The organism is Adhaeribacter arboris, assembly GCF_003023845.1.
Taxonomy (GTDB): Bacteria; Bacteroidota; Bacteroidia; order Cytophagales; family Hymenobacteraceae; genus Adhaeribacter; species Adhaeribacter arboris.
Window position 1 is genome coordinate 4,489,072 of the sequence record NZ_PYFT01000001.1, and the last position, 115,343, is coordinate 4,604,414.

Annotated in this window: 82 protein-coding genes and 1 pseudogene (2 of these 83 only partly in view); 50 read left to right on the top strand and 33 right to left on the bottom strand. The window is 42.6% G+C overall.

Annotated features, from left to right (window positions below; all coding sequences use genetic code 11):
* From AHMF7605_RS18290 to AHMF7605_RS18310, 5 genes and pseudogenes are all read left to right on the top strand, one after another.
* Positions 1 to 1,136, top strand: the 3' portion of a protein-coding gene (locus AHMF7605_RS18290; RefSeq protein WP_106931492.1) for an ABC transporter ATP-binding protein. It extends 676 nt beyond the left edge of the window; the window shows 1,136 of its 1,812 coding nt (coding positions 677–1,812); its start codon lies beyond the left edge, outside the window; the stop codon is at positions 1,134 to 1,136.
* 168 nt (positions 1,137 to 1,304) lie between these two features.
* Positions 1,305 to 3,596, top strand: a complete 2,292-nt coding sequence (gene rnr, locus AHMF7605_RS18295) for a ribonuclease R (RefSeq protein ID WP_106931493.1) — start codon at positions 1,305 to 1,307, stop codon at positions 3,594 to 3,596.
* A gap of 24 nt (positions 3,597 to 3,620) precedes the next feature.
* Positions 3,621 to 4,609, top strand: a pseudogene (locus AHMF7605_RS18300) (polyprenyl synthetase family protein).
* A 71-nt stretch (positions 4,610 to 4,680) separates the two neighbouring features.
* Positions 4,681 to 5,304 (top strand): rhomboid family intramembrane serine protease, encoded by a 624-nt coding sequence (locus AHMF7605_RS18305; RefSeq protein WP_106931494.1) that lies wholly within the window; start codon positions 4,681 to 4,683, stop codon positions 5,302 to 5,304.
* Between the two features lie 236 nt (positions 5,305 to 5,540).
* Positions 5,541 to 6,050, top strand: a complete 510-nt coding sequence (locus AHMF7605_RS18310; RefSeq protein WP_106931495.1) for a fasciclin domain-containing protein — start codon at positions 5,541 to 5,543, stop codon at positions 6,048 to 6,050.
* A gap of 86 nt (positions 6,051 to 6,136) precedes the next feature.
* On the opposite strand, the gene AHMF7605_RS18315 is transcribed toward AHMF7605_RS18310, so the two are convergent.
* The 5 genes from AHMF7605_RS18315 to AHMF7605_RS18335 form a co-directional block, all read right to left on the bottom strand.
* Complete coding sequence (locus tag AHMF7605_RS18315) at positions 6,137 to 6,925, bottom strand: DUF4249 domain-containing protein (protein WP_106931496.1); 789 nt, start codon at positions 6,923 to 6,925, stop codon at positions 6,137 to 6,139.
* Between the two features lie 21 nt (positions 6,926 to 6,946).
* Positions 6,947 to 9,292, bottom strand: coding sequence for a TonB-dependent receptor (locus AHMF7605_RS18320; protein WP_106931497.1), 2,346 nt, complete (start codon positions 9,290 to 9,292; stop codon positions 6,947 to 6,949).
* A 717-nt stretch (positions 9,293 to 10,009) separates the two neighbouring features.
* On the bottom strand, positions 10,010 to 10,549 hold the full coding sequence (locus tag AHMF7605_RS18325) for an RlpA-like double-psi beta-barrel domain-containing protein (RefSeq protein WP_106931498.1): 540 nt from the start codon (positions 10,547 to 10,549) through the stop codon (positions 10,010 to 10,012).
* Positions 10,550 to 10,897: 348 nt separating this feature from the next.
* Entirely contained in the window at positions 10,898 to 11,125 is a 228-nt protein-coding gene (locus AHMF7605_RS18330; protein WP_106931499.1) for a hypothetical protein, read from the bottom strand.
* 199 nt (positions 11,126 to 11,324) lie between these two features.
* Positions 11,325 to 11,816, bottom strand: a complete 492-nt coding sequence (locus AHMF7605_RS18335) for a YciE/YciF ferroxidase family protein (RefSeq protein ID WP_106931500.1) — start codon at positions 11,814 to 11,816, stop codon at positions 11,325 to 11,327.
* A 389-nt stretch (positions 11,817 to 12,205) separates the two neighbouring features.
* Between AHMF7605_RS18335 and AHMF7605_RS18340 the strand changes: the two genes are divergently transcribed.
* The 3 genes from AHMF7605_RS18340 (at position 12,206) to AHMF7605_RS18350 (ending at position 15,652) form a co-directional block, all read left to right on the top strand.
* Positions 12,206 to 13,633, top strand: coding sequence for a sodium:solute symporter family protein (locus AHMF7605_RS18340; protein WP_106931501.1), 1,428 nt, complete (start codon positions 12,206 to 12,208; stop codon positions 13,631 to 13,633).
* A 203-nt stretch (positions 13,634 to 13,836) separates the two neighbouring features.
* Positions 13,837 to 14,544, top strand: coding sequence for a YebC/PmpR family DNA-binding transcriptional regulator (locus AHMF7605_RS18345; RefSeq protein WP_106931502.1), 708 nt, complete (start codon positions 13,837 to 13,839; stop codon positions 14,542 to 14,544).
* Positions 14,545 to 14,677: 133 nt separating this feature from the next.
* Complete coding sequence (locus AHMF7605_RS18350) at positions 14,678 to 15,652, top strand: DUF4062 domain-containing protein (RefSeq protein ID WP_106931503.1); 975 nt, start codon at positions 14,678 to 14,680, stop codon at positions 15,650 to 15,652.
* Positions 15,653 to 16,122: 470 nt separating this feature from the next.
* On the opposite strand, the gene AHMF7605_RS18355 is transcribed toward AHMF7605_RS18350, so the two are convergent.
* Positions 16,123 to 17,055: a M48 family metalloprotease gene (locus AHMF7605_RS18355; RefSeq protein WP_106931504.1), complete on the bottom strand. Its 933-nt coding sequence runs from the start codon at positions 17,053 to 17,055 to the stop codon at positions 16,123 to 16,125.
* Between the two features lie 343 nt (positions 17,056 to 17,398).
* On the opposite strand from AHMF7605_RS18355, the gene AHMF7605_RS18360 reads away from it, so the two are divergent.
* From AHMF7605_RS18360 to AHMF7605_RS18370, 3 genes are all read left to right on the top strand, one after another.
* On the top strand, positions 17,399 to 18,121 hold the full coding sequence (locus tag AHMF7605_RS18360; protein ID WP_106931505.1) for a hypothetical protein: 723 nt from the start codon (positions 17,399 to 17,401) through the stop codon (positions 18,119 to 18,121).
* 268 nt (positions 18,122 to 18,389) lie between these two features.
* Complete coding sequence (locus AHMF7605_RS18365; RefSeq protein WP_106931506.1) at positions 18,390 to 19,079, top strand: HAD family hydrolase; 690 nt, start codon at positions 18,390 to 18,392, stop codon at positions 19,077 to 19,079.
* Positions 19,080 to 19,110: 31 nt separating this feature from the next.
* Complete coding sequence (locus tag AHMF7605_RS18370) at positions 19,111 to 19,743, top strand: NUDIX hydrolase (protein ID WP_106931507.1); 633 nt, start codon at positions 19,111 to 19,113, stop codon at positions 19,741 to 19,743.
* Between the two features lie 245 nt (positions 19,744 to 19,988).
* Here the strand turns inward: AHMF7605_RS18370 and AHMF7605_RS18375 are convergent, their stop codons facing one another.
* Together AHMF7605_RS18375 and AHMF7605_RS18380 are read right to left on the bottom strand one after the other, a co-directional pair.
* Complete coding sequence (locus tag AHMF7605_RS18375) at positions 19,989 to 20,354, bottom strand: VOC family protein (protein WP_106931508.1); 366 nt, start codon at positions 20,352 to 20,354, stop codon at positions 19,989 to 19,991.
* A 744-nt stretch (positions 20,355 to 21,098) separates the two neighbouring features.
* Entirely contained in the window at positions 21,099 to 21,674 is a 576-nt protein-coding gene (locus AHMF7605_RS18380) for a Crp/Fnr family transcriptional regulator (protein WP_106931509.1), read from the bottom strand.
* An 824-nt stretch (positions 21,675 to 22,498) separates the two neighbouring features.
* On the opposite strand from AHMF7605_RS18380, the gene AHMF7605_RS18390 reads away from it, so the two are divergent.
* Entirely contained in the window at positions 22,499 to 23,965 is a 1,467-nt protein-coding gene (locus AHMF7605_RS18390) for a TolC family protein (protein WP_106931511.1), read from the top strand.
* Positions 23,966 to 24,415: 450 nt separating this feature from the next.
* Here AHMF7605_RS18390 and AHMF7605_RS18395 read toward each other — a convergent pair whose 3' ends face one another.
* The 5 genes from AHMF7605_RS18395 to AHMF7605_RS18415 form a co-directional block, all read right to left on the bottom strand.
* Positions 24,416 to 26,848, bottom strand: coding sequence for an ABC transporter permease (locus tag AHMF7605_RS18395; RefSeq protein ID WP_106931512.1), 2,433 nt, complete (start codon positions 26,846 to 26,848; stop codon positions 24,416 to 24,418).
* A 236-nt stretch (positions 26,849 to 27,084) separates the two neighbouring features.
* On the bottom strand, positions 27,085 to 27,888 hold the full coding sequence (locus tag AHMF7605_RS18400; protein ID WP_106931513.1) for a pentapeptide repeat-containing protein: 804 nt from the start codon (positions 27,886 to 27,888) through the stop codon (positions 27,085 to 27,087).
* 92 nt (positions 27,889 to 27,980) lie between these two features.
* Positions 27,981 to 30,377: an ABC transporter permease gene (locus AHMF7605_RS18405; protein WP_106931514.1), complete on the bottom strand. Its 2,397-nt coding sequence runs from the start codon at positions 30,375 to 30,377 to the stop codon at positions 27,981 to 27,983.
* 23 nt (positions 30,378 to 30,400) lie between these two features.
* Positions 30,401 to 32,854: an ABC transporter permease gene (locus AHMF7605_RS18410; RefSeq protein ID WP_106931515.1), complete on the bottom strand. Its 2,454-nt coding sequence runs from the start codon at positions 32,852 to 32,854 to the stop codon at positions 30,401 to 30,403.
* Between the two features lie 297 nt (positions 32,855 to 33,151).
* On the bottom strand, positions 33,152 to 35,560 hold the full coding sequence (locus AHMF7605_RS18415; RefSeq protein ID WP_106931516.1) for an ABC transporter permease: 2,409 nt from the start codon (positions 35,558 to 35,560) through the stop codon (positions 33,152 to 33,154).
* 341 nt (positions 35,561 to 35,901) lie between these two features.
* On the opposite strand from AHMF7605_RS18415, the gene darT reads away from it, so the two are divergent.
* From darT to AHMF7605_RS30575, 3 genes are read left to right on the top strand one after another with little or no spacing between them, the layout of a single operon-like run.
* Positions 35,902 to 36,543 carry a type II toxin-antitoxin system toxin DNA ADP-ribosyl transferase DarT gene (gene darT, locus AHMF7605_RS18420; protein ID WP_106931517.1) on the top strand — a complete coding sequence of 214 codons (642 nt, stop codon included), beginning with the start codon at positions 35,902 to 35,904 and terminating at the stop codon, positions 36,541 to 36,543.
* Positions 36,540 to 37,091: a type II toxin-antitoxin system antitoxin DNA ADP-ribosyl glycohydrolase DarG gene (darG, locus tag AHMF7605_RS30570; RefSeq protein WP_233219180.1), complete on the top strand. Its 552-nt coding sequence runs from the start codon at positions 36,540 to 36,542 to the stop codon at positions 37,089 to 37,091. The genes darT and darG overlap by 4 nt, the downstream gene beginning before the upstream one ends.
* Entirely contained in the window at positions 37,055 to 37,588 is a 534-nt protein-coding gene (locus AHMF7605_RS30575; RefSeq protein ID WP_233219181.1) for a hypothetical protein, read from the top strand. The genes darG and AHMF7605_RS30575 overlap by 37 nt, the downstream gene beginning before the upstream one ends.
* 374 nt (positions 37,589 to 37,962) lie before the next feature.
* On the opposite strand, the gene AHMF7605_RS18430 is transcribed toward AHMF7605_RS30575, so the two are convergent.
* Both AHMF7605_RS18430 and AHMF7605_RS18435 read right to left on the bottom strand, forming a co-directional pair.
* A complete protein-coding gene (locus AHMF7605_RS18430; RefSeq protein WP_233219182.1) occupies positions 37,963 to 39,471 on the bottom strand; it encodes an arabinose isomerase in 1,509 nt (502 codons plus the stop codon).
* Between the two features lie 623 nt (positions 39,472 to 40,094).
* Positions 40,095 to 42,875, bottom strand: coding sequence for a family 78 glycoside hydrolase catalytic domain (locus AHMF7605_RS18435; RefSeq protein WP_106931519.1), 2,781 nt, complete (start codon positions 42,873 to 42,875; stop codon positions 40,095 to 40,097).
* Between the two features lie 754 nt (positions 42,876 to 43,629).
* On the opposite strand from AHMF7605_RS18435, the gene AHMF7605_RS18440 reads away from it, so the two are divergent.
* Positions 43,630 to 44,565: an AraC family transcriptional regulator gene (locus tag AHMF7605_RS18440; RefSeq protein WP_106931520.1), complete on the top strand. Its 936-nt coding sequence runs from the start codon at positions 43,630 to 43,632 to the stop codon at positions 44,563 to 44,565.
* Positions 44,566 to 44,682: 117 nt separating this feature from the next.
* The gene (locus AHMF7605_RS18445) at positions 44,683 to 44,925 is read left to right on the top strand and encodes a DUF2442 domain-containing protein (protein WP_106931521.1); all 243 of its coding nucleotides are present in this window, start codon (positions 44,683 to 44,685) and stop codon (positions 44,923 to 44,925) included.
* 80 nt (positions 44,926 to 45,005) lie between these two features.
* Here AHMF7605_RS18445 and AHMF7605_RS18450 read toward each other — a convergent pair whose 3' ends face one another.
* Entirely contained in the window at positions 45,006 to 47,420 is a 2,415-nt protein-coding gene (locus AHMF7605_RS18450) for an ABC transporter permease (RefSeq protein ID WP_106931522.1), read from the bottom strand.
* Between the two features lie 339 nt (positions 47,421 to 47,759).
* Between AHMF7605_RS18450 and AHMF7605_RS18455 the strand changes: the two genes are divergently transcribed.
* The 4 genes from AHMF7605_RS18455 to AHMF7605_RS30580 all read left to right on the top strand — a co-directional run bounded on the left by AHMF7605_RS18455 (position 47,760) and on the right by AHMF7605_RS30580 (position 50,239).
* Positions 47,760 to 48,764, top strand: a complete 1,005-nt coding sequence (locus AHMF7605_RS18455; protein ID WP_106931523.1) for a PDDEXK nuclease domain-containing protein — start codon at positions 47,760 to 47,762, stop codon at positions 48,762 to 48,764.
* Between the two features lie 230 nt (positions 48,765 to 48,994).
* A complete protein-coding gene (locus AHMF7605_RS18460; protein WP_106931524.1) occupies positions 48,995 to 49,276 on the top strand; it encodes a hypothetical protein in 282 nt (93 codons plus the stop codon).
* Positions 49,277 to 49,412: 136 nt separating this feature from the next.
* Positions 49,413 to 49,874: a hypothetical protein gene (locus AHMF7605_RS18465; protein ID WP_146153619.1), complete on the top strand. Its 462-nt coding sequence runs from the start codon at positions 49,413 to 49,415 to the stop codon at positions 49,872 to 49,874.
* Positions 49,875 to 50,089: 215 nt separating this feature from the next.
* On the top strand, positions 50,090 to 50,239 hold the full coding sequence (locus AHMF7605_RS30580) for a nucleotidyltransferase domain-containing protein (protein ID WP_233219314.1): 150 nt from the start codon (positions 50,090 to 50,092) through the stop codon (positions 50,237 to 50,239).
* Positions 50,240 to 50,533: 294 nt separating this feature from the next.
* Here the strand turns inward: AHMF7605_RS30580 and AHMF7605_RS18475 are convergent, their stop codons facing one another.
* The 3 genes from AHMF7605_RS18475 to AHMF7605_RS18485 all read right to left on the bottom strand — a co-directional run bounded on the left by AHMF7605_RS18475 (position 50,534) and on the right by AHMF7605_RS18485 (position 58,454).
* The gene (locus AHMF7605_RS18475) at positions 50,534 to 52,897 is read right to left on the bottom strand and encodes an ABC transporter permease (protein ID WP_158267558.1); all 2,364 of its coding nucleotides are present in this window, start codon (positions 52,895 to 52,897) and stop codon (positions 50,534 to 50,536) included.
* A gap of 118 nt (positions 52,898 to 53,015) precedes the next feature.
* Complete coding sequence (locus AHMF7605_RS18480) at positions 53,016 to 55,412, bottom strand: ABC transporter permease (protein ID WP_106931527.1); 2,397 nt, start codon at positions 55,410 to 55,412, stop codon at positions 53,016 to 53,018.
* Positions 55,413 to 56,102: 690 nt separating this feature from the next.
* Entirely contained in the window at positions 56,103 to 58,454 is a 2,352-nt protein-coding gene (locus AHMF7605_RS18485) for an ABC transporter permease (protein ID WP_106931528.1), read from the bottom strand.
* Positions 58,455 to 58,913: 459 nt separating this feature from the next.
* On the opposite strand from AHMF7605_RS18485, the gene AHMF7605_RS18490 reads away from it, so the two are divergent.
* Complete coding sequence (locus tag AHMF7605_RS18490; RefSeq protein WP_106931529.1) at positions 58,914 to 59,663, top strand: hypothetical protein; 750 nt, start codon at positions 58,914 to 58,916, stop codon at positions 59,661 to 59,663.
* 308 nt (positions 59,664 to 59,971) lie between these two features.
* Here the strand turns inward: AHMF7605_RS18490 and mddA are convergent, their stop codons facing one another.
* The 4 genes from mddA to AHMF7605_RS18510 all read right to left on the bottom strand — a co-directional run bounded on the left by mddA (position 59,972) and on the right by AHMF7605_RS18510 (position 66,345).
* Positions 59,972 to 60,700, bottom strand: a complete 729-nt coding sequence (gene mddA / locus AHMF7605_RS18495; protein WP_106931530.1) for a methanethiol S-methyltransferase — start codon at positions 60,698 to 60,700, stop codon at positions 59,972 to 59,974.
* 453 nt (positions 60,701 to 61,153) lie between these two features.
* On the bottom strand, positions 61,154 to 61,921 hold the full coding sequence (locus AHMF7605_RS18500; RefSeq protein ID WP_106931531.1) for a LytR/AlgR family response regulator transcription factor: 768 nt from the start codon (positions 61,919 to 61,921) through the stop codon (positions 61,154 to 61,156).
* Positions 61,922 to 61,949: 28 nt separating this feature from the next.
* Positions 61,950 to 65,072 (bottom strand): two-component regulator propeller domain-containing protein, encoded by a 3,123-nt coding sequence (locus AHMF7605_RS18505; RefSeq protein WP_106931532.1) that lies wholly within the window; start codon positions 65,070 to 65,072, stop codon positions 61,950 to 61,952.
* Positions 65,073 to 65,916: 844 nt separating this feature from the next.
* Positions 65,917 to 66,345, bottom strand: coding sequence for a globin domain-containing protein (locus tag AHMF7605_RS18510; protein ID WP_106931533.1), 429 nt, complete (start codon positions 66,343 to 66,345; stop codon positions 65,917 to 65,919).
* A 406-nt stretch (positions 66,346 to 66,751) separates the two neighbouring features.
* Between AHMF7605_RS18510 and AHMF7605_RS18515 the strand changes: the two genes are divergently transcribed.
* The 6 genes from AHMF7605_RS18515 to AHMF7605_RS18540 all read left to right on the top strand — a co-directional run bounded on the left by AHMF7605_RS18515 (position 66,752) and on the right by AHMF7605_RS18540 (position 75,758).
* Positions 66,752 to 69,520 carry a T9SS type A sorting domain-containing protein gene (locus AHMF7605_RS18515; RefSeq protein ID WP_106931534.1) on the top strand — a complete coding sequence of 923 codons (2,769 nt, stop codon included), beginning with the start codon at positions 66,752 to 66,754 and terminating at the stop codon, positions 69,518 to 69,520.
* A gap of 277 nt (positions 69,521 to 69,797) precedes the next feature.
* Positions 69,798 to 71,405, top strand: coding sequence for a tail fiber domain-containing protein (locus tag AHMF7605_RS18520; protein ID WP_106931535.1), 1,608 nt, complete (start codon positions 69,798 to 69,800; stop codon positions 71,403 to 71,405).
* A 178-nt stretch (positions 71,406 to 71,583) separates the two neighbouring features.
* Complete coding sequence (locus AHMF7605_RS18525; RefSeq protein ID WP_106931536.1) at positions 71,584 to 73,185, top strand: tail fiber domain-containing protein; 1,602 nt, start codon at positions 71,584 to 71,586, stop codon at positions 73,183 to 73,185.
* A 276-nt stretch (positions 73,186 to 73,461) separates the two neighbouring features.
* The gene (locus tag AHMF7605_RS30195) at positions 73,462 to 73,800 is read left to right on the top strand and encodes an LD-carboxypeptidase (protein WP_262512387.1); all 339 of its coding nucleotides are present in this window, start codon (positions 73,462 to 73,464) and stop codon (positions 73,798 to 73,800) included.
* Between the two features lie 157 nt (positions 73,801 to 73,957).
* On the top strand, positions 73,958 to 74,809 hold the full coding sequence (locus AHMF7605_RS18535; protein WP_106931537.1) for a helix-turn-helix domain-containing protein: 852 nt from the start codon (positions 73,958 to 73,960) through the stop codon (positions 74,807 to 74,809).
* 175 nt (positions 74,810 to 74,984) lie between these two features.
* Positions 74,985 to 75,758 (top strand): class I SAM-dependent methyltransferase, encoded by a 774-nt coding sequence (locus tag AHMF7605_RS18540; RefSeq protein WP_106931538.1) that lies wholly within the window; start codon positions 74,985 to 74,987, stop codon positions 75,756 to 75,758.
* Between the two features lie 270 nt (positions 75,759 to 76,028).
* Here the strand turns inward: AHMF7605_RS18540 and AHMF7605_RS18545 are convergent, their stop codons facing one another.
* From AHMF7605_RS18545 to AHMF7605_RS18555, 3 genes are read right to left on the bottom strand one after another with little or no spacing between them, the layout of a single operon-like run.
* Positions 76,029 to 76,712 (bottom strand): LytR/AlgR family response regulator transcription factor, encoded by a 684-nt coding sequence (locus tag AHMF7605_RS18545; protein ID WP_233219183.1) that lies wholly within the window; start codon positions 76,710 to 76,712, stop codon positions 76,029 to 76,031.
* A 33-nt stretch (positions 76,713 to 76,745) separates the two neighbouring features.
* Entirely contained in the window at positions 76,746 to 78,149 is a 1,404-nt protein-coding gene (locus tag AHMF7605_RS18550) for a sensor histidine kinase (RefSeq protein ID WP_158267559.1), read from the bottom strand.
* A complete protein-coding gene (locus tag AHMF7605_RS18555; RefSeq protein WP_106931540.1) occupies positions 78,146 to 78,805 on the bottom strand; it encodes a 7TM-DISM domain-containing protein in 660 nt (219 codons plus the stop codon). The genes AHMF7605_RS18550 and AHMF7605_RS18555 overlap by 4 nt, the downstream gene beginning before the upstream one ends.
* Before the next feature lie 451 nt (positions 78,806 to 79,256).
* On the opposite strand from AHMF7605_RS18555, the gene AHMF7605_RS18560 reads away from it, so the two are divergent.
* Both AHMF7605_RS18560 and AHMF7605_RS18565 read left to right on the top strand, forming a co-directional pair.
* Entirely contained in the window at positions 79,257 to 79,976 is a 720-nt protein-coding gene (locus tag AHMF7605_RS18560; protein WP_106931541.1) for a hypothetical protein, read from the top strand.
* A gap of 160 nt (positions 79,977 to 80,136) precedes the next feature.
* Complete coding sequence (locus AHMF7605_RS18565) at positions 80,137 to 82,653, top strand: outer membrane beta-barrel protein (RefSeq protein WP_233219184.1); 2,517 nt, start codon at positions 80,137 to 80,139, stop codon at positions 82,651 to 82,653.
* Positions 82,654 to 82,741: 88 nt separating this feature from the next.
* Here AHMF7605_RS18565 and AHMF7605_RS18570 read toward each other — a convergent pair whose 3' ends face one another.
* Positions 82,742 to 85,177, bottom strand: coding sequence for an ABC transporter permease (locus tag AHMF7605_RS18570; RefSeq protein ID WP_106931542.1), 2,436 nt, complete (start codon positions 85,175 to 85,177; stop codon positions 82,742 to 82,744).
* A 409-nt stretch (positions 85,178 to 85,586) separates the two neighbouring features.
* The gene (locus AHMF7605_RS18575) at positions 85,587 to 87,944 is read right to left on the bottom strand and encodes an ABC transporter permease (RefSeq protein ID WP_106931543.1); all 2,358 of its coding nucleotides are present in this window, start codon (positions 87,942 to 87,944) and stop codon (positions 85,587 to 85,589) included.
* A gap of 502 nt (positions 87,945 to 88,446) precedes the next feature.
* Between AHMF7605_RS18575 and AHMF7605_RS18580 the strand changes: the two genes are divergently transcribed.
* From AHMF7605_RS18580 to AHMF7605_RS18605, 5 genes are all read left to right on the top strand, one after another.
* A complete protein-coding gene (locus AHMF7605_RS18580; RefSeq protein WP_106931544.1) occupies positions 88,447 to 89,454 on the top strand; it encodes a hypothetical protein in 1,008 nt (335 codons plus the stop codon).
* Positions 89,455 to 89,629: 175 nt separating this feature from the next.
* Positions 89,630 to 89,872, top strand: a complete 243-nt coding sequence (locus AHMF7605_RS18585; protein ID WP_106931545.1) for a DUF433 domain-containing protein — start codon at positions 89,630 to 89,632, stop codon at positions 89,870 to 89,872.
* A gap of 409 nt (positions 89,873 to 90,281) precedes the next feature.
* Entirely contained in the window at positions 90,282 to 91,034 is a 753-nt protein-coding gene (locus AHMF7605_RS18595) for a DUF1835 domain-containing protein (RefSeq protein WP_106931546.1), read from the top strand.
* A gap of 161 nt (positions 91,035 to 91,195) precedes the next feature.
* Complete coding sequence (locus AHMF7605_RS18600) at positions 91,196 to 91,636, top strand: VOC family protein (protein WP_106933528.1); 441 nt, start codon at positions 91,196 to 91,198, stop codon at positions 91,634 to 91,636.
* Between the two features lie 203 nt (positions 91,637 to 91,839).
* Positions 91,840 to 92,202, top strand: a complete 363-nt coding sequence (locus AHMF7605_RS18605; protein ID WP_106931547.1) for a VOC family protein — start codon at positions 91,840 to 91,842, stop codon at positions 92,200 to 92,202.
* Between the two features lie 197 nt (positions 92,203 to 92,399).
* On the opposite strand, the gene AHMF7605_RS18610 is transcribed toward AHMF7605_RS18605, so the two are convergent.
* Positions 92,400 to 92,777: a Fur family transcriptional regulator gene (locus AHMF7605_RS18610; protein WP_106931548.1), complete on the bottom strand. Its 378-nt coding sequence runs from the start codon at positions 92,775 to 92,777 to the stop codon at positions 92,400 to 92,402.
* Between the two features lie 155 nt (positions 92,778 to 92,932).
* Between AHMF7605_RS18610 and AHMF7605_RS18615 the strand changes: the two genes are divergently transcribed.
* The 6 genes from AHMF7605_RS18615 to corA all read left to right on the top strand — a co-directional run bounded on the left by AHMF7605_RS18615 (position 92,933) and on the right by corA (position 97,567).
* Positions 92,933 to 93,841 (top strand): NAD(P)/FAD-dependent oxidoreductase, encoded by a 909-nt coding sequence (locus tag AHMF7605_RS18615; RefSeq protein WP_106931549.1) that lies wholly within the window; start codon positions 92,933 to 92,935, stop codon positions 93,839 to 93,841.
* A 202-nt stretch (positions 93,842 to 94,043) separates the two neighbouring features.
* Positions 94,044 to 94,340 (top strand): hypothetical protein, encoded by a 297-nt coding sequence (locus AHMF7605_RS18620; RefSeq protein ID WP_106931550.1) that lies wholly within the window; start codon positions 94,044 to 94,046, stop codon positions 94,338 to 94,340.
* 118 nt (positions 94,341 to 94,458) lie between these two features.
* Positions 94,459 to 94,974 (top strand): GNAT family N-acetyltransferase, encoded by a 516-nt coding sequence (locus AHMF7605_RS18625; RefSeq protein WP_106931551.1) that lies wholly within the window; start codon positions 94,459 to 94,461, stop codon positions 94,972 to 94,974.
* Positions 94,975 to 95,059: 85 nt separating this feature from the next.
* Positions 95,060 to 95,530 carry a GNAT family N-acetyltransferase gene (locus AHMF7605_RS18630; protein ID WP_106931552.1) on the top strand — a complete coding sequence of 157 codons (471 nt, stop codon included), beginning with the start codon at positions 95,060 to 95,062 and terminating at the stop codon, positions 95,528 to 95,530.
* 29 nt (positions 95,531 to 95,559) lie between these two features.
* A complete protein-coding gene (locus AHMF7605_RS18635; RefSeq protein WP_146153620.1) occupies positions 95,560 to 96,045 on the top strand; it encodes a hypothetical protein in 486 nt (161 codons plus the stop codon).
* Between the two features lie 544 nt (positions 96,046 to 96,589).
* Positions 96,590 to 97,567 carry a magnesium/cobalt transporter CorA gene (corA, locus tag AHMF7605_RS18640; protein ID WP_106931554.1) on the top strand — a complete coding sequence of 326 codons (978 nt, stop codon included), beginning with the start codon at positions 96,590 to 96,592 and terminating at the stop codon, positions 97,565 to 97,567.
* A 543-nt stretch (positions 97,568 to 98,110) separates the two neighbouring features.
* Here corA and AHMF7605_RS18645 read toward each other — a convergent pair.
* Both AHMF7605_RS18645 and AHMF7605_RS18650 read right to left on the bottom strand, forming a co-directional pair.
* Entirely contained in the window at positions 98,111 to 98,800 is a 690-nt protein-coding gene (locus AHMF7605_RS18645) for a DUF4097 family beta strand repeat-containing protein (protein ID WP_106931555.1), read from the bottom strand.
* Positions 98,801 to 98,917: 117 nt separating this feature from the next.
* Complete coding sequence (locus AHMF7605_RS18650) at positions 98,918 to 99,793, bottom strand: DUF4097 family beta strand repeat-containing protein (RefSeq protein ID WP_233219185.1); 876 nt, start codon at positions 99,791 to 99,793, stop codon at positions 98,918 to 98,920.
* Between the two features lie 720 nt (positions 99,794 to 100,513).
* Between AHMF7605_RS18650 and AHMF7605_RS18655 the strand changes: the two genes are divergently transcribed.
* The 4 genes from AHMF7605_RS18655 to AHMF7605_RS18670 all read left to right on the top strand — a co-directional run bounded on the left by AHMF7605_RS18655 (position 100,514) and on the right by AHMF7605_RS18670 (position 107,536).
* Positions 100,514 to 103,663: a SusC/RagA family TonB-linked outer membrane protein gene (locus tag AHMF7605_RS18655; protein ID WP_106931556.1), complete on the top strand. Its 3,150-nt coding sequence runs from the start codon at positions 100,514 to 100,516 to the stop codon at positions 103,661 to 103,663.
* A 23-nt stretch (positions 103,664 to 103,686) separates the two neighbouring features.
* On the top strand, positions 103,687 to 105,225 hold the full coding sequence (locus AHMF7605_RS18660) for a RagB/SusD family nutrient uptake outer membrane protein (RefSeq protein WP_106931557.1): 1,539 nt from the start codon (positions 103,687 to 103,689) through the stop codon (positions 105,223 to 105,225).
* Between the two features lie 213 nt (positions 105,226 to 105,438).
* Positions 105,439 to 105,951, top strand: a complete 513-nt coding sequence (locus AHMF7605_RS18665; protein WP_158267560.1) for an SMI1/KNR4 family protein — start codon at positions 105,439 to 105,441, stop codon at positions 105,949 to 105,951.
* 373 nt (positions 105,952 to 106,324) lie between these two features.
* Positions 106,325 to 107,536, top strand: coding sequence for a sialidase family protein (locus AHMF7605_RS18670; protein WP_106931559.1), 1,212 nt, complete (start codon positions 106,325 to 106,327; stop codon positions 107,534 to 107,536).
* 128 nt (positions 107,537 to 107,664) lie between these two features.
* Here AHMF7605_RS18670 and AHMF7605_RS18675 read toward each other — a convergent pair whose 3' ends face one another.
* Entirely contained in the window at positions 107,665 to 108,429 is a 765-nt protein-coding gene (locus tag AHMF7605_RS18675; RefSeq protein ID WP_158267561.1) for a toast rack family protein, read from the bottom strand.
* A gap of 219 nt (positions 108,430 to 108,648) precedes the next feature.
* On the opposite strand from AHMF7605_RS18675, the gene gloA2 reads away from it, so the two are divergent.
* The 3 genes from gloA2 (at position 108,649) to AHMF7605_RS18690 (ending at position 112,455) form a co-directional block, all read left to right on the top strand.
* The gene (gloA2, locus tag AHMF7605_RS18680) at positions 108,649 to 109,035 is read left to right on the top strand and encodes an SMU1112c/YaeR family gloxylase I-like metalloprotein (protein ID WP_106931561.1); all 387 of its coding nucleotides are present in this window, start codon (positions 108,649 to 108,651) and stop codon (positions 109,033 to 109,035) included.
* Positions 109,036 to 109,137: 102 nt separating this feature from the next.
* Positions 109,138 to 110,925 carry a DUF885 domain-containing protein gene (locus AHMF7605_RS18685; protein ID WP_106931562.1) on the top strand — a complete coding sequence of 596 codons (1,788 nt, stop codon included), beginning with the start codon at positions 109,138 to 109,140 and terminating at the stop codon, positions 110,923 to 110,925.
* 552 nt (positions 110,926 to 111,477) lie between these two features.
* The gene (locus AHMF7605_RS18690; protein WP_158267562.1) at positions 111,478 to 112,455 is read left to right on the top strand and encodes a YihY/virulence factor BrkB family protein; all 978 of its coding nucleotides are present in this window, start codon (positions 111,478 to 111,480) and stop codon (positions 112,453 to 112,455) included.
* 23 nt (positions 112,456 to 112,478) lie between these two features.
* Here AHMF7605_RS18690 and recJ read toward each other — a convergent pair whose 3' ends face one another.
* Positions 112,479 to 114,188, bottom strand: coding sequence for a single-stranded-DNA-specific exonuclease RecJ (gene recJ, locus AHMF7605_RS18695; RefSeq protein WP_106931564.1), 1,710 nt, complete (start codon positions 114,186 to 114,188; stop codon positions 112,479 to 112,481).
* A gap of 329 nt (positions 114,189 to 114,517) precedes the next feature.
* On the opposite strand from recJ, the gene AHMF7605_RS18700 reads away from it, so the two are divergent.
* Together AHMF7605_RS18700 and AHMF7605_RS18705 are read left to right on the top strand one after the other, a co-directional pair.
* A complete protein-coding gene (locus AHMF7605_RS18700) occupies positions 114,518 to 115,195 on the top strand; it encodes a response regulator transcription factor (protein ID WP_106931565.1) in 678 nt (225 codons plus the stop codon).
* Positions 115,192 to 115,343, top strand: partial view of a hypothetical protein gene (locus AHMF7605_RS18705; RefSeq protein WP_106931566.1) — the beginning only. Its footprint extends 292 nt past the window's final position; the window shows 152 of its 444 coding nt (coding positions 1–152); the start codon lies at positions 115,192 to 115,194; its stop codon lies beyond the right edge, outside the window. Before AHMF7605_RS18700 ends, AHMF7605_RS18705 begins: the two co-directional genes overlap by 4 nt.

The window sequence follows — 115,343 nt, forward strand, 5'->3', positions numbered from 1 at the left end:
TAGCCGAGATTGCCGATCGGGTTCTGGTAATGTACAAGGGGAAAATAGTAGAACAAGGTTCGGTTTTACAAATATTCAGTAATCCACAGCATCCTTATACCAAAGGCTTATTGGCCTGCCGGCCAGCCTTATCTTTTGGCAGAAAATGGTTACCAACGGTAGCAGATTTCATGCAGGTAGAACCAGACGGAACCATGACCGAAAAGCAATTGCTTCCTGAGAATAAAGCTGCTTTTAACGTAAATGCAGCAACTAACCAAATACGAAGAAATGAAGTCCTAAACAATACCCCTTTGTTAATTGTCAAAAACGTAGAAGTACACTTTCCGGTCCGGAAACCTTTGTTTTCCCGTTCACAGGAGGTAATTAAAGCGGTGGATGGCGTGAGTTTTGAAATTTACCCAGGTGAAACAATTGCTTTAGTGGGAGAATCAGGTTGTGGAAAAACTACCTTGGGGCGGACAATTTTGAAAATGGTGAAGCCTACGAGTGGGCAGATTATTTTTAATAACGTAAATGTCGCCAGTTTATCTGGGAAAGAGTTGCGCCAGGAACGCCGTAAATTACAAATGATTTTTCAGGACCCGTACGCTTCTTTAAATCCAATGCACACTATTGGAGAAGCCATAATGGAACCTATGCGCGTACATAATGTTTATAATACAGAAGCAGAAAGAAAAGAACGCGTAGTAGAACTGCTTCAAACTGTGAACTTAAGCGCGGAGCATTACTCCCGTTATCCACACGAATTTTCCGGTGGGCAGCGACAACGAATTTCCATTGCCCGAGCGTTAGCATTACAACCGCAATGCATCATTTGTGATGAATCTGTTTCGGCTTTAGATGTTTCGGTGCAAGCTCAGGTACTTAATCTGTTAAATAAATTAAAGAACGACTTCGGGATTACTTACCTGTTCATCACCCACGATTTAGCTGTGGCTCGCTTTATGGCCGATCGTATATTTGTGATGAGTGAAGGGAAAATAGTAGAAAGCGGCCCTGCTGAGCAAATTTATAGCCATCCGCAGCACGATTATACCCGCACGCTTATCCAGGCAATTCCAACCGGTGATATACAAGATATTGTGGCGGCCCAACAAAAGCGGGCGCTCCAAATAGCGGCCAAAGCTTTATAATTAAACAAACCTGGTACTTTGGTAGTATATCTTCGGGATTACCTGTAACAAATTTTAAAAATTTTAAAACAAGCTGAATTTTAGTAAACTCCTTAGTTACTTATTAGTAAGTAATTAAATGTGCAAGTGTTACTATTTTGGCTTAGATTTCTTCATTAATACAAATACATGCGAAATAAAGAAAAAGCAACATCCACCCGTGGTAGCAATCGTGCGGAAAAAGCAGGAACCAGCAAAGCACGGGGACAAGAACTAGCGGTAACTAAATCCAGATTATTTAAAATATTTGCGGGTAATCCGGATAAAGTATTTGGCTATAAACAATTATCACGACGGTTAGGCGTAAACGACAAAGCCGGCCGCGATTTAATTAACGAGTATTTAAAGCAACTCCGGAAAGAAGGTAAGCTTACGTTACTCGAAGGCAATAATTACGTTTTAAACAGTACTTCTACTTATATAACGGGCATCGTTGATTTAGCTAATCCAAAATACGCGTACATCGTTTCCGATGAAACCGAAGAAGATGTGCGGGTATTCAGTGAAAAACTGATGTTTGCTATGGGGGGCGATCGCGTAAAAGTAAGACTTTATTCTTCGGGCGGCGACCGTCCGGAAGGCGAAGTAGTAGAAATTATAGAACGGGCGAAAGATGAAATTGTGGGTAAAGTAGAGCTTTCTAAAAACTTTGCTTTTATAGTCCCCGATTTTAAAAAGCTTTACTTTGATGTATTTGTAGGCGAGAATGACCTGTTAAATGCAAATAATGGGGACAAAGTATTAGTAAAAATAACCGAATGGCCTACTTCCAGCAATAAAAGCCCCATTGGTAAAGTAGTGCGGGTATTTGGCCCGGCCGGCGAGAACGAGGCAGAAATTAACTCTATAATGGCCGAGTTCGGTTTGCCCTTTGAGTTTCCCGAAAATGTAGAAAAAGAAGCGGAAGCTATTCCGGTTGTTATTCCGGAAGAAGAAATTGCCCAACGGCGTGATTTCCGGAGTATTACCACCTTTACCATTGACCCGCTCGACGCGAAGGATTTTGACGATGCCTTATCTATTCAGCAACTCGAAAATGGCCATTGGGAAATTGGCGTGCACATTGCCGATGTAACCCATTACATTCAGGAAAAATCAGCATTAGAGCGCGAAGCATATCACCGGGCTACTTCCGTTTATTTAGTAGATCGGACCATTCCGATGCTGCCCGAAAAATTATCGAATGGTTTGTGTTCGCTACGGCCGCACGAAGAAAAACTCACTTTTTCGGCGGTGTTTGAGCTCGATGAAACCGGTAAATTATATGACCAGTGGATTGGTAAAACCATTATTTACTCTGACCGGCGGTTTACTTACGAAGAAGCTCAGCAACGCATAGAAACCGGCGAAGGCGATTTTGCTTCGGAAATATTAACGCTAAACAAAATTGCGCACGAGTTAAAAGATAAGCGCTTTAAAAATGGTGCTATTAGTTTTGAGACGGTAGAAGTAAAATTTAAGCTCGACGAACAAGGCAAGCCCGTATCGGTATTTATAAAAGAACGGAAAGATGCCCATAAACTCATTGAAGAGTTTATGTTGCTGGCTAACCGTAAAGTGGCGGAGTTTGTGTTTAACCTGAAGAAAACCAAAGTCCGGAATACTATGGTTTACCGCACGCACGATGCTCCTGACCCGGACAAGCTGACCAACTTTTCGATATTTGCCAAGCGTTTCGGATATAATTTAACGGTGGATAACATTGATAAAATTTCGAATGAGTTAAATAAATTAGCTGAGCAAACCGAAGGAAAACCAGAACAAAACGTCCTGCAAAATTTGGCTATTCGCACCATGGCCAAGGCTAAATATACTACGGAGCCTTTAGGTCACTTTGGTTTAGGTTTTAGCCATTATTCACATTTTACTTCGCCTATTCGCCGGTACCCGGATATGATGGCGCACCGGTTAATCTTCCATTACTTAAACGGGGGCAAATCACAAAATAAAGAAGAGTACGAAGAAAGATGTAAATATTCTTCCGAAATGGAAAAACGGGCGGCAGATGCGGAACGGGCTTCCATTAAATACAAGCAAGTAGAATTTATGCAGGATACCATTGGTCAACAGTTTAAAGGAATTATTTCCGGAGTAACGGAGTGGGGCTTATACGTGGAGATTCAGGAGAATAAATGCGAAGGCATGGTACGGTTAAGCGACATGGACGATGATTATTATGAATTGGATGCGCAAAATTACCGCATTATTGGCCGGCGCAGTAAACGGATAATTTCTTTTGGGGATGAAGTAATGGTAGAAGTAAAAGGTGTAAATTTGAACGACCGTACCATCGATTTGCTCCTGGCTAAGGAACAGAAAGAGGAAAAGAAGACTAACCGGAGTAAGAAATCGGAAACTACTTCTAAAAAAGAAAAAACAGAGGGCCGTAACATTAAAGATTTTTACGGTTTCGACGAATAAAACGTAAGAACTTTGAACCAGCCATTGCAGCACCCATTACCGGCGGATATCGCCGACTTTTCTCTAAAAATAAATCAAACGATATCCACCCTCTCTTTTGGGGATAACCCAACGGAATTATACGAGCCTATCCGGTACATTATGCGTCTGGGCGGGAAACGCATCCGGCCTTTGCTTACTTTGCTCGCCGCGCAATTATTTGGTGATGCATTAGAACACGTACTTTTGCCAGCCATTGGTACCGAAGTTTTCCACAATTTTTCGCTTCTCCACGACGACATTATGGATAAAGCTCCGCTCCGGCGGGGCAAACCTACCGTACACGAAAAGTGGAACCAGAACATTGCTATTTTAAGCGGCGACGTCATGTTAGTACGGGCCTACGAGTTTTTCCTGGGAGTTGAAACGAGTAAGTTACGTAAAGTACTCACTCTATTTAGCCATACAGCCGCTCAGGTTTGCGAAGGGCAACAGTTCGACATGAATTTTGAGAGCAGTCAGGAAGTGAGTATCCCCGATTACCTGCACATGATTACCCTTAAAACTGCCGTTCTTCTGGGTTTTAGTCTGGAACTGGGGCTATTTTAAATAATGCCTCAGATAACGATGCTTTGTTATTGAAAAACTTTGGAATTAATATTGGCATTGCTTTTCAGTTACGCGATGACTTGCTGGATGTATACGGCGACCGGGAAAAATTTGGCAAGCAAGTAGGAGGGGATATTTTAGCCGATAAAAAAACCTTTTTGCTATTAACAGCTTGGGAACAAGCTACTCCGGCGCAAAAAGAAGTGCTTTCTAAATATAAAAACCAAGCGGTTTACCTGCCCGAACAGAAAATTGCTGAAGTAACGGCTATCTATGATCAACTTCAGGTAAAAGCGCAAACGCAGGAGAAAATAAACTTTTACTTTGAAGAAGCGATGCAAAGTTTACACGCCGTAAAAGCGCCTAACGAACGCAAAGAATTATTAGAAAATCTAGCCTTAGATTTAATGGCGCGAGAAAGCTGAATCATGTACCATTTATCAATTACTAGTTACCAGTTACCAAAAGCAATTATTAACCACTCAACAATTAAATCATGAGTATTACTCTGATTCTTATTATTCTAACTTCCGGAATTTCTATTTATGCCTGGTCGCATCCGAATTTATTGGATAGATGGATTTTTCATCCGTTTAGCGTTAACAAGAAGAATCAATGGTACCGGTTTGTTACTTCTGGCTTTCTGCACGCCGACTGGACGCATTTGTTCTTTAACATGCTTTCGCTGTATTTTTTCGGTGGAGTAGTAGAGCGGGTGTTTATGTCTAATTTTGGTTATGAAATGGGTATTGCGCTCTACTTGCTCATTTATCTGGGAGGGATGATTGTTGCCGATGTACCTACTTACATGAAGCACAAAAAAGACGTTGATTACCGGGCTTTAGGTGCTTCCGGAGCAGTTTCGGCGGTTATATTTTCGGGTATTTTATTTAACCCTTTAAACAGCATTTGTTTGTTTGCTTTTATTTGTATGCCAGGGTTCATTTTTGGCTTGCTTTATCTTATCTATTCGTACTACGAAGCCCAACGCATGGGAGGAGCTATTAACCATAGTGCTCATTTTTACGGAGCTATTTTTGGGTTTGTACTTAGCTTTTTATTAGTAGATGGCGCCGGCCTTAACTTTATTGAGCAAATTAGAGGTTGGCGTATCTTTTAAGCCGAATGTATCAGTAATATAGGCATACTAAATTAACTAATTTTCCTTTCTCCACCTTACTCATTTACTATTTACTAAAATGTAAACCTTTAGCTAGGTGGGATTGCCATTCAGCCGGATGGTAAAAATTTATCTTCCATAAGTTGCTAAATTGTTAGTTTCTTACTGCCTGATTCTTCTAAAGAACCGTATAAACTATACTATAGATTTGCGCCTTTTTTACGTCATATGCCCCTATGAAACGTTGGGTTGGCTTGTTGACCATCTATCTGTTCACGCTAAATTTTAGCGGAGGCATTGTATTAGCTCAACTCTTATCAACAAGTAGTTCTTTATTCGTTAACAATCAAACAAACATTACTTTAGCCGATGCAATTGCTCTATCCAGCGAGCGGCCTATTTTACTGGAATTAACATTTCAAGCGGATGTTTTAACTACTTTATCCGAAAAGGAAGTATATACTTTTTTTGCTCCCTCCGAAGAAGCTTTACAAGAACTGCAGTACGAAAACGCGCAAAAACTTAGAGCCATACTTCTGCACCACATTGTTCCCGGTAAGTATCTGTTAACTGATTTAAAAGACAGCCTTACCTTACCTACTTTGGCGGGCGATAGCCTTACGGTTTTTAGAAAAAAGCGAGAAGTTTTAGTGGATAGTGTACCGGTTAACCGTACGAATGAAATGGCCAAGAATGGCGTTATTCATTCTATTGCCGATATTCTGCAGCCTAAAAATTTAGAGTAGTTAACTTTAAAATTAAGGTTTACTAAAAAGGCCCAACTAAATTACTGGTTGAGCCTTTTTATAATAAAGTTGTAAGTTAAATACTATTATTCCACCGTAGAGTTTATTACCGTGGCGGCTGAGGCGCCAAAGTAACCAACGGCTCCGTTGCTAATATTGCTGGGAGCATTGGCCGGTGGCGCATCAAAGGGGCCACCGGTGTAATATTGCATGGTTCCCAATACCCGCAGGAAATCGTAACCGGCTCGGTCCAGCGAAAGCATTTCTACCCGTAGTTTATCACCTTTTTTCAGCGCAATATCAATCTCCGGGTCGCCGTAGTTGCCATCGTATACTTCGTCGTTAATGGCTACTATATCGTCTTCTTGTTCTTCGTTCACCCAAATGTTAAAGCGATAGTAATCGCCTTTGCCTTTCGGCTCCTGAAAATAGATGGTGGCGTAATAACCTTCGTCCGTTTCGGCGTTCTTTTCTTTGAATTTATAAGTAACCGAATCCAGGGAAGTAACCGGCTTTAAGTACGACTGGCTGGTATACTCCTGGCCGTTAACTTTTACTTTCAAAAAGTAGGTATTGCCAACAGTGCCTACCAAGTCTTTGGTTTGATAAATACCGTTTTCCTTGGCTTGCAGCACTTCGGAGTGGCCTTTATCATCGGAAATAGTTACTTCGGCATCGGTAATGCCGGGCGTTTGGCCATTTTGCAGAAACCCCAAAGTTTTAGATACCCGCACGGTATATGGACCAGGCTGATTCGTAACTAGGCCTTCAATCACTATTTTCGGAGTGCCTTCCTGGAGTTCGTAATCAATTACCTGCTCGCAGCCGGTAAGAGCAAGCATGAATAAGCTGAAGAATGCAAATATATTTTTCATGATGAAATACTTTTGGAAAGATTAAAAGTTGAAATTGTAAGTAACCGCCGGAATAATGCCGAACATATAGGTTTTCACGGCTTCGGTGCGGCCCGGATTGTCTTCGTTTTCGCGGAAAGAAATAGAGAACGCATTTTTGCGCGAGTACGCGTTATACACCGAAAAGGTCCAGGAACTAAAGTAGCGCTTGTAAGCAGTTTGCGGTTTTTCCAGGGTTGCCGATAAATCCAGACGGTGGTAAGCCGGTAAACGATACCCGTTCCGGGATGAATAAACCGGGAAAGTTTTACCGTTGTACTCAAACCTACCCACGGGCATGGTAATGGCACCGCCAGTATAATACACCCAATTGGCGCCTATGTTCCATTTAGGGCTTAACTGGTATGTTGTTACCAGATTTATTGAATGGCGTTTATCGTAGCGTACCGGGTAAGCATTGCCATTATTAATGCCCGGTACTTTGCGGTCGGTTTTGGCTAAAGTGTAACTCAACCAACCCGTTAAAGCACCTTTTTGCTTGCGTACAAAAAACTCAGCCCCGTACGATTTGCCTTCACCGCGCAGCAATACGGTATCAATGCGGTTATTCAAGAAAATCTCGGCGTTATCTTTATAATCAATCTGGTTGTACATTTTTTTATAATATACTTCCACCGAGGTTTCGAACATGTTATCGTGCAAGTTGCGGAAATAACCAGCCGCTACCTGGTCGGCGTACTGCGGTTTGGTATATTGGTTGCTCGGTACCCACACATCAAAAGGCAACGAAGACGTAGAATTAGAAATTAAATGTAAGTACTGGCGGGTGCGGTTGTAAGAGGTTTTAATGGAACTTAGCTCATTTAACTCAAATTTGGCCGAAAAACGGGGTTCTAAGCCACCGTAAGATTTAATTTTTTCCAAGGAGCCATACACAGTGCTGTCTACTTTGGTGCGGCCATCCGAGCCGTATTCGTAAATCGTACCAGGACCTACGTTGGCAAAGCCCGATAAACGTAAGCCGTATTCAACGGATAAGCGCGGCGAAAGCGTTTGCTGGTTACTCAGGTAAAGGGCACCGTCTACAGCGCTCGTAGAATTTAGTTTAATTTCGTTGAAATACGATTCCGGACCGGGTACTACTTTACCCGGTAAAAATTGATGGTACGTGCCGGTGAAACCAAATTTAACCTGGTTGCGCGGGTTAATATAGAACGTGTAATCGTTTTTCAGGCTATAGTCTTTAATATGTGAGGTCCAGGTAAATTCCGATGATTTATCGGTGGAACCCAAAGAATAATCAAAATCGCTGAAAATTAAGGTAGTGTTGGAGAACAGCCGGTCGTTAAATAAATGGTTCCAGCGCAGCGTGCCGGTAGCATTGCCCCAGTTAAAAGAAGCCGTTAAATTTTTAGCGACATCGCGGCCAAAATAACCCGATACAAACAACCGGTTGTTGTCGTTTAGGGTGTAATTAGCTTTTAGGTTAAGGTCATAGAAGTAAAGTTTGTTTTCTTTTAAAGCCTCGTCGGAGCTTAATTTAAAAAATAAATCGGCGTAAGTGCGGCGCCCGGACACGATAAACGAACCTTTATCCTTCACAATGGGAGCTTCCACGGTTAACCGGCTCGAAAGCGTACTAATACCGCCCGAAACGCCCAGCTTCTTGGAGTTCCCTTCCTTCATCCGGATATCGAGCAAAGAAGACAATCGCCCGCCATATTCGGCCGGAATGCCGCCTTTATACAACTGCACGTCTTTAATGGCATCAGCGTTAAAAACCGAGAAAAAGCCCAGTAAATGCGAGGCATTGTACACCGGGGCTTCATCCAATTGAATCAGATTTTGGTCTACGCCCCCGCCGCGCACGTAAAAACCCGATGTTCCTTCGCCAGCCGTTTGTACGCCAGGCATGAGCTGAATGGCTTTAATTACATCTACTTCGCCCATAAGAGCCGGCATTTTTTTGAGTTCGGTTACCTGCATTTTTAGGGTACTCATTTCCATGGTTTTCACGTTTTCATCTTCTTTGCGGGCGGTAATTTCTACTTCGCGCAGAGCCGTATTATTCTCGGCTAATTCTACCTCCAGCTTTTTATTGGCGGTAAGTGTAACAGCTTGGCTAACCGGAGCATAACCGAGATAAGAAAATAAAACAGTGTAATTGCCTTTAGGTAAAGTAAGCGAGTAAAAGCCGTACTCGTTGGTAGTAGCGCCTACTCCGGCCAGCTCTTTAACGCCAATGCTGGCGCCAATTAAACCTTCGCCGGAAGCTTTGTTTTTAAGGTAGCCGCTTAAGGTTACTTTTTCCTGCGCCGCAGCGGGCAAGAAGGTTCCGAGACTTACCACTAGCGCAGTGAAAAGTACCCGGAAAAGAAAGGTTTTCATAGTTGTTAAAGTAAAAGTGGATGGGTTAATTGTTTTAAATGGTAGAGCTATGTTTGTAATGGAAGCGCAAAACAAAAACACGAAAGGGCTTTTTGCAACTTATAAAAGTTATTTTATTGCTAAAACACCCAAAAATCCGTGACGAATGGTGGTTTTACCTTTTAAATGCCTTTCACATGCAGTGGCTTTATTGGAGGTATAATAAGAAAATTGGAGTAATTGAAACAAGCTAAATGAGTTGCTATCTAACTGTTCATCTGTTTGTCGCATAGATACATCGCTACTACTCAGTACTTTTCAAGGAAGCACCTGAACGTATAGTATTTCGTTCCTTGATTTTGAAAATTTATTTCTGGTAGTAGTGGAGCTTATATATCACGTATAAATAATTTTTCCGTCCTTAACCAAAGTGGGGACTAATCTTTAAATGGTTGGTTTTGAAAAAATAAAATTAAAAGTATTCCTTCTACGATGTTCGATCGTGAACATAGCATTAGTTAATGATATAAAGGCAATATAATTTTAAAAAATGACCTGCTTAGAAATAAAAGGCTAAGCTTGTTTATCACTAAAATAAAAAGAGCCGCCTGTTAGTGTATAGCGAGGCGGCTCTCTTTATTTATCGGATTTATCGGAACATTAATTCCGAATAAGGTTTAGAAGAGTATATCAGAAGGAATCAGGAATTTTAACCACAAACCGCGGTATAAAAGATAATTATAATTTTGTAAGCTTCACGCCACTCCAATGGCCCATTACTTTATCATCAGGGCCTACTAAAATATCAATGCGGTTACGCAAGCGCTTTTTCATGGTATCCCGCACAATGTATACTCCATCGAGGCGTTTAGAAATGCCGCTTACGTGTACTTTATCGCCGTAATCTATATGGCCGCCCCAGCGGGTAAGTAAGTTACGGGATACGGCAATCCATTTGTGTTTTTTAGGATGGGTTTCGTTAATTTGGGAACCATCGGCGGTAATTAACGGAGTGGAATCGGTTTGAGCTTCTTCCGGGTAATAAACAGAGGCAGTAACGTGGGTGATTGTTTTTTCTTCGGTAAAGCTTTTTGTTTTTTCTAATTTTTTAGGAGTATGCTTACGCGTTAATTTAAGTGAGGTAGCTCTATTAATAAGGCTCTCAAATAGGTGATTGGTGTGCTGTGGTTTTTCTTCCTTTGAATAGGACGCAAGATGCGGGAATGAGACTAAAGAAATAAATAAGAAGAAAATACCATCGATTTTGTATCTTAACATGTTGGAACAATTGGTTGGACACTAATTTCATTGGTAATTACTCTTAAACGGTAGCTTTTACAAATTAGTTTATTCCAGTTTTTTGTTAAAATTTCTTTTTTTAATTATATCAAGTTGAAAAAGGAAGGAATAAATAGAGTGTGAAACCGGCGCTTTTGGCTAAATGAGGTTAATTCAATAAAATATCAGGCAAGTCGTATGTTTCATGGGGAGCTTTTTATTTAAATTGTATTCCTAGTGTTATAGTACTATTTCCAGTAAAATTTTTTTATTTTTTTTGAAACATACAAAATGTTTAGCAGTAAGTTTTCTTTTGCTTCTTTAAAAACTTACTGCTAAACGCTCTATTTAAAAGTTATTTTCGGTATTGGCATCGCCATCGTTGGTATCGCGGTCTTCTAAGTCACGTTCATCTTCTTGCCGTTGCTCCTGGTCCCAGTTTTCATCTGATTTACTGGCACCGGTGCCTAGCATGGTACGTTTTACTTTATCATCGTCCGAACCGGTTAGCTCTCCCGCGCGGGTTTGGGTTTGCTCGTCGGTAAGTTTATTTTCCTGCGGTTTTTTCTTTTCCATATTTCAAAAATTTAAATGAGTAAGCAGCTTAAAAACTATTTTACTCCGTTAAGAGGCAAAGGTTATTTATTAGATAAGCAACTAGCACGAATAGTAAATACTAACCGCAATAAATAATAGAATGCGTTTTATTTAAAATGGAGGTAAAAGAAAAGAACCTGTTGCATAAACAGGTTCTTTTCTTTAGTAAGGTTTTATTTTACTCGGCTTTCTGGTTGATATAGCCTTTGGCCAGTTTATTCAGTTTGGTATCGGCGGTTTGCTCTTCTTTTAGCGTTTCGCTTAACAATTGAAAAGCTTCGGCGTGGCCCAGGCGTTCGGCAAAATGAGCAGCGGTACCATACCCCGAAATTTCATAATGTTCGATCCGTTGCGCGCTGGCAATTAAACCGGCATCTTTTACTTCTGGTTCGGCATCTTCGGCTATCAGTTCCTGACCTTCTTCAATTAAACCTTCCATAGCTTTGCATTTTATCCGGCCGAGAGATATGCCGAGCAGTTCGCAAACTTTTTCTAGGCGTTCTTTCTGGGCTTTGGTTTCTTCTAAATGCTGTTCAAACTGTTGCTTTAATTTGGCGTCGGTGGCCGACTCCGCCATTTTAGGCAGCGCTTGAATTAATTGTTTTTCGGCGCTGTATAAATCTTTTATTTCGTGTTGAAACAGTTCGTCCAGATTTTTTAATTTACTCATAGTTCTATTATTTAATAAGTTTAGAATCGGTTTGTATTGCTTCAACTATACGGGTTACTCGTAAAAGTGTTAGTCCTGCTTTTAGCTTTTTACTTCCTGAATAAACGGTAAATCTTACTTAATTAGCTAACGTTTATGGTTTTAAATAACCTAAAATTATTTGCGATAAAGCGAATTTTATGTACTCTGGTGTTTTTCCAGAAATTAGTATCTTTCCAACCAGCCAATAAGCTTACCGCTATCTTTTTTAATGGGTTTGTAAATAGAGCTGTTTGGGGATAAAATAGATGCGGGTAAATTTTTTAACTTGTCATTTACAGATTATACTGCTTATATTTTTACTTCCGATAACAAAAACCAGTAACTATTAACACCCGCTATTCTCGTACATGTTGCTTTTATCCATCGGCATTTATTTACTTTTAAACGTATTCCTTGGCGTTTGGGCCGCTCGCCGGGTCAAAAACACCAGCGATTTTTTGCTCGCCGGGCGGCAGTTGCCTTTTTATATTTCTACGGCGGTAGTATTTGCTACCTGGTTTGGTTCCGAAACGGTTTTGGGAGCTTCGGCGGAGTTTGCCGAGCACGGGTTATTGGGCGTAATTGAAGATCCCTTTGGGGCGGCGCTTTGCCTGATTCTGGTTGGCTTATTCTTCGCTAAAAAACTATACCGGCTCAATCTGCTTACCTTCGGCGATTTTTACCGGCTGTATTTTAACCGTACTACCGAGCTGATTGCTTCTTTTTTTCTGGTAATTTCTTATTTTGGTTGGGTAGCGGCGCAAATGGTAGCTTTGGGCATTATGCTTAATTTAATTTCCGGTTTGTCTGTTACGGTTGGTATTTTAGTAGGCTCCTTCGCGGTAATTATTTATACATTTATGGGCGGTATGTGGTCGGTATCCATCACGGATTTTCTGCAAACCATCATGATTATAGGCGGCCTGATTTTCGTGACTGTGGTGATTGTACAGAAAGTTCCTTTGGTTGAAGTGCTTCGCACGGTACCGGCCAATTTCTTTGATTTTGTGCCGGCGCAATCCTTCTCTGTTACTACCTGGCTGAATTACTTTGCTCTTTGGATAACCATTGGCTTAGGTTCTATTCCCCAGCAAGATGTGTTTCAACGGGTAATGTCGGCTAAGTCGGAGAAGACCGCGGTTTATTCTTCTTTGGCTGCCGGTGCCTTGTATGTAACCATTGCTTTTCTGCCCTTGCTTTTGGCCTTATACGCGAAAGTATTATATCCCGAGTTAATGCGCGGCGACACCCAATTATTATTGCCGGGGTTAATTTTACACTCCAGTTCTTTTTGGGTGAAAATATTATTTTTCGGCGCTTTAATTTCGGCCATTATCAGTACAGCCAGCGGCGCCATATTAGCTCCGGCCGCTATTTTAAGCGAAAATATATTTAAGCCGTATTTTACTTCTATTACCGATAAACAATTATTGTTGCTGTCGCGGGTTTGTGTACTAATGGTTTCGGTAATCGGGTTAATAATGGCTTTACTCAAAAGTAATATTTACGAATTAGTAAGTTCCTCGTCTGCCTTAAGTTTGGTTTCCTTGTTTGTGCCTCTGGTGGCGGGTTTGTATAGCAAACGATTATCCTCCGTTGCGGCTATTGGCTCTATGGTAGCGGGTATGGCCGTCTGGTTACTGGCTTTATGGCTGCATACTACTATTAATCCGCTTTTATTTGGTTTAGCGGCCAGTATACTGGGCTGGGGCATAGGCTTGCTCTGGCCGCCATCTGCTACTGGTAAACAGCGGTTAGCAGCCTCTAACAAAGAATTGAGTCTGCCCAACCAATAAAACCGACGATTACATAAATAGGCTGATGTAATATGCCGCGTGCAATACGTTAAATCTACAACCTTAAACCTTTTAACCTGGCAACCTTTTAACCTGGCAACCTTTTAACCTACAACTTACTTGCTCCAATACCCGAAAGAAGTGTAACTTGCTTCTTTTTAAGAATTGCTATTAATACGTTAGATATTTAGATTTAAGATACTATGGGAAGAGCCTTTGAATTTAGAAAAGCCCGTAAATTTAAGCGCTGGGATAAAATGTCGAAAGCGTTCTCGCGCTTAGGCAAAGAGATAGTGATGGCCGTAAAAGAAAACGGTCCTAATCCGGATGCGAACGCCCGTTTACGGACGGCCATCCAGAACGCGAAAGGGGTGAACATGCCCAAAGATAGGGTAGAAGCGGCCATTAAACGTGCCTCCAGCAAAGAAGAAAAAGATTACGAAGAAGTTGTGTACGAAGGCTATGGCCCGCACGGGATTGCTATTTTAATTGAAACAGCTACCGATAACATAAACCGGACGGTAGCGAATATCCGGGTTTATTTATCCCGCGCCGGCGGTACCTTAGGAAAAACCGGTTCGCTGGATTTTATTTTTACCCGCAAAGGTATTTTCCGGTTACCCGCCGAAGGCCTGGACTTAGAAGAATTGGAACTGGACTTAATTGATTACGGCGCCGAAGATATTTACGAACACGAAGGCGAAATAATTATAGAAACCGCTTTCACCGATTTTGGCGCGATGCAAAAAGCGCTCGAAGAAAAAGGCTTACCCGTTACTACCGCCGAACTGCAGCGCATCCCTAATACCCGCACCGAACTGAACGAAGAGCAAGCCGAAGAAATAGAAAATCTAATCGAGAAAATCGAGGAAGACGACGATGTGCAAGCTGTTTACCATAATATGGCTTAATAGATAATAAATTAAGGACATAAAAGATATTTGCCCCACATAAATTATAAAGCAGCTAGTTAGCGGGCATAATATTGCAGCAGGTTTTATTTATTAATTATTAAATGGACCTATAGATATTTAAAATTTCAAAATGCGAAAAACTGTTTTTATATCTTCAACTTATGTTGACTTAAAGGAAGAACGAAGAAAGGTTTGGGATACTCTTGAAAAATTTGATGTAGCAGTTAAAGGCATGGAACAATTTGGAGCTAGAAAATCAGATCCTTTAACAACTTGCTTATCTGAAGTAGAACAATCTGATATTTATATAGGTATTATTGGAATGAGATACGGAAGTGAGGAGCCTAAAACTGGAAAGTCATATTCTCAGTTGGAGTATGAAAAAGCAATTGAAAAAAACATAGAGATTCTAATTTACTTAATTGATGAAGATAGTTCATCAGTTACTCCGAAGTTTATTCAATTTGATAAAATTCAAAAGTTAAACAACTTCAAAGAAATCCTTAAAGAGAAGCATACCATTGACAGTTTTTCCAACTCGCTAGATTTAGTCTCTAAACTCCAAAGGAAATTTACTGAACTATTAACGCCAAAAGCAGATGTGGTTATTGAAGATGAATACGAAAATACAAAGAAAGTCCTTGATCTATTTTTGCTCGTTCCTGCTGCTTATTCTGGGCGGGAAATTAAATTGAAAGTGAAATTCATCGGGCAACCACAGCCTGTATCAAAAGCAATTTATGTAAATTATAACTTCGAATTTGGAAAAACAATTGTGAGTAAGATTGAAGTTGTTCATCCAGTTTTTGAGTTTAAAAATTTTAAACACATTTTTATTGAATTTAGATATCTTCAAAAATTCCTTTCTCTCGATAAATCCACAGAATACGAAATTTTTGCTAATGTTCTCTTTAAAGATGAAAAAGTAAAAACACTTACAACGGACTTTAGAGATAGAATTGAAAGAGTATATGATGAAAGCTATTATGCAGACTCTGAACCTGACCCAGGGGACTATTATAAGCCTGAACCATATTATGACGTTTTAAGAGTTGGTGATGGACAAATTGCATTATCTCTTAAAGACATTATAATAAGGAAATAATTTTAATAAGAACTCTGATAAATAAAATACTTATGAGAGAAAACAAAAGTGTTAACAGCTTTTTTGCAATATGGTAGTGCATAGAACGCACTTAAACAGTAAATTTCGATTAAGCTTTAATGTATTATTTAATTAAGGTGACGTATATTTTTTTGTTGGGATCTTACAAATACTTTAGCATTAGCTTTTATTTATAAGATAATAGATACATAAGAAAAAAGTTATAAGTTTAAGAAAGAGACAAATAGCAGAAAATATAGCTTTATCAAATATAAAAACTAATTTTTATCAACTTATGGACAAAATTGAAAAGGAAGAATTACTAGCTTCTTTTTATCAATTTTTATTCAAAGGTTTACCGAGTTAGTAACAGCTCGCTTTATGTAAAAAGCCCTTGCCGGAGCTAACCAACAAGGGCTTCTAAACAAAAAAACAAGAAAACAGGAAAATTAAATTTTTAGGATCAAACCTTAACTCACGTACCCTATTCGCTGCCCGCGACGATTTACAATTAAACCTTCGTTAGTTAAATACAACGACTGAAAATAATCACTTTCAAAAATAAAGGGTACTTCCGAGTTATTCGTTTTGGTTAATTTACCCACAATTTCCAGGCCACTATTCGTAACACGCACCAAATCATAACCAGTAGTTACGTAAAATTGCTCCCGGGGAGCTGCTTCAAAGGTAACTTTACCCAAAACAGAACGGCTGTCTAACTTGGCGGCAGTAGCTTGTCTTCGCACGGTTGGCCGGTTTACTTCTTCCTCTTCCGGCTCTTCTGCCTGGGCAATTACCGGCGGCGCTGTTTTGGTACCTGGTTTGGCGCTAGCTAAAATTTGGCCGTTGGCATTTTGCCAGCCCGTACTAATAGCGGATAATCGCATGGAGCGGCCCGGGTGAGTAGCCGAATAAGAATCGTCGGTTAAAGCCGCAATAGCCGCTTGGGCCTGCGGTAAAGTAGCGCCCATCTTGCGTAACACAAAACCCGAAAACTCGTCGGCTTCCAATTCATCAGCCGGGTTACTGCCTCCCCGAACCAGAGTGTGACCGTTTAAATGATGCCCAATTTCGTGCGCCAGAATACTAACGGCAGCCCAATCGGTTTTTACGGCGTTGTTTACTGAAGCTACAAACTTTGGGTTGTATAAAATATAGCGTTTGCCATTATAAATAACCGCCGCCGCATTGGGTACTTCCGAAGATTCCCGCACTTCAAAACGTGGTTTTAAACCTACTACATCAATAATTTCTTTAATAATATCCCGGGCTCCTTCCGGATGAGCAGTAGTTGTTACCGCCTTGGGTACTGACCGGAGAGCTGCTTCTGCCTGATTTGGAATCGGTAAAAATGGCACGGTTAATAGCAGGCCTATAACAATTGTATGCCGGATATTCTTCATATTATATGTTTAAAAATAACAACTTAAGACAAAATAAAAAGCATTACTAATCAGTTAGTTATGCGAAAATTAGTTCTGTAAATTAGCTAATGAAACGCATGACTTATAAGGGCAATATTTTTGCCAACTCCATATCTTCTGCCAAAATGTTTATCTAGCTACTCTGCGGCTAACTAATTATTTTTAGGCCTAAGCCGAATTGTTCTTTATAGTTCACTCCGGATATTTTAACTAGTAAGTGCTTCTATTCTTCCGATTAGGTTGTAGGCAGCTTTCCCCAAAATCTTACGTAATCTTAAATACAAACCGTAGAATAGTTTACAGATTAAGAACGAACCTGACCATGAAATTATTGAGCACCCTCGCGCCTTTACCTTTAGCTGTTTTAGTTATTTCAGCCGGCCTTCTTGCCTGCGAACCGAAACGGAACATCGAGACTTCTTCCTCAAGTCAATCAAGTAGAAGCACTTCCGCGGATACAGATACTATCCGGGTGGTGCAGCATAATACGAATGCTGTTCAAGAGTTAAAGAAATTTAAGGATTGGGTGAACCAACAAGCCGGCAAAGTAGATTCTTCCACCAATAAAAATTTACCCGGCATACAAGCCGAATTTAAAAAACGGAGCGCCCGGCTGGAAAAAGGTTTGGACAGCTTGTCCGGGGAAGCCAAAGCGGAGTACCAAGCTGCCCGGGCGAAATACAAAATATGGGAAGCGCAAAATAAACAACGCACCAGCCAGCCTTTGCAAGCTGCCGAAATTGAAAAACGCCAGGCGCAACTACTCGGCGAATACAAAGATTTAAATACCATTACGGCCGCTAACGTGCGCGAAGCGTACTTACTTTTTATGGGTATGGTACGGGCCAAAAAGCAAAACTGGAATCAGAATGATTGGGATTACGTCGATTATGTTTACCGGCAATTAAATAAACGGAAAGATGAGTTTGGTACGGCTATTTCCAGGACGGATAAACTTAAAATAAAAAGTTTACAAGCCGAATACCTGGCCCTCGAAGCAAGCCAGGATGCGAAAGATTTAATAAAAACCGTTAAGAGTAAATAAGATAGAACAGGTTCCTACTGTTTAAAGCTGTCTCTTTGGCATAGAGGCAGCTTTTCTATTTATTTTTCTATATATTTAGTTAACAGTACATTAAAGCCTTAATCACTGCATAAAAATTTGTATTTCTTTTACTCAAACAAGACGAATAATTTTGAACAACCGGTAATTATTTGGTTTGGTTTAAAAATAAGATGGCTATTTCTGGCGCGAATCCGTACTATCACGACTTTAAGCCAACCTGCTGCGAGTAGCAGCCACTAATGAAATAATGAAAAAAGATTTAGCAGTATTATTCGACATGGATGGGGTTATTTGCGATACCAACCCGTACCATTTAAAAGCCTGGGAAAAGTTCGCGGAAAAACATCAGCTTCACCTGGAAGGTAAAGATTTAGGTTATTACATTTACGGCCGCACCAACCGCGATGCCTTACAATTATTTATAAAAGATAAAGCTTTTGCTAACGGTAATCATTTCAGCGATGACCAGTTAACGGATTTAAGCGAAGAAAAAGAAGCCTTGTTCCGGGATATTTACCGCGACCACGTAGAATTAACTGCCGGACTAAAAAACTTCTTAGAGGAAATGAAACAAGCGTCCGTTCCTATGGCTTTAGCTTCTAATGCCCCCATCAGTAATATCGATTTTATTTTGGATGCTACCGGCACCCGGTCGTATTTTGAGGCGGTGGTAGATGCTACCCAGGTAACTAAAGGCAAACCGGACCCACAAATCTATTTGCGGGCCGCAGAATTGCTGAACGTAGAACCCCACAATTGTATTGTAATGGAAGATTCTACGGTTGGGGTTGAAGCCGGCCAGAAAGCAGGCATGAAAGTAGTGGGTATTACTACCACGCACAGCCCGGAAGAATTAAGCCACACGGATTTGGTTATTGATAATTTTGCGGAATTAAGTATAAATGAATTAAAAAATCTTTTAATTAGCGGCCACTAGTCTGCAACGTTCATCTATTATTTTTGCCTCAATGTTAGAATCGGAAGCAACTGAAAAGTGGCTCGCCTTCGCGAAGCGCGTGCAGGCTATTGCCCAAGCCGGATTAACTTACGCCGTGAATGGCTATGATACGGAGCGGTACGAAGAATTAAGCGCCATTAGTGTGCAAATAATGCAGGAATTATCCGGCGAAGAACCACAAAAAATAAAATATTTATTTACGAACGAAACCGGCTACCAAACGCCTAAAGTAGATGTACGGGCGGTTGTTTTTAGCGAGAATAAAATACTGCTGGTGCACGAGAAAATAGATAATTGCTGGTCGTTACCGGGCGGCTGGGCCGATGTAGGTTACTCTCCGGCCGAAGTTGCCGTAAAAGAAACTCAGGAAGAAGCCGGGTTAGAAGTAAAGCCTATCCGGTTACTGGCCGTGCTCGATAAAAAGCACCATCCGCATCCGCCTTCGCCGTACCATACCTACAAAATTTTTATACTCTGCGAATCAACAGGCGGTTCGTTGCAACAAGGCATGGAGACCCAAGATGTTGGTTTTTTCGACCGGAGTAATTTGCCGCCCCTTTCCCTGGAACGCAACACCGGCTCGCAGGTTCAGCTTCTTTTCGAGTACTTAGATAATCCGGAAAAAGAAGCCTACTTCGATTAATCCTTCCGGGCGTTCTCCTTCGGCTACTTATTTGCTTTTAAAGTATTCAGATCGATAAAAAACCGTCTGCAAAGTGCTGCCACGCCGGAATTCGCCGCATTGATTCATGAGTACCAAGGAGACTTATTCTTAGGTCTGAATCCGTAGCCTTGCTTTAGCAGATATAGAACCCTTGCCGGGAGACGGGAATTATACTTAAAATATTATCTAAAAACCGGTTGCTTGCCTTAAAATACTGCCTTGCCTTATGATTTCTGTTGAATAATAACGCAAACCGTTGTTTTGTCTAAGAGGGCAAATTCTTTTAAACCCCAGGGGCGTAAAGTTACTTTATTCAGGTTTGGGTGCAGGAGGTCGGGACGCAGGGCGCTTATTTCTTTGTACAGTTGCTCAATGTTGTCGGTTTCTATCCGTATCTCTGGCCGGTGTTCCTGGGCAAATGGCGCACTCTGAATAATATGCAGCCTCACGCCATCACGTTCCAGAATATAAAAAGGATCGCCTTCGGAGCTTACATAAACCGGCTTAAACCGTAATCCATCAATAAAAAGGTCGAGACCTATCTGAATATCTTCGTAAAAAATATTGGGAATAACCTTTAGTAAACTCATACGGGGGTAGCTATAGGGTGAATTACTTCATTAAAACCAGCGATTAACTAACCCGGCAAGCTAGCGCATCGGCTTTTAAAGTAAACAGAAAACGTTGCATTTTCAAATAGTACTTGGTGAGCCGTTGCAAGGGCAGCATAAATTTTAGAAGTAAAAAAGTGTCGGTTGCTTAATTCCAGGTAGTACTCCAGTACTTCTCTCGCATAATTCATTATTCCTTTCGTTTGATTTGACGCAGCATTAGGTATAACGGAATAATCGACGCTTTTTTAAAAAATGAATTTATTGAGGAATGGCTAATCTGGTACTAATGGCAATCCGGTTCTCGGCATTTATGGTTATAATAGCCATTATAAGCTGAGCTAAGTATTCCGGGTTAAATAATTTTTCAGCGATTTTGTACGTTTCGGCGCTTACACCTTTCTGATGAATGAATGTTATTTCTTCGGTTAAGGCCAGAATAGCTTTTTCTTCTTCGGTGAATAAGCCTGAATGTTGATTCTGGTTTCCATGTGTTTATTTAAAATGAATACAAAAAGTTGCTGGATAATAAGCCATTGCACGTAAAAGAAAACCGCCATAATAACTAACGGATTGCTTTATTTACTCTTTAACCTGGCTGCCCTTGCCGGCAAAACAAATAAGATTCAGAAGAGCAACAAAGAGAGCAGCAAATTTTCCCTAGCAGGACAACTTTATCCATTGCAAAGCTCGGAAACTTACTCTTGAAAAACTTAAACTGGTTTAAGCGCGCTTTTTCTTGCGAAGCTCACTTAAATATTCGGGCGTAAATCCCAGGAAAGAGGCTAATAAGTATTGCGGAATGCGTTGAATAAATTGAGGATAGCTAGCAGCAAAATTCTGGTACAGTTCTTCCCGCGAATAGTCGTAAAGAAATTTAATTCTAACCTGACTTGCTCCATACGCTTTTTGATAAATTAACCGGAAATACCTTTCCAGGTGCGGGAATTGTTGAAAAAGCTGTTCCTGGGCCGAAAAGCTGATGGCGAGAACTTCTGTTTTTTCTACGCCCTGGATGTAAAAGTTGGAAGGTTGCTGATTTTGAAAAGCTAAATAATCGGTTAACCACCAGTTTTCTATTGCAAACTGAATGGTTTGTTCTACGCCTTTTTCATTTACGAAAAAGAGGCGTAAACACCCTTTTACAACAAAGTAATTAGAGGTACAAATGCTGCCTTCCGATAGTAAGCTTTCTTTTTTAGCTAAGCGGATTGGTTGAAAATAAGATAAAATGGCGGGAACATCCGCTTCCTTAATTTCTACAAACCGGGCAAAGTGCTTAATTAATTGCTCAGACATTTTAAGGTTAGAAGTACAAGGCAGCTTTTCAATTTATTCGCAAATTTTGGCTTTAACAGAGACCTGTTTTTCTGATATGCCCAGAACAAGGTAGTAAACAATTTAATTAGAAGGGCAAATTTGACTGACATTTAAAATTGCACTTATAGCGTGGAAGTTACGGGAGTAAATCTGCGCCATCGTGTGCCATGGTGGTTTACTGCTACGCCCAATATTCTAAACTGCTAAATAAGAATAACAACTAACCAAGCATAATTGACAGCAGTTTGGTTGTGGCGGGCTGCTAAGATTCCGGTGTCGGAGGAACATTCCGGATGCAGGAGGAAAGAAAGCTTAGACCAGTCTTTTTTGGTTACATATTTACTTAATAAAAAACCAAGGGCTATTTTCTTCCGGCTACCAAATAAGCAATATTTCATCGAACCGATAAAATGAACGTGTATCCTCCGTCTTTAAATGAAATTCAATAAGTTGGTTTTGCCAAGAATACTCCACTAAATACCAGTTATAAAAATCAAAATTCAAAATTTAAGATACTAAGAGCTAAGCTTTTACAACAGGTCTGGCTTTTTTATTGCCATTATTTAACCGAATTCCGTACCTCGGCGGAGTGTTATAAAAGCGAACAAGTACCTGTATCAGAACCGGACAATCTTAACTTCTAAAGTTTCTTATAATTTAATAAATTATTAATAATCAGGAATTTAGCAAAGTGGCATTTTATTGTATACCTCCTTAGGCGGGAAGTAATTCTATTCATTCCGGTTTGCCGGAAGATATATTCTGAATAAAACTGGAAAGTAAACCGCCATAATCTGATTTTTATGTTTAAACCTTTAACTTTTATCCTGGCTTTTTTGCTGCTCCTCTCCTCCGGAAAACTGGCAGCTCAGCAAAGTCCCCGCGTTTGGTCTCTGGATTCGTGTATTAATCAGGCCATTGCGCAAAATATTCTGGTAAAGCAAAGCGAATTGAATTTACAATCAAGCCGGGTGGTAAATGCCCAAACCAAGGCGGCTTTTTTGCCAACCAGCCAGTTTAATGGCTCTCACTCGTACAACACCGGCCGGTCCATTGACCCGTTTACCAACCAACCTACTACCGACCAAATTCAATCGAATAACTTTGGCTTATCCGCGGATCTTACTTTGTTTAACGGCGGGCAATTGCAGCACCGGTTACAGCAAAGTAAATTAGGTTTAAAAGCGAGTCAGTACGAACTGGAGCAAACCCGCCAATCAGTAGCGTTAAACGTAACGCTGGCCTATTTACAGGTTTTGTTTAGTCAGGAACTTTTAATTATTGCCGAGAACCAGCTAAAAAATACCAATTTACAGGTAGAGCGGTCTAAACATTTGGTGGATGCGGGCGCCTTAGCTACTTCTACCCTCGCCGATTTAGAGGTACAGGCAACCCAAGACGAACTCCAGCAGGTAACCGCGGCTACTAATTTAAAAACCAACCGATTAGCTTTACTGCAGTTATTAAACTTACCGGCTACCACCAATTTTACTATTCAACCTCTCAATACGGAAGTACCTGCCACCAACCCGTATAATAAAACTACCGAAGAGTTAATAGCTGTTGCGGAGAAAATACAGCCCGGCATTATAGGCGCCGATTTCCGGGTAAAAAGTGCGCACCAGGGGGTTCGGGCGGCGCGGGCTAGTTTACTGCCTATTATAGGCGTGAGCGGTTACATGGGCAGTAATTATTCCAGCGCGGTACCTACGTCGCGGTTTGTGGCCGATGGTACCGGTACCACCACTCGGGAAGTTCCTTCGCCAACCGATTTTGTTTTAATTAACGGTACGCGTATGCCGATTATTCAAACCCAAACTACTACTAACGGCGCTGTAGAAAGTTTTCATTATTTTGATCAGTTAAAATTTAACATGCGCAAAAGCATTGGTCTGTACTTGAGTTTCCCGATTTTAAATAGCTGGCAAAACCGGACACGCTTAAGTAACGCCATTATTGCCGAAAAAACCGCCGAGTACGCCGCTGAAAATGTCCGGCTACAGCTTCGCCAGAATATAGAGCTGGCTCATAGTAACCTAGAAGCTGCGCAAATCCGTTTTAAAACGGCTAGCCGACAAGTAACTGCTTCTAAAGTAGCTTACGATGCTGCCCAAAAGCGCTTCGAAAGCGGCAGCGTGCACTTCGTAGATTTAAACCTGGCCAAGACCAATTACGACAAAGCCCTCAGTAACCAGGTGCAAGCCAAGTACGATTACTTATTCCGGCAACGGTTGTTAGATTTTTACTTACAAGAATCTACGGCTAAATAAGGAAAGTATATTTTAAGGACAAGCCCGGCTGAATAATTGAAATCAGCCGGGCTTTTTTATGAATGACATTATATACCAATAAAGGAGGGAGCAAGGAATTATAATAAATTGAATCTGCTACGATGTAATAAAGGTAGTTTGTCCGTTGAGCCTGGGCCAGTCTCCAGTTGTTAAGGCGGATGCGGTTTTAAAAATAACTTGTTTGCCTCCATAGCCAAACGGGCATTATCTATTCTTGGCTAGTTTTACCTGATAGCAGTAGTAAAATTAGTAAATACGTCTTCCTTAATTTAGTATAGGCTTGCGATAGAGCTTTTAAAAAATAGGCTTAGTAGTGAAAAACTAACTTTAGTAGGTGTTTTTTATTTACGTGAAAAAGCCAGACCTGCAAAATAGGCCTGGCTTTTAATATTAATTAGGATTTGCTCATTCAAAATTTGTCATCCACCGCTATTCACTGCGTAAGGCGTTTGCCGGATTACTGCCCGCCGCCTTTATCGCGTGGAACGAAACGGTGAGTAAAGCAATGATAACCGCCAGCACCGTAGCTAAGCCAAACGTCCACCACGAAATAGGCGTACGGTAAGCAAAATCCTGCAGCCACTGGTGCATCCCATACCAAGCAATGGGCCAGGCCAGAATATTAGCGAGCAATACCAGTTTTAGAAAATCTTTCGAGAGCAGGGAGACAATGCCGGTAGTGGAGGCGCCTAATACTTTGCGAATACCAATTTCTTTGGTGCGTTGCTCAATAGCGAAAGAGGCCAGGCCAAACAAACCCAAGCAGGCAATTAAGATAGCAATAGCGGAGAAAAAGGTAAACAAAGTTCCCAGTCGTTGTTCGGTTTCGTACAAGCGGCCAAATTTTTCGTCCAGAAACGTATACTCAAATGGCCGGTGCGGTAAAAATTGCTTCCAGGTTTTCTCGATATGGGCTAATCCTGCCTGCAATTGATTGCCTTTTATTTTAAAGGATAGATCGTTGTAGCCATCCCCTTGCGACATAATAAAGATTAGCGGTTTAATTTTCTCGTGCATCGACTCAAAATGAAAATCTTGCAGCACGCCCACCAGTTTCCCTTTGCGGTTACCGTACTCTACATTGCGACCCAGCGCTTCCCGCGGATTCGTAAAGCCCAGCATTTTTACTCCGGCTTCGTTCAGAATAAAGGCCATGGAATCGTCGGTAGGGTATTCGCGGGGAGCAAAATTACGGCCGGCTACTAATTTTATTTTGTAAGTATCAATAAACTGCTCATCTATACCTAAATACTGAAAAGAAATAGGCGAGGGAGCCAGCGAATCTTCTTTTTGAATCCGGACGGTACCCATCGAATTTAATAACCGATCGGATGGCACACCAATAGACCGGCCCACTTGCATAACCGGGCCGCTGGCCAGCACCTCGTTCCGGAAAGCATTAAACTTGTCGTTGAGTTCGCTGGTATAGTCCATGGTAACAATGTGTTCTTTATCGAACCCTAAAGCCATGTTCCGGCAAAATCCTAATTGCTTATACACAATAGCAGTACACACTAACAATACCACCGAAATAGCGAATTGCAGCACCACCAGCGTTTTGCGTAATGATACCGAATTGCGCCCCACGGTAAGTTTGCCTTTTAATACTTTAACCGGCTGAAACGAAGATAAGAACAGGGCGGGGTAGGATCCCGCAATCAATCCCACCAGCAAGGCCAAGCCAACCATTACTAAAATCATTACGCCACCATTCCCGAAGGTAAAGCGTAACTCTTCCTCTAAAAATCTGTTCAAAATGGGTAAAGTTAGCCGGGTGAGAACCAGGGCAATAATCACGGCTAATAAAGCAAACAGCAAAGATTCGCTCAAGAACTGCCGGATTAAATTAGGCTGAGTTGCTCCCATTACTTTGCGTAGACCAATTTCTTTCGCGCGCAACGAAGAGCGGGCCGTAGACAAATTCATGAAATTAATGCAGGCGATCAGTAAGATAAACAGCGCTACCGCCGAAAATAAATACACGTTGGTAATATTGCCGTTGGGCTCTATTTCTGAATCCAGGTGCGAGCGTAAGTGAATGTCGGTAAGTTTCTGAAGAAACAGCTTGGTCCAGGACGAGGGCTTTACCTGACCATCGCTTTCTTCGGTCATGTGGCGGTCGATGAAAGCCGGAAATTGCGCTTCTATATTCGCTACCGGATAATCTTTCGGGAAAAGTAAATACGTGTTAAAAGAGTTGTTGCCCCAGTTGGTCAGTAAGTTTTGTTTGCCGTAAATGGTACTGTCTTCCAGGGTGTTAAACGATACCAGAAAATCGGGATGCATGTGGGAATTAGCCGGGAAAGATTCGTAAACGCCCGTTACCTTAACGTTAAACTGGTTGTTCATGCGCAGCACTTGGCCCATGGGGCTTTTATCCGGAAAGTACTTTTTGGCCATTTTTTCGGTGAGCATTATGGAATACGGCTCCTGCAAGGCTTTATCCGGGCTGCCCTGACGTACCGGCACGGTAAATATTTTAAAAAATGCTGGCTCCGCAAAGAAAATTTCGCTTTCGTTAAACGAATGCTCTCTGTCTAAGGCCAATAGAGTGTTGGTTTGCAGGGTACGCGCTACTTGCTCCACATCCGGAAAATCGTTTTTGAGTAAAGGACCGAAGGGCGGCGCTACGTTGGCTAAATGTAAATTCACGTTTCCGTCCGGGTCGGAGAAATTACGGGTAACCCGGTAAATGCGGTCGGCATTTTTATGATAGGTATCGTAGCTGAGTTCCTGCCGGATATACAAGGCAATGAGCAAGCAACAGGTAAGCCCTACCGCCAGACCAAATAAATTAATAAAAGTAAATACCCGGTGCCGCCGCATGTTACGCCAGGCAATTAGCAAATAATTCTTGAGCATAATTATTTTGGTTAGATGGTCATTTATTTGGGGATGCTCGTAGCTATTGTCCTAATAACTTTCCTTACTATCGCGAGCGTCCCGCTCGTGAGGGGTATCGTCTGGCCGGTGATAAATCAACTTGTTGGCACGTAGCCAGCGTATACCGGTTGGCCCGGCCAGAGACCTCCCGGTAGTAGGCACGAGCGAGGACGCCCGCACCAGCTGTTTTAACCGGCACTTTTAGTTTTCCTGGTTTATTTTCTCTGAAATACTTCCCGGAATCTCTGGTCACCCATTTGGGTGTATTTAAAATCTTTGGCCCCGTTAAACGCGATTCCTTGTAGTTTTACATCGTCCGAAAAATCAGCGTATTTAAAGTTGGCCAAGCCGTTAAATTGTGCCCGTTCAAAATTGGTTTTGCTGGGGAACTTTGCGTATTTAAAATCGGCATCTTCGGTAAAAACAGCCTGGCTGAAATTGGTGCCCGCCGGAAAATGAACGTATTTAAAAACGGCGCCGTCGGTGAACTTTACTTTACTAAAATCCGGGGCTTGTTCAAATTTGGTGTATTTAAAGAAAGCTTCGTCTTTAAACTGGCTGCCGGCAAAAGAAACTTCTTCTTTAAACTGGCTGTATTTAAAAGTAGTTTCCTGCTCAAAAGTACAGTTCTCAAAACGCACTGCTTTATCGAAATTAGTATTATAAGTTTCGTTTTTCTTGTCGCTGTTATTGAAGTACATAATGCCCTGGTCCGGATTAAAGTAGGCTAGTACTTTGCCGCTAAAGGTACAGTTCGAGAAAGTTAGCGGAGCGGTAACGGTGCTGATGTATTCCTTCGTAGTAGGGTCATTGTCCTCATTCGTGAATTTTTTTAACTTTTTATTCGCCAGTTGAGTTAGGTCGAGATGGCCGGTTATTTCGGCATTTTTGTACGTTACGGTCTCACCGCGGTTTATCTGCGCGATAATGTCGGCAGCGGCAACTTTTGTTTGGGCTACTACACTGCCACTGCCCGAAACTATAATAATGATCAGGAGAACAAACACTAACTTTTTCATGGCTTTAATTTTTTATAGATGATGAGATGCGATTGGCTGTAAAGGGTAACTGCCCCTTCCGGAAAAGGTAACAGCCTTTCATAATTAATTTTTCACTCGTTTCGTAAGGCTTTTACCGGGTTGTCTAAAGCGGCTTTAATGGCTTGAAAACTAATGGTTAGTAAGGCTATAAGTAAGGCGGCTCCGCCTGCCAGCCCAAAAATCCACCAACTTATATCTATGCGGTGCGCAAAATCCTGCAGCCATTTTCGCATGAACCACCAGGCAAAAGGTGCCGCAACTGCAATAGCCACCAGTATGAGTTGCAGGAAATTTTTAGAAATAAGAGTAACAATGCTGAGGGTGGTAGCTCCTAAAACTTTACGGATGCCAATTTCTTTGGTACGTTGAGCAATCGTGAACGTAGTTAATCCAAATAATCCCAGGCAGGCCAGCAGCACGGTAAGGCCCGTAAATACACTGAAAATATTAGCTAGTCGGTCTTCGGCTTTATACTGGGCATTAAAGGCATCGTCCAGAAAAGTATAAGTAAATGGTGTTTTTTGGTCGAATTGCTGATACATTTTTTCCATTGCTTCCAGGGTTGAGGGCAGATTGGTACGGGAATTAATACGCGCGAATAAACAGCCGCCAACGGCTCCCCAGACATTAGAAGTATCAGGGGCAATTACCAAACCTAAAGGCTGATTTTCGTGCACCAGCGAACCAAAGACAAAATTTTTAACTAACCCAGCTACTTCATAGTCTCCTCCTCCCGGCATGTTAATGAAGCTACCCACCGGATTAGCCGGTAAACCTAATTTATTTAGCGCTAACTCATTTAATATTATTTTTTGTGGCTGATTTAATGCCGTAGCAGAAACAGGTGGAATTTTCCACTGGACTCCTAGAGTCGGAACAAAGTTTTTATCAACCGACAGAACAGGTAAGAGAATATCTTCTTTTTGGTCTTTTCCTTTGGCCACCAGCATGTCGTAACCCTTATACAGAGGATAACGGGCAGTAGCTACTTGCGACACCCCGGGCAAAGCGGCAATCTCTTGTTTAAACCGTTGGTAATGGCTGCCGAAAGTTTCGGTAATCGAAATCATTACTACATTTTCCCGGTTTATTCCCGTATCGGTGTGCCGGAAATAATATAACTGCCGATCGATAACCAGACCGCAAATCATTAAACCTACCGAAATACTAAATTGCGCTGTGGTAAAAATCTGGCGTACCCGAATGGCGCTGGTTTGTTTGCTCATTTTTCCTTTTAAAGTAGCCACAGGGTTATAAGCCGAAAGAATAAATGAAGGATAACTGCCCGCCAAGAAAATAGTGAATACGAACAGGGCCACTAAAAGCAGCAGCATGGTGGAACTGTACAAAAACGATGAATCGATTTGCAACTGCAATTTATTTAAAAACCAGGGAGTAATCAGGTAACAAGCGCCATACGCCAGGCCAAAAGCCAGAATGGTAAACAAAGTAGACTCCACGTAAAACTGAGCCATTATAATTTTGCGGCCGGCTCCAAACACTTTCCGGACGCCAATTTCTTTGGCCCGGACAGTAGAACGTGCCGTTGTTAAACTCATGTAATTAATTAGTGCCAGCAATAAAATTAAGCCCGCCACTAAAGGAAAAATTTTTATGTATTTAGAATTAGCAAAATCACCGAAATTTGATTTCAGGTGGATATCCGGCAGAGAGGTAAGAATAAATTTTTGAACTTCTGCGAACTTGTCTTCCTGTACTAGTTGGCGAAGAGTGCTTTGTAACCGGCTGGTATCGGCTGGTTGCTTTAACCGGAAATACGTTCGGAATAGGCCCCCTTTTACCAAGGGTGATTTTAATAATTCAGCTGCTTCAGGTAGGGCTTTTAGGCTGGCATTAGAAGCTATAAAATCGAAAGTGATGCTGGAGTTGGAAGGTGCATTGGCGGCTACTCCGGTTATTTGATACACAAAAGTACTATCGGTTTTAATGCGTAATGTTTTGCCAACCGGATTACTGTTGCCAAAGTACTTGGTCGCCATATCCTGAGAAATAACCACCGAAAAAGGTGCCTGCAAAACGGTAGCCGGATTACCTTGCTTTAAAGCAAAAGTGAAGAAGCGGAAAAAATCAGCATCGGCAAACAAGAAATTGCTTTCTATGAAAGTAGCGTTGGTTACCGCCAGCTTTTGAATAACCACGCTTTTACTCGGTTGGTGCGTCCGCATGAAACCCGTAACAGCTGGTTCGCTTTGCAGTACTGCGGGTCCGGTACTAAAACTCATGGTAGGAAACTGAATCTTGTTGCCACCCATGGTTAATTGTTCGTGCACAGCAAATGTGCGCTCCGCCTGAGTGTGAAACCGGTCGAAGCTTCGCTCGTGAGCCACGTAAACCATAATCAACATGCAAACTGCCAGCCCTACTGCCAGACCGCCCAGGTTAATGAGGCTGTATAATTTGTGCCGGATTAAGTTGCGCCACGCAATAACAATATAGTTGTAAAACATATGGCTTATTTTTAAAGTAAAACTTACTCGTTGCGCAAAGCATCTACTGGGTTAGCTACGGCAGCTTTTATGGCTTGGAAGCTAATTGTTAGTAAAGCAATGAGTAACGCCGCTACTCCGGCCAGCACAAATACCCCCCAGCTTATTTCAATGCGGTAAACAAAGTCTTGCAGCCAGCGGTGCATGCCGTACCAGACAAGGGGCCAGGCCAGAATATTCGCCAATATTACCAGTTTCAGAAAATCCTGGGAGAGCATGGCCGCAATGCTGTTCACCGAAGCGCCCAATATTTTGCGGATTCCAATTTCTTTGGTGCGGGTATTAATGGTGTACATCACTAAACCTAATAACCCCAGGCAACTAATAAGTACCGATAAGCCGGTAGCCCAGCTTAAAAGCCGCGCCGTACGCTGTTCCGTTTGGTAAAAATGGGCGACCATTTCGTCTACAAACCGGTATTCAAAATCTTCGTCGGGGTAAATCTGGTGGTAAGCTTTTTGGATGGCGCTGATAGCCTGTTGCCAGTTAGCGGTTCCGGAAAGGTTTGGTTTTAACCGGACATGAAATACATCGCCATTATTACCGGCTAATACCAGCGGCGTGATGGAAGTACGCATGGATTGCTCATGAAAATCCTGCATGACGCCCACAATGGGTAACTTCTTATCGTTGTAGCTGAGTTGTTTGCCAATTGCCTCTTCCGGGTTTTTAAAGCCTAATAATTTAGCATAAGTAGCATTAATCAGAAATTCTTTGATACTATCGCTGGCCTGAATGTTTCGGCCGGCTAGTAGTTTTATTTTATACACCTGAATGTAGTTCGGGTCGCCCCAGCGTATTTGCACCGGGTCTTTTATTTCGGGCTTGGGAGCATAGGAGATATTGGTAAAAGCGGGACCTTCCTCAATTGGGGCCAGAAAGCCGGTACTGGCTAATTCTATGGCGGGGATAGCGTTTATTTCGTTTAATAATTGTTGCCGGTGGGTAGTAACGGTATCGCGGGGCAGGAAGAAAGTAATAATGCCCTCTTTGTTGAAACCTAATTCGGTGTGCAAAGAATAATTAATTTGTTTGCTCATGATTAAAGTAGCCACCACAAAAATCTGCGCAATAGCGAACTGCGAAACGGTTAAGGCTTTCCGGATCCATACTTGTTTAATTTCGTTACCACTAACAAAGGATTGCGCTTTTAAAACTTTAATAGGTTGATAACCGGATAAAACGAAGGCGGGGTATAAGCCCGATAGAAAGCTTACCAGTACCGTGAGCAGGAATAAAAACAAAAATATAGCTGGTTGCCGGAGCGACTGGGCCTGTAACCCGGCCGGAATGAAATCGGCAAATAATTTTAGCAGGGCAGGGGCTAAGCAAAAAGATACAATTGTGGCTAGCAAGGTTAAGACAAAGGTTTCTCCCAGAAATTGCATTATTAGTTGCTTTCGGGAACTGCCCATGGCTTTCCGGATGCCGATTTCTTTGGCGCGCCGCGCCGCATTAGCAGTAGTAAGATTAATAAAGTTAATGCAAGCCAGCAACAACAAAAAGCCCGCCACCGCGAACAAGCCGTACAAAACAGATTTAGGTACTACTCTTTGATTAAAACCAGAATAATCTTTATTAAAATGAAGATCGCTTAAAGGCTGTAACTGAAAGCGCATGGTGTTCGCTTTATCTTTATTGGCGTCTTTATTATATTTTTTTAAAAGAGCAACTAATTGGTTTTCTACGTTGACAGCCTTGTTGTTTGGAGCCAGTTTTACGTACACTTGTGAATAAGCCATCCAATCGTTCCAGACCTGCATCATAAAATTATCCTGCAAGTGGGTTTGGGCAATGGTGGCAAATGAGATAAATTCTACGGCCTCGAAGGAAGTAGTTTTATTTAAATCCTGCACAATGCCCGAAACAGTGGCGGTAAAATCATCCTGATATTTTATTTCTTTTCCCAGAATATCCGGCAGGTCTTCCGTAGGGAAATATTGCCTGGCCCGGCTTTCGGTGAGTACTACGGTAAATGGGTTTTTGAGCGCCGTAGCCGGCGAACCAGTTAGCCACTGAAAGGGCAGCATGGAAAAATACGGAGAGTTGGTAAATATGATACCGGCTTGTTTTTTTAAAATTAAAGGTTCGGCGGCACCTTCTCTTTGGATACTTACTTTAGCCGTGGCATCGCCCTGAAATTGCATTACGGGTACAACTAATTCCAGACCGGAAACCTCCTGTTGCAGCGCCTGGCTCAAAGGTGCCGGAACGGCGGCGCTATGGCCTTCGTCGCCGTTAAATTTAGCATCCATTACTACGCGGTAAACCCGGTCGGAATTAGGTACGAAATTATCGTAACTAAACTCGTAATGCGCAATCAAGAAAATAATTAATGAGGCGCTAATACCAATAGATAAGCCGAGTACATTAATAGCGGTAAAAGCCTTATGGCGGATAAATAATCTAAAGGCTGTTCTTAAATAGTTCCGGAACATAATCGTGTAGGTTTAAAATATCAGAACCTTGATTGCTATGAATTTTGAATGAGTGGAAGATAGAATGAGTGAGTTTTGAATGAGTGAATGAGTGAATAATTAGACACTTAACGGACTACTAGCTTAATTATGGGTAAATGGTATTTATAACTTTGAAAATCAAAACTTACCTGTTTCATTATTCTACATTTAAGCATCCACTCATTCACTCATTCAAAACTCACTCATTCCAACATTCACTCATTCAAAACTCACTCATTCAAAACTCACTCATTCTATCATCCACTCATTCAAAATTCACTCACTCCGCAACGCTACAACCGGGTTGGCTACGGCGGCTTTAATCGCCTGGAAGCTAATGGTTACCAAAGCAATCAACAGAGCCCCAAAACCGGCTATGGCAAACATCCACCAGCCAATCGGAATACGGTATTCAAAATCCTGTAACCAGCGCTGCATTACCCACCAGGCGAGCGGCCAGGCGAATACATTGGCCAATAAAACCAGCTTCAGGAAATCTTTGGAAAGTAGCGAAACAATATTGGACAGTGAAGCGCCCAGTACTTTGCGGATACCGATTTCTTTGGTTTTTTGCACTGCCACGAACGACACCAACCCGTATAAGCCCAAACAGCCGATAAAAATGGCGATACCGGCAAATATTTTAAACAAAGCAGCTAGTTTGGTTTCGCCTTCGTAAAACTCGGCCAGGCGCTCATCCAGAAAATTGGCTTCGTACACGTACTCCGGGAAGGTTTCGTTCCATATTTGCTCCACGGTACGCTGCGTTTGGGCAATATCTGTGGGTTTGATTTTTAAAGCTACCTGACGATAACTGCTTTTGCTGGCGAGAATGGTAATGGGCGCAATCGGGTCGCGCAGCGATGCATTATGAAAGTCTTTTACCACACCTACTACCGGAACATTTTTACCATTAATCCGGATAGTCTGGCCAATAGCATCCTGGGCGTGCTTTACTCCTACCTGGCGGAGTAACTTTTCATTCACTACCGCTTCCCGGGCCGTATCGCTCGGAAAATAAGTCCGGCCGGCCACCAACTGCAATTGAAAAGCCGGAAAATAATCTGCATCCCCAGCTATCAGGCTCACCGGGAACTTAGCATCCTCGGTGGCCTTCCCAAACCGGAAATTGGTTTGAGAATTACTACTCGAAGAAGGTGCTGCCGAATGGAAACTTACTTTCCGAATGGCGGGTAAGGCCAAGAAACGGTTTTTAAGGGTTTGTAGTTTTTGCTGGCTTATACTATCCTGGGGTACGCTCACCATCAGTATGGCATCCCGGTTAAAACCTAAATCTTTGTTCCGCACAAAATCCATCTGCGAAATAGCAATAAGCGTGGCAATAATAAGGACCTGCGAAATAGAAAACTGCATTACTACCAAAGCCTTGCGCAACGAAATACCACCCACAGTTTGCAAGGTCATTTTGCTTTTTAATGCCTGCACCGGCTGGAACCCAGATAAAACTAATGCCGGATAAAAGCCCGCTAATACCGTAACCAACAGAATTAATAAAATCAGAAAACCTGCTACTTCCAGAGAAAAAGTAAGCTGAAAATCTTCGGGAAGATTAGAAATGGACCGTACCAACGGCAGCACCGCTATTACCAGTAAAACGGCTACAAATACCGCCAGTAACACAATAAAGAAAGTTTCCCCGAGAAATTGAACGATTAAATGGCCCCGGTTACTGCCCAATACTTTCCGGATGCCGGTTTCTTTGGCCCGGCCTATGGCCTGAGCCGTAGCCAGATTCACGAAATTAATGCAGGCAATAACCAGAATAAAAGCCCCAATAAGCACCAGCGACAGAATGGTACCTTTGCTGATGCTACGATACGTCATGGGTGGGTAGCGGGTATCGAAGTGTAAGTCGGATAAGGCTTGTAATTTGTAAATGTGGTTCCGGTCGTCGGGATGATGTTTCTTTAAGAAAGAGCCTAACGAACGATTAAACTGCGACGAGGATTGATTTTTGGGCAGCACCAAATAACATTGCGTACTGCTCCAAATACTACCCCAATTGGTAAATTCGCCGGCATCCAAAATGCGGCGGATGGTTGGGAAAGAAACAGCTATTCTTAAGGGAAAGTCGGTATTATCCGGTAAATCCTCCAGAATGCCATTTACTTGCAGAAGTTGTTTGTTATCGAGCTTAATAAACTTACCCAAAGCCTTTTGCCACGTACCAAAATATTTTTCGGCGGTGGAGCGGGTTAAAGCAACTACATTCGGTTCGGCTAAAACTTTCCGGGGATCTCCGGCGAGCCATTTATAATCAAAAATTTGAAAGAACTCGGGCTCGGTAAAAATTACTCCAAGTTCTTCCTTAAACTTTTTATCAATGGCGCCTTGCTCATCTAAAACGGTAATTTGGGAGTTATAACCCTCAAAAACCGTCGTTACTTTCTCTAGCTGCGGATAATCGGTTTTTATGGCCGGGACAAACGGGAAAGGTACGCCTACCTGGTAATCTTTACCCGCCTCGTGGGTAAACTCGTTTACTACCCGGTAAATCCGGTCATATTTTTTATGAAATGTATCAAAGCTCAATTCAAAGCGAACAATCAAAAATATAAGCACCGCAACGGCCACGCCTACCGACAAGCCGGCAATGTTCAACAGCGAAAAAGCTTTGTTCCGCAGCAAATTCCGGCAAGCAATTTTGAAGTAATTGAGCAGCATATTGTAAGCTATTACTGTAGCCTCTTTATTTTAGCTCGAAAGAAAAATGCCATCTTTATAACCGGTTAATAACCAATTATTTATTAAGCAAAAAGATTATGCGAAAGCTAAAAATGTCCGGTTTTGATACAATAAATTGTCCGGTTCCAGAACAACGAAAGTACCAGATTGGACCGGTGTTCTTTTGGAATTATAAGTATTTCGGATTGCTTTTTTGTAGTAGATTTAATTCCTTGTAAGTTGCGCAAAGCATATTATATTGGAAAGCTTGACGCCGTATAGAGTAAAGTCCCTCATATAGGACAAACTTAATAGCCTAACAATAAAAGTTAAATTTGGAAATGCGGATAGGAATAGATAAAATTTGGGTATACCGAATTATACCATTACAAAATTTAAAATATATTCTTCGCGACGGCTTATATTGCAAAAATGCAGGTAAGAAAGATATGGAATTTGTGACTATTGGCAGCAAAGAAATTATTTCTCAGCGAGATACTAGAATTGTTAAATGTTATCCTGATACAGTAGTAAATGACTATGTTCCATTTTATTTTTCGTTTCGGACACCTATGCTTTACAACATTATAACAGGGCATGGTGTACCGGCTAGTCCTCAAAAAGATATTATTTATCTTTGTTTTAAATTAGAAGAATTAGCTTGCGATATTTTTCAATGGTGTTTTACAGATGGTAATGCTGCAAAAAGTATATCAAAATTTTCTAAAAAGATTCAAAGTATCGAGCGGTTAGACTGGCATTCAATCAGGACAACAGATTTTAGAGATGAAAATGCAGATGGAGATGAAGATAGGGTTAGAAAGAAGCATGCTGAGTTCTTAGTAAAAGACCATGTTCCTGTTAGCTTTATTAAAGGAATAGGTGTAATAAATAATGAGGTTAAAGAAGATGTGGAAGAAATATTGGCAGAATTTAATTTGACAATTGAGGTTAAAATAAAAAAAGAATATTACTTCTTATGAAATACATAAAGGGAAATCTGCTTGAAGCTGAAACTAAAGCTTTAGTTAATACAGTAAATACAGTTGGTGTAATGGGGAAAGGAATTGCATTGCAATTTAAGGAACGTTTCCCTATGAACTTTAAAATATACGCAGATGCATGCAAAAAAGGTGAAATGCAGGTCGGGAAAATGCTGGTAGTAAAAGAAAATACATTTAACGATGAAAAAATAATTATCAATTTTCCTACTAAAATTGAATGGTTTAAAAAGTCTCAATATAGTTTTATTGAAGATGGTCTGAAAGACTTAGTAAAAGTTATAAATGAATATAAAATTCAAAGCATTGCTATTCCTCCTTTAGGATGTGGTAATGGAGGGTTAAAATGGGAAAAGGTTAAATTACTAATGGATAAATATCTAGGGCATCTCTCTAACGTAAATATTCAGATCTTCGAACCAAATGATGCTGTGAAAGAAATACTACAAAAGGAAGAAGTAAAAAAGAAATTGGTCTTACAGCTGCAAGAGCAATGTTGCTTTATGCTCTTTATAAATATGAAAGATTAGGAGAAATGGCCACTATTTTTGCTGCAAATAAGCTTGCTTACTTTCTTCAAAAAAGCGGTGAACCAATGCGATTACAATTTGTACCATATAAATATGGTCCCTATGCACAAGCAATTGAAAAAGTTTTATATGCCTTAAATGGAAAATATTTAAAAGGAATTGAGCAAATGCAAGCAAGAGCATTTGAACCTTTACAATTAAATTATGAAATGTATGATGAGGTAGAAAAATATGTAAATACAAGTTTAAGTTCTGACCAGAAGCAAAGATTAGAAAGTGTTTTCAAAATCATTGACGGATTTGAAACAACACTTTCATTAGAAATTCTTTCTTCTACTCATTTTTTAATCAGTGAAAATCCTAAGATAACAGAAGATGAGCTTTTTGAAAAAATTCAAGATTGGAATGAAAGGAAGAAAACCATTGTCACAAAAGAATATATTCATATTGCCATAGAGCACTTACGGGCATATGGAGCGCAACTAAATTTTGCATAATTCAAAAATGTTTAGAATTAGAAATACTTAAGAAATACTTAAGAAATGCTACACATTCCCTAAGTACGTTACTCTGCCAGTCAGGTAGACTGAAAATTAGCCATTAATCACGCGTATTTTTTTAAGCAGTCTGGAAAGCTTCTAGTAAAATTAATCTTTAAGTGTTTATTCCAATAACAATAGAGATTGCCAGAAAGCTACAGCATTTTACCCTGCTTAACTTTAGAATGGTTTTCCCTGCTTTGCTTATGATACCGGCAGAATTTCTACCTGAGCTAAATAGTAAGGCTACTTTAATAGAATCACGTTTAATTGCCATATTATTTGGATAAAGGAGTTGAGATACTTCCGGCAACTATCCGTCCTTTTTACTTTCAAACCTGAACCACCTCCATATTTAACAAGGCACCCAGTTTTTTAATTTTGCTCGCAATATGACCAATGCCTACAGCACAATGATGCGCGGGACCGTAGCTATTCCAGGTTTGCACAAATTTTCGGGCTCCTAAAGAGAAGCGGTAGCGGCTATTGGTATTGCCTATTTCCAGGATGGGGCCGGGTACCGATTCGGCTTCGGCTACCAGCAGGAGCAGTTTGCCATCCATTTTTTCTACTACCGACAACAGCGTAACCGGGCCATTTTTTACCGACATTTCTACGGATAACCCTTTTCCTACTTTACCGTGGTAGACTTGCAAGGGCCGCACTTTAATCTTTCCTTCGGCAATAGCCATGTGTCCGGGTCCATCGTGCCCCATTAGCACCACATCAGCGTTATAATCCATCGCGTAATATTCCGTGAACGACCCACCGGCGTTAAAACTATCCATGATTTTCATGGCCTGGGCATTCTTAATTTCGTATTCACCGGCTACCGGCACGCCGTGGGCCGTCAGTAAAGAATTACCCAGAATAATGGAACTGATGGTGTCTTCGTTGTCAAAATTTCCGGTGCCCTTGTAGTAATAAGCCAGGGAACCCAGTTGGTATTTGGCCACTAATCTATCCAGGGCAATTGAAGTGCGGGCGGCTCGTTGCAGCTCCTCTACCGAACAATCCGGTTGTACTGCAAAAGCTTCGTAAAAAAGTTCCACCCGGGTTTGAATTTCCGTATCCGTGACTTTTTTCCGGAAAGTGGCGAGTTCCTCTACTTCAATCATCTCCATATGTCCGCCAAAGTGCGCGTATTGCTGAGTCAGGTCGGTGTAGATATCGAGCATGCCGCTGTAATAATGCCCCATGCAGCCCAAACGATTATGAAACATAATATGAGCTACTTTTGCCGCTTCCACCCACTCGCTTACTTCGGTCCAGCATTCCTCGTCTTGGTGCAGCAGGCCCGTTATTTGGTGAAATTGAATGCCGGTCCGGCTAAAAACATTGGCTATCTCGGGCACCGGGCAAGTCGAACAAAAAGCTAGCCATTCCCCCGTCATTTTAACCCGGTTGCTCATTTGATTAAAAGCTGCGTAATCAATGGCCGCTTCCGGCGACAGGTTCAGAATAATGACCGGTACTTTGGCTCTTTGCACTACCGGCAAAATGGTAGACGATAACGCATAAGTAGTTACGTACAAAAAAATTAAATCTACATCTCCTTGCCGGAATGTGTGACCGGCCGCAAAAGCTTTATCCGGCGTATCAATCAACCCCAGGTTTACTACCTGCGGATGCAATGCCCGCAATTTATTTTCTACTTCCGATACGTATCCTTCCAGCCGTTCTTTTAACCCTTCAAACTGCTCCCAATACGCTTCTAAGCCCACCCCGAACAAACCTATTTTAAGCGACGAATAAGCCTCCGTTTTTATATTTCTCTCCTTCATTTGTTCTTGGTATATATCTAGAGCAGTGAGCTTCGGTGGAGCTGATGATGGTAGCATAATGCGTGTTATTTAATTTAAGGACTGTAACGTTTTACTGATAAAATAGGTAAATCTGGTCTGGAATTATATGTAATTAAATGGCGATTAACTAGTGCTAGTTTTTTGCATTAACTAGCACTAGTGTTAAGCAAAGCGTTACTGGTGCTTCATGGACAAAAACGCAGTCTCCGGACTGACGTATTCCTAATGATAATAATCCGCCAGTCCGGAGACTGACTCTTGTTACTTAGGCACCAGTCCCGCTGCGCTAAGACTTGCGCCAGTCGAGTCTGAAGCCAGTTTACAACCGTTCTATCTGGTGAAACCCGGCAGGTTTTCAAAACCTGCCGGGTTTGCATCCTCAACCAGCATTGAAACGGACCAAGACTATTACGTTCGCTAAAAATATAGCTGGCGCGAGCGTCTACGCCCGTGGCTACTATCCGGGAGGCCTCTGGCCGGGCGAACGGATAGACAATCTTTCAAAGCAATCTCGTTAAATTCCAACCGGCCAGAGGCCGGACAATACGCCTCACGAGCGAGGACGCTCGCGATAGTACCATTATTGTTCGGACAAAACAACCTTTATCTTCCAAAGGGAACTTACTTGTAATCTACTTACGGTATCTATTACCTCTCCACTACATCTCCACCGCAAAGGCATACGTTCCGGAACCAACTTCCAAAACGGCTCTACTGTTTTGGTATCTTATATTTTTAATTTCTTTATTATTTTTTACCGGTTTACCGCTTTCCGTAATCACCGTCGAAGCGGATGGCGCGGGCAGGTAAATGGTAGCAGTGGTGTTGGCCGGAATTTGCACCGTTAAATTAAACTTACCGTTACTTTTCTGCCAATCGCTGGAAATTAAACCGTAGGGCGAGTAGTGACTGGCCTTCACAAAGGTAACATCGCCCACCAACTCCGGCCGGATATCAATATTTTTAAAGGCAACTGCTTTTTCGTTGGGCCGGATACCGCCTAAACCGCTGTAAAACCATTCCAGAATATGCCCTAACATAAAATGATTGTTCGACACAAAACCGTAAGCCTGCCACGATTCGGTGAGGGAGGTAGCGCCGTGAGCCAATTGGTAGCCATAACCCGGCACATCGGAGCGGCTGTTCATATCAAAAATAACGTCCGACCGGTTTTCATTATCGAGTACCCGGAGCAGATACCGGAAACCAATATCACCGGCAGTAAGGCTGTTGTTGCGGTGGCGAATGTCTTTCACAATATTGGCGACTACAGCGTCTTTGTTTTGCGGCTCTACCAGGTTCATGAATACGGCCATGGCATTGGCGGTTTGGCTGCCGGTGGCGTATTGCTTAGTTTGATTATTAAAAAATGTTTTATTAAAAGCTTGTTTTACCTGGGTAGCCAGTTGGTTATACCGGGTTACGTCATCGGGTTTATTTAATAAAGCAGCTATTTTGCTCATTAACGTGAGGTCGTAATAATAAATAGCGGTAGCCGAAACGCCGCGGGGCGTTAACTGCGATTCGCCGGGATGTTTCGGGCCGATATCGTACCAGTCGCCGAGACCGTGGGTGAGTAGGTGGTTGTTCGATTTTTTTTCTAAATACGCCACATAGCGCTGCATCATGGGGTAACTATCCGCCAGCACTTGTTGGTCGCCGTACCATTGATACACGTACCAGGGCATGATAATGCCGTTGCTGCCCCACTCCGGCGAATCGCGAAAGCCACCGGCAAACTCGACGAACTCGGGCGCAATATCCGGAATCAGTCCTTCGGCAGTTTGGGCCACCTGCATGTCGCGGATAACTTTTTTACTTAAGCGGGCAATATCGTAATGGTAGCGAATGGACGAACCTACCAGGTGCGCTTCCTCGAGCCAGCCTAGCTTTTCGCGGTGCGGACAGTCGGTTAAGACACTCGCCATGTTGCTCCGGATGGCCCAGTCAATCAGCTTTTCGGTTTGGTTAAATAACTCGTTCGAACTGGTAAATTGCCCTACCCGCGGGGCAGCGTTGCGGGTATGTAATCCTATTGCGCCCACTATAACCGGTAAGTTCTGCGGATTAGGTTCGCCTTCGGGCACGCCGCCTTCTATTTGCAGGTAGCGGAAACCATAGTAAGTAAACTGCGGGTGCCAGGTTTCGGTGCCATTTCCTTTTAAGGTATATTGGTAAAAATGCGGGCCGCCGGAGGCTTGCTGCGTTACCAAATTTTTATCCAGGAGTTCGCCGGGGGTAATTTTTACGGTGGCACCTTTTTTTCCTTTCACTGAAAGTTGCGGAATTCCGGAAGCATTCTGGCCTAAATCGTAAATCCAGACGCCCGGTTGGGGTTGCGTAATTTTTTTCGGGGAAAAATTTTCAAAAATCCGGAGCGGGTCGGCTTGTTGCGAATTAAGCTGCGGTGGTCCCTCCACCAGGACTACGGGTTTCCACGGGCTATTTTCTTTAAAATTAGTCGTGTTCCAGCCGGGTTGTTCGCGGGTGGCGTCGTAATCTTCGCCGCCGTAGATACCGGTAAAGGTAACGGGCCCCGGGGCGGTTTTCCAGGAAGCATCGCTCACTAAATTTTCCTGAGTGCCGTCGGTATATTCCACGAGAAGCCGGCAAATCATTTTGGGGTAACCAAAGGTGCCGGTAATTTTGCGGTAGCGCTCGCCCGGAACGTGATAAAAGCCATTTCCCAGCATAACACCTACGGCGTTGGCTCCCGGTTTAATTTGGTTGGCGACATCGAAAGTAACATACAAGGCTTGTTCGCTGTAATCCGTCCAGCCGGGGTCCAGAAAGTGATCGCCTACTTTTTTCCCGTTTAGACTCATCTCAAAATGCCCCAATCCGGAAATATACATGGTGGCTCTTTTTACCGGATTTTTAACAGTAAACTCTTTGCGCAATAATGGCAAAATGTTCTTGTTTGGAAGTCGCTGCGGGTCGCCCATTTCGGGTAAGGCCGGCACAATTCGCTCCGATGGCGGTAATTCTTCGTAGGCAATCCAGCGGGCTCCGGCCCAGTCCTGTTGCGAAAGCAGTCCCATTTGAAACGTAGCCGGTTCGCTCCAGTTTGATTCATTTCCTTGGTTATCCTGTATTTTTATTTTCCAGAAATAAAGCTTGGTGGGTAGTAATTCTTTACCCGCATATTCTACCTGGATAGATTTGTCGGAACTGACTTTACCGCTATCCCAGATAGTACCGGTATTTTTATTCAGCGCTTCGGCGTTATCGGCTACTAAAAGGTGGTAAGTTGTTTGCAAAACGCCGCGCTGATTGGATTGGATTTCCCAGCTAAACCGTGGCGCGGTAGCTTCTACGCCTATTGGATTAGCCTGGTATTCGCATTTTAAACTAACTAATCGGAGGCTACTCCCTTTTTGCGACAAACTTTGGCACGAGAAAGCTAAGAGCAGTAAAATGGGAAGAAGGAATTTTATCATTAATTTTTAAATTTCTGCTGATGTTTAATTTTAAATGAACGTGAAAAGACGCAATAATACTGGTATCACCTGCTTGTTTTTGGAGCCTTTTCAAGTCTCCAGGCTGCGGTGCTAACGCGAAAGAACCGTAACCTGTTTGCTGGCACCGGCGGGCCCCGTTTGGCTCTTCCGGTCTGTCTAAGCTTCCTTTCTTCCTATCGTCGGAATTCCGACAGGTGTCGGGGCCGGAACCTTCGAAGGCTCTTCACAGCCAAACTGATGTTGTTTTCTTCTAGCTTCAGCATTTCAGTTTATAACCTTTTAAAAATAACTAAGTCTTTTCGTTCTGTTGGTTTTAAATCGGTTTAAATGGATGAATTGGCTGTGTGTTGTTTAAAATTAACCTAGTTGTAAATGTCTAAAAAAATGTGTTCCGGATTAATAATTTGTTTTCATAGACAATGTACCGAAAACATTATGCTGCAAATTCCCTTTCCTGGAGGAGAGGGTTAGGGTGAGGTCTTTTAACTTTTCCGGATTAAAAAAAGGATATCAAATAGATAAAATTTTGTAGGGATAAATTTAATTTTTCTGGCCTGAGTGGTTAATATGTATTTATAAATCAGAATAAAAGAAAAAATAAAAGGACGTAGAAATTGGAAACACAAATACTTATTTGACAAATGTATTTTAGTACCTTGCCCTTATAAATAGAGGATCTGATAGAAAGTATATACTTTTTGATAAAGAAAGAGCAATTGGTTTATTCTCTTAAATGATCAATTATTATAAATATTTACCCGTAAGTGCCGAAGACGAAAACTGGGGCTTAGTTGTATTAAATGCCGGTTGCACCCACATTGAACCGGGCACCCCGTACCCATATCAAGAACATCCTTCGCACCACTATTTTAATTGGGCGAATGGCCGGGTATTGCACGAATACCAAATTATATACATTACCAAAGGCGAAGGAATTTTTGAATCGGAGCGGGCGGGTGAACACCTGATTGAAGCCGGTTCGGTGATATTGTTGTACCCGGAAGAAAGACACCGGTATAAACCAAAAGAAGAAACCGGATGGGACGAATACTGGATTGGTTTTAGAAGCAGCATTTTTACCAACCAATTAGAAAAAGGCTTTTTCGACCCTAAATTTCCGGTTATAAAAGCCGGCTTTCAGGAAAATTTATTAAACTTGTTTCAGGAAATTATAGCCATAACCAAAGAAGAAAAAGCCGGGTATCAATCGCTTACTTCCGGCGCCGCCCTGCATATCATCGGGCATTTGTACACGATTTTAAAGCAAAGCCAATTTGCAGGACAAGCGGTTGACCAATTGGTAAATAAAGCTCGTTGTATTTTCCGGTCGAATATTGAAAAAAACATTTCGCCGCAAGAAGTAGCCGACGAATTACAGGTAGGTTACTCGTGGTTCCGGAAAGCTTTTAAAGCCTATACCGGCTTAGCTCCGGGCCAATATTTAATTCAATTAAAAATTCAGAAAGCAAAAGAACTGTTGCAAAATCCTACCAAAAGTATTAAGGAAATTACCTACGAGTTAAATTTTGAATCGCGTTTTTATTTTTCCAAAATTTTTAAAGAAAAAACGGGGCTTACGCCGGTTCAGTACCGATCGCACATAGCCGGCGAAGAAAACGGGAATTTTAATAGGCAGAATAAAACCTACAAAGCTATTTTTAGGGCATAGATCATTGATTTTTAATAGTAGCCTTCAAAATCTCGAACTTGCCCAAGTCCTTTTTTAATAGCTTCTTTTACCTTTCCGAATCAGAGCATAAGTAATTACTAAAAAGATGGATTAGTTATGGTAGTTGCCATTGACAAAGCGGTTTATTTGGGCGGTTATAGAATAAAATTCGATTTTTCGGAGAGGGTTAGCCAAACTATTGAGGCTGAAAACTTCTTAAAATCAGCCAAAAATTCAATGACAAAGATGTACTTAGACAAAAATATATTCCAAGGCTTCCGCATTGAATACGGGGATATTGTCTGGAATGATTATGAGATGTGCTTTCCTATATGGGACTTGCATGAAGGAAAAATATAAAAATATTCGCTAACGGGTAGTATATACAAAACCCTTGCTCCGCTACGGGCAATGGATTTACTATACATACCTATAAACTACTACTCATTTCGCAAGGCCTCGACTGGGTTGGCAATGGCGGCTTTTATGGCCTGAAAACTTACCGTGAGCACAGCAATAACTACCGCCAGCAGCGTTGCCAACCCAAACGTAGACCACGATAATGGCGTGCGATAAGCAAAATCCTGCAGCCAGCGGTGCATGCCGTACCAGGCAATAGGCCAAGCCAGCAGGTTGGCCAACAACACTAGTTTTAAAAAATCTTTCGAGAGCAAAGCTACAATGCTGCCAATGGAAGCGCCCAGAACTTTGCGGATGCCAATTTCTTTCGTGCGTTGTTCGGTGGCAAACGTGGCTAACCCAAACAAACCTAAACAAGCAATTAAAATAGCCATGCCGGCAAACAGCGTAAATAATAATCCCTGGCGCTGTTCCGCTGCATAGAGCCGGCCAAATTTCTGGTCCAGGAAAGCGTACTCAAAGGGGTAATCCGGTAGAAACTGTTTCCAAGTTTTTTCCAGTTGCGCCATTCCGGATTTTAAGTCTGCCCCCGCCAGCTTCACCGATAAGTAGCGGAAATCGGATGATGCCGGAATCATAAACAACAAAGGCTTGATTTTCTGGTGCATCGATTCGAAGTGGAAGTCTGACAATACGCCTACTACTTTAGCCTGCCGGTCGCCGTAATCAATGGTACTGCCCAGGGCTTGTTGGGGCGATTTAAAACCCAATGCTTTTACCCCGGATTCGTTCAGCAGAAAAGCTTTGGTACTATCCGTGGGATAAGCTTCGGAAAAGTTGCGGCCGGCTAGAATTTTAATTTTATAAGTTGGTACGAAAGAAGGGTCGATGCCCAAAAATTCAAACGATACAGAGGCTTCCTTGTACGTTCCCCCGGATGCAATGCCCATTTCGCCCCATGAATTTAGTAAGCGCTCGGAAGGAGCTTCAATGGAACGGGCCACCTGCGTAACGGTATTGTTGGCTAATAATTCGTTCCGGAAAGCCTGGTAACGCGCGGATAACGACGGTACGTAAGGCAGCGTAACAATATAATCTTTATTTAAACCTAAAGTTTTATCCTGGAGATAGCTTAATTGTTTGTACACCACCGCGGTGCTCACCACTAATACCACCGAAATAGCGAATTGCAGCACCACCAAGGCTTTGCGCAACGATACGGAACGGTTTAGAGGAACTATCTTCCCTTTTAAAACTTTCACCGGCTGAAACGACGATAAATACAAGGCCGGATACGAACCCGCCACCAAACCAACCAGCAGGGCTAAACCTAGTACTACCCCAGCGGCCAGCCAGCCATTTTCGGGGTTAAAGTATAGTTCTTTGCCGGTTAATTTATTCATGAGCGGCAGGGCTGCGTTCGTGAGTACTACGGCCAGCAGCACCGCAATAAATACAAACAGCAGCGATTCGCTTAAAAACTGCACCATAAGTTTGCCCTGGCTAGCGCCCATTACTTTACGTACCCCTATTTCTTTGGCGCGCAACGACGAACGGGCCGTAGATAAATTCATGAAATTAATGCAGGCAATAAGTAAAATAAACAAAGCAATCACCCCGAATAAATACACTTGCTGGCTGTCGCCATTGGGTTCTAGTTCCGTATCGAGGTGGGAATGTAAATGAATATCGGTAAGCTTTTGCAGAAACAAATTGTTGTACGACGAAGGCCGGGTATTCTGGTATTCAATGTGCCGGTCGAGGAAAGCCGGTAGTTGCGCGCTGATGGGAGCTACGTTGTATTGGGGGGGAACCAACAAGTAAGTGGTAAACCGGTTGATGCTAAAGTTCGCCAAGTTTTCCCGGCCAAAAAGCGTGCTATCCTGCAAGGTGCTAAACGAAACCAGAAAATTCGGGTGAAAATGGGAGTTTACCGGAAAATCTTTAAATACGCCGGTAACTTTTAAAGTAACTTTATTATCTAAGCGTACAAATTGGCCAATCGGGTTTTGTTTCGGAAAATACTTGGCAACTAATTTTTCGGTGAGTAAAATGGTATTCGGTTCGCTTAAGGCCGTTTGAGGAGTACCACTGCGGAGCAACACGGTGAAAATTTTAAAAAAAGAAGGCTCCGCAAAAAAAACATTCTCTTCGGTAAAAAATTTCTGCGGACTAACGGCTATTACGGCCTTATGCTGTAACAAACGGGTGGCTTCTTCTACGGCCGGAAAATCGTTTTTAAGCAAAGGACCAAAGGGCGGGGCAATATTCGCTAATTGCAAACTGGGTACATCGTCGCCGTTAAAGGAGCGGCCTACCCGGTAGATACGGTTGGCGTTGGCATGGTACGTATCGTAGCTTAACTCCTGAAAAATAAACAAGGCAATCAGCAGGCAACACGCCAGCCCCACGGCCAACCCAAAAATGTTAATGAACGAAAACAACTTGTGCCGCAACAAATTCCGGAGCGCAATTTTAAAGTAGTTAAGTAGCATAGCCGAGGGGATTTAAATTACGGTACTATTTACCGCGTAAGAAAAATGCCACGTTTTTAAGTGGTTAAAATACAGTAGTTTAAGTGGGTAAATCCTTGAGATAGGTTCAAATATGTCCGGTTTTGATACAATAAATTGTCCGGTTCTGTAACAGCGGGAGGAGTTGATTTGAGTGGGTGTTTTTTAGGTGTTGAGAAGAAACTACTATTAAACCACCGCGCAAGCCACCTTGCTCTTCTTATTTTGTTTCGTGATGCGCTCCGGCCATCTGTTGCAGTTATTCCGGATTGCTTTTTCAGGATAAATTCTGCAAACCGACTTGACTGAGTATATTGCAACATGAGTGAGTTGATTAACAGGAAATCAGATTTTTTTTACAGGATTGCTAAACTCTTAAAGCAAGCCAGGAATTCAGTGGTACAGTCCATTAACCGAACAATGGTTCATACTTATTATGAAATCGGCAGACAAATTCTGGAAGAAGAGCAATACGGAAGGGAAAGAGCTGAATATGGACAACAACTTATTAAAGACTTATCCGCGAGGCTTTTAAAAGAGTTTGGTAAAGGATTTTCTCCTACCAACCTCAAACAAATGCGTTCTTTTTATCTCATATATTCAAAAGGTCAGACACTGTCTGACGAATTTAAACTTAGCTGGTCTCATTATTTAAAACTAATGAGAATTGACGATGAAAAAGAAAGGAAGTTTTATGAGATAGAATCAATTAAAAATAATTGGAGTCTAAGAGAATTGCAGCGTCAATACGACAGTGCGCTTTACGCAAGGTTAGCATTAAGCAGGGATAAAGATAAAGTAGTAGAACTCTCCCAAAAAGGATTAATTATTGAAAATTCCAAGGATGTAGTTAAAGATCCGTACGTTTTAGAATTTATTGGCTTACCGGAACACTCAACTTATTCAGAAAGCCAATTAGAACAGAAACTAATTGATAAATTAGAGCACTTTTTACTGGAATTAGGGACTGGTTTTACATTTGTTGCAAGGCAGAAAAGAATCACGTTTGATGAAAAGCACTTTCGCGTTGACTTAGTATTTTATAATAGAATATTAAAAAGCTTTGTGTTAATTGACCTGAAGATAGGAGAATTAACCCATCAGGATTTAGGTCAGATGCAGATGTATGTCAATTACTACGACCGCGAAATGAGATTGCCGGATGAGAACAAAACAATTGGAATAATCCTTTGCCAGGATAAAAGTCAGGCAGTTGTAGAATATACCTTACCAGAAAATAATGAACAAATTTTTGCAAGTAAATATCAAACCATTTTACCAAGTAAAGAAGATTTGAAACACCTAATTGAAAGTAAAGGAGCTTGAATTTCTACTAATTTGCGTATATCCCTAAGTGTAAGCCATTATTAAAAGCTATGCCATTAGAAACCTTAACATCAGAACAACGAAATCAAGAACTATTTCATCACATAGATCCAGGTTTTATTAATCATAGGCTATGTCATAGTTCATTTCCACCGGACTATCTGGGGAGATTTAATGAAATTCGTATAAAAGAAAATGATCACTAAGCAAAACTTACAAATGATCATTATTTGGTTGATATAGTTTTAACACTATGTAAAAATAGTGGTGTTAAAACACTTGGTGAAACTTTATTAGATAATCTCATAGTTGGTCAAGTTTTTTGTAGTACAGAAACCTTCAAAGGAGCAGGAAATAAAGCTTATGACAAAAATATACGTATTCGCAATCAAATTTTATTAACATTTAAATATAATAAAAAGGTATATGCTGACTTTTCTGCATTACATTTTGTTGCCGACACTGGAAGGTTGGAACAATCCAGAAAATCGATATGCCAGTTATTGGCGTAATTAGGGAAATTAAAGATAACGAAATAATTATTTATCCATTTATTATTGGTGCACCTTCATTTGATCATCTATTTAACCAAGGTAAAGGTATTGATTCCACTACTTTAATGTGGGAAGGTTGGGATTTTATGAAATAGTGCCTTCTGACATTGATGAGTTTACGAACATTAAATCAATAGAAGTCGAAGATGAAGAATGGCAAGAATATATGTCGAAAATCAGCGAATCTGATGTAAAAGGTAAGTTATGTGAAATTTTGAAAGAAATTCCCTCCAAGGATTGGGGAGGAGAATCAAATGATTTATTTGCTACACAAATCCATCAATCAGGAAGAAGAACAACTGCAGCTTTTGTGCTTAAAGGACCATCTAAATTTGGTGAAATGAAATTGACTCATTTAGATAAAAATGCAGATCAGATTTTTCGGCTAGCTCAGTCGCCAGCAAAATTGTTGATTGTTCAGCACTCACATAATATTGGTGAAGCTGTAGGAGCAACTCTAAGAGCTTTTGCAGTTTCTCCACATAATCCAAGACACTATTGTCTTATTGATGGAAGGGATACTTACAAAATTTTAAAAGCTTACGATAAATTATAATAGCTTATAACAGTTGTTAAAATGAAGCTGCTGTTTTTTAGTAATTTGAGTCTCTTTTCTTTAACTTATTGCCCATTTGGCAGAGACGGATCTCTTAAATCGCCACGATTTCGCCAAGCTATTGAATGGTAATACCATGTATAGAATAAAAACAGGTTAATAAGAAAATTATAATCTTAATTAGGATACAAGCGATTAGCAACTAGAAGGAGCAAATAAAAAGTCTTTGTGAGCAGCACTGTGTCAGAAGCCTTTTTGCATTTGGCTCCGTTACCAACGACAGGTTTAAAGTCGACAGCGATATTGATTTAGTGATAGATATTGATGCTCCTGACCCCCTTAGAATATACCGATTATTACTTTGAATTGAAATTTCAATTAGAGCAAATCTTGCAATTAGAAATTGATTTACTAGAGCAAAAAGCTATTCGGAATCCTTTTCTCAAACAAGAAATTAACCGGACTAAAGTACTTGTTTAAGGAAAGTGATATTCCATTATGGTTAGCCGACATAAAAAGATCTATACTAGAAATTTGTGATTTCTTGCCAGCAGAAAAGGACTTTACTTTATTTCATTTACTCAAGAGAAAATCTGCCCAATCAACTATCCGGGTAAGCCTAAAAACCTGTAAAATGCTGGTTGCCATTACTTATTCCGTCACTCGCGGCGCAAGGCGTTTACCGGATTAATCAGGGCGGCTTTCATAACCTGGATGCCGACCGTAAGCAAGGCGAGGAGTAAAACCGGTACTACGGCGGCGGCGAACATCCACCACGCAAGGTTTATGCGGTAGGCAAAATCCTGCAGCCAGTAATGCAGAATATACCCCGCTAGGGGCAAGGCCAGGAAACAGGCAAACACCACCAGTTTTAAAAATTCTTTCGATAAAAGCACCGCAATGCCATTTAAGGTAGCTCCCAATACTTTCCGGATTCCAATTTCTTTGGTTTTCTGAGAGATAGAATAGGAAATAAGGCCATAAAGCCCTAAGCAGGCAATTACCAACGACAATACCGAGAAGTATACAATTATTTTAGAGAAACGTTCTTCCGCCTGGTATTGCGCTTCCAGTTGCTTATCTAAAAAACCATAATCAAACAAAGCATTCGGGAAATGCTTGGCCCATACTTTTTCGATGAACGCTTTGCTTTGGCTTATTTTTCGGCGATCTAACTTTATGGTAATCCTCGAAAACCGCTCCGCCTGCGGGTGAATAGCTAATGGTTCTATCGGTCGTTGTAATACGTCGAAGTGAAAATCATGAACTACCCCTACAATAGTTCCGGGCTGGCCATCGGTGGTAAAAGGTTTACCAATAGCCTTTTCCGGCGTGTGCCAGTTAAATCTTTTCACCGCGCTTTCGTTCACGAGAATTGGCCGGATACTATCCCCCGTTACCTGGCGCGTAAAATTAGTTCCGGCAATTAATTCTATTCCGTATACTTTTAGGTAGTCGGTGTCTACCCCAAGTAGCGCCGTATTTACCCGGAAAGGCTTGCCCCGGGCGTCCGTGGTTTGGGAACCAGCTTTATCTAATCCCCCCATGATTAAGGAATTGGAAGTGGCCACCCCCGAAACAAGCGGACTAACGGTTAATTCATTTTTAAAGGCCGGATATCCCTTTATAACATCGGTGTTTCCGCTTACGCGTAAGAAAAGCAGCGCCTCTTTATTGTACCCTAAATCCTTGTGTTTTATATACGTCATTTGCGAGTAAATAACCACCACGCTGGTTATTAATATTAGGGTTATAACAAATTGAACTATTACCAGCGATTGCCGCAACAACACCCCTTTGGGCCCGGATTTAAAAGCCCCTTTTAAAATGCTGGCCGGCTTAAAAGCCGAAAGAATAAAGGCAGGATAAATACCCGAAAGAATACCTAAAAAAATAGTAACTCCTGTTAGAAAAATTAATAGTTGAGGGGTTGAAAACAGAGAAATATCTTTAGCGGTAATCTGGTAGAAAAAAGGCTGAATAAAAAATGAAATCAACAAGGCTAACACTAGGGCCAAAAGAGCCATCAACACCGATTCTAATAAATATTGGAATATAAGCTGCGTTTTATCGGCGCCGATTACTTTTTTAATACTTACTTCTTTGGCTCTATTTACGGTGCGGGCCGTAGCCAAATTGGTATAATTAATACCGGCCAGCAGTAAGATAAAAACACCGATAGTAGAAAAAATATAAACGTGGCTTTGGTTGCCGCCGGCAGTTTCCTCATCGGCTACGTGCGTTGAAAGGTGAATGGCCCGCAAGGGTTGCAGTTTATAAGAATAGGTAACGTTAAACCGGTGGGCTAAATTTTTGGTGTAAAGGGAAGTGATTTTTTGGGAAAAAGTTTTGTAATCCGCACCGGGTTTTAACAAAAGATAGGTATAAAATTTATCATTATCGGGATCGTTGCCCGTTAGTACCTCCGGGTTGGCCACCTCCACCGTTCTAAAAGAAGCCAGCATGCTAAATGTAAAATGTGAATTCTGGGGAGGGTCAGGGGTGATGCCGGTTACTTTATAGCTTTTCCCCATCTCAACGCCGTCGTATAGGTAAATCTTGAGGGTTTCCCCAATCGGATCTGTTTCCCCAAAATATTTCCGGGCCGTTGATTCGGTAAGAATAACCGAGTAAGGCTCGCTAATGGCCGTAGCCGCATTGCCTCTAATTAGATTGTAACTGAAAATGTGAAAGAAGGAAGGATCCGTCAGAATAATACGTTCTTGCAGGAGCTTATCTTTATACTGCACCACTTCTTCCCGCATATCCATCCGTACGGTATTTTCTACTTCCGGATAATCCTGCTGAAGAACTGCTGCTATTGTAGCTCCGGACCGGGCCGATTCGGAAAGGTTGGTTTCTGTTTTTATTAATTTATTTACCCGAACAATCCGGTCATAATTCTGATTAAAGGCGTCGTAGTTTAACTCGCTATTTATCCAAAGCGCAATAAAGGCAAAGCAAGTTAGTCCGGCGGATAGCCCAACAATATTCAAGAAAGAGTACATTTTGTCTCTTACCATTCTTCTCCCGAATTGTCTTATATAATTTTTTAGCATAGAAGAGAAGATTATTACTGGGCTGGTTTATTATTTAATTTTCATCCGGACAGGTAGAGGATTATTACTTAATTCTTATACCTCACTCATCGCGCAGCGCATTTACCGGGTTAGCCACCGCTACTTTTAATGCCTGGAAGCTTACCGTTACAATAGCAATGAGCAAGGCTATAATCCCGGCTACTACAAAAATAAGGGCATTAAGTTCTACGCGGTACGTAAAATCTTGCAGCCATTTGTGCATGGCCCACCAGGCAAGCGGCCAGGCTAAGATATTCGCCAGCAATACCAATTTCAGAAAATCTTGGGAGAGCAAGGCTACCACGTTCCCGACCGAAGCACCTAATACTTTGCGGATGCCAATTTCTTTGCGGCGCTGCTGGGTGGTGTAAGAGGCTAATCCTAACAAACCCAGGCAGGCAATGAAAATAGCCAACACAGAAAATACCGCCAATATTTGCGCTTGCTTTTGCTCGCTCTTATACAATTGGTCGAAAGACTCATCGAGGAAAGTATACTGAAACGGATATTTGGGAGCGGTTTGCTTGTACACCTCTTCGATGGCGGCCAAAGCAGCTTTGGGGTTGCCCGAAGCCAGCCGGATAGCGACTAAGCGCTGATCGCGGCGCATGGTTATTATTAAAGGCTCAATGGCTTCTTTCAACGAAGAGAAATGATAGTCTTGCACCACGCCAATTACTTTTCGCCGGTGGGGTACCGGTTGTTCGGCCCACATGGTAGGGTCTGTAAATTCTTTCCCGAGAGCTTCCTGGGGAGTCCAGCCTAAGTTTTTTACCGCGGTTTCGTTCAGCAAAATGGCCGCTACCGAATCCGTAGGAAAAGACTTAGAGAAATTACGGCCCGCTACTAATTTAATTCCCAGCGTGGGTAAATAATTTGCATCGGAAAAGGCGGTCCGGAAATTCCAGGTTTCGTTGGGTTTATCGATTACTTTAAATACATAATTATCGTGAAAGCCGCCCGGCTCCCCCGACATGACCGAAACCGATTGTACGCCCGGCAGTTGCTGTACCCGCCCCATAAAAGCCCGGTTACGGCTGTAAATATTCTCGTTATCCAGCGGAATTTTAATAACGTGCTCCTTACGGAAGCCTAAATTTTTATGTTGTACGTAATCCATTTGCCGGAAAATAACCACGGTGCCAATCATCAGAAAAATAGAAAGGCTGAATTGGGATACCACCAAGGCTTTCCGCAACAACGGATGACCGGCGTTGGAAGCGAGCCGGCCTTTTAAAACTTTTACCGGCTCAAAAGACGATAAGAAAAAGGCCGGGTAACTACCGGCGAGCAATCCGACTACTAAGCCAATCCCCGCTAAGAACACGTACAGCCAAGGATTACCAAAAGGTATGGCCAAATGCTTTTCGGCAAAAGCATTAAAATAAGGCAGAATTAAAATGATTAATCCCAGCGATAAAACTACCGCAACGAACGTGAGCAAGGTAGATTCGCTTAAGAACTGGCTGATTAAATGTTGTTTATAAGCACCCAGTACTTTGCGCACGCCTACTTCTTTGGCCCGACCAGCCGAACGCGCCGAGGCCAGGTTCATAAAATTAATGCAGGCTATTAACAGAATAAAAATGGCAATGGCCGAAAAAATGTACACGTTGCTTTTATTTCCCTGCTCCGCAAAATCAAATTGCGTGTTGGTATCCAGGTGAATGGCACGGAGAGGTTGTAAATCCAGGGTCATATTCTGCCCTTCTTTTTTAGCTTCCGCACCCTGGTGTTTCTCCATAAAAGCGGGGAATTGCGCCGCGAGGGTCTCGGGTTTGGTTTGCTCTTCCAGCAGTACGTAGGTAAACATCGAGTTATTATTCCACCGCTGGAACCACTCCTGCTCTTCGAAATCTTTAATGGAAAAAACAAAATCAAATTTCAGGTGCGAATTGTCCGGCACGTTGGCCATCACACCAGAAACTTTACACGTTTGGTTTTTATCAAAGGTCAGCAGCTTGCCCATCGGGTTTTCGGAACCGAAGTATTTTTTGGCCATGGCTTCACTTATCACCACATTATCCGGGTCGGCCAGGACCTGGCGCGGATCGCCCTGCAACAGCGGAAAAGTAAATAATTCGAGAAAGTTAGGATCGGTTATAAATACCCGGTCTTCTTTAAAAGTTTTATCCTGGTAAGAAAACAAAGCATTCGTGGACATTATTCGTACGGCCGCTTTAATATCGCTGGGAAAATCGTTGAGCAGCGCCGGCGCGTACGGTCCCGAAACATACGGTATCTTCGCCTTATCGCCATTAACGCCACCTACCCGCATTACCCGGTAAATTCTGTCTCCTTGCGCGTGGAAACGGTCGTAACTTAGCTCATTCTGCACAAATAAAAAGATGAGCAAACAGCAGGTAATACCCAATGTGAGCCCCACTATGTTGATAGCGGTATAAAATTTCTGCCGCAATAGGTTGCGAATGGCGAGTTTGAGGTAATTGGCAAGCATATTTTTTAAGTTTTTAGTCGATAGTTGATGGACGACGGTAATTTTTTGGTTAGTAACAATATTCTTTCTTTATCCGTGGAGCCGGTTCCCGTCTCCAGGCATTAGTGCTATCTAGTTTGAGCAGTACCCTGTTTGCCTCGTGGCCGGCGGGCCTCGTTTGGCTCTTCCGGGCGGGTCTAAGCTTCCTTTCCTCGACTCCGTCTGCGGAATTCTCTACGCAGAACCGGAACCTTAGAAGGCCCTCCACCGCCAAACGGGTGTCAGTTGCTACTATCTAATTATTCGTTTCCTTCTTTTTCTAAATAGGTTTCTCAAAGTTGAAGGCAGTGTTTAGCGTAGCGCCAATGTTACCTTTCAACAATCTGTTGCTCTGGAGAGCAGTTCATTTAGTCAATCCAATCAGGTACAGAAAGTCTCCCTTTGGAGGGGGTAGGGGGAGGGTTAACAGTATCTGATTAAAATAATCAAAAGCGATTATTCTTCCTCTGATCACTATGCCTTTCTCCTGGGGGATTGTTGTTATACTATGCTTTTGCCTGACAGCACTAGTTTCGCTTTATCCAGAACGGTACTTGTTCCGATTTTCTTTATTTTACATCCAGTTGGATTTAGTAGAAAAATTAAACCTGATTAAATGCCGCCATCCTCTTACTCATTCACTCATTCAAAATTCACGCATTCAAAATTCTCTCACTCACTGCGCAGGGAGTTTACCGGGTTGGCTATGGCGCTGCGCACCGCCTGGAAACTTACCGTAAGTAGCGCAATAAACAGAGTGGCTATTCCAGCTAAAGCGAAAATCCATAATCCTAAATCGGCCCGGAAAGCAAAGTTTTGCAGCCATTGGTGCATGGCCCACCAGGCGAGCGGCCAGGCAATAACATTGGCTAGTAATACCAGTTTCAAAAAGTCTTTGGAGAGTAAAGCGACAATATTGACTACCGAAGCGCCCAGCACTTTGCGAACCCCAATTTCTTTGGTGCGTTGCTCGGCGGTGAAAAGGGCTAAGCCAAATAAACCTAAACAAGAAATAAAAATAGCCAGGCCGGCAAAACAATTAATTAGCTTACCAATGGTCATTTCGCTTTTGTATTGCTCTTCAAAAATCTCGTCCAGGAAGTGATATTCAAAAGGGTAGCCCGGGTTATACTTACGAGTGGCTTTTTCCAGGCTGGCTAAGGCTTCTTTGGTTTTACCGGGTTCGGTGCGTACCAATACAACGCTGGCGTTGCGCGGTTCCAACAATACTATCAGCGGCTTAATAGGCTCGTGCAGCGATTGAGAATGAAAATTTTTAGCTACCCCAATGATTTTTCCTTTGCCTTTCCAGAAAGATACTGTTTGCCCCACCGGGTTTTTCATTCCCATCATCTCGACGGCAGCCTCATTTACAATGTAGGCGCTGCTATCGGTAGCAAAGTCGCGGGAGAAAGAGCGGCCTTCTTTCATCCGGATGTTCATGGTTTCGAAGTAATCGTAATCGACAAAAACTCCGGAAATAGAAGACGCCTCTTTCTCCGATTTGCCGGGCCATTGTAAATCTGCCGACGAATTGTAAATAGACATGGGATGATCGCTGGTGGTAGTTACCCATTTAATACCGGGCGTTTGCAGTACTTCATTTTTAAAGGCTTTTATATTTTTACTCAGGTCGCTTTCCAAACCAATAGAAATAACATTTTCCCGGTCGAAGCCCAAGTTACGGTTTTGAATAAAATTGATTTGCCGGTAAATTACTACCGTGCCCACCATTAAAATAAGCGATAAGGTAAATTGAAAAACTACCAGACCTTTGCGGAACAACAGCGATTTAAACCCGAATTTAGGATGGCCTTTTAATACCTTTACCGGTTTCAAAGACGATAAAAACAAAGCCGGATAACTACCCGCAATAAAGCCGGTAAGCACGGTAATAGCTGCTAACGATAGTAGAAATGCCGGATGCGTGTAATTGATGGTAATGGCTTTGCCGGTAAGCTGGTTAAAAGTAGGCAGTAGCAGCGTTACTAATACCAAGGAAAAGAACACGGCCAGTAAAGCCGTAAGCAGCGCTTCGCCCATAAATTGCCCGAACAATAACGAGCGGGCGGCCCCAATAACTTTTCGGATTCCTACTTCTTTCGAGCGTTTTGCCGAGCGGGCGGTAGCCAGGTTCATGAAGTTAATGCAGGCAATGAGTAAAATAAATACGGCTACCAGGGTAAACAAGCGCACGTACACAATGCGGCCGCCAGCGGGTTTACCGGCTTTGTAGGCGTGCAAATGCATTTCGGAAACCGGTTGTAAGAAAAAATCCGCGTTCTGTTCCGGGTGATTTTTGGGCATATACTTCCGGATTTGCGCATTTACCTTGGTAAAATCTGCATCGGGCCGCAGTTGCAAAAAGGTAGTTAAACTAAAGTTGCCCCAGGTTTTTACCCAATCATTCTTCTTCACGAATACCTGCATGGGTAAGACAAAATCAAACTGCAAAGAAGAATTCTTAGGAATATCCTGCATCACGCCCATTATCCGAAAATCCCCGGCATCTTTAAGGTTAATGGTTTGGCCTAATGCGTTCTCGGTCCCAAAATACTTGCGCGCTAAAGATTGGGAAAGCACAATAGCATCCGGCGAAGCCAAAGCCGTTTTAGGATTGCCCTGCAGTAAGGGAAAGGAAAACAACTGCAATAATTCGGGGCTCGCGTAACGGCCTTTGGTTTCTTTATTGGTCTTACCGTTAGCTTTAAACAAACTACCGAAATCCCAATTAGTCATGTTTACAATATGCGTAATTTCGGGAATTTCTTTGCGAAGGGCTTCGGCTAAAGGCTGCGGCGTATTTTCGCCGGTCTGGGTTTCGCCCCAGTTTAAATTAGCCATTATGCGGTAGAGCTGCGGCCCATTTTTATGAAACTGGTTAAAACTTAGCTCATCCTGCACCCAGAGCATAATTAAAATGCTACAGGTCATCCCCAGAGCTAACCCTGAAATATTAATAAAAGAAAAGGCTTTGTGCCGGAGTAAATTACGAAGGGCAATTTTCAAGTAATTGGTGAGCATGGTCGCAAACTTTTATAACTTACTAAAAGGTATGGAACAACCTATTATATAACAGATTACTCCATTGCTGGTAAAGAGGCCCCTATACCCAGAATAAGAAAGATGCCATAATCCTATATAATTGTAAATTAACAGTTTACATTACTAAAAAGAACTACAGCCCAGAATACTTGTCCGGTTTTGATACAGTTTTTTGTTCGCTTTTGTAACAGGAATTAATAAGTTTAAAGAAAGACGTATAACCCGGTGAAAAAAGCACCTCTGGCAGAGAGAGGCAAGCCATCAGTTACTGGTATTTTCTTAAAATGTGTTCGATCAAAGTCAATATTACTGGTCGAAAATTTACTGTTATTTTCATTAAAGTTGTTTCGGCATTTACTATTAGATATTTTAAACTGCCTTAAGGCGAAGCCCGTGGAATACGTGTTATCGTTATAAGCAAAATTAAATTAGTTACCCATGCGAAATCTTACCCTGCTGCCCTTATTTCTACTGGTAATTAGCTGCCATAACCGGACAGACACATTAACAAATAAAAAAACAGAAGAAAATCCGGCAAAAACCAGTATTACTGATAAAACCAACGAAAAACCGGTTAAAACGGAGCGGTACACCTTGGAGCCTGCTACCAAAGCCGCGTTTGACCAGGCCGCTACCCGGCAACCGGTAAGTTTTAAAATGGGCCCCGAGGAAGCCCGTAAAGAGAACGGGGTATTGGTTCTTAAGATTAACCAGAAATGGACTCCTCTTGAAGCGTTTCGGGATACCCTGCTGAATACCGACGACCCGGAAATTAGGGAATACCGGTACCTGGGGCAAAACCAAGCGCTTCATCAATACTTAGTGGCTGGTAGTTTCTACGAAGGTTTTGAGACTTACCTGGTAGACAAAACAACGGGCAAAATTACGCCCACCTGGGCGGAGCCATCCGTTTCGCCGGACCACAAGTATTTAGCCAATGTGTCGCGGGCAACAGTTATGGAAGGGGAACCCAATGGCGTTCAGGTGTGGAAAGTAGCGGGACCAAATAATTCTTCGGCCATAGCGCAGCACCTGGAGATTGAACCGCAAGATTGGGAACCCTTTGAATTGCAATGGGAATCGCCGGAGTCCATAATTATTAAAATGATGCCAACGGAGAAATACGAGCAATTGCAAGCCGAACCCAAAGAAGAAGATTTTTCTTACTTAAGATTGAGAGTAAAATAAATTTGGCTTATGAAAAGGCTATTTCCCGCTTATTATTATAGTTAAAGTATCTCTATTAAGATGTAAACCTCATTTTCAAAGAATAAAATCTTTCTCATTTGTCTCGTAGCAGTTACTCTATTGACTGGTTGAATTTAACGGGTCAAAATGGGCACAAACTGCTACCATTTTATTGAAAATAAAGATGGCCAGAACGGCAAAATGGTTTAACCATTTGCCGCTGGCCATTTTGTTTTGATAAATGGGATTCTATCAGATTAAAATATCGTTGATTACAAAACAACTACTCTTATTCAAAAAGTTTGAATTTACTTGGTGAAAGGGATAAGCATAGGCACCTCTTTCTTGTAGGCGGTATATTTTTGGCCAATGCTTTTTTCCAAATCCCGTTCTTCTAAAAATTTAATGGCCACCAAAATATAAATAGTAGTAACAGTAGAAAAAATTAAATGGCCTAAAGTCATTAACGGAGTAGCCCAGAAAGCGATCAAAAATCCCAACATTAGCGGATGGCGAACAATACGATAAAGCCAATTTGTTTTAAATTCGGGATCATCGTGTGGTTTGTTTTTGAAGTAATAAAAAACTTGTTTCAAGCCGAACAAATCAAAATGGTTGATCATGAAGGTGGAGAGTAAAACAATGATCCAACCGGTAAAATATAAAATTGTTAAAGTTCCTTGAACTACTGGATTATCTGCCTTCCATATTATTTCATTAAAGCAACGCCACTGCCAGAATAATAAAATAAGCGCCAGACTAGCTAACAATACGTAGGTGCTGCGTTCTATTTCGGGAACAATAATTTTTGTCCACCACTTCTTAAAAGCGGGTCGGGCCATAATAGAATGCTGCAGAGCAAAAATGGTAAGCAACAATACATCAATAAACACCCCACTCATGCCTTTGCCAGGCAAACCATTGTCAATTGTTTTAGGTACCAATAAATTACCTACAAAACCAATCGCGTAAAGAAAGGTCTCTAAGAAAACACCATAACATATGATGCCATAAATAAATGCCAGTGACTTTTTCATGCTTTTTTTTAAGTTTTGATTAATTTTTACTTAAAAATAAAGCAGAATGGAAGAGGTAAAAAATTAATCAAAGTGAGTCGTATAAGGATTAAAATGAAGTGTAGAAAATTTAGATTAAAGCATTTGGTGTAAGCAGTAAGATGTATAAATTAATAGCTTATCTTAGAGCTAACTCAAACTTATTTCTACTGTCCTCCTTATGGCTACGATTAGAGTTTTTATTGTTTTAAGGCATCGTTCTGTGGGGCCTTTTCAAGTCATCCGGCATTGTTGCTGATGCGACTTGAACCATAACCTGTATGCCTCTGACCCGACTGCTGTCTCTTATTCTTAGCTACTGCTTTTCTGGCTTTTGCGTTATTAGAAATAGATTAGCGGCTAAAAGCTAATTTGGAGCTAGATTTAAGATGAATATTGGATGTAGTATTTAGAAAACGTATACCTTTTATAAGTTTACCGGTCGAGCCATTTTTTAAAAGCGGGCGCTTTTTCGCGGCTGATATCTACCTCAAATTTTAAGGGAGATTTTAAGGTAGCGGTAAGTTTAAAATTTTCGTGAGGTTGTACACTCTTGATTGAATCGATGTGAATAATATATTGTCGGTTAGCCCGGTAGAATTTGTTAGGGTCCAACAGTTTTTCTACTTCGTCCAACGTGGCAAAATCCAGAATATACTTCTCTCCGCTAAACGTAAAAAGGTAATTTAAATAATCCCGCATAAAACAAGCTATTTCCGAAGTATTTACCGGAATCCAGGTATTTCGTACATTAACGATAAACTTTTCTTTGTACGCCGAAGCCGCATTACCATCTTTCAAACTTTTTATAAGTTGCTGAATATCGAAAGTAGTTGAAATTTTATTTTGGATGATACCTTGGCACTTTTCAATGGCTTTTTTCAGCTCTTCTTCGTCAATGGGCTTTACTAAATAATCAATGCAGTTTACTTTAAAAGCCCGCAAAGCAAACTCGTCGTAAGCAGTAGTAAAAATAACCGGGCAGCTTAATTTATAAATATCAAAAAGCTCGAAACTTACGCCATCACTTAATTGAATATCCATGAAAATAAGGTCGGGTTCGGCGTTTTCCATAAACCAGCGCTTAGCCGTCTTTAAACTGGGCAATACTTCCATAACATCTATATCGCGGGTAATAGCTTGTATTTTTGTATTCAGCTCTTTTGCCACAAGAGGCTCGTCTTCTATTATTAAGGCTTTCATAAAAACAGATAGGATAAAAGAGTAAAATTTATAGTAAAGGAATTTTTACAAAGAAGAACTGGCCGGTTTCGGTAATAATTAAGGGTTTATCGCTTAAGTAATGATACAAGGATTGTAAGCTGGCTAACCCTTGTTTATTGCTGGTTTCCACAAAATTCTTTTTTTGCAAATTGTTGCGCACTATCAGATAAGAATTCTCCGGATATATATCAATAATTAAGGGCGAATCGGCATCTATAATATTATGTTTGATTGCGTTTTCGATTAAATTCTGCAGAGTTACCGGGGCTATTTTGGTATAAGCATATTCATCGGCTATGTTTATATTTACTAATAAACCTTGATCAAAGCGGGTTTGCTGCAGGTTAATAAAGGTTTGCACAAATTTTAGCTCTTCGCACAAAGCTACCGTTTCGGTATCGCTGCTTTTTAAAATGTAGCGGTACATTTTTGACAAGCCATCCAAGAAAACACCCGCCTTTTTCTGATCGTAGCGGATAAGACTGCTGAGCGAGGTAAGGGAATTAAAGAGAAAATGAGGGTTTAACTGCTGTTTTAAACTTTCGTATAGCACCAACACTTTTTCCTTTTCCAAAATATGGGCTTTGGTTTCCAGCGCCAGAATTTCCTGTTGCTTCACCAATTTATAAGTAAAAAACACGTAGACAGAAGCTGCCAGAATTAAAGCAACCGCCAATAAAAACCAGGTCGTTTTGTAAAATGGCTCCTCCATCCGAATGGGAATGGAAACTACGGGGGTATTCCAATTATCGGGAGTATTGGTCGCTTTTACTTGAAACACATAATTGCCCCGGGGTATGTTGGCGTAGCTGGTATACCGCCGCTGACCGGCTTTTACCCAATCTTTATCGAAACCGACGAGCCGGTAAGCATATTGTTGTTTATCAGGCCGATCAAAATCCAGGGCGGCATATTCAAAAGAAATAACATTTGCCTTGGCAGGTACTGCTATTCTTTGGCGACTTGCTATTGCTTTCTCAAAAAGTTGTTCTTCTTCATCCATCTTAAAGGAAGTAACCGCCAGCGGCACAACTGTTTTTTTTACGATAATAGAGGCTGGCTCAAAAACATAATAGCCGCCACTCGAAAGCAGAGCCATTTTATTGTCTTGGAAGAGAAAAAAGCCGAACAGGGAATTAATCTGATAATAGAGCGAATTTAATTTATTAATACCATCTAATTTTCCGAAAGTGGTAATATTTCCGGTTTGCCGGCTTATTCTACAAACCGCCGAATTGGTAATGCACCAGATATCTCCTTTTATATCTTCCTGCACCTGCGCCACAATCTCTCCCCGTAAACCAGTAGCAACATTATAATTCTTTTTAAGTACCGGCACTATTTGGTTGGCATCATAATGATATAAGCCGGCATCGGTGCCCGCCCATATATCCCCGTTTTTATCGGCATACAAGGTGTACACGCGGTTATCATAGTTAGACGCCGACGGTTTACCGTATTGATCCAGATTTATGAAATCTTTTCCGGAATCATCAAAATAGCCAAAACAACCCCGGCCCCCTACCCAAATCCGGCCTTTTTTATCCAGGGCCATACCGCTGATAACATTGGAACGGAGCAGTTTTTTGTTTCCGGGGGTACTGTAAAAATGCTGGTAGGTTTTGGTTTGCGGCTCATAACAAAAAACGCCGTTCCGGCCCGAGGCAATCCAGATATTCCCTTTTTTATCTTCTCGCAGTACCGTAAAAGCATTCGACCTTTGGTTATTTATGTAACCTGGGGGCTGCGGCAAAGAAATGAGTTGGCGTGTTACTAGGTCGTATTGGTATACATAATCCCGGGTAAGTACCCAAATAATTCCTTTACTATCCTGCACCATATCATTTACCATCAGAATGCTTTCTTCATTTGGCTTTACCGGAAAAGATAGAATCTGAGTTTTACCGGTATGTTTATCCACCACATGTAAACCATCGGCAAAAGAAGTACCGATAAAAAAGTATTGGCCGGCTTTGTCTTCCAGCATCGAGGAAATTTCGTAGAAGGGCCCATTATCGCTGCGGTTTACTTTAACCGGTACATAAGTAAACTTTTTTTCGGTTTGCTTTACCTTAGACAAACCGTTGGTATGAGAGAGCCAAATATTGTTTTGTTTATCCAGCATTAAACCCAAACAAAATTTCCCCGGAAGAGTAGCGTTGGTATTGGCGTCGTTACTAAAAAAAGTAAACTGGTGGGTTAGCTTGTTAAAGGATCCAAAACCCCGGTCGCTGCTGGCAAGCCACAATTCATTTTCATTTTTAGGTTTTATATCCAATATGATGTTAATGGTAGCTACATTGGTGCGCCGTAAATCGTATTTATAGGTGTTCCATTGTTTCGTTTCCAAATCGTAATAACTGAGTCCGCCGCCCCAGGAGCCCAGCCATAAGCCGTGTTTATCGTCGGCAATAGACGTGAATAAATCATCCCGGGAAATATTTTTTTGTAAAGGTTTGGCTCTGACGGGTTGCATGTCGCCGGTAGTGCTGTTAAACCGGTACAAGCCATCGCGGGTAGCTAACCAGTAAATGCCCTTTTCCTTTTCGTGCATGTCATTTACCAAATTGTTTACTTCTCTAAATTCTTTGGTATAAAAGGTATTGGTATCGGCAATTACATTGTACTGCGTAAATTTACCGGTTGCTTTATTTAATTGGATTAAACCCTTCTGGTAAAGACCGGCCCAAACGTTGTTCTCGTTATCTACAAACAGCATGGTAATGGACCGGGTGAGCGGAGCGGTACGATCTATATTTTTGACCGGAAAATTACGATACTCTCCGGTTGTTGGATCGTAGCAGGTAAGGCCGTCTTTGGTTGTACCCATCCATATTCTGCCGTCCTGATCTTCGGCTAGTTGGGTAACCGCTGTTCCCGCAAAAGCGTCGTTGGGGCCGGGAGGCTTTTTGAATAATTTAAAAGTATAGCCATCGTACCGGAATAAGCCATCATCGGTCCCCAACCATATATAACCCCGGGAATCCTGAATCTTGGCATTGATGGAATTGCTGGGTAAACCGCTGGTTTCGTCGTAATGGGTAACGGTAAATTCCGGCGGTTGACCCCAGGCTTTTGGCGTAAAAAGTAGCAGGAGCAGCAAAGGAATAATATGTTTACAAGAACCCATTATAGTAGCGATTGCCCGTTAATTTACTAAAAAGCTGGGGCTGGCGCAATTAGAGTTAGTAAGGCGTGTAAAAAGTAAAATAAAGCGGTGAAAAAGTTAAATGAACCGGTGAATTGGTTATTTAGCCGCAACGAGTTTGTTTTATATGTCTCTTTGCTGGTGCTACAATTAAGTGCCTTTTCTAAAAAACTTTATTTTGCGGAGCCTTTTCAAGTCTCACGGCAACGGTGCTGATGCAGTTGGAACGGCACCCTGTTTGCCTCGTGGCCGGCGGGCCTCGTCGGGGCGCTCGGACGGGCTAATTTCTTTTCCTCCTATCGTCGGAATACCTGCGGCACCGGAAAACCAACGCCCGCTCTCGCTGCCCCGCCTGCTGTCATCTTCTCTTAGCCACTGCTTTTCGGGCTTCTTCTTTATTTATTTTTGTCCTAACCATAACTCGGCTGGGCAGGAATTTAAGGTGATTTAATATTAATTTAAAAGAATATAAATGTTTAGCAATTTTATGTTAGATGATGCTAGACAGTAGCTAAGAGAAGATGACACCAGTTTGGCTAGGGAGGGCCTTCTAAGGTTCCGGTGCTTTAGCATTCCAACGTGTAGGGGCGTGCTGCGCACGTTCCCACCCGCCCGGAAGAGCCAAACGAGGCCCGCCGGCCAGGAGGCAAACAGGGTACCTTTCAAACAAGATAGCACCGTAATCTGGAGGCTTGAAAAGACTCCAACGACAGGTATTGTTGATTAAAAAAGTATTATAAGATGCAATCTAGTCTAAGATGAACTTAATGATGATCCACTACTAAGATGTTATAGATAGAAAAGCAGGTTAAAGGATAAGTTACTATTAAGCTTTAGTAGTTGCCGTTGGCTTTGTAGCTGCCATCATGGTATTGGCGAGCAGGGTATAACAGGCGAGCCAGGCTTCCTTTATGGTATTATTCCATTCGTTGCCCGCACCGCGCTCGATGGTCCAGAGCAAGGCGTTACCTACTAAACTGTAATATTCTGCTTTTACCCCATAGCCTTTATGCCGCAAGGCCAAGGCTCTTATATCCGCCGTGATAACCTCAGGTTGGTCTAACCGGGAAATAATGTAGTGCAGCATGTTTACTAACTTTTTTTGTTGTGGTTGCAAAGCCGCCGGAAATAATTTTTGCAATTTGGGAGTATCCAGAAACAATTTGGAATAAAACACATCGCCAATCAATTCCGCATCTATCTGGCGAAAACTCTTCCAACTATTCTTTACTAATCTAATTTGTTCTTCGGTCATAAGGCTTTGTCGTGTAAATAGCACGTAGCTACTGGAGATAGGTTGCTTCCATAGGAAAGCCCCCTTGATTCTTTTTACAAAAATGGCGAGCAATACAGGTGGAAAAAAATTAATCCGGTTGAAGCAGGTAGTATTTACAGCAGAGCGCGGATAATAAGGAATGAAATGTTTTCTGTTAGCTGTGCGCTACAAGGAGTGTTTTTTTGCTGCGTAACTTTGCCCCATTTTCAGCTTTTGCCTTCTTTTTACTAAAGACGCTTCAATTTTATTCTGCTACGGTTTATTAACCGTTTGCCACACTTCGCTTTAACAAATTTTTGCGCTCGTTTCCTTCCCTTCATTTTTGCCGGGCAATCAGGCTATTGCCCACATTTAAACAATATCCATTCACTTAAAAAATGTTATTATGAAGTATGCAAACAAAAAATTGCCAACCATTTTATTCAAGCCTGGCAAGCTGCTTTTTTTGCTTTTACTAGTTATTTCTACTAATCGGATATGGGCAAATTCAGTTGAAAAAACAGGAAAACTTGCGGTTCCTTTTTCAACGGTTACGGCTAACCCTTCCAGCCTATCGTTTGATACGGTTGTCGGTGTTGGTACTGTGTCAAGTTCAAAAGAGGTAACCATTACCATTTCCGGGGTTTCTTCCACGGCTAAAACGACTATTATAGCTTCAAACAACTACAATTTTGGCCAGTTACCTGCAGAAGACCCTATTTTTAATATACTTACTATTACTGGTAATGCTACTGTAAAGCTACGGGTTCGCTTTTCGGGTGCCGATGTGGCCGGAACTTACAATGGGTTGCTCACTATATCGGGGAATGAAATAACTACTAAAACAGTACCCTTATCGACTACCCTAGTAGTAAAGCCAACCTTTAATCCGGCCTTTCTTCTTTTTAATACGGTAGAAAGGGCACTTTCTGATGTGCAGGAGTTTACGTTTGAGGTTAAGGATGTGCCGTTAGGTTCTCAAACGTTTGTAACTGCCCCGGATGGATATGCTTTAATGGTATCACCTACAGGAGTAAAGGGTTCTGTATTCACGGTTACCGGAAATGGCTCATTCAAAGTACTTGTCCAATTTTTAGGCAGCCCCACGGCTGGTGCTTTTTCCTCCCAGCTTAGTATTACTGGCAGCGCGGTGGTTTTGCAAACAGTACCTTTAACCGCCAAAGTAACTCCCAACCCCAGTTTCTTTCCTTCCTCCCTATCCTTCCTCAGCGTAGCAGGACAACCCTCCGGATTGCATGAACTTTCTATGTCGGTTTCTAACCTCTCGGCAGGAACCCAAACCATTATTCAGGCGCCAGATGGATTTTCGTTATTTAGCTCGCCTAACGCAACGGCTACTCAAAAATTAAATTTTACCGGAAACGGTACTTTTAAGTTTTTTGTGCAATTTGATGGCGGTGAAATTTTATTGGATTTTGTGACTAAGCTTACCGTAACTAATATCGAATTCGGCACTAGAATAGTATTACTGAAACCAGATATAATAGCCAAACTAACTCCGGTAATTAACCCAGCTACTTTAAGTGGTTTTACGGCGGTGCAAGGGGGTGCTTTGTCAGCTATACAATCTTTTGATGTATCTGTTACTGGTCTGCCGGCGCAAGGGGCGCAACCCATTACCATAACAGCTCCCAAAGGATACCTCGTTAGCTCATCCGGCGTTACTGGCTCATTCTTCAATTCCTTTATTTTAACCGTTAGCAACGGCTCGATTAAATCAAAAGTATTTGTGGCGCTTAGTAGTAACAACCCAGTAGGACCAATTAGCGGCAATGTTACTATTACCGGCAGCCAGATTAATACTAAAAATGTTCCGGTGAGCGGCACCATTACAGCTAAACCGCAACCTACTCTTACGGTGGATAAAACCAGTTTGTCGGGCTTTACCACTTTTACCAACAAAGCATCTACTACGCAATCGTACAATTTAAAGGCCGCGAACCTGGCAACCGGCGTCACCGCAACGGTAATAGCGCCTACCGGCTTTGAAGTAAGTTTAAGTAATACTAGCGGCAGTGTTTTCTTTAATCAGCTGACGGTGGCGCAAGCAGCAGGCAACATTAATGTTACTGTATTCGTCCGGTTAAAATCCCAAGCAGCTACGGGCACTAAAACGGGCAGTATTCAAAACTCGGTAGTCGGGCTAAGTAAAAGCGTTGCGGTGAGCGGGATTGTTACCGTGTCGCCTACTCTAAGTGTTACCCCGCCAAGTTTAACGGGCTTTAATACCGTCAAAGACCAAGCTTCGGCTTCGAAAACCTATACCTTTTTAGCCGCTAACCTGGCTGCCGGCGTTACGGCTACAGTGTCGGCCCCGGTAAATTACGAAGTGCGGCTACAAAATACCGGTTCGTTTGCCTCCAGCCTTACCTTAACGCAAAATAGCACCGGGGCCATTAACCGGGTGGTAGAAGTGCGCTTAAAAGCAACTGGCCTTACCGGTACGGTAACCGGCACGATCCAAAATGCGGTAGCGGGTATTACCAAAAACGTAAGCGTGAGCGGTACCGTAGCCGCGCCAACTTTATCGCTTAGTTCTACACTTTTAACGGGCTTCAGCACGGTTCCGAATCAGCCTTCCCCTACTAAGCCGTATACTTTCTCCGCTTCTAACCTGGCTACGGGCGTAACGGCCACCGTAACCGCTCCGGCCGGCTACGAGTTAAGCCTGTCGGGAACCACTACCTTCGCCAGCAGTCTTACACTCGCGCCAACCAATGGTGCTATTAGTAAAATAATACTCGTGCGATTAAAAGCGCAAACCGCCACCGGAACTAAAAGCGGTAATATCACCCATACCGTAGCCGGTTTAAGCAAAACCGTGGCGGTAAGCGGAAACGTAAAAGCGGCGGCTTTTACTGCCACTATAGGTGCAGAATCAAAAAATGAAAAAGAAGTAGCTCCCCGGTTGGTTAAAGCTTTTCCCAATCCGTTTCATAGTCAGTTTTTCGTAGAGTTTGAAGCTCCAGGTAATCAATTCGTGCACTTTCGGCTGTTAGATTTGTCGGGTAACCAATTATTTAAAAAAGAGGTGGTATCAACCGGCGGCATACAACGGATAAAACTGCCGGTAGGTCCGCAACGAAAAGGAATTTACCTGTTAGAAGTGGTTACGGAATCAGCTCGCCAAACCATAAAGTTAATAAACCAATGAGCCTTTTAATTACCATTTTCTGGGGCATTTATTTGTAAAGGAATAAGGATGCTGAACGCTAATCGGCATCCTTTTTATTTCTAAAAAATTACAACGGGCGATAAATCAATTTGTTGCCAGCGAATTGGCACTTTATTTCTATTTATCTACGGTTCGTTAACTATTCTCTACGCTACATAACACTAAGTTTTTAAACTGATTTTTTGCTGCCCAAATTTGATAAAGTAATCCAGAACACCATCCCAAACCATTAGTCTTATCATTAGAAATCTATTAAATGAAAACACTTAAACTCACCTTTGTCGCTGTGCTAGTAGCTTATGGCCCGTTAGCCTTGGCCCAAACCGGCACCTGGAATAAAGCGGGTAACAGCTTAGCCGGTACCGAAAAACTCGGCAGTACCAATAACAAACCGCTTCGGTTATTTACCAATAATACCCAGCGCCTAACCATTGACGGCTCCGGCAAGGTAGGAATTGGCGTTACGGCTGCTAAGGCCCGATTGCACGTTGCGGATGGCTCTTCCAGCACCGAGCCTCTGCCTAATGCCACCATGGTAACCGAGAGCAGTTCCGACAATTTTCTGAATATACTGGCCCCCGGGAATCACAGATCCGGTATTTTGTTTAGTGCGCATTCAAACCCCATAGCCGGCGGTTTTATTTATAATAATGAAGATGCCACCAATAGCCTGCAATTCTTAACCAGTGGTGCCACCCGCATGGCGCTGACGGCTGCCGGGCTGGGCATTGGAACGGTAGCCCCTAAAACCAACCTGCATGTATTTAAAGGTACTTCCGGAGCCGGAGCGCCTCATCCGAATGCCTCTTTAATTGTGGAAAGCAGCAAAACTAATTTTATTAATTTGCTTAACCCCAACGCCAGTACCAGCGGGATATTATTTGGTAACAGTTTTAGTAATTCCGACGGCGGCATTATATTCAGCGGCGATAGTACGCCTCGAGGTTTGCAGTTTAACACGGGCGGAAACAGTACCCGCATGGTAGTGGCCAGCAATGGCTTTGTGGGTATCGGTACCAAAAAACCAAAGTCCACGCTTCATATTGTTCATAGTGACAATGGCTCGGATGGTTTGAGACTAGAGAATAGTACCGCATCAAAAAGCTGGAATTTTATTACGGATACTGATGGCGACCTGCAAAATCGTGCTGATGGTAAGCTTGTTGGTTTTTTTGATCATACAAGCGGTGCTTATGTAACTCTCTCAGATATGCGCAGCAAAAAAGACATTGAAAAAGCTCCGGATGTGCTGGACAAAGTATTACGGCTTGATGTAATGAAGTATCATTTTCTCGAGAGCGCACCTTCCGATAAAAAGCAGTATGGCATGATAGCCCAAAATGTAGAAAAGCTATTCCCGGAAATAGTTTTCCATAAAACAGGCAACGGTCAAGATCAATACGCGGTCAATTACAGTGCTTACGGTGTCATCGCCATCAAAGCCATCCAAGAGCAGCAACAGAAGATAGCCGAGCAGGAACAAACAAACCAGCAGCAACAGCAACTAATCAGTACGTTGGAAGAACGCATTGTCCGGTTAGAGGAAGCTTTAAATAAGAATGCTTCGAAAAGCACCTTTACCAGCAATAACCGGGTGAGCAGCGAATCCGGCTCAGCTACGTTAGAGCAAAATCAGCCCAACCCTTTTGGTCAAAGTACTATTATTCGTTACTATTTACCTTCAGGCAGTACCGGCCAAATTAATCTGTATGATACCAATGGTCTGCTGGTAAAATCTTTAAAGGCAACGGAGAACGGCCAGGCAATCATTAACCGCAACGAGCTAAAAGCTGGCATTTACACTTATAATTTATCGGTGAATGGTAAAGTAGTAGCCGCTAAAAAATTAGTGGTAACCAACTAATCCTAAGTATTTGGCAGAATGGAATTTGAGTTAACAAATCTCCATTTGTTATCACTCATCTTATTTCCCAATAACTACGCTTTGTTAAAATTTCTTTCCCCTGCGAGTGCATCAAATTTTAACCTTCCTTTCTCTCCGAACTATTTGTTTGTCAAAAAGCAACTTAAAAATTCATAATATGAAAAATGCAAGAATTTCCCTTACAGTTATTATAAGTATTCTGGTATGTCAAATTTCTATGGCCCAATCTGGCTCCTGGAATAAAGCCGGCAATAGCTTGAGCGGCACCGAAAAGCTCGGCAGCACCAATAGCAGGCCGGTCCGATTTTTTACGAATAACTTGCAACGGATGACACTCGATGCCGAAGGAAAATTAGGGATCGGAGCGCTTGCGCCCAAGGCAAAACTCCACTTATCAAGAGGCGGTTCGGGAGTCCTAACGCCTTTCTCCGGTTCCACCTTAATTGTAGAAAGCGATCAAAACAATTTTATTTCGCTGCTTAATCCGAGCGGCAAAGGAAGCGGTATTTTGTTTGGTAATGGGAATAATGCACAGGATGGCGGAATTATTTTTGACAATCCAGTACTACCCAGAAGCTTACAGTTTAAAGTCGGGTCGAGCATTACCCAACTAGTAGTCACGCATTTAGGCCAGGTGGGCGTAGGCACATTGGTCCCTAAAGCCAAGCTTCACGTATTAAAAAGTAATACGGGTATAAGCCCCAATGATAACGCTAATCTGGTGGTAGAATCTACCGGAAGTAACTTTATTAATTTACTCACGCCCAGTACTACCAACAGCGGGATTTTATTCGGGAATAACTTAAACTCCTCCGACGGGGGTATTATTTACAACAGCGGATCCACCCCCAGGGGTTTGCAGTTTAATACCGGCGGTAACAGTACCCGCATGGTAGTAGCCAGCAACGGTTTTGTGGGTATCGGTACCAGAACTCCCGCCTCCGAATTACATATTGTGCACAGCAATACCAACAACGCCACCATTGGCTTACGGCTGGAGAATGGCCCGGCTAATAAACATTGGGTCTTTTTCACCGGTGCAGGGGGTGGTATGAACTTAAGCGCCAATGGACAATTTAAAGGATTCTTTTCCCCTGACGGCGGTGATTACTTTGCTACCTCCGATGCACGAGCCAAAAAAGACATCCTAAAAGCACCGGCTGTGCTGGAAAAAGTGTTACAGCTGGAAGTAAAGCAATATCATTTCTTAGGAGAACAATCATCGGATAAAAAGCATTACGGCATGCTGGCGCAAGAAGTAGAAAAGTTATTTCCCGAAATGGTGGCGCATAAAACAGACGATGGACAAGACCGTTATTTCGTGAACCAAAGTACTTATGGCGTTGTCGCCCTTAAAGCTATCCAGGAACAACAGCAAACCATAGAAAAGCAGCAATTAGAAATAGCCGAATTGCGCACTATTGTTCGTGACCTGCAGGCTGCAATAAACCCCAAAGCACCTGCTACTATTTCCCCGAATAAAGTAGAAACTGGCGCCGGCGCCAGGCTCCTGCAAAATGCCCCTAACCCTTTTCACACAGAAACCAGCATCCGGTATTACCTGCCCGAAATAAAAGGAAGCGCCGCGATTGGCATTTTATCGTCCGACGGACAAGTAATTAAAACCTACCCAGTAACGCAAAAAGGAAACGGACAAGTAATGATTAAAAGCGGCGAGTTAACCGCCGGAACGTATTATTATATTTTAAAACTTAACGGTGAAAAAGTAGACACTAAGCGCATGATAGTAGTAAAGTAAGTACCAGTATTTAGGTTTTCTTACGAAGGGAGTAAACGGCAAAAGCTTATTCTCTTTATTTTCGCGTAGTACGGCGGAGCGCCCGCAGACTTTTAATATTTTATTAAACTTGGGATGTACCAGCTATAATAGGTAATATCAAAAGCAAGAATGATTTTATGACAGCCCTTACTTAAACCTAAATTACTAAAACCGGGTGACAAAGTAGCTGCCATTTCTCTGTCCCGGGAAGGCGCCGGCACTTTGTTGCCCCGATATCAATAAGGAAAAAAACAACTGCCAGAAACTTTTAAATTAGAAGTCGTGGAAAATACCCATACCTTAAGATCGGCGGACTTTATTTCTAAAAATCCTCAGGCTCAAGCAGACGATTTAATGGAGGCATTTTCTGATAAATTAATGAAAACCATTATTTTTAACATTGGCGGCGAGAGCAGCAGCAGAACTTTGCCCTACACCGACTTGGCTGTTATTAAAGTCAATCCCAAAATATTTTTAGGTTTTTCTGGTACCATCATTACGCTCTTTGCTTGTTATAAGGCGAGTATAACTTCTTTTCATAGCACTTCCTTGTTGGTTGGCTTCGCGAAGAACGGCGGAATGCACTCGTACTAAATCGAGGATACACAACGAGCCTTTTTTCTGTTAAACCCGTTAGGAAAATTTTACCCAATGAAAGGGGTCGGACTTCCGAACATTTGGCTTGGAATAAGGTAGAACTGCAACAAGTTTTGTAAATTACTCCTGATTATCAATCGATAACGCACAGGCAATGCTTACTACTTCGGTTATTCCGCCCCATCCTGCTTTACAGGATATTGTCCATAATTATTCCTGGTGTCATTCAGAGGAAGTTTCTATTCAAATGACTTCTGCCTGGGTAGCGCATCATGATACCAGTCTATGCTTTTTTTTAGAGGATGTTCCGCGGCGGCAAAACTATTTAAATTCAGAAAAGGTGGGAGAAGCTATTCCGCCGGTTTGTCTGTTTGGCTTACTTACCCAGCGCATTGGCGAAATAACGTTTGCCGGAAAATATAAAACATTTCTGATTGAATTTAAACCGAACGGTTTTTACAAGTTGTTCGGCATTCCGGCCAGCGAGATTGCTAATAATTTATTTCCGGCTAATGCGGTGATGGGCAAGGAGGTAAATCAGCTTTATGAACAATTGCTACACGCTAGTAACGTGGCCGAGATGGTAGCCTACACCGATAATTTTTTAATCAGTGCTTTAAGTCGGCAAAAAACTCTTTATTGGAACGAAGGCATTACCCGCATTTCGCAGCAATTAGTTACTACTTTTACTAATACCGATATCGTCCAATACGCTTTTCAGGCTAATATGAGCCTCCGGAATTTTGAAAGAAGGTTCACCGAGCAAGTGGGCACGTCGCCGAAGTTATTTTGTCGTTTGCTGCGGTTTAACGCGGCCGTCCAAGGCAAAATAACGCAGCCGCAAAAAAGCTGGACCGATGTGGCCTACGAATGCGGCTACTACGACACGATGCACCTGATTAAAGAATTTAAACAATTTGCCCAAGCCAGCCCCACGGCTTTTTTCCAAGAGAATGCCTGGATGTTGGCGGAATCTTTTACCACCTTCGAACGGCCGCTCCACTAAAGGCCAAGTAGTTTCTCTTTCTGTTTTACGTTACTTGTAATTATTTTGGAAAGAACGAAGGGCGTTCAGCACTGCAGCTAACTTTGGCGATTTTTTACTACGCCGGCTTTATTTCGGGTTATTACCTTTGAATGGTTTAAAGGCCGGATGGCTTCACCTTCAAAAGTAAATCAATATGCTCTCTTCTGTTGCGGATAACTGGTACGAAAATTTTTTCGCGGGTATTAACTGCGAAATGTGGGAAAAAGCCGTGCCAGAGGAATGGTCGGAGCGGGAAGCCGCTTTTTTGTTAGATGTACTGCAAGTGGCGCCAGGAGCCCGTATTCTGGATGTTCCCTGCGGTACGGGCCGGTTGGCCCTGCCATTAGCCAGAAAAGGCTTCCGGGTAACCGGTGTAGATATTTCGGTTGATTTTATAAAGGGTCTTACCCAAAAAGTAAAAGCCGAGAATTTACCTGTGCAAATCATTCAGGGCAATATGCTCACCCTGGAACTTAGTGATTTTTTTGATGGCGCTTATTGCCTGGGTAACAGTTTTGGCTATTTCGACTATCCGGGCATGCAGGTATTTGTAAAAAAAGTAGCCGCTCACTTAAAGCCGGGCGGTCGGTTTATCATAAACTCCGGCATGGTGGCCGAAAGCATTTTACCCCGGATTCCGGCGGAAAAAACGTACTATCTGGACGGTTTAACGATGCAGGTGAACAACGAATATTTGGTAAACGATAGCTACTTGGTCAGTCATTTAAAGTACACCAAGAACCAACATTCGGAAGAGCATCGCTTTAAGCATTACGTTTATACCTTAGGCGAAATTAAAAGATTATTAAGTTTATTTAATTTACATGTCGTGGCCTTGTATAGTACCATCGAAAAAACGCCTTACCAAGTGGGTGATGCCCAGGTATATTTGGTAGCCGAGAAAGTAACCGCAACAAAACCCAACTAACCTGCTTATCTTTTGCTACCTACTTAAAGTTGGCTCGCAGGTCCGATAAAATGGGCTGATTCTGGAGCCAAATTAGTGAGTTTTTAGCTACTGGCACGCAAAGCTCTTTAAGAATAACGCGGCAGGATTGGCTTTTCACCAGGGTAATACACTTCTAGTTTTTAATAAAAGAAATAATAAAATTTTAAAATAAATTATACCGTACTTGCTCTTACAGCCATCCGAAACGTTCGAGGAGTCGTTCTTTTTGCTGCCGGGCAATAGGAATACTTACTCCCGTGGAGAGTAGGAGATAAGTACCTTCCCTTTTTTTAATTTTTGCACGTGGGCTATGTTTACCAACGATTGCCGGTGTACGCGCACGAAATTATGCGGTTCCAGTACTTCCTGCACATCCCCTAACGTTTTGCAGATGAGGTACTGTTCGCCTTTCTCCAGGTAAAAACGGGTATAATTGCTATCGGCTTCGCAATAAACAATTTGTCCTATATCTACAAACACTAAACCGCCCGCGTGGGGAAGGGCTATTCGCTGCGGAGCAATGGGGGTAATTGCCTGCGAGTATTGCCGCAGGAGTTCCATTTGTTGGGCACTTACTTTCGTCCGGTTTTCTGCCCGGCGTACTGCGGCTACCAAATCAATGGTGTCTACTGGCTTGAGCAAGTAATCTAAAGCGCTAAAACGAAAGGCCCGCACGGCATACTGGTCGTAAGCCGTTATGAAGATGAGTGCAAAATCAATTTCACCCACTTGCTCCAACAGTTGAAAGCCGTTCATTACAGGCATTTCAATGTCTAAAAATACGAGGGCCGGCCGCAAGCTCCGGATGGCTTTCAAGCCAGGAGTACTTTCGGTAAAAGCTCCCACTACTTCCACTTGCGGACAGTGCCGCGCGAGTTGCAAGGATAGCAGCTTTATATTATCTGGTTCGTCGTCAATCAGGATGGCACGCATCGTATTTTGATATTTATGGTGAATAGTAAGCCGCTAAACCGGTATTTGCAACACGACTTTCGTGCCGCAGGGGTCGCCCCGGGTATCTTCCAAATCCTGAATTTGGGTTTCCGCATGAATGTTATACAGTTGATTAATAATGCGGATGCGTTCGGCGGTGACCTGCATGCCAAAAGACTTGTGTTTGTTAGCTGACTTACTTTTCAGTTCGGCTGCTTTTTTGCGCCCCACTCCATCGTCTGAGATTTCAATTAGAAGCAGATGTTCGGCGGGCTGGCACACCGAAATGCACACCAATCCTCCTTCTGTCTTATGCATCAATCCGTGCCAGATTGCATTTTCTACAAATGGTTGCAATAGTAAGGGTGGCAGGCGCAGGTATTGCGGATCTACTTCCGGAGAAACCAAAATACTGAACCGGACTTTGTGTTTAAAGCGCATCGCTTCCAGTTCTATGTAAAGTTGTAAGGCTTCCAACTCGTTTTTTAGCAAAACCAGGTCTGAACGGGAATTTTCCAGCACTAAGCGAATTAATCTGGCAAATTTAGTCAGATACTCGGAGGCTTGCTCCGATTCGTTCTGCAAGGTATAGAGCTTAATTGAATTAAGGCAATTGAAAACAAAATGCGGGTTCATCTGGGCCCGTAAGGCTATCATTTCTGTGTCGGCCAACTTGCGTTCATATTCTGTTTTCAGTTGTTGAATATGTTGTTTTTCCAGTTGTAAACTTTGCTCTTCAATGGCGTGGGAACGTTCGGTAAGTTGCGCTTCCAGATCCTGCGTATAATGCTCCTGAATCCGACGTTTTTCTACTTCAATTAATCGTCCGCGGTAAGCCAGCGCCAGAGCAAAACAAAAAGCTTCCATAAATAAGCCCGCTATTACCCAAAAAAACGGATCATTAAAAAAGTTATAGGCAATCTGGTTCAGACTAGGAAAATATAAATCCAGCGAGCCGGGTAAAAAGGATATAACCAGCAAACTAACCATCCCGGCTAGTAAGTAAGACCGGATAGCAGAATTACTGCGAAAAACAGTGCTTAGCAAAACAAGGGTGGCCAGTCCGGCCGGTACCATCGCGAATATGTAGAAGGTGTTGTTACGGAATAAGGGCTTTTGGTAAATCCATTCGATAAGGGACTGAAGTTCCTGAAAAACTAATATAACCATTAATCCTTGCAAGATTCGCCAGGTGCCCGGAAACTGGGTACGCACAGGCACAACTTCCGCCACGAACAGCGTGTAGAAAAGAGCAATTAAAGCTACGTGAAAGGGGCCCAAGGCTTCCGACATCCGCACGGGAAACAGCAGAGCAAAGCTAAACCGGTAGTCGATATGGTGGAGCGTAAAGAGAAAGCAGGTTAGCGCGTACAGCGCGTAGTAGAGGAAAGCCCGGTCGCGGCTAAGAAAAAAAGAATAAAACGTGTATACACTCATAAAAAACAGCCCCCGGCCAGTAAGCCTACCACCGCCAGTTGTACATTCATGTGCCATTGCGATAGATAATCCAATTCATAGCTGCCTCGGATGGATAGGAGTTTGGAATAAATAACCGATGGACTCCAAATATAGTCTACTACCTGTACGTAGTAGGTGCGTTCGGTGAGAGGAGGCAGGGATAAGGGCAGGGCAAAACGGCTCACTCGTCGCTGAGGGGGTAAGCTTATACCCGTCTGCCCAAGGCAGGTGTTATTCTCGTAAAGCGTAATCAGGCCATGAACAATTGTTTGGTGCAGAACGTGCAGCGTATCCTGGGGATGGGTGTTTCGCAGGGTAAACCGTAGCCAGGTCACCATGATTGATTGCTCGGCAAAAGTGGCCCGTTCATTCCGTTTTTCTCGGAATGGCCGGAAATCTTTGGTCATAATATCCGACAGGGGGAGAATATCTTCCGAAAGATCTTGATAAAACTCCGTGTAAGGGCCAATGTCAAACTGGTCAGTAGGCAACTTGCCGGGCAAGCTAAGTGGTGCTTGCGCCAAAGCCAAAGAACTTAGGGAGAACACAGCAACTAAGAGCAGCAGACGCATAGGCGTAGGATGAATAAACAAGGTAAGACAAATGGAGTTAGTAGTCCAGCTTTGCCGGCTCAAACAATTGGTTTATTGCGTGAATGGTTATTTTTTAAAGGGAAGACCATTTACTGCCTCTTTCTTTAAGCTACTCAAAAAAATTAACGACTTACGCACTGACTCCGGAGGTTTAGCCAAGCCCACTGGTTATTATTTCGGAGGCTGGTTACCTTTCCTTCAACTAATCGGTCTCAAATAAAACTATTTGCTTTTCGGAATCTTATCAAATACAGTGGATAAAGCAATTGCTTACCCTTAAAGTTGGCGAGTTTCTACTACTGCTAATCTTTTTCGATCGATTAATTTTGAATAATTGCTAATAAAGCATGAGTGGCACTACAACAAGGCATGCTTCTGCTGTTTGCTTTAAAAACTATTCGCTTGTGCCTTTGGCCGGTAAGCGGCAATCCGGGTAATATTTCAAATGCAAAATCTATTTCCGCAGCCGTCTGCCATTTAAAAACGATTTATCATGAAAACAAGCATTGATCTTTCCGCCTTCGCTAGGGCCTGGTTTAGCTTAATAGTGGCTTTGTTACTTACCTTTTCAGCTGCGGCTCAGGAAAAGTTCTACCGCAATCCCGATGATTTGAGTAAAGGCTACTGGAAATTATATACTGAGCCTGCTTCCCGGACAGCTTATATAAAGTTTTTTGATGCCAGCGATCGGTTGCTCTATGAAGAAGTAATTCCGGATAAATATATCAAGCTAACCGATCGGAACGTCAACCGCATTAATCAAGTATTTGACCAAATTGTTAGTAACCAAATGGTTTTGGCAAAAGTTAAGGCCGAACCACTTCTAGTTGCTCCTACTCGGCCGTTAATAAACAGAAATGAAGTAAAGAAAACCCTGATTACGAAAAAAAAGGATAGAACAGGTTCTCGGATTCAAATAACCGTTTTTAAGATTCCAGACACTACTAAGTTTTTTCTGGCCTTCCAAAACCCAAACCGGGAGCGAATGAAAATTTACTTGAAAGATGCTGCAAAGCAGGAATTATATTCAGAAAATATAAATTGTGCTGCTTATACTCAAAAATTCGATACGGTTGGACTAGATAAAGGAAAGTACTTATTAGAAGTTACCACTGTTAACCAAAAGTACAAATTCGCTAAGCTAATTAAAGTAGGCCCGGACATACCCTCCCTGAGAATAGAACAGACGGACTCTCTTTTGGCTTCCCGCTAATAAGTAAAATTTAAAGTAATCTGTATTCCTGTCGTGCATAGAATGCGCCGGCCTTTCAACTGCCTCCTCCCCGCGTTTGCCTTTCTTTTATCCTGGTGTTACGAAAGGCAATGAATACTAGTGGAAAATATATCAATTTCTCTTTAAAGCTTGCTGTTTTATGAAAAGAATGTATCATATCTTAAATAGTTTTTTTCTTATCCCGTTAATAATAAAGAGAAAATTCACCGAAGTCTTACTGCTTTTTAGTGTTTCTTTTATCGGGGTTCCATCTGCTTTTTTTGGATTAATATTACTGGCTAATGCGCACCAAGCAATGGGCCAAAGTACTCTCCGAGGATATATCCGGGATCCGGCGGGCAAAGGCTTACCCTACGTAAGTACCGGACTTTTAATGGCCTCTGATTCTAAATTAGTAAAGGGGGCCTTAACCAACGAAGAAGGCGCTTTTGAATTTACGGGTGTCGCCGGGGGACAATACATCATCTCGGCGAATATGGTAGGTTATGCTTCTTTCACCTCTGCGGTTATCGCCGTCGACCAAGTCTTGATTACCGTACCCCAAATAACTTTAAACCCATTAATTAAAAATTTAAAAGAAGTTACCGTTACCACCAAAAGGCCTTTTGTAGAACAGAAAATAGACCGGATGGTAGTGAACGTAGCAAACAGCATTATTAGTAGCGGAAGCACCGCACTGGAAGTACTCGAAAAAGCCCCGGGAGTAACCGTAGACCGGCAAAACGACCAGTTACGGCTTCGCGGCAAAGAAGGCGTGATCGTGCAGATGGATGGCCGGCAAACCTACCTTTCCATGGCCGATGTGGTGGCTCTCTTACGAACCATGCCCAGCGACAATATCGACCGCATTGAGTTAATCACCAACCCATCGGCCAAGTACGATGCCGCCGGCAATTCCGGCATTATCGATATCCGGCTGAAAAAGAATAACGAGGTAGGCACCAATGGCTCTCTTTCGGTAGGAGCGGGCGCGGGGAAATATGACCGGGAGCAAGGTAGTGGACAATTAAATCACCGCACGCCTAAGTTCAATCTTTTTGGGAGCTACAGTGCCAATCGGGGAGGCAACTACTGGGACTTCGACGTGCTGCGGAATCAGGCCGATGGCCAGCAGCGCAATCTGGTTAACAGCGAATCTTATATCCGGTTTAAAACCCGAGGGCATAATGTTAAAGCAGGATTAGATTATGCCCTTAACCAGAATACGACTTTAGGGTTGGTATGGACCGGCTTATGGAACAACAACCAAGAAAAGAGCCCGGCAGCAGTATCTTTCCGCCGTCAGGAAGCAGAACCGCCTTACCTGCAAACACTCACCCAAAAAACGTTGTCGACCATTTCTTCGAATCAAGCCATTAACCTAAACTGGCAGCACCGTTTCCAGAACAAAGGGGGCCAGCTAACCGCGGATATTGACTTGGGGCATTTTGACCGGGATTTTACAAACGCGTTAGCAACCGAAACCTTGTTCTCCCAAGATTCTATCCCTGCTCCTAGAGGCTTGTTTACCCAAATGCCCACTTCCATTGACATTAAAACCTTTAAGGCCGATTATAATCGTTCCTTGGGGAATGATTGGCAGCTAGAAGTTGGTTTTAAAGGCAGTTATGTTTATTCTAACAATAACCTAACCTTGCTGAACGGGGAGTTAAGCAACTTACAGATGGATTCAACTTTATCGAGCCATTTTAAATATACGGAGCGGGTAAAAGCCGTTTATGCCAATTTTACCGGCAAGTTAGGCGTAAAAACAAACTTGCAGATTGGCTTACGCGGTGAGCAAACCCATTCCGAAGGCCATTCTATAACCCTCAACCAGGTAGTAAAAAGAAATTACCTGAATTTATTCCCCAGCGTTTTTCTTTCCCAAACCCTATCTGCCAAACACACGCTGGCCTTTTCTTACAGCTACCGCATTGACCGCCCCAACTACCAGAACTTAAATCCGGCCCGTGCTTACCTGGACCCTTACACTTACAGCCAGGGAAGCCCTTACTTGCAACCGCAGTATACGCACTCCCTAGAGCTGAAACATGGCTTTGATAACAAGGTATTTACCGCTTTGGGGGCCAGTTACATCCATGACCTGGTTTTCTATGTTCTCCAACCCGTAACCGGCAACACTTCGGAACGGGTACCGGAAAATATTGGCAAATCGCAGGCCTATAACGTAACTATTACTTTACCAGTAACCGTACGGCAAGGTTGGACACTGCAAACGACAATGATGGGAATTTATAGCCAGTTTCAGTACAACTATCAAGACACCCCGTTGCGGGTAAAACAAATATCCGGCAGGCTGAATGGTTCTAATGCCTTTACATTAGGTAAAGGCTGGACCGCAGAAGTAACCGGCTGGCTGAATACCCCCGCCGTAGATGCCTTGTGGCGCTCTCCGTGGCTGGGTTCCTTTGATACCGGGCTGCAAAAAGCATTGGGCTCCCGCTGGAAAGCGAAATTAAGCGTACAGGATGTTTTACATACCAATCAAATAAAAGGAAAGATCCGGACGGCTAACTATACGAGTGATATTTGCATCCGATTTGACTCCCGCATCGCCATGTTCAACCTAACCTACGCCTTTGGCAATCAACAACTCAAAAGTAATCGCCCGCGCAAAACCAGTTCCGAAGAAGAGATGCAGCGTACGAATTAATTTTTTAAAAATGAGCCAAGCTGCCGCTCACTAAATTAGTAGCGGCAGCTTGGCTAGGTGTTATTCTCTCATCTATTGCAGAGGCATTTTACTCACTCCGGAGGGAGTTTACCGGGTTGGCTAAACTGGCTTTGATGGCTTGCACACTGATGGTAAGCAAAGCAATAAGTATGGCTAAAGCCCCGGCTACCGCAAAGATAGGCCAGGTAATAGTTATCCGGTATTCAAAATCTTGCAACCAGCGGTGCATACCCCACCAGGCAATGGGCCAGGCCAGCAAGTTGGCCAGCACCACTAATTTTAAAAAATCCCGCGAGATTAAGCCCAGAATGTTCGCCACCGAAGCGCCCAGCACTTTGCGAATGCCGATTTCTTTGGTACGCTGCTCCGTGGTAAAAGCTACTAAACCAAACAAACCTAAACAAGCAATAAAAATAGCCAGCGCCGAAGCCACGGTAAATACTTGCCCGTATTGCTGCTCTTGTTGGTATTGCTCGTTATAGCGTTCGTCTAAAAAGAAAAATTCGAAGGGATTGCCGGGGTAACTGGCCCGGTATAGTTTTTCGAGTTCGGCCATTTTGCGGGACATGTTACCGGGGGTAAGTTGCACCGTCAGGTAACCAACCGAACGCCGGGGCAGAAAAATGATAGGGTCAATGGCTTCGCGTAAGCCTTGGTGGTGGTAATCGCGCATCACTCCTACCACCTGGTAGGCTTGCCCCCAGCTAACCGTTTGGCCCACGGCCGCCGCCGCCGAAGTAAAACCTAATTGCCGGGCAGCGGTTTCGTTGAGCATTAGTTTGGCGCTTTTCTCCCAGCCTAAACTGGTTTCCTGGTGATTAAAGTTGCGCCCGGCGGCTAAAGCAATGCCGTACGTTGGCACATAACGATCATCGATAATGCCCATGGAGTAGCCTTTTTTACTATCGTCGGCGGGAGCGCCGGGCCGGGCAATGCCGTTGGCGCCGAAATTATAAAAGTTACCCGGTACAATGCCGCTCTGGCAGAAATTTTTTACGTAGGGCAACTGACTTAACTGTTGTTCCAGCACGGCGGTACGCGTAGTAATGGCCGCTTCTTCGCCTACCTGCGGACTTTGAATAACCAAACGCTGGCTAAGTTCAAAGCCTAAATCCTGGTCTTGCATAAACTGTAACTGGCGATACAATACCAGGGTAGCAATCATTAGCACTACCGAGGCGCTGAACTGCCCTATCACCAAAGATTTACGCAGCCATTGGCCACGACTCATCCGGGGAGTACCTTTTAAAGTTTGCACCGGCTTAAACGATACCAGCGTAAAAGCCACGTAAATGCCCGAAGCCAGTGCGCCGGCCAGCAATAACCCTAAACCAATCAGCCAGTAATTATCCGCTTGCAAGACACCAAAGGTTAGTTCTTTTTTTATCAGTTTGTTGAAAGGGCTTTGCAGCAAAACGACTAACCCGAGCGCCAGAGAAAATCCCAGCAGATTTATAAATAACGATTCACCTAAAAATTGCCGGATTAATTGGCCGGAACGGGCCCCGATTACTTTCCGGATGCCTACTTCTTTGGCGCGTTTTAATGCGCCGGCCGTGGATAAGTTTACGTAGTTAAACCAGGCAATAATTAAAATTAACCCGGCAATGCCTTCCAGCAAATACACAAAACCCAAACTGCCACTAACCCGCAGTGGATCGCTCAGCGACGTTGCCAGGTGCAGGTTACCGGTTGGTTGCAGCCAGAACCGGTCTTCGTTGGCAGGGTTCATTTTTTTAGCCAGCGCATTAAGTTTAGCGGCGAGCGTCTGGTAATTGGTACCGGGGCTTACCTGAAAAAAAGTAGTTAAAAAAGTACCGTCGAAGCCATCTAAACGGGCCCACCCGTTGCCGTTTAGGTTCGCCGGGTTGGCCAGCGTAATAAGCGAGAAAATTGCATCGAAACGCAGATCGGAATTCTGCGGCATATCGGCGTACACGGCGGTAACCGTGTATAAGGTTTTCCCGAACTGATTGTTAAGGGTTATTACTTGCCCCATGGCCGACTTATTTCCAAAATATTTGCGGGCTTGGGTTTGCGATAAAGCTACCGTATTGGGGGCTTGCAGCGCGGTAGCAGCTTGGCCCTGCACCAGCGGGAAAGTGAATAAGGTAAAAAAACTCGCATCGGCGTAGGCTATCTCGTTTTCGCGGAACGATTGCGCAACACTTTCTTTTTTAGCACCGGCGAAGGTAACCAAACCATTAGCCGCTTGTTCGGCCACGCGACAGAAAGCCCGAACTTCCGGAAATTGCTGTTGCACGAGCGGTGCTACGGCGGGAGCGATATTAATGCCAAACTCGCCATCGCGATCTTGCAGCTGCAGTCGGTAGAGGGTAGGCAAATTTGTATGAAAACGGTTAAAACTGCGTTCAAAACTGACGTACTCCAGTATTAAAATAAAAGCCGTAATGCCTAGCGCTAAGCCCAGAATATTTATCAGCGAGAAAGCTTTGTGGCGCCATAAAATGCGTTTGGCAATTTTGAGGTAGGTAGTCAGCATAGCGTTATTTTGTTGTGAATAGTTGTTAATTATTAGAACACAGTTTCAAGCTCTAAATGTTTTTGCTTTGTAAAATGTCGGAACCCGGATGTACTTGATTTAAGAATTCACTTGATTTTTTTATGCCGCCTGAGCTTTTATTCAGTACCTGATTTTCTCTCGCGAGCGTTCGCGCTCGTGAGGGCTATCGTCCGGACTCTGGCCGGTGAAAACATGCTCGGATGTATTATAAATAGACTTTGGGTTCGCCCGGCCGGAGGCCTCCTGGATAATCTTCACGAGCGTAGACGCTCGCGAAAGCAGGAATTTATTAGAACGTAACGATCTACCTTCGAAAGGGACTTTTTCTACTAATTTGTTTAACTTAATTACATTGCGCTCGCGCCAGGTAAATTAATCTTAGTGTCAGCTACTCGCTGCGCAAAGAAGTAACCGGGTTGGTAATGGCCGTCCGGATAGCATGGTAACTAACAGTAAACAACGCAATGAGTAAAGTGGCCCCACCCGCTAGGGCAAATATCCACCAGGCCAAATCGGTTTTATATTGAAAGTTTTGCAGCCAGTTATTCATGGCATAAGCGGCCAGCGGCCAGGCGATAATATTGGCCAGTAACACCAACTTCAGGAAGTCTTTGGAGAGCATACCGGTGATATTTAAAACCGAAGCGCCCAGCACCTTACGAATGCCAATTTCCTTGGTGCGTTGCTCGGCGGTAAACAAAGCCAACCCAAACAAACCTAAACACGAAATAAAAATAGCCAGAAACGCAAAATAATAAGCCAACCGGCCAATTATAGCTTCGCTGCGGTACATTTGTTCAAAATCCTCGTCGAGAAAATGGTATTCAAAAGGATAACCCGGATTATATTGCTTGGCTAGCTTTTCCAGTTGCGCTAAACCGGCGCTGGTTCTGCCGGCGGCCAGGCGTACAAAAAGATAATCGGCGTATTTCGGCGCCAAAATCATAATGAGCGGCTGCATGGCATTGTGCAGGGAAGAAGAATGAAAGTCTTTCATAACGCCAACAATATGGCCGTCTACTCCCATTACCTGTATTTTCTGCCCGAGCGGCTCTGGCAGGTTCATTAGGCGGGCGGCTTCTTCGTTCACCACAAAATTAGAAGTATCGGTGCCAAACTCCCGGGAGAAATCGCGCCCGGCTTTAAGTTGAATGCCCATGGTACGCAAATAATCGTATTCGGTAGCCACTACGCTAAACAGCACGTCGGCCTTTGGGGCTTTGCCGGGCCATTGTACATTACCCGTGGAAGATCCTATCGTGAGGGGATTTTGATTGGAAATAGTTACTTGTTTTATATCCGGCGATTGCAGCAAATCGGTTTTTAAGGTTGAGGCATGTTCTTTCAATTCGCCTTCTAGGTACAAATAAGCCACATTCTCGCGGTTTAGGCCTATGTTTTTGCTTCGGATGTATTGCACCTGGCTGTACACGACCAAGGCACTCACAATCAGCACCGACGATAAAATAAACTGAAAAACTACTAGTCCTTTCCGGAACCAAACCACGCGGTTACTGAACCGCAGCGTACCTTTTAAAACCTTTACCGGCTCAAACGACGATAAAAACATAGCCGGATACGAACCCGATAACAAACCCGTAACCAAGGCAATACCCGCCACGGCCAAGATAAACAACGGACTGCTGTACGGGATAGAAATAAATTTACCGGTTAACTGGTTGAACACCGGCAATAGTAGTTGGGCCAAGGCCAGCGAGAATACAATCGCTAATAAAGTAATCAGCATAGATTCGCCGATAAATTGCCCGATGAGTTCGCGCTTACCGGCGCCAATTACTTTACGAACGCCTACTTCTTTGGCCCGCCGCGCCGACCGGGCCGTTGCCAAATTCATGAAATTAATGCAGGCAATTACTAAAATAAAAATGGCTACTATCGAAAATAAGCGCACGTATTCAATCCGGCCGCCGGCGGGTACTTTACCGGATTTAAAATTACCGTGCAGGTACATGTCTTTCACCGGCTGCAAAAACAAATCTATATTACTGTCTTTTTGTTTCGTGGTTAAATAACGTTCTATTTTTGGGTTTACCTGGGCCAGCGTCGCAGTGGGTTGCAGCAGCACATACGTTTTAGGGCCGTTGTTGCCCCAGTCTTTCACCCAATCGTTTTCTTTGGCAAAATCCGTAAACGGCATTACCCAATCAAATTGCAGCGATGAGTTTTTGGGTACGTCTTTAAAAACGCCGGTAATTTGGTAAGTTTCTTTATTATTTACTTTAATGGTTTTACCCGCCACATTCGTCGTCCGGAAATATTGTTGAGCCATAGTTTGCGAAATAGCTACCGAGCGGGGCTGCATTAAAGCCGTTTGCGGATTACCCTGAATAAAATGAAAGGAAAACAGCCGGAAAAAATCGGGGCCGGCGTAAGTGCCGTTTTGCTTCAAAGCCTTATTTTCGTGCGTAAAAAGTAAATTAAAACCCGGATTTATGGTTACGGCCTGCGCTATTTCGGGAATATCTTTGGGCAGGTTTTCGCCTAAAGGTCCGGGCGTAGCATCGAGGGTAAAATCCTCGTTACCACCGTAATGCTGCACTTCCATTACGCGGTATAGCCGATCGATATTCGTGTGAAATTGGTTAAAGCTGCGTTCGTCCTGTACCCAGAGCATAATTAAAATGCTACAGGTCATTCCTAAAGCCAAACCCGAAATATTGATAAAAGAAAATACCTTGTGCCGGAGCAGGTTACGTAACGCTATTTTCAGGTAATTAGTAAGCATATTTGTCTGAATCAGGATTCGTAAGAGGAAAGGATTACAGGCGTAACATTTTGTAAAAACCGTTATCCGGCAAAAAACTTGCCGGCATATTAAGGAATAAGAAAGATGCCATTGTTATATATAGCTTGTAATTAATAAGTTACGATGTCTTTGCTCTTAACTGCTACCGCGGCCTGTCCGGTTTTGATACAGTTTTTTGTTCGCTTTTAGAACAGCCATTTCGCTGGCGTAAAACGAAAGATTGTAATTGTATATTTACCAGTCAGCAAAAGCCTACTTGCCGTAAGGGTAAAGCAAAATTTCTATATATTTAGGGGATAGAAGAGGTATTTATTGGATTGGATATAGAAGAAAACAAGATAATCAGGTTTAGCCGCAGCTTTACCCACTATACCCATAACCGAAACTACACCGTATATTCAACCAATACAGGAGGATAACTGAAATAACTCCGTATATCTACGAGTTGGCGGCAAGGTAAAACAACGACACAGTAAGAAAAGTGAATAATATCGACACGACAATAGAAAAACTTAAAGAAAGTCCTTTATTTTATCTTTTCCTTTCTTCGAGAGAATTATTCCACTCTAATTTTTGGTATTGGTTATCAACTTTGAATAAAATCGAAACAGCAAAACTTTTTAGCGACAAAACATTAAACAACGACATTACTTTCAAAAGAGAACACAATCAAAGCAGTGGAGAATTCAAAGCTAGTGTTGACTTGTATGTGTTGGACAAAATTGCAATAGAAAACAAGGTCAAAGACTTTCCAACATCAGCACAGCTTGAACGAATTAAACTTTCATTTGGAAAAACTGATATTGAGTTTGTGCTTACAACTTTATTTTGGACAAATGACTTGTCTTTTGAGGGTTGGACAGTCAAAACATATAGAACCATTTCTGATTCTATAGAACCAAACAAATTCACGAACGATACTTACTATCAAAGCTTAATATTGGACTACAAACAGTTTGCATTTAATTTATCCGAATTATCCGAACAGTTGGAAATAAAGCAGGAATACGATTTCCCCATTTCATTAAACAAAGTTTTATACGGCAAACTAAACGAAATAAAACTTTGGGAAGGTTATCAGAAATTAAGAGCAAGTCACTTGCTAATCCATTTCAGCAAATCAAACAGACATAACTTAACGACAGCATACAGCATCAACAATCAAAAAGCAACTACCGACTTTGTTCTTGACTTGCAAGACGGTTATAAAATAGGTGTTCAGATTGAAGATATACAATACAGAAAATTTGTAATTGGAAGAAAAGCAGGAAAATTCGCAGAAAATTTAATTGGCAGCAACTTGTTTCTCAACAATACACTTTCAGGGAGAGGAAAAAAGCCTTACCTAAACTATGGCGACACTTTTAAATACCAATATGAAAAACTTAAAAGGTTAACTTTTAATGACTTGTTTGAAAAAATAAACAATGACTTTCAAAACATTAATAACGAAATTGACAATATAAAAGAACAAATACCCAGCAGCTAACAGCGGTTTGGCGTAATGGCGGGTTCAGTACTTCGTATGACAGTTTTACGGTAGATTCAAGTGCCGTTCTTCGATTGAGCTTTTATGCTAAAAATCCGCCACAACGCCAATCCGCAAAACGTTAGGCACAAGCTAAAGAATTAGCATATTTTGTAAAAATCGTATAATTAGCATTATGACAAATATCAAAGACTACATCAACATTGACCAAGAAATTTTAGGCGGACAACCTGTTTTCAAAGGAACCCGCGTTCCAATTGAGACGCTATTCTTACATTTAGAAAAAGGCGTTTCCTTGGACGAATTTTTAGAAGATTTTCCCACTGTAAGCAAAGAACAAGCGATTAGCGTGTTAGGGATTGCTGAAAAAATAATGACTTCTAAAAATATAGAAAAGTTATATGAGGCTGCTGCTTGACGAAAACTTACCTAAGCGGCTTAAACTTGACTTTCCTGACCATGAGATCTATACCATTAACGACAAAGGCTGGAACGGAAAGAAGAATGGAGAACTAACGAAGTTGTTAATAGCAGAGAACTTTGAGGCTTTAATTTACCTTCGACAAAAATTTACAATACCAACAGAATTTCAAAAAATACGCTATTCCAGTTTTAGTGCTTAACGCAACAGATAATACTTATTTGACCTTGAGCAAACTAGTTCCTAAAATTAAAGAAGTTCTCAGCAAACAATTAATGCCTGGGCCGACAATCCTAAATGAATAAAAGAAAGCTTGTGCCTAACCCTGCATAGACAAAACCTTTGCTTCCCTACGGGCTTGGCATACGCGCGGTCCGTTAGCGGTAATGCAAAAAACAGCACCATTATGATTTATCATATTTTAAACGGCGACGCTCTGGCTTACAGTTTTCCGGACGCTAAAATTGGAGGAGATCTCATTGTCGTTCGAGAAGGTCTGATAGAGGGAAATCTAGCGGGCCACCATTTGCCAGACTTTTGGCAAGCCAGAGCCAGGTATCTGGGAGTAACCGAAACGGAATACCAGAGCCAAGTGGTAAACGAATTCGAAAAAATAAGGAATGCTCCGGATGATTCCGAATTTAATCTTTGGTTCGAGTATGACTTGTTTTGTCAAGTTAATATGTGGTTTGTTCTTTCCATTATCCATCGTTTGCCCATCAAGAAAAAAGTTTTTGCGGTTTATACTACTTATTTAGACAAAACCAGTAAACATTTTTGGAATGCCTTTGGACCCGCCAATTCCGCTGAATTACAGGTTTGTTACGCCAATAGAATTTCTTTAAGTGACGCGGACCTACAGGTAGGGCAAGACTTGTGGCAAGCTTACAAAAAGGGTAATCTGAAAGAATTGACCGCACTTTCCAAGAATCCATCGGTAGCTTTTCCGTATTTACCAGAGGTAGTAAAGGCGCAGGTGGACCGTTTTCCTAAAGATGGCACCAAAGGCAGACCGGAAAGGGTTATGGAAGACATCCTAAAAAATATTTCCACTGACTTTCCTAAAGTGTTCCAAGAATTTTGGAACCGAGAAAGCATTTATGGTTTCGGGGACACGCAATTAAAAAACCTCTATGACAAAGTAATGCACCACCGCTAACCACACCTAAACGTCAGCCATTGGCCACCGTTTAGCCAAACCATTAGGCGGCATCTCTATATCGCCTTTGGCGTAATTACCCTCTTTTTTGACGCAATAACACCCTATTTATTCTGTAGGTAAGTAGTATGTTTGGGCACTACAAATCAATTATAATAATTATGGCGCTAATTAACCCGCACATTAACTTCAACGGAAATGCCGAAGAAGCGTTTACCTTCTACAAATCAGTATTTGGCGGAGAGTTTGCAAAAGTTATTCGTTTCAAAGACCTGGCAGGTCCTGAATTTCCGGTAGCGGAAAAAGAAGAAAACAAAATTATGCACATTGCTTTGCCGATCGGTAAACATAATATGTTGATGGCAAATGATGTTCCGGAAAGTTTGGGAAAAACAAACGAAAATGAGAACCGAAGTAAAATTGTAATTAACGCCGAAAGTAAAGAAGAAGCCGACAAATTATTTAATGGGCTTTCCGGAGGAGGACAAATAGAAGGGCCTATTGGCGATAGCCCCTGGGGCTCTTATTTTGGTTGTTTTAGAGACAAATACGGTATTGAATGGATTGTGGAATTTGACCCGAACTATAACGAAAATACATAAACGAAAACAACGAACGCCTAACAAGGAATTTGCAAAAGCCGAGCTATTGGAAGTAATATAATATTTGTATTTCTAGCAACATTTGGGCAAAACCGAAGCGGAAGAAGTTCTAATACTCTGCTTTCGCAAATTCCTGAAGCGGTAGCCAAAACTGTAAAGAACACAAGTAGAAAGAGAAAGCGCATTATGTAAATTAATCAACGATGAATTTTACTAGGCTGGTTCCGAATGTATTTTATATAGATATTAAAGAGGCATTACGGCTATTTGTCGATTGCCTTGAATTTACTATTGCACATGATGAATTAAAATCAAATAATCCTTTCTGTGTGATCGAAAAGAACGGTTTGCGGATTAATCTTTTTGAAAACAAGGAATTAGCAAAAGAACATAATCCTGAATTTAGACTGGTAACTAATAATATTGAGGAAGTATACAAAAAAATATCCTCCACTCATCCTGAGTTTCTGCACCCAAACCTTCGTAAAATTACGCTTCGGCCTTGGGGAGCAAAAGAATTTGCGTTAAGGGATAAGCAATTAGGTATTGTTATTCAGCAATGGTAAAATTATAAAAACGCGAAAGTAAGTATAGCAACGAACCACTACCGTGAGGCCAGTAGACCTAAGAAATATTTATATCTGGAAAGCAATAAATTCGTTCATTTAAAGCATAAATCCATCAGTTAAGCTACCGCTGAACTACCTATACTAACGTTACTGTAAATCATAAGGCTTGGAAATTTAAATTTTACCCACTTCCGTCAGGCTACACAATTCTGACAGTACCCGGTTAATAAGCAATTCACGTTCTCGACATGGTAGCCGGCGGGTATTTTTACCACTACTTCTTCTTTCAGGCACTCTACTTTCTGGCATTTCCGGCACCGGAAATGAAAATGATTGTGGCGGTGCTGCTTTTCTTCGCAGTTATGGCAAAGCGCGAAATAATACTTGCCATCGTCTGACAGAATTTTGTGTACATAGCCGTCTTCGCAAAACCTATTCAGGATGCGGTATACCGTAACCCGATCCATAGCGCCTTTTACTTGCTGCTCAATGTCCTCCTGGTTAAAGGCTCTTGGGGCAGAATGCAGGATATTTAAAATAGCCTGTTTAGAGGGAGTGCTTCTTCTTTTCATTAATTATTATTGCAATTAAGTTGCAATAATAAAAATAAATCCTAGGTTTGCCAAATCAAAAACCAGGTACTACTCCCGAAAGTTGGAATTAAACCTTTGCGCCAACAATTAAGCGCTTTCTTTTTTTCGGGAGGAACATTTTAAAGATTGATTTTATGGTAAATTCTAAAACTTTCGACGTGATTATTGTGGGCGGCAGTTATGCCGGCCTTTCGGCTGCTATGAGTTTAGGCCGGGCTTTACGCCAGGTGTTAATCATCGACAGTGGCCAACCTTGTAACCGACAAACTCCCCATTCGCACAACTTTATTACCCACGATGGCGAAACTCCCGCCCAGATTTCGGCTTTAGCCCGAGAGCAGGTGGCTCGTTACAGTACCGTTACCTTTTACAATGGACTCGCCATAAGTGCCGTTAAAACGGAAAAGAGATTTAGCTTAACTACCCAAAGTGGGAATACTTTTTCAAGTAAAAAACTGGTGTTTGCCACCGGGTTAAAAGACATAATGCCTGACCTGCCCGGGTTTGCCGAATGTTGGGGAATATCCATCTTGCATTGCCCGTATTGCCACGGGTACGAAGTGAAAAATTTAAAAACCGGGTTATTGGGTAACGGTGATACCGGTTTTGAATTAGTTAAATTAATCTCGAACTGGACCAAGGATATAGTACTTTTCACCAACGGAAAATCTACTTTAACGATCGAGCAAACTGCCAAACTTGAAAAACGCAACATTCCCATTATTCAGACCGAAATTCAAAGTTTCCAGCACGATCAGGGAAAAATTAGAAGTGTGGTTTTAAAGGACCAAACAGAAATTTTAGTAAACGCTATGTATGCGCGCCCTGTATTTGTACAGCATTGTCCTATTCCGGTGGAATTAGGTTGCGAAGTAACCGAACCAGGTTTTTTAAAAGTAGACGGGTTCCAGAGAACAACGGTTGCCGGTGTGTATGCCTGCGGCGATAATTCTATTTTTGGCCGGGCCGTTTCGTTGGCCGTTGCCAGCGGTACCGCAACCGGCGCTTTCGTGAATAAAGATTTGATGGAGGAAGAGTTTTAATGGCGTGTATAAGCGGAAATCTGTTATGCTAAAAAGAACGCGGTCAGATAATCAGAATCCTTTTTATATTTAGCAAATTAGTAAAATAGTAAATCTTTACATTAGAAAGTCGAAGAAATAAAGCAAAAGCTTCAACTTTACCCATGTTTCCGATAACCGGAGTTATTCCGTATATCTGCTGGTTAGATGTAATATGATTAGAATGAAGTCCGAAGTAGATAACAGCTTAATACTTAGTGGAGTGAGAGCTTTATTGGGAAATGTCCCCATTTCATTAAGGTCTGTATCAATAGAATTAAGTAATGGAAAGATACTTTGGAAGTGTGTTTTTGATGAAAATGCAACAGAAGAAGATTATGAATTACTTTCTATCGCTGCTGGTGAGGTCATAGCAGATTTTCCAAATTACGGATTAAAAGAAATTACAGAAACAATACCCAATTTTAAGAAACCTCAGCATTTTAAGAACTTAATCTTTCAAAGAAAAGAGAACAATTAAATAGAAATCACCAGAAATACAAACATCTGACCACGCCTAAAGCCCACTAAAGCGTGCCATAGCAAAGTACGTTAGTAAATAATTTACCGAAAGAATTATAATAGCCTAAATCTCCCGTATGAATTATTACTTTAGAAAAGCTAGTGCTGCTGAAATCCCGGCAATATGGGACATTCTGCAACAAGCAATACTACGCAGAAAAGCGGATGGCAGTAACCAATGGCAAGACGGTTATCCCAATCCGGCTGTTATTCAGGATGACATTGAAAAAGGCGTAGGATTTGTCTTGACCGAAGGAGAAACTATCGTCGGGTATAGCGCCGTATTAATTAATGACGAACCTGCATACGCCAAAATTGAAGGAAAGTGGTTAACGAATGCGGATTTTGTGGTTTTCCACCGAGTAGCTATTTCAGAAAAGTATTTGGGCAAAGGTTTAGCCCAAAAGATGTTGAAATTTATAGAAGAGTTTGCCCTAAGTAACCATATTTATAGCATTAAAGCAGACACTAATTTTGACAACCTTGCCATGATGAAAACTTTTGAAAAATCAGGCTATACTTACTGCGGGGAGGTGTATTTCAGAGGAAGCTCAAGAAAAGCGTATGAAAAAGTGTTGGCTAACGCGGCTTAAAGGCAATTAAAAAAGTGATTCCTATTTTCTATTTAAAATAGAGTAAATAAAATAACTTTATTCGAAAAATAGGCTAAGCAATTAAATGATAGAAACTACCTTATTCCGTACCAATTCAGATAATCCGGATTTTCAAAAATTAGTAGCCCTGCTGGATAAAGATTTAGCTATCAGAGATGGGGAAGAACATGCTTTTTATGCCCAGTATAATAAAATTGATGCGATTAAACACACCGTAGTAGCTTATAAAAACGAATTGCCGGTGGGTTGCGGCGCTATAAAACAATACGCGGAACATACCACCGAAGTAAAAAGAATGTTTGTATTACCGGAATTCCGGGGGCAGGGCATTGCCGAGGAAATCTTGCGGGAGTTAGAACAATGGGCAAAGGAGTTAAATTTTGCCGAGTGCATCTTGGAAACCGGTAAAAAGCAGCCCGAAGCCATCCGTTTATATCAGAAAGCCGGTTATTCTTTAATCCCGAATTATGGACAATATCAGGGAGTAGAAAATAGCGTGTGTATGCTGAAAAAAATAATTCCTGCAGTTTCTTAAAAGCAACTCCAATTAAAAAATCTACCGCCATGGCACCTCAACCAACAAAAGAAACCAACCTTATTTTAAGGCATTTACTGGCGACAATTGCGTACCGGTTAACAAAATGTTTGGCTGATGGGGAGGACGAATTTATGCGGTTCGATTCGGGTAGTGGGGTGCGTAAGCCTTTCGAAATTCTGTATCACATGTCGTCGGTGCTTAGTTTTTGTTTGGCCGAAATAGAAAAAAGAGACGTAATAAGACCCGTTGCTTTACCGGAAGAGCAAGCAACCACGCAATTTTTTAATCTGCTGCAAGCCACAGATAATGCCTTAACCGGGAAGGAAGTAGAATTAGATACAGCCCTAAAACTTATTCAAGGTCCGCTGGCCGATATGCTGACCCACGTGGGGCAATTGGCATTGTTAAGAAGGTACTATAATAAACCAATACAAGCGGAGAACTTCATGCGGGCCAAAGTTCAAATTGGCGTTATTGCGCCGGAAAAGCAGGAGTTAGCTACCAGCTTATAAGTTGAATACTTACCTGAAAGCCTTTCAATAAAAACGGCCCAACGAATAAAAGCTATATTGCTTCAAATAAACGGGATTTTTTTAAAGAAAAAGCGCGGCTACTCTCATAAGTAAAATAATTCGCCGACGGGGGCGAGGCAAAATGTACCAGTCATCCGCCCGCTTTATTCGGAGCTTACCCCCGAAGGAAAGGACCATTGGTCGGTACCAGGACCTGGATCAGCTCCTCCAGCAGTTTTCGGCTTAATGAAAGGTTCTACTTAACTGGAAATCACAGAATAAAATTTAATAAAATAAAGAAGATATCCGGAAGATTACCTACCTTATAATAATATTTAGATTATTAATGAGCTTGTTTTAGAATGGCCGAAATGCTGTTCCCGTACAATAAACGGGCTGATACGCTCCGGCTTCATTTTATTTCGCTAATATAATTCTTACTGCTCGGTCTTCTTTTGATGAAATACGGATGACGCAATAATTAACTTTTAACGGATAAAAAGGAAAAGAAGCCATTAAAGTAAACTAATTAACCGGTTGGGTGATGAGCGCAGTAATTAATTGTGCCGCCTATTCTGTAGGCCATCGCATAGCTAACGTCAAGATCAGTGATATTGGTAAAATACTCCGGCAAACAGATAAATTTGTTTGGATAGGCCTGCATGAACCCGACGAAGACCTGATGGCTCAGGCCCAAAAGGAGTTTGGGTTACACCCACTGGCCGTAGAAGATGCGCATCAGGCGCATCAACGCCCCAAAATAGAAACTTTCGGCGATACTCTTTTTATTGTTTTGCGTACCGCCCAGGTTTCTGGGGAACCGTGCCGGATTGTATTCGGAGAAACTCATTTTTTTGTGGGGGCCAACTTTATTCTTACCATTCGGCATGGTTCTACGCTGTCTTACGGGGAGGTGCGCTCCCGCTGCGAGAGCACGCCCAACCTGCTCCGGAAAGGCCCCTGTTTTGCCTTATACGCGGTTATGGATTCTATCGTCGACCAATATTTCCCGGTGGTAACCCAGTTAGGAGAGGAGTTAGAGATGCTGGAGGCTAGCGTTTTTAGTGGTAAGTCAAGCCGGGAAACTATTACGCAAATCTACCAGCTTAAGCGCGATCTGCTGGAAGTAAAACACGCTATTTCGCCCCTAATTGATATTTGTAACCGGCTCATGCGCTTCGATTCAACTTTAATCCGGGAAGAAACCCGGCCTTATTTCCGCGACATCTATGACCACGCTATTCGCATTAACGAGATGGTAGATAATACCCGGGAGTTGCTCACGAGCGTACTGGAAGTAAATTTTTCCCTTATTTCGTTATCGCAGAACGAAGTATCGAAAAAGTTTGCCGGTTGGGCCGCTATTCTAGGTATCCCCACCATGGTTGCCGGCATTTACGGCATGAACTTCGAATTTATCCCGGAGTTAAGCTGGCATTATGGTTATCCGGTAGTGCTGGGCTTAACTATTTCGTCGTGTGTGTTTCTCTATTGGTATTTTAAACGGTCGGGCTGGTTTTGAAAAGTATCTTTTTTCATTAATTGTTTGTCTTTGGAGCCTTTTCCAGTCTCCAGGCAGCAGTGCTAACTAATTTAAACGGACCAAGTTTGCCGCGTGGCCGGCGACCTCGTTTGGCTCTTTCGCACTCGCTATTCTTCCTTTCCTCAACTGCGTCGGCGGAATACTGCTGCGCAGTACCAAAAGCCTAGCAGGTGCTCAACAGCCAAACTGGTGTAATTTACTTACCTCTATTTGTTTAAACAAAGTTTAAACAAATAGAGGTAATAGAATGAGTAAATAGGTCGCTCTTATTTCTATTTAGTTTAAGTTCCCGGACAAAATAAAGGATGCTTATTTGTATTAGATGATAAGTTTAAGCTCCCCTCTTAAGTTTATTTAGGAGGGGCAGGAATGGTTGATAGCTTATTTTAGCTTAGTATTTTAATTGCAAGATGCGTTTTTAGGCTGCTGGTAAATTCTGAAACAAACATTACCAGAGTTTAGTCTGGTTCTTTTGGAAAAATGATAGGTACCCGGCAGCCTTATTTTGAGGAATATATCGCCTTACTTTTGCTGCCGGAAATAAACATTATTGTGAATAGTTTCCAAGTCTATAGCCGTACCGCCTCCGTTTACCAAACCACTTATCCGTTGTTCATCTTTTTTACCGGTGAATTTTAAAGCCAAGTTAGAAAATACATCGCCGTGAACGGTTTTTAAGGTTACATCGGCGCCTTGTTTTGGCGGCCAGTTCATATCCACAAACCCATGAATAGATTTGGCGTGTACCGGTCCGGTTAAATTTCGCAACTCAATACTGCAATGCACACTTTCTACCGTTACATTCGCGTCGCGGGGTACAAAAACTTCGTAATCAATCTGCTGGCAAGTAAATGCTTGGACACCATCCTGGTAATAATAATTGTTCCGTTGGTTATCCGGGCAGTCTTCGGCCCGACCGGTTTTTAACAGTTCCCGGTCAAATTTTACGTCAATGCGGGCGGTACCGTTTTCAGCGGTAAAAGCAGGTTGCAAAGCATTGTTCAGGCGACCACCATTAATTATATACGTCATTTTTACGGAAACATCTTTGCGGTCCCAGGTAGTAATTTTAATGTTATTCCCAAAGTCGAATCTTAAATCCACTTTTTTATCGTTCGGCACCGACATAGTTTTTTCTATTATTTGGGGCTGAGCCAATGCCTGAAAGGTGAAAAAACAGCCAAGCAAAGCCAAGGTAATACGTATTCTCATATTTAAATTAAATAAAAGTAAACAGATGAATAAAATCGGATGTATAACAAGCGTAAGTAAAGGCTAATAGCAGAATTTTATAAACGTACCACGTACTACCTAAAACCTACTGCCTTCTCATTTTTGCTTGCGGATAAAAATATTGCTGTGTACGGCCGAAATGCTCATTTCTACGCCGCCATTATTGGTTTTACCTTTAATGGTATTACCACCGGCAATTTTGGCCAGACCATTTTTACTGTCGCTGGGGTGGCTAATATCGAAGTCGGTGTAAATTTCGCCGTAGTTGGCTTCCAGTTCCCAATCGGCTTTGGTATTGCCGGGCAGGGTTATATCAATCGGGCCGTGTACGGATTTAATAGAACTACCTTTCGCCTGGTTCAGTTCGGAAAATGTAATGTCCAGGTGGCCATGAATGGCGTTTGCCTGTACCGGGCCGGTAATGTTGGTAAGGGTAGCGCTGGCGTGGTGCAAGTCTAAATCTATTTCCCCGGCCGTGTCGGAGAGCTCAAATTTGCCGCCGTGCGGACTGGTTTCGTGGTATACAACCGCCACATTTTTCGGTACTTTAATAGTGTACGCACTCCCGCGGCGCGAAGCCTGCAAAATTTTAAGGGTATTTTTTTCTTTTATTACCGCCAGCCCCAGATTGGTATTATCTTCTACCTCGCTGAATAAAGAATGCAAACCTTCGGCCCGTTCCGGTACCTCATAGTTTTTAGCTTCAATAATTACTTCGTCGGAATTATGGCCCACAACCTCCACCGAACTCCGGTACACCTGTATCTGCACCTGGTTGTCTTTGCTGTTGCCCAGTTTGGTTTTGTAAGTGAGAGGCGCTAGAGCATTAGATTTGTTTTTAGCGTTTGATTTTAGCGGCTTAGCCGTATTTAAGTGGTTGCTGTTGCCAGACTCTAAACTCCGGTGCGCCGTTACTACGCTCGTAGCCATAATAGTAAAACAAACGAAGGCGAGTATTCCTGATTTTTGCATGTTGATGAAAGGTTAGGTAGTAGAATAGTAGAGGATTAAAAAGCTTTCACTAACAAAGACGACGAAAGCCGGAATACATTACAATTAACCAGAAAAAAATAGGGAAAGCGGAAGTAATACCAATCTAAAAGGAATAAGACGTATTAGGTAGACTTTAATTAGCAAATGAATAGGCAGGAGGTAATCAGGCTACGGTTCAAATAAGTTAGCACCGCCAACTGGAGACGGGAACCGGCTCCAACGACAAACAGCTACTATTACTTTTATTAAATACATCTTATAAGATTCAATATAGTGTAAGAGGAAGAAGCGCAGGAAGCAACCGCTGCTACAATTATTGATTTGCATTAACGCCTTTCTTCTCTAACACGATAAACCCCAGGAATTTTTATTAACAGCCGCCAAACGCTTTTATTTCTTATTTGCCAGAGTGTCAGTCGTAAAGTTTTCGGAAAAAGAAGCTTTTTAAATATTTGACATTTTCAAAGACCTCTGACGGCGAATTAATCGCACAAATATTTGCCCTCGCACGTAACTTATTAGAAGGATTTCGGTTAAAATATTATAAAAAAACTAATCCGATTCCTATTTTCTGTAGTGTAATTAGAAAATGTTCAATCAATCCTTTGTTTCTGCTCCGTTGAAAAATCAGATTTCTTGATTTTTAAATTCTATTAAGCTTACAATTCCTAAAAATTAATCTGTTAAATCTGTTCATTTATGAGAAACCCAATACCCCCGCTTTTTTTTACTTTGGTTGCTCCTCGTTTAAACTTATACCGGCAGAAGTTGACTGCTTTCCTGCTGGTACTTATCCTTGGGTTAAGTTTATGTTCCGGCAACCTATACGCTCAGACTGCAGTAACCGGAACGGTTTCCGGCACGGGTGGCGAAGCTTTACCTGGTGTAACGGTTTTATTGAAAGGCACCACTAACGGTACAACCACCGATGCCAGCGGCAGTTACAGCATTAGCATCCCTACTGGTCAGGAAAACGGCACCCTCACTTTTTCTTTTATTGGTTATGTTAGCCAGGATGTAGCGATTAATAACCGAACTACGGTAAATATAACCTTAGCCGAAGATACCAAAGCCCTGCAGGAAGTAGTCGTAATTGGTTATCAAACCGTCCGGAAGCAAGACTTAACGGGCGCAGTTTCGGTGATTAACCCAGCCGCCGCTAACCGGGTAGCCACCAATTCGGTAGCCGAATCCTTACAAGGTTTAGCCCCGGGAATTACGGTACGTAACAGCGGCGCTCCCGGCCAAATGGCCCGCATTGAAGTGCGGGGTGCGGCCAGTTTTGCCAACACCGATCCTTTGTATGTGATTGATGGTATGATTGCCGATGCCAATACTACCATTAATAATAATGATATTGAGTCTATTCAGGTGTTAAAAGATGCTTCGGCAGCAGCTATTTACGGCGCCCGGGCCGCTAACGGGGTAGTAATTATTACTACCAAACAAGGCAAGGAAGGTCCGGCTAAAGTTTCGCTCTCAGCGCGTTACGGCATTCAACGGATTCCGAAACGCTACGATATTATGAATAGTACCGAGTTTGCGGCCATGCAGCGTACCCAATACGAAAACTCCGGTCAAACGCCGCCCGCCAGCGTGGGCTCCGCTTTTAACCCCAATATTGATACCGACTGGCAAGACGAAGTAATGCGCACCGGTAACGTGCAGGATTATAACTTGTCGTTATCGGGAGGTTCTAAAACGGGTACTTACCTTATTTCGGGCAGTTATTTTACGAACAAAGGCGTACTCATTGGTAATTCTTTTGAGCGGGCAACGTTACGGGTAAATACCCGCAGCACCAAGGGCCGGATTACCTTCGGCGAAAACATGGTGCTCTCTAACTCGAATACCAAAGATATTCCGGGTACCAATACTACCGAAATAAATCCGTTTTACAATGCCCCCCAAATGCTGCCGATTATTCCGGTGCGGGACCCTAGTTACATAAATTCTACTAACCCGGCCGGTTGGGGCTTCGGGCGGGTAGATGCGGTTACCTACGTGTCGAACCCGGTAGCTATCGCCGATTTAAACCCCCGGAAATTTAATTATGCCAAACTGGTAGGAAATGCTTTCGTGGATGTAAAAATTGCCGATTGGTTAACTTATCGCTTTAACACTGGTGCTGAGGTAAGTTTCGACTATTACAACGAAATCCGCAAAGTGGGCGTGTGGGAGTTTAACGCCGCTCCGCGGAATAGCTCCGTCGATGAAGATCGTTCGCGTTATTTAAATCTCTTGTTCGAAAATACGCTTAATTTTAATAAAGCTTTTGGCGTACATAATATTAGCGGGGTAGTTGGTATTACCCAACAACACGTTACCCGCGAAAATACTTCCGGCGGTCGCTCCGACTTACAAATTTACAATAACGAGTATTTTACTACCATTGGCTCGGCCAGCGGTACTTCCGTCGCAGGTGGGGGGCGCCCCATTGATTACCGGTTATACGGTTATCTGGGCCGGATTATTTATTCCTACAACGATAAATACTTGTTAACCCTGACCGGCCGCATCGACCAGGATTCCCGTTTTGGGGCTAATTACCGGACCGGTTATTTTCCTTCCGTTGCCGCCGGGTGGCGCATCAGCAAAGAAAGCTTCTTTAACGTGGACTGGGTAACCGATTTAAAAATCAATGCTTCCTACGGCGAGTTGGGTATTGTAACCCAAGGTTCTTATGATTACACGGCCTTTATCAATAACAGCCCCCGCGCTATTTTCGGGCCCAATCAAACTCCCTTCGTCGGTAGCACGCAGGCCCAAGTGGTGAACGAAAACCTGAAATGGGAAGAGCGGGTGGTGCGCAATATTGGTATTGATGCCGGATTTTTAAATAATAGTTTAATCGTATCGCTGGAAGGCTATAACTCTTTATCGAACGATAATTTATTGCAACTCCCGGTAGCCGGTTATTTAGGCAATTTACGGGGTGATCCCTTTATTAACGCCGGGTCTATCCGCAATAAAGGCATCGAGTTCTCGGCTACCTACCGCAACAGCAACCAAGCCCTGAAATGGGATGTAAGCGGTAATTTTACCACCATCAAAAACGTAGTAGAAGATGTAGGAAACCAGGGCGAAGGTATCAATTACATTCAATCGGGCAATACCCGTACCCAGGTAGGCCGCTCCTTAGGCGAATGGTACGTCGTTCAAACCGATGGATTGTTCCAGACCCAGGAAGAAGTAAACAACTACGTAACTGCTACCGGCGTTAAAATTCAGCCGAATGCCAAACCCGGCGACATAAAATTCATTGACCAGAATGGAGATGGAGCCATCAATGCCAGCGACCGTACCTTCAGAGGGTCGCCGTGGCCAAAATTACAAACCGGAGCGCAGTTTAATGCTTCTTACAACCAATTTAGCCTGAATTTACAATTAGTAGGCGTGTTTGGTAACAAGCTCTACAACGATGTCCGGCGCGCCTTGGATTCGTACCAGCAAACTAATTTCCGCAGCGATATTAGTCCTTGGTCGCCTACCAATACCGATACCGAAGATCCCCGCATTGCTTTAAATACGGAGCAAAGTATTATTGATAACAATCGCGGCGATAGCGATCGTTGGTTGGAAAACGGCTCTTACGTGCGGCTCCGGAACGTGGAATTGGGTTACAATGTGCCAACTGCTTTATTAGGCCGCGCGGGTTTGCAAAATGCCCGGTTCTTTATCAGTGGGCAGAACTTATTTACCATTACCAAATATTCGGGTCTGGATCCGGACGTAGTGGGTAACCCCGACCCGAACAGCGCTCGCACCCGCATCTTGGAACGGGGCGTGGATTTAGGTAACTGGCCGGCCAGCCGCGTGTTTTCTTTTGGTGTACAGTGCGATTTTTAAGCTAAGCTTCATTTAAATAGTATATGAAAAAGATTTTTATAGTTTCCCTGTTTATCGCTTGCTTGGGCTTAGGCAGTTGTGAGAAAGAATTAGATATTGTAAACCCTAACCAACCCACCGTAGAAGTTTTCTGGAAAACGGCAGACGATGCCCAACAAGGGGTAAATGCGGTTTACAGTACGCTGCACCGGGGCGCTATTTCGCGTTGGCTCCCCTTTTACTACATTATTCGCTCCGACGAAGGCCGTAGCCAAAGTCCCGCTACCGACATTGTGAATAACATGGACCAGTTCCGGATAACCGATTACAACTTCTGGGGTTCTTACGATATCTGGCGCGACAGCTACATTGGGGTTTTCCGGGCTAATCAGGTAATTGCCAACGTACCGGCTATTCAAATGGACGAAGCGCAAAAGCAGCGGGTTATCAGCGAAGCCAAATTTTTGCGTGGGTTATTTTACTTTCATTTGGTAACCTTGTGGGGAAACGTACCTTTAATGCTGGAACCCTCTACCACTACCGATAAACCAGCTACTACGCCCCAGGCGCAAGTATGGGCGCAGATTGAAAAAGATTTATCGGAGGCCGCTACCGTTTTACCTGCTAAATATACCAACCCCGACGATTTAGGCCGGGCTACCAAAGGGGCGGCGTATGCTTTATTAGCCAAAGCGTACCTGCAGCAGCGTAAATACAACGAAGCGCTTACTCCTTTGCAATGGCTGGTAACCGGCGAAGGCAGTTCGCTCTACAGCCTCATGCCCGATTACCGCGAAAACTTTATAATTACTACCGAGAATAATGCGGAATCCGTATTTGAGTGGCAGTTTCAACGCAACCCCACCGAAAATCACGACGATGATACCGATCCGCGGGCCGATAATTTAAATTATGGTACTTCCATTGCACAGTTTTTTGCCCCGCCGGGTATTGGCTGGTCCGACGGTGAAGCCCAACGCTGGGTAGTGCATCAGTTCCTGAAAGAGCCAACCGAAGACGGAGGGAGAGACCCTCGGTTAGCTGCTACTTTTCTGTACGATTCTACCGATGTACGCGGGCCAAATTTCACCCAGATTTACGGAGAAACTTTTGCCAAACGGTACGGCACGGATAATGGCCAGCGGGTGTGGTTCCGAAAATTTCTGAACGATCATTGGAAAAACGAAGAAGGCTACAATTCACCTAACAACTGGCGCTACATCCGTTATGCCGATGTGCTGTTAATGTACGCCGAAGCCTTAAATGCTACGGGTAGTACCGCGCAAGCGTACCCTTACGTTGACCGGGTACGGCAACGAGCCGGTTTGGCGCCTTTATCTACCGCCCTGCCTAATCTAAACCAGGATCAATTTTTAGCGCAGCTAAAGCAAGAAAGGTTATTAGAGTTAGCCGGTGAAGGCCACCGTTGGAACGATTTGACCCGTTGGGGAGATCTAGGTCCGGAGCTAGCTCAGCGCGATCCGGCATTCAGTACGTTTGTCAAAGGTAAAAACGAACTACTGCCTATCCCCCAACAAGAAACCGACATTAACCCGAATTTAAACCAGAACCCCAACTATTAATTCCCCCGATTAAGGAACCTAGTGCATTCTAATAAAAGGGCAGTGAATGCCCTTTTATTGCTTTTGTTTCATTCAGAGTAGTGGCAATTTATAAAACTATATTTGCGGGTAAGTTCGGAAGGCTTGAAAGTAAATCTGCACCATTGTGTGCTATAGTGTAAATTAGATAATATAAATATTAACAATAAGCTAATGGTATGCTTGTTATTAGAGATGAATAAGATTATAGATGAAATAATAGCGCTTCAAAAACAATATCCGCAATTAATTAAAACATTTCCGCTAGTAAATAGCCGCATGGTTAAATTTGTTGAAGAGTTTTTATCCATTAAACTAGATGAGCAGCTACTGGAAATCTATAACTATAGTAATGGTCTGTCGTTCCTACAATATGCCTTAGTAGGTATTAACAATAAGCAAATGGGAAGTTTATTAGACTTGAATCAAGCTGTTCCGGACGAGATGTATACCCACGATGGCAATCGATATTTAACATTTATGAGTGATGGTGGTGGTTATTATAGCTATCTCGATAACCCACAAGAAATAAATCACCCTGTATATATTTATAATGATGAATCGTTTAAGCATAAATTAATTGCTCCTTCAATAAAAGAGTTTTTTGAATACTTTTTAAAAAGAATCCCATATGTATTAGAAAATCACCTGAAGAATGGGGAATACTTGTCTATCGATGATGAAGAAATTATTCCTTCTGATCTCTAACTATCAAGAAGAGAATTTCCTCACCTTAAAATGAAAGTAAACTATATTGTCTGTTTTATCTAATTGCTACTTATACCTAATTAAACAGAAAAGCCGAAGCTAAGAATAAATAACAGCAGTTTGGGCGATGAGGGCCTTTAGCGAATCCGGTGTTGCGTGAAGCAACATTCCGCAGCGCAGCGAGGAAAGGAGGAGCGGCCGCCCGAATGACCAAACGAGGCCCGCCGGCCATGAGGCAATCAGGTTACTTATTAAACCGCATTAGCACCAATGAATGGAGACTTGAGAAGGCTCCAAGTAATATCCACTATTCTTCCAAAGAAATTTTAAAAATCATTTATACGTTTTACTAATACTAGAAAATTAACTTACAATGCACCTAATAAGGCCGAAAGCCCTGCTATTTATTTTAAGCCTGCTGATTTTTACGCAGTGTAAAGACGACTCTAAAAACAACCCGGGACCGGTAAACCCACCAACGAATACTTTTCACCCGGATGAACAACCGCCAGTCGACAATACCCGGCCTACTCTTACGATCGAATGGGAAACAACGGCTACCAAACTATCGCACCAGGTATATTCCGCCGAGTACGGCCGCATCCGCCGGGTAAAAGGAGATACTTTGCTATTTACGTATCACTTTGGTCCGCAAGGTGACGAATGGGATAACATCGCCCTGAAAAGAAGCATTGATAACGGTATAACCTGGTCGGAGCCGGAAATTATCATGACGGACAACGATCCGAATTATTACGGTTTTTCGAATCCCGAGATATTCGTGGCTCAGAACGGGGACGTATTACTAACTTATACCGGCCGGGGCCGACCGGACGATAACGCCCACGCTAATATTCAGGTGCGCATCAGCAAAGATCGGGGCTGGACTTTTGGTACTCCAATCATTATAAATACGGGCCGCGCCTGGGAACCGGCATTCATTCAACTACCTACCGGCGAAATAGATTTATTTTACTCCAGCGAAGCAAACTGGTGGCCCAGCAGCAGCCCGCAGCAGGAAATCCGGATGCTAACTTCTACCGATAACGGCGTAACCTGGGGTTCTTCCCGCTCGGTAGCCTATACGGCAGGCATGCGCGACGGCATGGCGGTACCGCTGGTTTTAAAAGATAATAAAGGCATTGTATTCCCGATTGAATCGGTAAATAATTCTAAATCGCCGTGGGTAGTGTGGTCATCAAAGGAGGCTAATTTTCATTATGCCAGTCCGGGTACCACGCAGAACAATCGGCGGTGGTTAGCTACGGATGAGAATATCTGGGGCGGTGCGCCTTTTATGATCCAATTACCTACCGGCGAAATTATTCTTTCGTGCCAGGATGCCGGTGGGCGTTCGGTTGGCTCGGATTGGAAGAAGAATACCATGCTCATACTGGCTGGCAATAGTGCCGCCCGGAATTTCACGAATATTACGTACCCCTGGCCTAATTTGCCTAACAGCGAAGGCGCTTATTACAGTTCTCTGTTTTTAAAAGATGCTACTACTTTGGTGCTGGTTACCACCCGAAATTTTTCGGATGGACATAGTGAAATCTACCAGAAAATAGGCCATATTCAGCGGTAATAAATAATGATTTAAATGGGGAGCGCGACGAATTAACCGATATACGCCGCCTCCCTGAGTAGCTAGGATAGTTTCGTTCTGAAGGTATGCCTTTAGATGAAGCTAATTTTTATTTGAAGCAAAGAAACTTAATCGCCCAAGGCTAGCTCTACATTGCCCAAGCCACCATTAATGGTTATGTCTACGGAGTGAGATGTTTTGCCATACGCCTCGTTCACGTAGTAGCCACCTTGCTTTTTCAGCCCCTCGTTATCCAGACCGCCTAAGCCATTTACTTTTACCCGTACGCCCGTTTTGCGCGGTAACACCAGGTTTAGGCTGCCAATGCCGCCGTTAATAGTAGCTTTCAGGTTGGTAGTACGGTTGCCAGATAAATCTAAATTTACTTCGCCTACCCCCGCATTTACTTGCAGATCACTAACGGAGGTATTAGCCAAATTTACGTTAAACTCACCGGCGCCTGCTTCCATTACCAACCGGTTTATTTTCGCCCGGCTCAAATCTACATTGCCTTCGCCGGCACCCATGCGCAGGTTTAAAGTAGTAACTACACCCTGCGGCAGCTTAATGTCCCAGTCGTTGCGGTCTTTATCCTTCATGTTGGTGTTTTTCTCCTCGGGTTGTTTAATGGAGAGCAGACCTTTGCCCGGTTCGCCGTTGTATTTTATTTGCGGTTTCCAGCTTTCTTTGGTGTAGGTAAACCGTGAATCGGCTTTGGGTATAGTTTGCGTGGTTATTTTTAAAGTACCGGCGTTAATCTGAATTTCGGCCTGGAGCGTTTTTACATTTTTTAAATCCAAGCTCTGCGAAGAGGTGTGTTGGGCAGTAGCAGGATGGCAAAAAGCCATTATTGCGGTAAAGGTGCTTAATAGGGCAATTCGGGTAGATTTCATTTTAATAGACATAATAGATAGGTTAGAGTAAGTACAGGATTCAACAAAATAAATCAGAAAAATTGTTACGGTTAAAATTTAAAGGAACATAGGCGTTTATCTGCCTATATTGCTTTCTGAATGGCTTGATGCAAGAGCCGGGCTTTTTGCATAAATAAAGCGGGTGTCCTTTTGAAGGGAAAGCCAGATTCTTAAAATTACAATTTATTTCGATTAAATATGCTGCTTCAACGCCTTCATCATGTGGCCATTATTTGCGCCGACTACCAACGTTCGAAACACTTTTACGTGCAGGTTTTAGGCTTATCTATTGTGCAGGAAACGTACCGCGCCGAACGCGATTCGTATAAACTGGATTTAGCCGTAGGCGATCACTACCAGATTGAGTTATTTTCTTTCCCCAACCCGCCGGCGCGGGTAAGCCAGCCGGAAGCGCGGGGATTACGGCATCTGGCTTTCGAAGTGAAGGATCTGGATGCTTGCCTGACGCACTTGGAGCGACACCAGGTAACGTACGAGCCGGTTCGGGTGGATGCTTTAACGAACAAACGGTTTACGTTCTTCTCCGATCCGGATGGCTTGCCGCTGGAATTGTATGAAAAATAAAAATCTAGGCATTTATTAGTATAAAATTTTCGCGTAACTTAATTTATCAACAGCGATAGTAATGCTATTCTATTGATTTTAAATCCAAGCTCTAATTCTCCTATGAAAAAGCTATTTTTTCCTTTCTTGTTCCTGGCTTTAATCTTTGGCTGTAATAAAAAAACATCAGAAACGTCAGATGCTACCAGTACTACTGGCAACGCAAACCTGGATACCATTCTTAAAAATTATTACGAAGAGCGTTTAAAGCTTTTCCCGCTGGAAGCTACCGCCGTAGCCGATAACCGGTACAACGACCAGTTGCCCATCGATATTTCGGTAGCGCACCGGGCTAAAGCAAAAGCCTTGTACAATAATTACCTGGCTCAACTAAATCAACTGGATACCGCTAGCTTGAAAGTCCAGGAAAAACTGAGTTACGCTATTTTTAAACGCGATATGCAAATGGCCCTGGAAGGCCTAACTTTTCCGGAACACCTGATGCCGGTAAACCAGTTCTGGGGTTTGCCGCTTACCATGGCCCAACTAGGCTCGGGGGCCAGTAACCAGCCTTTTAAAACCGTTAAAGATTACGATAATTTTTTAGGCCGGATGACTGGTTTCCAGACTTGGGGTGATACCGCTGTTGCCAACATGCGCCGTGGCCTGGCCGCCGGCTACGTTTTACCTAAAGCTTTAACGCAAAAAGTGTTGCCCCAATTAAAAGCTTTACTGACCAACGACCCAAGCAAAAGTATTTTCTTCGACCCGATTAAAAATATTCCCAAAGATATTCCAGCGGCTGAAAAAGATCGGTTAACCAAGGCTTATACCCAAGCCATTAAAGAAAAAGTGGTGCCTACTTACAAAAAACTGCACGATTTTATGGAGCAGGAATATTTGCCAAAATCCCGCCCTACTTCCGGCATTAGCGCTATCCCCAACGGCGACAAATATTATAATTACCTGGTAAGATATTGGACTACTACCGATAAAACGCCCGACGAAATATTTAACACGGGTCAGCAGGAAGTAAAGCGTATTCGCGCCGAAATGGAAAAAGTAAAGGAGCAGGTAGGTTTTAAAGGCGATTTACCGGCTTTCTTTAAATTTGTGCAAAACGACGCCCGCTTTAAACCTTATAAAACCGACCAGGAGGTATTGAATGCTTACCTGAACATTGAGAAGCGGATGCAGCCGCAATTAAAACAATTGTTTGGCCGCGTACCAAAATCTAAGTTTGAAGTAAGACAAACCGAGGCCTTCCGCGAAGCTTCGGCCAGTGCCGAATATAACCCGCCGGCTCCGGACGGTTCGCGGCCTGGTGTTTTTTACGTGCCGGTGCTTAACCCTAAAGACTACAACCGCACCGAAATGGAATCGTTGTTTTTGCACGAAGCCATTCCGGGTCACCACTACCAAATATCGCTGCAATACGAAAACGAAGATTTACCCAAGTTCCGGCGTTTTGGCTGGTACGGGGCCAATGGCGAAGGCTGGGCGCTTTACACCGAAGGCTTAGGCAAAGAACTGGGCTTGTACACTGATCCGTACCAGTATTTTGGCCGTTTGAGCGGCGAAATGCACCGCGCTATCCGGTTGGTAGTAGATGCCGGCATGCACAGCAAAAACTGGACGCGCGAACAAGCCATTCAGTTCTCGAAAGAAAACGAAGCTTCCGATGAGCAAGGCATTATTGCCGAAATAGAACGCTACATGGCTATTCCGGGACAAGCGCTTTCTTATAAAACCGGCGAGCTTAAAATACGGGAACTGCGCAACCGCTACCAACAGCAACTAGGCAGCAAGTTTAAGTTAAGTAACTTCCACGACGAAATTCTACGCGACGGCGTTATGCCCTTAGCCGTTCTCGAAACCAAAATGAACGCCTGGGCCGCCAATCAAAAATAAAGCAAACTCCGGCACAGAGCCTAAATAAAATATAAGTAAATTACCTGAACAAAAAGCGAAGCTGAGGCTTCGTTTTTGTTTCTAAACTTTATTTTAAGGTATTCAATTACCGTTATGCGGTAAAACCAGTAGCCAAGAATAAACGACACTCGTTTGGCTATGGAGGGCCTTTTAGCGTTCCGGTGCCGAGGAACGAGGCTTGGCGCAACGCAGTGAGCCAAGGTTCGCTAAACCGCCCGAGAGAGCCAAACCAGGCCCGCTGGCCACAAGGCAAACTGGCTACTCTTAAAACCGCATCAGCACCGTCAACTGGAGACTGGAACAGGTTCCAAAGGCAAACGATTAATTATTTCTTAAATTACCGGCATTTTGACAAATGCAATAAAACATAATTCATTAAATACTGTCCTTTTGCACTAAACAAACCAACAAAATTGCTTTTTAGCAAGATAGAATTAAAATAAAATAAACTTATTTAAACTATATTTAACATTTTACTCCCTTTCTTACGTACCCGGTTTTAAGATGCGGCTATATCGGAAAATAAAGGTTATGCAGTTCCTTTTAAAGGACGCCTTTCGGGAGTATCGGAAAAACGATCCGTTACGATTAGGCGCTTCTACGGCTTTTTTTACTACTTTTGCGCTTCCTCCCATTTTAGTATTACTTATCAATTTTCTGGGCTTATTGTACAGCACGGACATCATCAGTGCGCAGTTAATTGAAAAAGTGCAAAGTTTATTAGGTTACCGGAGTGGTTCCGGTCAGTTAAGTAAAATTCTGGATAATATTCAGCACATTCCGCCAAATGGCTACTATGCTACCTTGGGCATGCTGTTTTTGATTTTTGTAGCCACTACCTTGTTTATGGTAGTGAAGAGTTCGCTTAATCAGCTATGGGATGTGCATCCTTGCCCTACCGGCACTGTGCACCGGATTCTTAAAACCCGCCTGATTGCTCTGGGCCTGATTATATTTACGGGTATTCTGTTTATTATTACTTTACTTGCCGAGTCGGCGATTAATTATTTGGGTGATACGCTATTCTACGTTTTGCCGAGCCGGGGACTTTATATAATCCGTTTAGGAAATGCCTTGATTTCGTACCTGATTGTTACGGCTTGGTTTGCGATTACTTTTAAATATTTACCCGACATCCGCATTCCCTGGCGGCCTGTTTGGGTGGGAGCGTTTTTTACGGGGCTGTTATTTACCGTGGGTAAATTATTTTTAGGCCGGTTATTGCTGCACAGTAATCTAGGCCCTATTTACGGACCCTCAGCTTCGATTTTAATTTTAATGTTGTTTGTTTTTTATTCAGCGATGCTCATGTTCTACGGGGCTTCTTTTACGAAATCGTACGCCCATTACAAAGCTTTTAAAGTTCGGCCAAAAGCTTTTGTGCGTCGTTTCCGGACTAAACACCACAAAACACCAGTAGCAAAATTACAGGCAGAACCAAAAACAGGTAAGCTGCCGGCGTATATGTCCTGGAATGGAATTAGAAAGTTAATCAGTAATTATGATTAATAGATGTGGCTAATTCCAACGAATTAACTGGCAAACCGGATGTCTTTAATGCGCAACTGCATCGAAATAACACCTCGGTAAACATTTTCTTCAATGCTATAACATACGTCAAACGGAATGCCTTTCTGAATGCGATCACAGTGGTCGGCCATGCCAAAAGCTATAGCATCCAGAGGCGTATTGCCATCTTGCGCCAATCGTAGTTTTAAATGCGTATCGCCTACTACGCGGCACGAACCAGTATCAAAAACGCACTCCGACCAAAATACCGGCGCGTGGTTGCCAGGGCCGAAAGGCTTCATTTGTTTAATAATGTTGTAGAAACTGGGCGTAATCTGGCTGAGGCTAATTTTGGCGTCAATTTCAATTTGCGGAATAAGTAATTCTTCGGTAATGGTGCGCGACACAATTTCTTCGAAGCGCTCCCGGAAAGCCGGCACGTTTTCTACCTTCATGGTTAAGCCAGCCGCGTACATGTGGCCCCCGTATTGCTCTAATAAATCGGCGCACTCTACAATAGCGCTATGCACATCAAAACCAGGCACCGAGCGGGCCGAGCCCATAGCTTTACCGTTAGACTGCGTTAAAATAATAGTTGGGCGGTAATATTTTTCGATGCACCGCGAAGCCACAATACCTACCACTCCCTTGTGCCAGGTTTCTTTGTATAATACCGTCGAGTTAGACTTCCGCAGCATCGAATCCTGCTCAATCATCAGCAAAGCCTCTTTGGTAATGCTGGTATCGTAGCCCCGACGCTCTTTGTTCGATTCGTTAATAATATCGGCTTTCTGGAATGCTTCTTCTTTGGTTTCAGCGAGTAACATGTGTACCGAGCGTTTGGCGTCACCCATGCGGCCAGCGGCATTAATGCGCGGCGCAAACCCAAATACAATGCTGTTTATATCCAGTTCTTCTTTTAAACCGGCCAGTTCTTTTAAAGCTTGTAAACCCGGCCGCAGGGGCGCTCCGGAATTAAAAACGCGTAAGCCATAATAAGCCAAAATGCGGTTCTCACCGGTAATAGGCACAATATCAGCGGCAATACTTACTACCACCAAATCCAGCAAACTAAACAAAGAGGTTGTGTCGATATCGTTTTGAATGGCAAAGGCCTGCATTAATTTAAAACCCACGCCGCAGCCCGATAATTCTTTGTACGGATAAAGACAATCGGCCCGTTTAGGGTCGAGTACCGCTACGGCCTCCGGAATTACAGTGTCGGGTAAATGGTGGTCGCAGATAATAAAATCAATGCCTTTAGTTTTGGCGTAGCTAATTTTATCCACCGATTTAATGCCGCAGTCCAGGCTGATAATTAACGTAAAGCTGTGTTCGTAAGCCCAATCAATTCCCTGGCTGGAAACACCGTACCCTTCGGTTTCGCGGTTTGGAATGTAAAAGTCCAGTTCTTTAATGTATTGCCGCAGGTAACTGTAAACCAAAGCTACCGAAGTAGTCCCGTCCACGTCGTAATCTCCGTAAATAAGTACTTTTTCGTTTTGGTGAATAGCTTCGTTCAGGCGATCTACCGCTTTATCCATGTCGCGGATTAAAAACGGATCGTGCAGGTCGTCGAGGGAAGGACGAAAGTAAGCTTTAGCGGTTTCAAAAGAGCACAAAGCTCGTTGACAAAGAACACTAGCCAGCGTGGGACTTATATTTAAATTTTCGGAAACTCGTTTTACGGTAACATCATCCGGCATTGGTTTATAAACCCATCTTTTCTCCATATCACTACTGGCAACTGTGTATAACTACAAAAGTACGGATATTAATAAAGATTTCAGATGAGAAGTTCCAAATTTGCTTCCGCTCTTTTGAAGTATTATGTAATTTTAACGAGAGTTAACGGGTAAACCTTTTGAAAAAGCTAAAAGAAATTTATTTCAAATACAAAGATTATATCCAGACGGACGCGCTGATGTACCTCTTCTTTATCCTGTTTATAATTATGCTGTTTATCTTCTTTCGCGATTAAGTCCTCTAGTTGGCTTCAATTTTCCTTCAGAATACAGAAGTACTTTTGAGGTGAGTTTACCCGTAAAGTGCTCCCTTACTTATGAAAATATTAATTGTAGAAGATAATCGCGAGCTTTCGGAGACGTTAGTACATTATTTAAAGCAAGAAGGCTACCTCTGCGAAACTGCCTATAATTACCAATCGGCCGAAGAGAAAATAAACATATATGCCTACGATGTAATTGTGCTGGACATTACTTTGCCCGATGGGAGTGGTCTGGAAATTTTAAAGCAATTAAAGCAAAAGCGACCCGATGAAGGCGTACTCATTATTTCGGCGAAAAATGCTTTAGACGATAAACTTACCGGCTTAAATTTAGGAGCCGACGATTACCTGACCAAGCCTTTTCACCTGGCCGAGCTCAATGCCCGGATTCAATCGTTGCTGCGGCGCAAACGGTTTAATGGCAGCCACGAGATAACCGTCGGCGATTTGCGTTTAAATACCGCTACCGCGCAAGTTTTTATAAACGAACACGAGATTATTTTAACCCGCAAAGAATACGAGTTGCTGTTATATTTTTTGAGCAACCGCAATCGTATTTTAAACAAAGAAGCTATTGCCGAACACCTCTGGGGGGATAATATTGATATGGCGGATTCGTTTGATTTTATTTACACGCACATTAAAAACTTACGCAAAAAAATAGCAAGTTACGGCAGTGCCAGTAACATAAAATCGGTGTACGGTATGGGATATAAATTTGTAACAGAATGAGGCTGATTACCAAAACCACCTTGCTGTACCTGTTAATTACGGCCATAGTAATTGTGAGCAGCGGTTTGGTGTTGTATAATATTACCAATAATTTTATTGAGAAACGGATCCGCGATTATTTTACGTATAAGGAAACCCGTATCACCGG

Coding starts and splice junctions, on each gene's coding strand:
- AHMF7605_RS18565 (WP_233219184.1), top strand. CDS start 80,137: ATGAAAAGAATGTATCATATCTTAAATAGTTTTTTTCTTATCCCGTTA.
- AHMF7605_RS18320 (WP_106931497.1), bottom strand. CDS start 9,292: ATGAAAACCTTTCTTTTCCGGGTACTTTTCACTGCGCTAGTGGTAAGT.
- AHMF7605_RS18700 (WP_106931565.1), top strand. CDS start 114,518: ATGAAAATATTAATTGTAGAAGATAATCGCGAGCTTTCGGAGACGTTA.
- AHMF7605_RS18375 (WP_106931508.1), bottom strand. CDS start 20,354: ATGAGTTTACTAAAGGTTATTCCCAATATTTTTTACGAAGATATTCAG.
- AHMF7605_RS18595 (WP_106931546.1), top strand. CDS start 90,282: ATGATTTATCATATTTTAAACGGCGACGCTCTGGCTTACAGTTTTCCG.
- AHMF7605_RS18575 (WP_106931543.1), bottom strand. CDS start 87,944: ATGCTTACTAATTACCTGAAAATAGCGTTACGTAACCTGCTCCGGCAC.
- AHMF7605_RS18480 (WP_106931527.1), bottom strand. CDS start 55,412: ATGCTTGCCAATTACCTCAAACTCGCCATTCGCAACCTATTGCGGCAG.
- AHMF7605_RS18410 (WP_106931515.1), bottom strand. CDS start 32,854: ATGTTCCGGAACTATTTAAGAACAGCCTTTAGATTATTTATCCGCCAT.
- AHMF7605_RS18455 (WP_106931523.1), top strand. CDS start 47,760: ATGAGTGAGTTGATTAACAGGAAATCAGATTTTTTTTACAGGATTGCT.
- gloA2 (WP_106931561.1), top strand. CDS start 108,649: ATGCTGCTTCAACGCCTTCATCATGTGGCCATTATTTGCGCCGACTAC.
- AHMF7605_RS18540 (WP_106931538.1), top strand. CDS start 74,985: ATGCTCTCTTCTGTTGCGGATAACTGGTACGAAAATTTTTTCGCGGGT.
- AHMF7605_RS18545 (WP_233219183.1), bottom strand. CDS start 76,712: ATGCGTGCCATCCTGATTGACGACGAACCAGATAATATAAAGCTGCTA.
- AHMF7605_RS18405 (WP_106931514.1), bottom strand. CDS start 30,377: ATGTTTTACAACTATATTGTTATTGCGTGGCGCAACTTAATCCGGCAC.
- rnr (WP_106931493.1), top strand. CDS start 1,305: ATGCGAAATAAAGAAAAAGCAACATCCACCCGTGGTAGCAATCGTGCG.
- AHMF7605_RS18310 (WP_106931495.1), top strand. CDS start 5,541: ATGAAACGTTGGGTTGGCTTGTTGACCATCTATCTGTTCACGCTAAAT.
- AHMF7605_RS18340 (WP_106931501.1), top strand. CDS start 12,206: ATGTTGCTTTTATCCATCGGCATTTATTTACTTTTAAACGTATTCCTT.
- AHMF7605_RS18655 (WP_106931556.1), top strand. CDS start 100,514: ATGAGAAACCCAATACCCCCGCTTTTTTTTACTTTGGTTGCTCCTCGT.
- AHMF7605_RS18570 (WP_106931542.1), bottom strand. CDS start 85,177: ATGCTGACTACCTACCTCAAAATTGCCAAACGCATTTTATGGCGCCAC.
- AHMF7605_RS18625 (WP_106931551.1), top strand. CDS start 94,459: ATGAATTATTACTTTAGAAAAGCTAGTGCTGCTGAAATCCCGGCAATA.
- AHMF7605_RS18365 (WP_106931506.1), top strand. CDS start 18,390: ATGAAAAAAGATTTAGCAGTATTATTCGACATGGATGGGGTTATTTGC.
- AHMF7605_RS18450 (WP_106931522.1), bottom strand. CDS start 47,420: ATGCTACTTAACTACTTTAAAATTGCGCTCCGGAATTTGTTGCGGCAC.
- AHMF7605_RS18560 (WP_106931541.1), top strand. CDS start 79,257: ATGAAAACAAGCATTGATCTTTCCGCCTTCGCTAGGGCCTGGTTTAGC.
- AHMF7605_RS18605 (WP_106931547.1), top strand. CDS start 91,840: ATGAATTTTACTAGGCTGGTTCCGAATGTATTTTATATAGATATTAAA.
- AHMF7605_RS18615 (WP_106931549.1), top strand. CDS start 92,933: ATGGTAAATTCTAAAACTTTCGACGTGATTATTGTGGGCGGCAGTTAT.
- AHMF7605_RS18315 (WP_106931496.1), bottom strand. CDS start 6,925: ATGAAAAATATATTTGCATTCTTCAGCTTATTCATGCTTGCTCTTACC.
- AHMF7605_RS18430 (WP_233219182.1), bottom strand. CDS start 39,471: ATGCTACCATCATCAGCTCCACCGAAGCTCACTGCTCTAGATATATAC.
- recJ (WP_106931564.1), bottom strand. CDS start 114,188: ATGGAGAAAAGATGGGTTTATAAACCAATGCCGGATGATGTTACCGTA.
- AHMF7605_RS18400 (WP_106931513.1), bottom strand. CDS start 27,888: ATGAAAAAGTTAGTGTTTGTTCTCCTGATCATTATTATAGTTTCGGGC.
- AHMF7605_RS18670 (WP_106931559.1), top strand. CDS start 106,325: ATGCACCTAATAAGGCCGAAAGCCCTGCTATTTATTTTAAGCCTGCTG.
- AHMF7605_RS18690 (WP_158267562.1), top strand. CDS start 111,478: ATGCAGTTCCTTTTAAAGGACGCCTTTCGGGAGTATCGGAAAAACGAT.
- AHMF7605_RS18330 (WP_106931499.1), bottom strand. CDS start 11,125: ATGGAAAAGAAAAAACCGCAGGAAAATAAACTTACCGACGAGCAAACC.
- AHMF7605_RS18485 (WP_106931528.1), bottom strand. CDS start 58,454: ATGCTCACCAATTACTTGAAAATTGCCCTTCGTAATTTACTCCGGCAC.
- AHMF7605_RS18520 (WP_106931535.1), top strand. CDS start 69,798: ATGAAAACACTTAAACTCACCTTTGTCGCTGTGCTAGTAGCTTATGGC.
- AHMF7605_RS18635 (WP_146153620.1), top strand. CDS start 95,560: ATGGCACCTCAACCAACAAAAGAAACCAACCTTATTTTAAGGCATTTA.
- AHMF7605_RS18475 (WP_158267558.1), bottom strand. CDS start 52,897: ATGGTAAGAGACAAAATGTACTCTTTCTTGAATATTGTTGGGCTATCC.
- AHMF7605_RS18665 (WP_158267560.1), top strand. CDS start 105,439: ATGAATAAGATTATAGATGAAATAATAGCGCTTCAAAAACAATATCCG.
- AHMF7605_RS18345 (WP_106931502.1), top strand. CDS start 13,837: ATGGGAAGAGCCTTTGAATTTAGAAAAGCCCGTAAATTTAAGCGCTGG.
- AHMF7605_RS18435 (WP_106931519.1), bottom strand. CDS start 42,875: ATGATAAAATTCCTTCTTCCCATTTTACTGCTCTTAGCTTTCTCGTGC.
- AHMF7605_RS18380 (WP_106931509.1), bottom strand. CDS start 21,674: ATGTCTGAGCAATTAATTAAGCACTTTGCCCGGTTTGTAGAAATTAAG.
- corA (WP_106931554.1), top strand. CDS start 96,590: ATGAGCGCAGTAATTAATTGTGCCGCCTATTCTGTAGGCCATCGCATA.
- AHMF7605_RS18610 (WP_106931548.1), bottom strand. CDS start 92,777: ATGAAAAGAAGAAGCACTCCCTCTAAACAGGCTATTTTAAATATCCTG.
- AHMF7605_RS18660 (WP_106931557.1), top strand. CDS start 103,687: ATGAAAAAGATTTTTATAGTTTCCCTGTTTATCGCTTGCTTGGGCTTA.
- AHMF7605_RS18645 (WP_106931555.1), bottom strand. CDS start 98,800: ATGAGAATACGTATTACCTTGGCTTTGCTTGGCTGTTTTTTCACCTTT.
- AHMF7605_RS18370 (WP_106931507.1), top strand. CDS start 19,111: ATGTTAGAATCGGAAGCAACTGAAAAGTGGCTCGCCTTCGCGAAGCGC.
- AHMF7605_RS18535 (WP_106931537.1), top strand. CDS start 73,958: ATGCTTACTACTTCGGTTATTCCGCCCCATCCTGCTTTACAGGATATT.
- AHMF7605_RS18510 (WP_106931533.1), bottom strand. CDS start 66,345: ATGACCGAAGAACAAATTAGATTAGTAAAGAATAGTTGGAAGAGTTTT.
- AHMF7605_RS18550 (WP_158267559.1), bottom strand. CDS start 78,149: ATGAGTGTATACACGTTTTATTCTTTTTTTCTTAGCCGCGACCGGGCT.
- AHMF7605_RS18620 (WP_106931550.1), top strand. CDS start 94,044: ATGAAGTCCGAAGTAGATAACAGCTTAATACTTAGTGGAGTGAGAGCT.
- AHMF7605_RS18490 (WP_106931529.1), top strand. CDS start 58,914: ATGCGAAATCTTACCCTGCTGCCCTTATTTCTACTGGTAATTAGCTGC.
- darT (WP_106931517.1), top strand. CDS start 35,902: ATGCGGATAGGAATAGATAAAATTTGGGTATACCGAATTATACCATTA.
- AHMF7605_RS18685 (WP_106931562.1), top strand. CDS start 109,138: ATGAAAAAGCTATTTTTTCCTTTCTTGTTCCTGGCTTTAATCTTTGGC.
- AHMF7605_RS18675 (WP_158267561.1), bottom strand. CDS start 108,429: ATGAAATCTACCCGAATTGCCCTATTAAGCACCTTTACCGCAATAATG.
- AHMF7605_RS18395 (WP_106931512.1), bottom strand. CDS start 26,848: ATGCTCAAGAATTATTTGCTAATTGCCTGGCGTAACATGCGGCGGCAC.
- AHMF7605_RS18440 (WP_106931520.1), top strand. CDS start 43,630: ATGATCAATTATTATAAATATTTACCCGTAAGTGCCGAAGACGAAAAC.
- AHMF7605_RS18415 (WP_106931516.1), bottom strand. CDS start 35,560: ATGCTGCTCAATTACTTCAAAATTGCTTGCCGGAATTTGCTGCGGAAC.
- AHMF7605_RS18325 (WP_106931498.1), bottom strand. CDS start 10,549: ATGTTAAGATACAAAATCGATGGTATTTTCTTCTTATTTATTTCTTTA.
- AHMF7605_RS18305 (WP_106931494.1), top strand. CDS start 4,681: ATGAGTATTACTCTGATTCTTATTATTCTAACTTCCGGAATTTCTATT.
- AHMF7605_RS18500 (WP_106931531.1), bottom strand. CDS start 61,921: ATGAAAGCCTTAATAATAGAAGACGAGCCTCTTGTGGCAAAAGAGCTG.
- AHMF7605_RS18355 (WP_106931504.1), bottom strand. CDS start 17,055: ATGAAGAATATCCGGCATACAATTGTTATAGGCCTGCTATTAACCGTG.
- darG (WP_233219180.1), top strand. CDS start 36,540: ATGAAATACATAAAGGGAAATCTGCTTGAAGCTGAAACTAAAGCTTTA.
- AHMF7605_RS18445 (WP_106931521.1), top strand. CDS start 44,683: ATGGTAGTTGCCATTGACAAAGCGGTTTATTTGGGCGGTTATAGAATA.
- AHMF7605_RS18525 (WP_106931536.1), top strand. CDS start 71,584: ATGAAAAATGCAAGAATTTCCCTTACAGTTATTATAAGTATTCTGGTA.
- AHMF7605_RS18350 (WP_106931503.1), top strand. CDS start 14,678: ATGCGAAAAACTGTTTTTATATCTTCAACTTATGTTGACTTAAAGGAA.
- AHMF7605_RS18335 (WP_106931500.1), bottom strand. CDS start 11,816: ATGAGTAAATTAAAAAATCTGGACGAACTGTTTCAACACGAAATAAAA.
- AHMF7605_RS18515 (WP_106931534.1), top strand. CDS start 66,752: ATGAAGTATGCAAACAAAAAATTGCCAACCATTTTATTCAAGCCTGGC.
- AHMF7605_RS18505 (WP_106931532.1), bottom strand. CDS start 65,072: ATGGGTTCTTGTAAACATATTATTCCTTTGCTGCTCCTGCTACTTTTT.
- AHMF7605_RS18630 (WP_106931552.1), top strand. CDS start 95,060: ATGATAGAAACTACCTTATTCCGTACCAATTCAGATAATCCGGATTTT.
- AHMF7605_RS30575 (WP_233219181.1), top strand. CDS start 37,055: ATGTTGCTTTATGCTCTTTATAAATATGAAAGATTAGGAGAAATGGCC.
- mddA (WP_106931530.1), bottom strand. CDS start 60,700: ATGAAAAAGTCACTGGCATTTATTTATGGCATCATATGTTATGGTGTT.
- AHMF7605_RS18390 (WP_106931511.1), top strand. CDS start 22,499: ATGTTTAAACCTTTAACTTTTATCCTGGCTTTTTTGCTGCTCCTCTCC.
- AHMF7605_RS18585 (WP_106931545.1), top strand. CDS start 89,630: ATGACAAATATCAAAGACTACATCAACATTGACCAAGAAATTTTAGGC.
- AHMF7605_RS18600 (WP_106933528.1), top strand. CDS start 91,196: ATGGCGCTAATTAACCCGCACATTAACTTCAACGGAAATGCCGAAGAA.
- AHMF7605_RS18360 (WP_106931505.1), top strand. CDS start 17,399: ATGAAATTATTGAGCACCCTCGCGCCTTTACCTTTAGCTGTTTTAGTT.
- AHMF7605_RS18650 (WP_233219185.1), bottom strand. CDS start 99,793: ATGCAAAAATCAGGAATACTCGCCTTCGTTTGTTTTACTATTATGGCT.